The following is a 115,343-nucleotide window of genomic DNA, read 5'->3' on the forward strand; positions in this document are numbered from 1 at the left end:
TTTGGCCGCCAAGCGGACGTTCTGTCCTTCCTTGCCGATGGCAAGAGAAAGCTGATAGCCGGGTACCACGACACGTGACTCCTTCGCCTCTTCATTGATTGCCACGGAAATGACTTTTGCAGGGCTCAAGGCGTTCGCGATGAACTTTGCAGGTTCAGGATTCCACTTGACAATATCAATTTTTTCATTTCTCAGCTCATCGACGATCGCCTGCACGCGCATCCCTTTATGACCGACACTGGAGCCTACGGGATCGACATTCTCGTCCTTGGAATAGACGGCGATTTTTGAGCGCATGCCAGGCTCGCGCGCCACGGACTTGATTTCCACGACACCTTCTTGAATCTCGGGAACTTCAAGCTCGAAAAGCCTCTTCAAAAGCCCTGGATGCGTTCTCGATACGAGAACCCGCGGCCCTTTGACCGTCTTGCAGACCTCGATGATATATGCCTTGATGCGATCGCCGTGGTGGTACTCTTCCCCCGGGATCTGCTCTGTCGCTGTGAGAACAGCTTCCGTTTTGCCGAGGTCGATGAATACATTCTTTGCTTCTACGCGCTGCACACGACCCGTGACGATATCGCCGTCACGATTGGAAAATTCCTCATAGACGATGCCGCGTTCCGCTTCGCGGATATGCTGCACGACGACCTGCTTCGCCGTCTGTGCGGCAATGCGCCCGAACGTTGCAGGAGTCACCTCCAGTTCGATCTTGTCATCAACCTCATAATTGGGATTGATGGCGCGCGCATCTGCAAGAGAAATCTGTCGGGCGTCGTCCTCAACCTCTTCAACGACGGTTTTCGTTGCATAAACGTGGTATTTTCCTGTCATGCGATCCAAGGCGACGCGCACTTGTTCGGCAGTCTTAAAGTCTTTCAGGTAAGCAGAACTCAGAGCCGCTTCGATTGCGGCGAAAAGCACCTCGGCTTCCAAGCCCCGCTCCTTTCCCAAAGCATGTACGGCTTCCAAAAAGTCCCCGTCGTTATCCTTCTTCTTTACCTTCTCTTTCCTGCTGGCCAAAGCTCTTCCTCCCAATGCTTAAAAATCTATGTGCAGACGCACCTGTGCTATTTTTTCCAAAGACAATTCTTTTTCCCCATCCAGCACGATAGCATTCTTTCCCGGGTCGTATCCTGTAAGCGTTCCCACCCACGTCTTTTTGCTGTTGACAGGCGCATAGAATGTCACATCTACTGCTTTCCCCTGCTCGCGTTCAAAGTCGCGCGCTTTTTTCAAGACGCGGTCGAGTCCTGGAGATGATACTTCGAGGATATACGCCTCCGTCAGCAAATCTTTTTCATCAAGAATCTGCTCAAGCGTTTCGCTGACCCTCTGACAGTCGTCAATCTCAATGCCGCCTTCTTTATCGAGGTAGACGCGCAAATACCAGTCGCGCTCCTTGACATACTCGACATCGACAACTTCCAAATTGGAATCCTGAACGATCTCTTGTACGATAGCCTCAACGGCCTCTTCTATGTGTTTTGCCACAAAAGCCCTCCTCTTTTGCCGCGCATATTGCAGCCCGTTGTGTTAAACGGGCTCTTGTGCATAAGATTAAAGAGTGGGCGAACGCCCACTCTTCATACAAACGACTTAAATTGACTCTTGTCATTTTACCATCAATCGAAAGAAATGTAAACAGTGAAATCTATGCAAACCGGATTTACGTTACGTTACGCTTCCCCCAAGATACGAACTTCGGGAAACAGCTTGACGTGATGCTTTTCAAAGACACGGTCTTGTACTTGCCGGATAAGCTCCAGCACATCCTTCGCCGTAGCATCTCCTGCGTTCACGACGAATCCTGCATGTTTATCAGAAACCTGCGCTCCGCCGACAGTGAAGCCCTTGAGTCCTGTCTGTTCAATCAAAGTTCCCGCATAGTGTCCTTCGGGGCGCTTGAACGTGCTGCCGGCACTTGGCATCTCCAATGGCTGTTTGCTTTCCCTGCGCTCGGTGAAACCGGCGATCTTTTCTTTGATTTCCTCTGCATTGCCTGGTGCAAGAGTCAGGTCAACCTCACAGATTGCACAGCCGTTCTCTTGAAATATGCTGTGACGATAGCCGAAATCCAATTCATTTGCCGCAAACTGCACGATCTCCCCTTTTGGAGAAATCGCGCGAACCGCAGAAACAATGTTCTTCATTTCTCCGTCGTAAGCCCCGGCATTCATAAATACGGCTCCACCTATGCTTCCTGGTATACCACAGGCAAATTCCATGCCGGAAAGACTGTTTTCAGCCGCAAATACCGATACATCACGAAGAAGCGCACCTGCCCCTGCCGTAAGTGTATTCTTCTTCTTCCGAATGGTAGAAATCGGAGAATTAAACTTGATGACGGCTCCGCGAATCCCCTTGTCCAATACGAGCACGTTTGATCCATTGCCAAGAATCACAAAGGGAATGTCATGTCTTTTCAAACATTGGAAAACGAACGCCACATCTTCCATGGATGCAGGCAAGATCAAGCAGTCCGCCGGCCCGCCGATCCGAAATGTCGTATGATCCTTCATCGGTTCATTTAAGAGGATATGCTCTGGTGCCATTCGACTGCGAATCTCGTCAACAAATTTCTGATTGCTTTGCAAATCTATTCAGCCCCATCTCAAAATCGTTTTCTTCTCGTAACTGTAAACAAGATACTTTTCCCATCACGCTTTCCTCAACTTTCATGCCAGTGCCCAGAAGAGTCAAGTCCTGGAAAGCCGATCTGGCGCATGGCTTCATAGGCCACGATGGCAGCGGCGCTCGAAAGATTCAAGGAACGTGCTCCGGGACGCATGGGAATGCGAATGCAGTCTTCCCAGTGCTCTTCAAGCAGAGTTTCAGGAATTCCCGCAGTTTCCTTGCCGAAAACAAGTAGATCATCTTCCGCATAAGATACGGCGTCGTAAGATCGAGGCGCTTTTTTTGAGCAGTAATAAAATTGCCGGCCAGCAAAAAGACGCAGAACCTCGGAGAAATTTTCGTGATAATGCACCTTCACCAAGTGCCAATAATCGAGTCCCGCACGCTTCAGATACTTGTCCTCGACCGAGAATCCCAAAGGCTTGACGAGATGCAGTTCTATACCGCTGACAGCGCAAAGACGCGCGATATTTCCCGTGTTGCCGGGGATCTCCGGCTCAATCAAAACGATATGCAAGAATGCCTCCCGTGCTTACTGCAGAACAGCGCCCGTGCTCGCCGATGTCGTGAGTTTGGCGTAGCGAGCGAGGTAGCCCGTCTTAATCTTCGGCTCCGGCTTCTTCCATGCTGCCTTGCGCCGCGCAAGCTCGTCATCACTGACTTCCAAGCGCAGCGAGCGATTGGGAATATCAATCGCGATGATGTCCCCGTCTTCGATAAGCGCGATGGGACCTCCCGCCATGGCTTCAGGAGAGATATGCCCGATGCAGGCTCCCTGACTCGCCCCGCTGAAACGTCCGTCCGTGATGAGTGCCACCTTCAGCCCCATGCCTGTGATGACGGCCGTCGGATTCAACATCTCCTGCATGCCAGGGCCGCCCTTAGGGCCTTCGTAGCGGATGACGACGACATCACCGTCGTGAATCTCTCCAGCCATGATGGCGTTGACGCCGGTCTCCTCCGAGGAAAAACACTTCGCCGTTCCCTTATAGACGAGCATATCTTCAGCCACAGCTGACGCTTTGACAACGGCGTAGTCCGGTGCCAGATTCCCCTGCAAAATTGCAAGGCCTCCCTGCTTGCGGTAAGGGTCATCGACCGTGCGGATGACATCGGGGCGCACGATCTTCGCATTCTTAATGCGCTCTGCCACCGTGCCCGTGACGGTCAAAGCGTCGAGATGAATGAGTCCCTTGCGCGAAAGCTCCTTCATGACGGCGGGCAAGCCGCCCGCCTCATTGAGATCCTGCATGTGATGCTTCCCTGCTGGACTGAGCTTCGTCAGATACGGCGTGCGGCGGCTGATTTCGTCGAAGAGCGGCGCCGGAAGCTCTATACCGGCCTCATGGGCAATGGCAGTCAGATGAAGCACGGTGTTCGAAGAGCCTCCCACGCCCATATCCACCGTGATGGCATTTTCAAAGGCCTCGCGCGTCATGATGTCACGCGGCTTCACATCGTTTTTGATGAGTTCCATGATGACAGCGCCGGCACGTTTCGCCAAGAGTCTGCGCGCTCCCGTATAAGCCGCGGGAATCGTGCCATTGCCCGGCAGCCCCATGCCGAGAACTTCCGTCAAACTGTTCATCGTGTTTGCCGTAAAAAGTCCAGCACAGGAACCGCAGCTCGGACATGCCTGCTCTTCAAGCTCTTCCATGACGCTTTCGTCGATGAGTCCTGCGGCAAATTTGCCTGCCGCTTCAAAAGACTGGCTGACACTGACATCCTGTCCGTGGAAGCGTCCCGCGAGCATCGGTCCGCCGCTGACGACGATCGCCGGAATATTCAAGCGTGCCGCCGCCATCAACATGCCGGGCACGACTTTGTCGCAGTTTGGAATGAGCACGAGTCCGTCAAAGCCCGATGCCATTGCCACGGACTCGATGGAGTCGGCGATAAGTTCGCGGCTGGCGAGCGAATACTTCATTCCCGTATGCCCCATGGCAATGCCGTCGCAAACACCGATGGCAGGAAACTCCAGCGGCGTACCGCCAGCGGCAGCCACACCGAGCTTCGCCGCCGCAGCAATCTCGCGCAAGTGGATATGCCCGGGAATCACCTCATTAAATGAGTTGCAAATGCCAATCAGCGGCTTCTGCAAATCCTCAGGACCGTAGCCCATCGCATGGAACAAGGATCGATGCGCACAGCGCGTCGCCCCTTTTTTTACAACATCACTTCTCATAAGTATCCCGCCTATCTATAAAAAACACAATTTTTCACGAAACATACCCTAGATTTTATCGCAATTTGCCTTTACATTCAAGAAGTTTATCAAGACTTAGAACTCAATTCCTTTTTGCGCACGTATGCCCTTCTGAAACGGATGCTTTATGAGTCTCATTTCCGTCACGAGATCAGCGCAGTCGATGATGGCCGGCAAGGCGTGCCTCCCCGTCAATACAAGATGAAGCTCTGTGGGTTTTTGCGATAAAAGTTCCAATACCTCCTGCTCCTCAAGCAAACCGAAGTTCAAGGCATAATTGATTTCATCGAGGATGATCATGTCCCATTGCCCGCTCGTCATTTCCGTTAAGGCTTCCTGCAGTGCCGTCCGCGCTTTTTCCCTGTGTACCGCCATTTCTTCTGAAGAAGCGTTCCTTGTAAATCCTATGCCTGTCGGACGGATTTCTATGCGCCCGTCAATTTCGGCAAGAGCCTTGAGCGCGGAAAGTTCGCCATACTTCCAGCTTCCCTTGATAAATTGCAAAATCAGAATGCGAAAGCCATCCCCCCAAGCGCGCACAGCAAGACCGATTGCCGCCGTCGTCTTCCCTTTTCCCTCACCCGTGTGCACGAGAACAAGTCCTTTTCTTTTCATCACAGATCTCCTTTAACGCATAAGTTTTTTCTCGTCTGTCTATTCCGCAAAGTAAAAACATGGTATACTAATACTTTAGTTATTATTATAACCTTTATTTCCTTTTTGTGGTGCTGTTATGAAAAAATTTCTTTTGTTTACCTTCGTCATCTTATTCTTTACTTTTCTCTGTATTTTTTTGACGGAGAAAACCGATGTGCTCGGCTTGCGCAACATACCGTTCGACCCAATTTTTGAAAACAAGGGCGACCATGTCGTGATTTCATGGAAAAGGCTTCCCTATCCATGCTTCTATCGAATCGAAGCGCTTTCCAAGACGACGGGACTTGTTGAAGGCGAGCCGGAATATCATGCCTTTGAGTCTGAGTTGACCTTCAAGGCTTCCTACGAGATGCCCGCGACGCCGATTCCCATGTATTATCGCATCACGGCATTCGGGATGTTCGGGCAACTCACACCTCCTTCCAATGTCGTTGAAAATCCAAATTTCAAAGAGCCGCTGCGGCCGCGTCCCATCTTCGAATACACGAAAGACCATCCGGCAAGCCGCAAGCCGTTCCTCGTCTGGCACAGCATTCCCGGAGCCGTCTGCTACGAACTGGAAATTCTCTCGGACAAGCCCGACGCCGAAGGCGGTACAGCAATGTCGCGCAAGAATCATCTTTACAGTACGAAGCAGATATTTACAAATGGCTATCAGGTCGATCTTACACCTTTTGTAAATGGCGCGACGGGCATCTTGTATTGGCGTGTGCGCGCGCTTGGCTTCCACCATGAAACGATTGGCGAATTCTCCGAGGCTGAGCCGATTTATATCAAGGCCGATGAACCGCTGCCAATGAAACCCTTGATCAACAACTTCGATCAAATGCCAAATGCGACAGAACCTGTTTATCCCGTTTATCAATGGATACCTCTGAACGGCTGTGAGAATTATGAAGTTGAGCTTATGGTCACTCCTCCTGCAGCCGACGAAAACAACAATACGCAGCCTGCCAAAAATCGTCAATGGGCGCAAAAGGTTGAAGGCGCCTTCAGCTGTTACGACGAATACCCGCGTCCCTATGCCGGAGAATATTATTGGCGCGTGCGTGCGATTGACGCAAATGGCAATACGATCGGCACATATTCGGACGTGGAGAAATTTACTGTAAAAGAAAAAAATAGTCGCATTTTTGCCGCCGCTTTCGGCGACAGTATTACGCATGGCGGCGGAGCATTGTCATTTTCTCCCATTGACCTTGAGTATAGTTTCACAACCTACCTTGATTTTCCCACTGTCAACATTGGACGAAGCGGCGATACGGCGCATACGTCGATGCTCCGTTTTGAGAAAGACGTTCTATACTTCCATCCCTACAACCTTTTGATACTCACCGGATCGAACAGTCTGCGAGCCGAAGAAATCAGCGCCGAACAAATCATCTCCGATCTCGACGCTATCAAAAAGAAGTGTGAGGCGAACGACATCCGACCGATCTTCCTCACGCTCATGCCCATCAACCCGAAGAATATCCGCAGCGCCTTCCATGCGGATACAGATCCTCTGTGGCAGCAAAAACTTGCACGAGTCAATGCTTATATCCGCAGCCAGAAGTATTACGTCGATCTGGAACCTTACTTCTATGATGCGAATCATACTGTCATGGCGCCGGAGCTTTCCGTAGACGGCCTTCATCCCGATATTCGCGGCAAAATGCTCATGGCGGAGATCATCAACCGTCGGCGAGATTTACTGCGACAATAAGGAACGCCCCATGGTCACGCGACGGCCATGGGGCGTTCTTAATGAAATCGCTCGGATATGTGAATACGGGCGACTGAATTTATGAGTGCTTCCTTTGTTGTCAAAAAGAAAAGCGCTCTAACTGATTTTTCTCAAAGCCGCTTCGGCTTCCTCCGAGGATACAAGGATTTCGCGCGGCTTGCTGCCGAGACTCGGTCCGATGATTTTCATCTCTTCCATCGTGTCAATCAGGCGGGCGGCGCGTGTGTAGCCGATGCGGAAACGTCTCTGTATGCTTGATGTCGATGCCTGCCCGGAACTCATGACAAGCTCGATCGCATCGCCGAGAAGTTCATCAATCTTTTCCTTCGCTGCATCCTTCTTACCGTCATCGGCTTCCATGGCGGCATTTTCCGTGTACTCAATAATCTCCTGATTTTCTTCCATCTGTTGCCCTTGTCCTCGGATGAAGTCGAGAAGCCTCTCCACTTCTTCATCGCTGACGAAAGCACCCTGCACGCGCTGCGGTTTTGCCGATCCGACGGGATAAAAGAGCATATCGCCCTTTCCAAGCAGCTTTTCAGCGCCGCTCATATCCAAAATCGTACGCGAGTCAATCTGCGAGGACACGGCAAACGATATGCGTGACGGAATATTCGCCTTGATGATGCCCGTGATGACATCGACGGACGGGCGCTGCGTTGCAAGCACGAGATGGATGCCCGCTGCGCGCGCTTTCTGTGCAAGGCGGCAGATGGCATCTTCCACGTCGTGCGGTGCGACCATCATGAGGTCGGCAAGCTCATCAATGATGATGACGATGGCGGGCATTTTCTCTTCGGGTTTTGCCGCATTGAAGCGTTCCATATCGCGTACGCCGGTCTCGGCAAATTTGGCATAGCGCTTTTCCATCTCCTGCACCGACCAATTCAGGACGGAGGCCGCCTTTTTTGCGTCCGTGACAACGGGAACCATCAGATGTGGTATGCCATTGTAGTTGGAAAGCTCAACCATCTTGGGATCTATGAGGATGAACTTCACTTCATCCGGCCTCGCTTTGAAGAGAACGCTCGTGATGAGCGTGTTGATGCAGACCGATTTGCCTGATCCAGTGGCGCCGGCGACGAGAAGATGCGGCATCTTGGCGAGATCGGCAAAGATGCCTTGCCCTGCAATATCGACGCCCAAGCCGACCGTGAGTTTCGACTTGGCCGTCGCAAAGGCAGGCTTTTCCAAGACTTCACGCAGACGGATACCCTCAAGCTCCTTGTTCGGCACCTCGATGCCGATGGCGGCTTTTCCCGGTATAGGCTCTATGCGCACGGAAAATGCCGCAAGACTCAGGGCCAGATCGTCTGCCAGATTTGTGATCTTGCTGACCTTGACGCCAGGCGCCGGCTCAAGCTCATAGCGCGTAACAGCAGGTCCGTGGCATGCATTGATGATCTTCGCCTTGACCTTGAAGTTTTCCAAGGTCTGCGCCAGAGTCTGTGCGTTTTCGGCAATTTCCCGCTCCAGCGCGAAGTTCTTCTTCTTGACTTCAGATGCGAGTATTTCTTCCACTTTTGGCAGCTCATACGGCCTTTCCGTCGGCTGTGTCGCTTCTTCACGCGGCTTTGTCTCTGAGACAGCAGCCGGCATGGTCAAAGACGACGGTGTTGTCACGGATGGTGCTGCAAGGGTTTCCTGCAGCAAGGTCGCCGTCATGGACTGTGTGGAGACTGTCGGTTGCATCATAGCGAGGCGCTTGTCCTGCACCTCCATTGCCATGGGTACGTCTTTTGGCAATGGAACGACATCAAAGTCGTCGGGGATTTCTGGCGGTGGTTCTGCGATGATTTCCTCTTGTTCTTCCGTTTCATTCGAGGCATATTCAATGGAAAAGGACGGCAGCTCTTCTGCTGTTTTTTCTTTTTCTGCTTCCTCTTCCTGTTCTGTTTCTACCAATAATTCGTTCTGATCGCATGTCTCGCCGAAAGCAAAAGATGCCGTCCCTTCCCCTGTGGCAGGAGGCTCAAGAGCCGTCAGAAAATCTCTTTTCTCCTGCGTTTGCGGCGTGACAGATGCTTCCTGTGCAGCAAAGGATGGAAAAGATGTCGGCTGTACATCTTCTCCCGGAGCGACATTTTTTGCTTCTGCTGCAAACGCCTGTTCAAAGGCTTCGTCTTTGTCTTGATTGTAAAACGAGCTTTTGATTCTTCCGCGCACATGTTCTTCAAAGATATTTTCAGCCTGTGTTACCTTCTGCTGGGCGACGGAGAGCGTATCCTTCGCTTTGACGATTCCTGCTTTCGCCTGCCGTTTCGTGCGCAGCATCCCAAGGGCAAGCGACCATGTCGTAGAGAGCAGGATGGCGACAACCGTACCCGTGCACAAGAGGATGATGGCTCCCGTCGCACCGAAAAACTTGCGGATGAAGAAGAGCAGGCCGCCGCCTAGAAGACCGCCTGCATTCGGCAGATATTCGGGCAGGATTTCCGCCCCTACAGGTACGAGGAAATGATGGAGGATGGCAAGTAAAGAAACGAAGAGCCCAATGAGGCCGAAAAAGTGCGTGGAATAAACAATACCCCGATGCTTCGTCACATACTGCGTGCCTATGAGCAGTATGACGCCGGAAGCGACCCAAGCGCCTAAACCGAAAAGATACCGAAGGAATTTAGCGAAATAAAGACCGATGAAACCAACGTTCCAATCAAGCAGTCCCCCGATGGATATGAGGCCTGCGGCAAGAAGAAGTAGACCGATGATCTCATAGCGTCTGCCCTTAGGTGCAGTTGTCGTCATCGGCTCTTTTTTGTTTTTCGTGCGGGATCTCCTCTTGCTGTTCCCTCTATCGCTATTGGAACCTTTCTTTTTCAAAACGACATCACCTATCTAAAATCACAGCAGCCCGTGAAGGGCTGCTGTAAAAATCAAAACGACCTGCCTACAGAAGATATGCTTCTGCAGATAAATCAATGTGCAAGAAGATGCTCGACGCAGCGCTTCGTTTCAAACAGGATGCGCTCTTCATCAAGTGTCAGGAGCTCGCGTTTCTCCATGAGGATGCGTCCGTCAACGATGACCGTGTCGACCGAAGATGCATTGGCAGAATAGACAAGCAGCGATACGGGATCGTGACGCGGCATCCATGCGGGACTCGTCATATCGAAGAGGACGATGTCCGCTTTATAGCCCTCTTGCAAGATCCCTACATCAGAAAGGCCGACAGCCTTTGCCCCGTACGCCGTCCCCATACGCATCGCTTCTCTTGCAGGCACAGCCTCGGGGTCATAGTTCGCCACTTTGTGTAGCATGGCGGCAAGGTTTACTTCCTCAAGCATGTCGAGGTTGTTATTGCTCGACGCGCCGTCCGTGCCGAGAGCAACGCAAACGCCTTCCGCAAGAAGGCGTGGCACGGGAGCGATGCCGCTCGCGAGCTTCATGTTGCTGCCGGGATTGTGCGCGACACGGATGCCGTGCTTCTTGATGATGGAGATATCTTCATCGTCAAGATGCACGCAGTGCGCCGCTAATGTGCCGTTGTCGAAAAGACCTGTGGAAGCGACGTGTGCAAAGGGACGCTTGCCGTATTGCTTGAGGCATTCCTCCACCTCCCCTTTCGTTTCCGACATGTGGATGTGGATTTCCGCTCCAAGCGACTTTGCAGCCTCTGCGACCTTGTGCAGATAATCGGGCGGGCACGTATAGAGCGCGTGCGGCCCGAACATCACGGTGATGCGCCCATCGGCTTTTTGATGCCAATTTTTGAAGAGCTCTACATTTTCTGCAAGCTTTTCGTCTGCGTTGGGCACCACACCGATCAGACCGCGCGAAAGAACGGCGCGAAGCCCTGATTCCTCTACGACTTCGGCGACCTTTTCCATATCAGGCCCGTACATGTCGGCGAAGGTCGTCGTGCCTCCCTGTATCATCTCGACGGCGGCGAGCATCGCGCCCCAATAGATGTCTTCGTTACGCATCTTCGCCTCGATCGGCCAGATCTTTTGCTGCAGCCAATCCATGAGCTTCATATCGTCCGCATAGCTTCGAAGAAGCGTCATAGATGCATGCGTATGGGCGTTGACAAAGCCCGGAACAGCGAGCCTGTCCTTTGCGTCAATCGTTCGCTCCGGCTGCCACGAAGCGGGGATTTCTCCGACTGCTGCAATCTTATTTCCCTCGATTGCGATATTTCCTTCCCGCACCGTGCCGTCCGGATGAAGAACATGCGCATTGGAAATCAATATTTTCATATCGTGCACCTCTGCTCAGGCAAGTCCGAGATAAGCCTTCTGCTCGTCCGTCAGATGGTCAATGGCTACGCCCGAAGCCTTGAGCTTGAGTTCGGCAATCTTCGTATTGATTTCGTCCGGCATCAGGTAGACCTTGTTTTCAAGTTCTGCATGATGATTGAGAATATGAAGCGCGGAGAAGAACTGTACGCCAAAGGAGAGATCCATGATCTCCGCCGGATGTCCGTCGCCTGCTGCGAGGTTCACGAGGCGGCCTTCGGCAAGAAGATATAGCTTCCTGCCGTCCTTTTGCTTGAATTCCTCGATATTCTTGCGCACGGTACGACGCGATACGGAGATTTCCTCAAGCTCGGGGATGTTGATTTCCACATCGAAGTGACCGGAGTTCGCCATCATAGCGCCGTCTTTCATGACCTCATAGTGATGCTTGCGAATGACATCCTTATCGCCCGTCAAGGTCAGGAAGATGTCGCCAATGCGCGCTGCCTCGTCCATAGGCATGACACGGAAGCCATCGAACACAGCTTCGATCGCCTTGATGGGATCGACCTCCGTGATGACGACATTCGCCCCGAGACCCTGAGCGCGCATGGCGCCGCCTTTGCCGCACCAGCCGTAACCGGCAATGACAACGGTTTTGCCCGTGATGCAGAGGTTCGTCGTGCGCATGATGCCATCCCACGTTGACTGCCCCGTTCCATAGCGGTTGTCAAACAGATACTTGCAGTAGGCGTCGTTCGCCGCAATCATCGGGAATTCAAGTTTGCCCGCACGGGCGAGAGAATGCAGACGATGCACGCCCGTCGTCGTTTCCTCCGAACCGCCGAGGATGTTCGGCAGAAGTTCGCGGCGCTTCGTATGCAGAATATTCACGAGGTCGCCGCCGTCGTCGATGATGATGTCAGGCTTAAGGTCAAGCGCCTTGTCGATGTAATCCTCATACTCTTCGTCTGTGCAGCCGTGCGTCGCAAAGACATGAAGCCCATCTTCGACGAGCGCTGCCGCGATGTCATCCTGCGTGGACAACGGATTGCTGCCCGTGATGGCAACCTCTGCGCCGGCGTTCTTCATGATCAACGCCAAATACGCTGTCTTTGCTTCAAGATGCAGCGTGATGACGATCTTCTTGCCTGCAAAGGGCTTCGTCACGGAAAATTCCTTGTTGACGGCTTCCATGACAGGCATGAAGTTCTTGACCCAGTTGATTTTGTCATGACCCGACGGCGCGAGTTTGATGTCTTTGATCATTGATTCCATGTGCGTTGCTCCTCCTAAAAATCGTTTCCTGCAAAGCGGCAATTTCAGCGCAGCAGTTTCTCCAAATAAAGGTAATCCGTCAGATCGGTCTGAAGCGGCGTGACGGAGATGTAGCCGCGCTCTGCGGCAGCGATGTCCGTTGCATCGCTGTTTCCCTCGTCGAGAATCTCCCCGCCGAGAAAATAGCATTCCTTCCCGTCCACATCTTCCATCCTTTGAAATGCATTAATGTAATCGCGGCGGCCAAGCTGCGTGAATACGAACTGCGGACCATTTTCGCCGAATTTTTTGGGGAAATTTACATTATAGAAGTTCACTTTTCCCTCTTCGTAAAAGAGAGAAAAAAGATTCTCCTCCATAAGTCTGGCAGCTGTATCATACGAGATTTCGGACTTCATGTCGAGGGATACGGCCGTCGCCGTGATTCCATGCAGATACGCTTCCATCGCGGCGTTGGCTGTGCCGGAATAAAGCACATCCGTGCCCAGATTCGCTCCGTGATTGATGCCGGAGATTACATACTCCGGATATATATCGGAAGAAATCGCTTCAAGGTAAAGTTTCACGCAGTCCGCCGGCGTACCCTCGATCCGATATGCCGCCACGCCGTATCGCTCTTCCAAAGGGCGATACCGATCGAGACGGATGCACTTCTTGACCGTGATTGCATGGGACATGCCGCTTTGCTCAAAGGCCGGGGCAGCCACAACGACCGTATGGTGCGGCGAGAGCACGCGCACGAGCGCCTCTATTCCGGCAGCTTCTATACCGTCGTCATTCGTCAATAGTATACGCAATACATCCGTCCTCTCTATCGTTCATTCAAGGCGACAAGCGCACAGAGACCTTCATTCCAGGTTGTATTCCTTCTCCCGCCTCTTCGGGAACAGAAATGCGCACACGGACTTTGCCAGATACCGTCTCATCTCCCTCGTCTGCATCAGGTTCCTCTATATCCTGCACCGTACCCTGTATGTCGCGTCCGCCCAAGCGATAAGAAGCGAATTGCCCTAGGCGCACCTTCGTTTTCTGATCATCGTTCAAAACGGCTTCAATCCACAAATCCTTGGCATTGCCGATGTTTGCAAAGGTTTGCCCCGTGCTGACCTTGCTTTCGGCGGCGATGTCTTCGGCTAGATAGAGCGTTCCGGAAGCGGGCGCAATGATATCTGTTCCCGCTTTATCCTGCTGCGCCTTTGCCAAGGCGATTTCCGCCTGCTTCAAAAACAGTTCTGCTTGTTTGATCTGTTCCGGCGAAGCGGGCTGCAGGACGGTGCGATAGCTTGATGAAGGTGCACGAGCCTGACTGGAAGCAACAGCGGCATTGTAAGCGGCCTCGGCTTCATCGCGCTTCACGGCGCTGATAGCGCCCATCGCATAGAGCTCGTTCATTCGCTCCATGCGTGCGCGTGCCGCTTCCGTATCGACCGCAGCGCTCGGAGCTTCATTCACGACGGGCTGCGTGACAGCGATTCCTTTCTGCAAATTCTCCAAGCTTTGTTTCGCTAACGTGACATTTTGCTGCAACTGGGCGATATCCTCGTCCGTGACATTGACCTTGATGTGCGCGAGGACGTCCCCTGCCTCCACATGAGCGCCGTCGGCGACCAGAATTTCCGCTATCGTGCCATCCGCCTTTGCTTTTGCGGGCACGAGCGCACTTTTCACCTGGGCGTCTTCGAGCGTCACAACATTATGCGAGCGCTGGTAGAGCCAGATGCCGCCGATCGTGAGGGCAGCGAGCATCAATAGGCCAAGCAGACTGAACTGCAAAAATCGTATTGCCTTTTTCGTAACATCTATTTCCACGAAGATCACCTCTGCGCCATGGGAATCCCTCCAAGGAAAGTTTCCCGTCGGAACTGCGAACAGCGTGTGCAGGCACGAGACTTGACCATACAGTCGTGTTAAGCAAGCTGTTCCGCCAGAACCTTTTCAGCTTCCTGCAAAGCTTCTGGCATCTTAGCAGGCTCTTTGCCACCTGCCTGCGCCATCTCTTTTCGTCCGCCGCCGCCGCCGCCAACGATTTTAGCTGCCGCCTTGACCATGTTGCCCGCATGAGCGCCCTTTGCCACAGCTGTGTCACTCGCCTTCGCCACGAGGCTGACTTTCCCTTCGTGCGCGGCGGCAAGCACGACCACGCCGCTTTCCAGACGATCGAGCAGCATGTCGGCAATCTTTCGCAGATCGTCGATATTATCGGCTTCAACGATGCCCGAAGCAAAGGAAAGATCTTTTATCTGCTTCTTCTGCGCGAGCAGCATATCGACATCTCCCATGGCGCGTTCTTTCGTGAAAGAAGCGATTTCCTGCTTGAGTTTCTTGTTCTCTGCCAATGCGCTCTCAATATGGGAAACAAGTTCATCATCGCGACATTTGAACGCGTGTGCGGCTGCGGCGAGAGTCTCCGCCTTCTCATTCATGTAGTCGATGGCCGCCTTGCCTGTCAAAGCCTCGATGCGGCGCACGCCAGAAGCGATGCCCGTCTCGCTGATGATCTTGAACATGCCGATCTCGCCGATGTTCTTTACATGCGAGCCGCCGCAGAGCTCTATGCTGAAATCCGGCACAGAGACGACGCGCACGACATCGCCGTACTTCTCACCGAAAAGCGCCATAGCGCCGAGTTTCTTCGCCTTGTCGATTTCCATCTGCGCGATTTCCACAGGCTTTGCCATGAGAATCTGCTCATTGACCAGGCGTTCCACTTCCTGCAACTGCAGCGCCGTCACAGGCTCGAAATTGGAGAAGTCGAAGCGCAGGCGCTCGGGCATGACCAAGGAGCCAGCCTGATTGACCTGATCGCCGACGACGCGCTTCAACGCAGCCTGCAGGAGATGCGTTGCCGTATGGTTGCGCGCTGACGACAGCTTCTTCATCCAATCAATCTGGATGGAAACATGGTCGCCAACCTTCAACATGCCCTCTTCAACATAACCGATATGATAAACCGTGCCGTCGGGAAGTTTCTTGGCGTTGGCAACCTGCACGCGGCCAAATTCCGTCTCCAAAAGTCCGGCATCGCCGACCTGACCGCCTCCTTCTGCATAGAAAGGCGTCGACTGCAAGATGATGCCCGCCTCCTCGCCGTCGGCAAGCTCATCGACGAGACCGCCGTCCTTCCAGATGGCGACGACGGTCGATTCCTTCGCATTCTCATCGACACAGAGATGTGACGTATCGATGCCCGAGAGGTCGGGTACGGCGACGCGCTGATTTTCCTGCCGCGCGGCACGGGCACGTTCGCGCTGCTTCTCCATCGCTTTCTCGAAGGAATCTTTGTCAAGTTCCATTTCGTTTTCATGCAAGATCTCGTCGGTGACTTCCCATGGGAAACCGTACGTATCGTAGAGTTTGAAGCCAATTTCACCAGGAAGCACCTTTTTGCCTTCTCGCTTCAAGTCCTCGATGTGACCGTTCAAGAGTTCCATGCCCTGTGCGAGCGTCGCCGCGAAGCGATCCTCCTCAATGCTGATGACTTTCTTGATGTATTCTTTCTTCTCAGCAAGTTCTTCAAAGTCCGCTGCACCCTTGTAGATTTCAGCAACAGCGTCAATCGCGCCTTCCAAGAACTTGTCATGGATGCCGAGGATGCGCCCATGACGCACAGCGCGACGCAGGATGCGGCGCAGAACATAGCCGCGGCCCTCGTTTGACGGCAGAATGCCATCCATGATCATGATTGCCATGCTGCGCGCATGGTCAGCGATGACCTTGAGCGAGACGTCCTTCTCCGCATTTTCGCCATAAACGACGCCAGATACCTTCGAGGCGTATTCGATGATGGGAAAGAGCAAATCCGTCTCGAAGTTCGTCTTCTTATTCTGCAGCACGGAAGCCAATCGCTCAAGACCGCATCCCGTATCAATATTCTTGTGCTCAAGCGGATTGTACTGACCGTCTTCTGTGCGGTCGAACTGCGTAAAGACGAGATTCCAGATTTCGAGGTAGCGGTCACAATCACAGCCGACAGCACAGTCTGGGCTGCCGCAGCCGCGCTCTTCACCAAGGTCGATGTAGATTTCCGAATCAGGACCGCAAGGGCCGGGGCCGATCTCCCAGAAGTTGTCATCGAGTTTCACGATATGATCCTGCGGGAAGCCAGGCTGCTCGCGCCAGATGGCGGCTGCTTCATCGTCCTTCGGATAGACCGTGACCCAAAGCTTTTCCTTCGGCAAATCCAAGACATCCGTCAGGAACTCCCACGCCCAAGGAATCGCCTCTTTTTTGAAATAGTCTCCAAAAGAGAAGTTGCCGAGCATTTCAAAATACGTCTGATGACGTGCCGTGCGCCCGACGTTCTCAATATCTCCCGTACGTACACAGCGCTGGCTCGTCGTGATGCGCGTGCGCGGCGGTTTCATCTTGCCCGTAAAGAACGGTTTGAACGGCGCCATGCCCGCGCCGATCATCAAGAGCGTTGGATCGTTTGCAGGGATGAGCGAAGCGCTCGGCAACCGCAGATGCCCCTTTTTCTCCGCAAAGAACTGCAAATACGCTTCGCGCAATTCATTTCCTGTCATGTATTTCAAAAGAACCTACCCCCATCAGAGATTACGTCAAGCTTGAACAAATTCCGCTTAGGATTCATTCGCTCGACCTCGTACTAACAAACAATTATAGCATAGCCTGACACGATTGTTCCAGTGTTTTCAATATGCGATGTCAAATATGGTCAATCAGCTGCAGGAGCTCCTCCTCCGTCAAGATTCGGACGCCCAGCTGCTCCGCTTTTTGCAGCTTGCTGCCAGCATTTTCTCCCGCGACGAGGCAGTCCGTCTTCTTGGACACGGAACTTGTCACGCGTCCGCCGTGCTGCTCGATCAGCTCCGTGATTTCCCTGCGCCCGAAATGACGCAGCGTGCCCGTGACGACGAAGCTCATATCGGCCAGTTCGTCGCCCTGTGCCGTACGCTCTTGTGCTGCCGTCGCGACGCCGAGCTGCTGCAGTTCGCGGCAAATCTTTGCATTGCCTTCGTTTTGGAAATACGAACGGATGGCGGCGACGCTCGTTTCGCCCATATCACGCACCGCGAGAATCGCTTCATCGGACGCATTTTCTAAAGCCTCCAAGGTCTTGAAATGCTGCATGAGAGCGGCAGCTGCCGCCTTGCCGATGCCGGGGATACCGAGTCCCGTCAAAAGACGCTGCGGTTCGTTCTTCTTTGCTTCTTCGATTGCCGAAAGCAATTTGTCCGTGTTTTTTTCCTTGCCGACAACGCCTTGGGCAATCAGCTCTTCCCGATGCTCCTTCAAGCGGAAGATGTCGACGATCGTGTGAAGGAAACCTTTTTCAATCAAGGCGGCGATGTTCTTTTCGCCCAAACCCTTGATGTCCATAGCGTCGCGGCTCACAAAATTCAGGATGTGGCTCTCCACCTGCGCCGGACATGCCTGATTGATGCACTTGACGTCGGCGGAATCCGCCTCTCTCTCAGCCTTTGCACCGCAGACGGGGCAGCGATCGCCGATCTTGAACGGCTCTGTTCCCTCGGGACGCTTTTCTTTTACGACCGCCTTGATCTTCGGAATGATCTCTCCCGACTTGTAGACGACGACGGTATCGCCTACGCGCACATCGAGATCGTCGATGAAATCCTGATTGTGCAGCGTCGCGCGCTCGACCGTCGTACCGCAAAGACGGATGGGATCGAACGTCGCCGTCGGTGTGATGCGCCCCGTCCGGCCGACAGAAAGCGTGATGCTGCGCACGACGCTTTCCTTTTCCTCGGGCGGGTATTTATAGGCGATCGCCCAGCGCGGCGCCTTGGAAGTCGCGCCGAGGCTCTCCCTTTGCGAAAAATCATTGAGTTTGACGACAGCGCCGTCGATGTCGTAGGGCAGATCGCCGCGCGAGGCGCCGATCTGCTCGATGGCATCCCAGACCTCCTCTGCCGTACGGCAGACGTGATAGGCATGAATGACCTTGATGCCCTGCCGTTTCATGAAGTCGTAGGCTTCGACATGCGTTTGGAATTCCTTGCCGCGCACCGCCTGCAGATTGAACACGAAGAGGGACAGCCCCCTCTCTCTCGTGATGCGGCTGTCGAGTTGGCGCAGAGTGCCCGCCGCACAGTTGCGCGGATTGGCAAAAAGCTTGAGTCCGAGAAGCTGACGCCTCTCGTTGACCGCCTCAAATGCCGCCTTCGTCATGTAGACTTCGCCGCGCACCTCGAAGTAAGGCAGCGGTTCCTTGAGCTTCTGCACGACGTCTTTGATGACCTTGGCATTTTCCGTGACGTCCTCGCCCTGCACGACGCCGTCGCCGCGCGTGATGGCACGGCTCAGCATCCCGTTTTCATAGCGCAGGGCAAGCGAAAGTCCGTCGATTTTTTCTTCGACGACGAACACAGGATTTTCCATGCGCCCCTCTATATCGCGCACGAAAGCTTCTATCTCCTCGCGAGAGAATACATCCTGCAGCGAAAGCATCGGCACGTCGTGGCGCACGAGCGTGCCTGCCGTGCGCTTCGCCGTACCGCCGACCTTCTGCGTCGGTGAGTTTTCCGTGATAAGCTCGGGGTATTCCCTTTCCAGCGCCTTGAGCCGCAGCATAAGCTGATCGTATTCATAATCGCTGATTTCGGGATTGTCGTCGTTGTAATAGCGCACATTGTGGTGACGTATCGTGCGCCGCAGCTGTGCAAGCTCTTTTTTGACTTCTTGAATATCCATACGAACCTCAGACTTTCTCGATGGGAGCATACTTCTGCATGAGCCCCTTGATGCCGATTTGCGGGAAGGCGATCTTCAGCTCGACTTCTTCGCCTTCGCCCTTGACCGAGACGACTGTGCCGACGCCCCACTTGCCATGACGAGCCTTGTCGCCCGCACGCCATGCCACTTCCATGCTCGGGCGAATTGCGGCGGACGCGGCAGGACGCACCTCGCGAGGGGAAGAAGGTACAGGCGAAGGCGATGCAGAAGGAGCTGTCGTCCGCTGCAAACTTTGCAGAATCTCGAAGGCGGACTGCGGCCTCCCCATGCCCCGCGACTCTAAAAACGCGCTCCGCCCAAAAGCCTGTGCCTTTTCCAAATACGTTTCGGGAATCTCCGCGAGGAATCTCGACGGCGGATAGACATTCCCCTTGCCGTAAAGCGTGCGGTAGCGCGCGTAGCTCAAGTAGAGCTTGCGTTCAGCGCGCGTGATGCCGACATAGCAGGTGCGGCGTTCTTCCTCGATTTCGCTCGGCTCAAGCAGCGTGCGCGCATGGGGAAAGATTCCCTCCTCCATGCCCACGAGAAAGACGACGGGGAATTCCAAGCCCTTTGCCGAATGAAGCGTCATGAGCGTCACGCGGTCGTCCTCCATGTTCGCCGTATCGACATCGGAGACGAGTGCGATCTGGTTGAGGAAATTTTCCAAAGTCGGCTCTTCCTCCGTCTTTTCAAACTCTCGCGCCACGCCGACGAATTCGCGCAAGTTCTCGATGCGCGTCTGCGCCTCGGGCGTATCCTGCTTTTCCAAGTCCTTGATATAACCCGTATCGTCAAGCAAGGCTTCGATAAAGGAAGAAAGCGGCATAGCGGCAAGTTTGCCCATGAGGTCAAAGAGAAGCGCGGCGAAGGCTTCGAGCAGATTCTTCGTGCGCGTCTTGAATCCCATGGCTTCGAGCGCTTCGGGACTTGACAGGACATCGAAGAGGGCTTCTTCATGCATGACGGCATACTCCGTGAGCTTGGCGATCGTCGATGCGCCGATGCCGCGCTTGGGCACGTTGATGATGCGCAGGAGGCTCACGGCGTCAAACGGGTTGTAGAGGACGTGCAGATAGGCAATGATGTCCTTGATTTCCATGCGGTCGTAGAACTTCAAGCCGCCAACCATCGTATAGGGAATCCCCGCCGCCATCATGGCTTCTTCGAGGACGCGCGACTGCGCATTCGTGCGGTAAAGCACGGCGATGTCGCCATAATCGACGGAAAAGAGCGTCTTCTGCTTCTGCACGGTATCTACGACGAATCTTGCCTCGTCGCGCTCGTCATTCGCCTGATAGAGGGCGATCTTCTCCCCTACGGCGTTTTCCGTCCAGAGCTTCTTCGGCTTGCGATTCTCATTGTTTCGGATGACGGCATTGGCTGCGGCCAAGATATTCTTCGTCGAGCGATAATTCTGCTCAAGCTTGATCGTCTTCGCCTCGGGAAAGTCCTTCTCGAAATTCAAGATGTTGCTGATGTCCGCGCCGCGCCAGCCGTAGATGGACTGATCTGCATCGCCGACGACGCAGAGACTGTGATGACCGCCTGCCAGAAGCGTTGTGAGCCTGTACTGTGCGCCGTTCGTATCCTGATATTCGTCGATGAGGATGTAGCGGAAACGCCGCTGATACTTTTGACGCAGTTCGTCGTTATTTTCCAGAAGGTCGACGGCGAGCAGCAGGAGATCGTCAAAATCCAAGGCGTTGTTCTCGCGCAGCTTCTTGTCATACAGGCTGAAAAGCTCCGCAATCTTCTTCGCATGGAACGTATCCGCCTGCCGCGCGTAGGCGCGCGGGCCGAGCATGAGATTCTTCGCGTTCGATATGGCGTTCTGCACCTTTGCGGGAGCAAATTGCTTGTCGTCGAGATTCAGCTCCTTGAGGCACGCCTTGATGACGGTCTTGGAATCTGACGTATCGTAGATGACGAAATTTTTCTTGTAGACTTCGCCCGCTTCAATCTCGCGCCGCAGAAAGCGTGCGCAGAAGGAATGAAATGTGCTGAGCCAGACATCCTTGCCCAAGCCGCCGATCATGCGATCGACGCGCTCGCGCATCTCTGCCGCCGCCTTGTTCGTGAACGTGATTGCCAAGATGCTGTAGGGTGGCACGCCGTGTGCCAAGAGATTGGCGATGCGACAGGTGAGCACCTTCGTCTTGCCCGAACCGGCGCCCGCCATGATGAGCAGCGGGCCGTCGATATGCGCGACAGCTTCCCGCTGCATGGGATTCAAGCCCTGAAAAATATCCACTGTATCAACCTCGCAAACATCAGCAGCATACATGTTTGATTGTAGCAAAGGAAACGGCTGCCGCAGATATACTGCAGCAGCCGTTCCTGCCTTTTACAGCTCTCACTGCTTCTTGATCAATTTGACGGCTTCCGAAAGGGGCGGGATGATCTGCTTCTTGCGCGACATGACGCCGGGCAGATAGATGTGCGTGCCGCTGGCATCCTTGTGGAATGCCTCGCCGATCAACGTCTTGGGCGATCCCGTGTAGAGCAGATACGTCCCTTCGGCGATGATGTCCGTGACCATGACGAGGCTCATGTCGTAGCCTTCCTTCTTGCAGACGTCCGCCATGCTCTTGACAATTTCCGCCTCGATATCCATGACTTCCTTCGTGTCCATGACGGAAATCTGGCTGACGATGATGCGGTAATCGCCAATCTGGAATTCCTTCATATCGTTCTTGGTGATTTCCAAGGGAGACATGTTGCCGATGCCCGATCCCGCCTTGAGCATTGCCATGCCATATTCCATGATATCGACGCCGGCAATCTCCGCCAGACGTTCCGCCGTCTTCTTGTCGTATGGCGTGCAAGTCGGCGACTTGAAGAGCACCGTATCGGAAAGAATCGCCGAGAGGAGCAGGCCTGCGATCGACGGCGGGATGTCAACATCCCTGTGCCAGTGCATGTTCGCCACGATCGTCGCCGTGCAGCCCACAGGCTCTTGACGCGTGAAAATCGGCTCGCTCGTCTGGATGCCGCCGAGACGGTGGTGATCGATGATCTCAAGAATCTTCGCTTCCTCGATGCCCTCGACTGCCTGTCCGCGCTCATTGTGGTCAACCAAGATGACGCGCTCGCGCTCCGGTACCATGAGCATGTCCTTGCTCACGAGCCCGACGAGCTTGCCATTTTCCACGACGGGATAATTGCGGTAGCTGTACTGCTCCATCGTTCCCTTGATGTCGCTCAGAAGGTCGAGCGGCTTGAAGGCGACGATCTCGTCCTGCATGATGCGCTTGACAGGCACGCACTGGTTGATGAGCCGCGCACAAGTGTAGGTGTCATAGGGCGTGTTGATGATGAGCATGTGGCGCTCCTCGGCTTCCTCGATGACGCTCGGCGACACCCTGCCGTTGCCCGTGACGATCATGCAGTCGATTCCCTGCTTCAGGCAGTCAATCAAAGTCTCGTCCCTGCGGTCACCGATGAGGACGACGTCGTGCTCCTTGACGACATCCTGAATCATGCTGATGCTGCCTGCCGCGATGCGCACATTGCCGCGAATCTTGCCGCCCTCATCGCCGTTGACGATGACCTCACCGTCAATGACGCGGATCACATCGCGGAAGGAGACGCCCGCGTCGGCGAGATTCTGCATGCTGAGTTCCTTGAAATAGCGCTGCGCGAGGTCGCTGACGGTCACGATGCCGATGAGCCGCTCGTCCTTATCGACGACGGGAACCGACTTCAGATCGTTTTCACGCATGATTTCGCCGAGATGACGCAGGCTGTCCGTTTCTTTGACGACAGTCTTGCAGTCGAGCGTGATGTCCTTCACGCGCGGATAGAGATCGGTGATGAGAAGAGGCTGTTCCACATGGAAGTGGTTCAGAGCAAATTTCGTCTCCTCGTTGACCTTTCCCGCGCGCGCCGGCACAACATTCTCGCCCATCGCCTGCTTCAGATGCGCATAGCCGATTGCGGAGCAGATGGAATCCGTATCCGGATTGCGATGCCCTATCGTATAGATCGGTTTCGTATTTTTCATCGAAAAGAAGCCTCCCGTTTTCAGATGATATATGATGATTTCCATTATATCCTACGATACACACGAAAAGCAAGCCCGCATCGGCAAGATGGAAATCATATCTTGCCGATGCAGGCTGCATGTACGATCTTTTTCTCCTCACCGTCGAGCAGGAGCGAGCGATGCAGCGCCGCCTCATCGAATCGGCCGACGGCGCACGCGCCCAAGTCCAGTGCCTCAGCCGTCAGATAGAAATTCTGCCCGATATGACCGGCATCAAGATAGATGTACTCGTAGACCTTGCGCCCGTACGTGCGAATGCCGCGCACGATGTCTGCGACCCAAAAGAAGATTGCCGCACTTTGACGCACCATTGCCTGCTGCTCGAAGGCAGTGAGCATTTCCTCTGGAGCATCTTCAGAAAGAGTCAACCTCTTCAGTGCATGTTCCACAGGCATAAATTGATAAAAGTCTGTGGGCACATCTTCTGCGTTCTGCAGATACAACAGGGTTGTCAACGGATGGAGCGCCGCTGCCGACGGGACATTGCGCAGCGTGCGCCCTCCTTCTGCGACCATCTTGACGCCCTGCGTGCACCATAAGAGATAAGAAAGCTCCTGCAAGGACAGAGCCTCCGCCGTGTACTGCCTACGGCTTGCGCGAAGTTCAATAAGCTCCAGGAAGTTGATTTCCCGGTCAGGCAGGAGGTCAGGTTCGGGCAGCTGCAGGACATCGCCCTTTCCCTCACACATCGGGACGCACGCCGTCCTTTCCTGTGAATTGGTGGTAGCTGCCGCCGCTCCTGCGGTTCATAAGCTCGACGAACAGTTCATCGGGCACGATGTTGTGGAACGCGAGAAGCACGAGGCAGTGATACCAGAGATCGCCCATCTCGTAAAGGATGTCGCTCTTTTCCATATTCTTTGAGGCGATGATGGTCTCTGCCGCTTCTTCGCCTACCTTTTTCAAGATCTTGTCCTGTCCCTTGTCGAAGAGATAATTCGTGTAGGAACCTTCAACGGGATGAACGCGCCGCTCCTGGATGACGTGATAAACGGCATTGAGCACTTCTGCGAGCGAAGTCTGCGGCTCGTCGCCGATGACGGCGACGCCCTTCTCGTCCTTGCCCAGCCTGCGTCCGCTGAAGCACGAGTATGTGCCCGTATGGCACGCGACACCCGCCTGATGCACGCGCACGAGAAGCGTGTCTCCGTCGCAGTCGTAGGAGATTTCCTTGACCTGCTGCACGTTGCCCGAAGTCTCCCCCTTGCGCCAGAGCTTCTTGCGCGAGCGGCTGTAGAACCATGTGAAGCCTGTTTCCAAAGTTTTCTTCAGCGATTCCTCATTCATGTAGGCGAGCATGAGAACCTCGCCGTTTTCCTCCTGCACGATGGCGGGGACAAGACCTTTTTCGTCAAAATGTATCATGGAAATATCAATCGAAGTATTCATAATCTGACCTCCACTCCACGATTCTTCAGATAATCCTTGACTTCCCTTATGGTAAATTCGCCATAGTGGAAAACCGAAGCGGCAAGGACGGCGTCCGCCTTCCCTTCCGTCAGTACATCATAAAAATGAGAGAGCTTCCCCGCGCCGCCCGAGGCGATGACGGGCACAGGGACGCTTTCAGAAACAGCGCGCGTCAACGCGATGTCGTAGCCATCCTTCGTGCCGTCAGCGTCCATGCTCGTCAAAAGGATTTCCCCTGCGCCCAAAGCGACACCCTTCTTCGCCCAAGCAAGGCAGTCCATGCCTGTCGGCGTCCTGCCGCCATTGATGTAGACCTCCCACTCGTTTTCCCCGCTCTTTCGCGCGTCGATGGCGAGGACGATGCACTGCCTGCCAAAGCGCTCCGCGCCGAGGCGCAGAACCTCGGGATCTTTCACGGAGGCCGTGTTGAAGGACACCTTGTCCGCACCCGACTTCAACAGCCTGCGGATATCCTCGGGCGTGCGTATGCCGCCGCCGACGGTGAACGGGATGAACATCTCGGAGGCGCAGGCCTTGGCCACTTGGACGATGGTCGATCGCTCCTCGTGCGACGCCGTAATGTCGAGGAACACCAGCTCGTCCGCCCCTTCTTTGTCATAGCGTGCCGCCAGTTCGACGGGATCGCCCGCATCGCGCAGACCGACGAAGTTCGTGCCCTTGACGACGCGCCCGTTTCTGACATCGAGGCAGGGAATGACGCGCTTCGTATACATTTTACCCCTCCTGGCCGGCGATTTCAATGGCTTCCTGCAAGTCAAGCGCCCCCGTATAGATGGATTTGCCAACGATCACGCCGCAGACGCCATCGGCTTCCAACGCCTTCAGGCGACGGATGTCATCGAGAGAATTTACACCGCCCGAAGCGATGACCGCTGCGCCGCTCTCCTTGGCGAGCGCGACCGTCGCCTCCGCGTTCACGCCCGTCAATGTTCCGTCACGAGAAATGTCGGTGTAGATGATGGTGCGAACGCCTGCATTGACCATGCGCTTTGCCAACTCGCCCGCTTCCACTTCGCCGGAAACGCCCCAGCCATCGACGGCGACGATGCCGTCCTTGGCGTCGATACCCACGATGATGCGCTCCTCGTACTTTTGGCACGCCTCTTCCACAAGCGCGGGATTCTGCACCGCCACGGAGCCGAGGATCACGCGACTCACACCGAGAGCCAGCACCTCTTCAATATTTTCGAGCGAACGGATGCCGCCACCAAGTTCAACAGGGATGTCTACACTCCCCAGGATGCGCTCTACCGCAGCGAGATTCATCGGCTTCTTCGCCAGAGCGCCGTCTAAGTCGACAAGATGCAGGAAGCGTGCGCCGGCGCTCTGCCACTTCATTGCCATTTCCTCAGGATGATCAGAAAAAACCGTCTCCCGGGCAAAGTCCCCCTTGAACAAGCGCACGCATTTTCCATTTCTTATATCAATCGCCGGAATGATGAGCATTCTCCCGCCCCCTAAGCATTCACAAAATTCTTCAGGATCGCGCTGCCGACCGCTCCCGATTTCTCGGGATGGAACTGGACGGCCTGAACATTGTCCTTCGCTACCGCCGCTGTCAGGCATTCGCCGTACATCGTCTGCGCCGTGATGATCTGCGGCTCTTCGGGCACAGCATGATAGCTGTGAACGAAGTAGACGTAAGAACCTGCACGGATGCCGCGGAAAAGGCCGATGCCCGGCTGCCCCTCATGGCGTTGTGCAAAATCCAAGGAGTTCCATCCCATGTGCGGAATCTTCAGCCCAGGCGCCTCGATGCGGCGCACCCTGCCGGAAAAGATGCCGAGTCCTGCAGCGTTTGGCGATTCGTCGCTGCCTTCGAAAAGGATCTGCAGGCCGACGCAGATGCCAAGAAGCGGCTTTCCCGCTTCTATCTCATGCCGTATCACAGGGATCAACCCCGTCGCTTCCAGACGCTTCATGCAGTCGCCGAATGCGCCCACGCCCGGCAGGACGAGCTTCTCCGCCACCGCAATTCGTTCTGCATCGTGAGTGACCTCCACTTCTGCACCACTATGGAGGAGCGCTTTTTCCACGCTGAAGAGGTTTCCTACGCCGTAATCAATGACCGCAATCATGCAAATCCTCCTATAAAACACCCTTGCTCGACGGCACGCCTTTAACGCGCGAATCCTTTGCGACGGCAAGGCGCAGCGCATGAGCGAGCGCCTTGAAGATCGCTTCGATCTTATGATGCGTATTCCTGCCATAGAGCACCTTGGCATGAAGCGTGATGCCGGCATTGAAGGCAAAGGCACGCAAAAATTCCTCCGTCAGCTCCGTATCGTAGCTGCCGACGACGGGCGTCATCTCGCCCCCATCGTAGACGAGGTATGCCCTGCCGCTGATGTCGAGCGTCACGAAGGCGAGCGCTTCATCCATAGGCAAGTAGAACGACCCGTAGCGTGCAATGCCCGCCTTGTCGCCCAGAGCCTCGCGAAACGCCTGTCCCAAGGCGATGCCGATGTCCTCGACGGAATGATGTCCGTCCACCTCAGTATCGCCATGACAAAGGATTTCCAAGTCAAAAAGTCCATGCACGGCGAAAAGGGTCATCATGTGGTCGAAGAAGCCGATTCCCGTCTTGATGGAGCACTTGCCTGTGCCGTCAAGGCCGATGCGAAGCGCGATTTCCGTTTCGTTTGTCTTTCTCTTGACCTCGGCTTGGCGCATGTCAGTCCTTCCTCTCCTTGCTGCGCAGACGCACGGCATTGGCGTGGGCATGCAGCCCCTCCGCCTCCGCCAGACGTATGATGTCCGCCTCCACATCATGCAGGGCGTCCTTCGTATAGGAAATGATGCTCGTGCGTTTCATGAAGGTCTCGACGTTGAGCACGGAATAGAATCTCGCCGTGCCGCCCGTCGGCAATACATGGTTGGGACCCGCGAAGTAATCGCCCAAGGGTTCCGGAGAATATGCGCCGAGGAAAACGGCTCCCGCATGGCGCACATAGGGCAGAAGCTCGAACGGCTGCTTCGTCAGAAGTTCCATGTGCTCAGGCGCGGAAATGTTCGCGTATTCCAATGCTTCCATGATGTCATCGGCGATGACGATGAGACCGTTGTTCTCGATGGACGCTCTGGCGATATTTTCCCTCGGCAGCCCTTTCAGCTGTTCCTCCAGCAGAGCCTCGACCTCATGCGCGAGCTTTGCGCTCGTCGTGATGAGGATGCTTGACGCCAGAGTGTCATGCTCCGCCTGACTCAGCATATCGGCTGCCGTATAGGCAGGATCTGCCGTCTCGTCGGCGACGATGAGGATCTCGCTCGGGCCGGCCAGCATGTCGATGTCACAATGGCCGTAAACAGCTTTCTTCGCGAGCGTGACGAAGATGTTGCCGGGGCCCGTGATCTTGTCGACGCGCGGAATCGTCGCAGTGCCGTAGGCCATGGCGGCGATCGCTTGTGCGCCGCCGATCTTGTAGACCTTGGACACGCCCGCAATCTTCGCCGCGAGAAGCACATAGGGATTGATCTTGCCGTTTTTCGGCGGCACCATCATGATGATCTCGCCGACGCCTGCGACGGCAGCCGGAACAGCGTTCATCAAGACGGAGGACGGATACGCTGCCGTGCCGCCCGGCACATAGATGCCAGCGCGATCGAGCGGAATCAGCGACTGCCCGAGAATCGAGCCTTTTTCGCGGTACGTCAGCCATGAATTTGCTTTTTGTTCTTCGTGGTAGCTGCGCACATTGTGCGCGGCTCTTTGTAGCGATGCGACGATTGCCGGGTCTGCATTTTTTTCTGCTTCGGCAAACTCCTCTTCCGATACTTGAAAATCTTCGGGGGAAAAATCTGTGCCGTCGATGAGCTTCGTGTACTTGATAACAGCTTCATCGCCATGACGGCGCACGTCCTCGACGATGCGCACGGCGACTTCCGCTGCCGTGAGATCGGCGCCGAAGATCTTTCGGTTCGCCTCGCGAATCTTTGGATTGAGCTGCACCTCATCGAAGGGCGGCTTCACCAAGAGCTTCCGTATTTTATCTTTACCGAGCTCCTTTGCCGATACAATCTTCATGATTTTGCTTCCCCGCTTTCCAACGCACTGCGCAAATCTTCGACCAGGCGGTAGATCCGCTCAAACTTCAGCTTGTAGCTCACGCGATTGACGATGAGCCGCGCCGTCACATCCATGATGTGCGCGATTTCCTCAAGATTGTTCTCCTTGAGCGTCGTGCCCGTTTCCACGATGTCCACGATGCTCTCGGAAAGCCCGACCAAGGGGCCAAGCTCGATGGATCCGTTGAGCTTGATGTATTCCATCTGCATGCCTTTTTTTGTAAAAAACTGCTCAGCTATATGAGGAAATTTCGTGGCGACGCGCGTATGCGCATAGTCGGCAAGCTTTGCTCTCTTCTGCGCTTTATCGACCGCCATCATCAGATGGCACTTGCCGAAGCCGAGGTCGAGGACTTCATAAACGTCCTTTTCCGCTTCCGCGAGGACGTCCTTGCCTATGACGCCGATGTCTGCCGCACCGTATTCGACATACGTCGGCACGTCCGCCGTCTTCGCGACGATGAAACGAATCTTCTTCTCCTCATTGGAAATGATGAGCTTGCGCGATTTCTCTTCCAGTCCCTCCGCCGTATAGCCGACGCGGGAAAAAAGCTCTTTGGACAGAGCGAAAAGCTTGCCCTTCGGAAAAGCAATCGTCAAGTAGTCTTTTCCGTTTATATCCATGAATTACACCTCGAATCACTAAGGAAGCGCTGATAAAACGAGGTCGCCCGGACGTGTGAAGATGGGCGGTTGAATTTATCAGTGCTTTCACTAATTCAGACTGTCCGCCTGCCGCAGCAACTGCAGTTCCATCGAGTCTCCGGCTGTGGGCGAACCGTGGTGCAGACGCACGACGGATGCCTCCCGGCTGCATCCCAAGAGACGCAATTTCTCACTGCCGATTTCGGCATGATGATAATAGACGTAAAGCGCATGGCGCCAAAAACCGAAGACGCCATCGCGCGAGACAGACGCATGACGGCGCGAAAAATGCGGCAGAAAGCGGTTCAGGAGAACGACAGCGACCTTTCCCAAAAGGCCGAGGTCGCCTTTCACGCGCCCCACATCGTGCAGGAGAGCGATGCGCACGAGAAAAATTTCGTCCACGCCGTTTTTTTTGTGTGCCAATTCCAATGCCGTATACGCCGTATGAAGCGCATGACGCTGATCGATGACGTCCATTGCATAGAACAGCCCACGCTCCCCTTCGGCAAGAAACCGGCGCACAAAAGCATGATCGCTTTCATTCAGATGCGCTGTGAGGGCATGGAGGAATTGCAAAACCCTCTGTTTCATGAAATGTAGATGAGCTCTTTATAGCCCTTGGATTTCCTGTACTCGTCGGCCTTCTGCTCTGTCTGCGCCTGAAACGCCGTTTCGCATGTCTTCCCCTGCTCACGCAGTTTCCTTGCCTCTCGCAGCGCCTCAGGCAGTTTGTCGTGTGCATAGGCGATGTAGCAGTCTTTGGATGGCAGGATTCGCTCTTGACTCTGACGCTCCTTTGCGAGAAGCAGGCGCTCGATGCCCAGCGCGAAACCTGTGGCGGGGCAAGGATTGCCGAAGCCCGCAAGCAGTTGGTCGTAGCGCCCGCCGCCGCATATAGGATAGCCTAACCCTGGGGCGTACGCCTCGAACACCATCCCCGTATAATAATTCAAATCGCGAATCACGCCGAGATCGAAAGAGACGTATTCGGCGACGCCGTATTCCTGCAACAGACGATAAATCTCCGACAGATTGTCGAGCGCCCTTCGCCCCTGCTCGTTCAATACAATGCTGTAGGCTTCGTGCAGGACATCCTTCTTTCCGTGCAGCGTGGGAATTCGCTTCATGCCCTCCTTTGCCGCAGCCGGAAGATCCGTTTCCTCCACGATTGCGGCAAGCTCTACGAGATCGTGCCGTTCCAAGGCAAATGTGACGCGCTCCTGCTGCGTCTTGGTGAAGTGCATCTGGCGCATCATGCCGCTGATGAAGTCGACCTGCCCGAGGCAGACTTGAAAATCCTGCAGCCCTGCCGCGCGGATGCCTTCGATGGCCAAGGCGATGACCTCGGCATCAGCCGCGACGGCGCTCGTGCCAATGAGCTCAACGCCGCCTTGATTGAATTCGCACTGCCGCCCCGCCTGCGCCTGCTCCGAGCGGAAAACGTTGCTGATATAAGCGAGCTTCAGCGGCAGAGGCTCCTCCCTCATGCGGCTCGCGACAAGACGTGCGATGGGCGTCGTCATCTCGTGGCGCAGCGCCAGCGTCCTGTTGTCCTGAGCGAAGAGTTTGAACATCTGCGGTTCCAGGCAGCGCCCGTTTCCCATCGTCAAGGTGTCAAGGTACTCAATGGCAGGCGTCGCGATCTCATCGTAGCCCCAGAGACGGAAAAGCCCCATGAGCGCCGCTTCCACATGGCGCTTTTCCTGCGCTTCTTGCGGCATGAGATCCCGCGTTCCATAGGGAATCCCAAAAATCCATTCATTTTCGGACATCTTCATCCACCTCTTGCCTGTTTTTTTCTTCCTTTTTCTGCCGCATTCTCTCCAGCACAAGTTCGTAGCCGTCGGCGCCGTAATTCAGGCAGCGCTTGACGCGGCTGATCGTCGCCGTACTGGCTCCCGTGCGCTCCACAATCGCATCGTACGTATTCCCCCGCCGCAGCATGGACGCCACTTCGAGGCGCTGCGCCATCGCCTTGAGCTCGGCGACCGTGCAGATGTCCTCAAAAAAAGCGTAACTTTCTTCTGTATTGCGCAGGAGCACGATTGCCGCCATAAGCTGATCGCTCAACTCGCTACGCAGCTTTTCGTTGATCATGTCCATCCCGTCCTTTTATCGAAGCAGCGAATTCTTTAGTTCTTTACTCTGTGAAAACAATTTTATTATAGCATTGATTTTTATATGCTGCAAGTAATTCCTGCAAACACATAAAAATTCGAGAGGCGCTGAAACTCGCCTCTCGAATTTTTGTCTGTGCAATATGGGAATCAGAAGAAATACTTGATACGTGACCAGATCTTCTTCACGTCCGTGCCCCTGTCGGCGATGTTCTCGCCATCAACGTAGGCAACGTAGCCGACGATGTTCTTTGCGAACGTATACTCGCCGCCGACTTCCCAGCCCTTCCAGCTGGATTCAAACGCACCGAACGTCGGCGCGACGATGCTCGTGTTGCCGAGATGGCGATAGGCGGCGTAGAGGCCGAAGCTGCCGTGATCGGCTTTCGAAGCGCCCTTGTACCTGAGTTCGGCATTGAAGTTGCGGTTGTACTTCTTTTCGAGATCGCCTTTCGTATTTTCGCCATAGTAGCCGCTGAGCTTGACGTTCTTGTCGAACTTGTAGTTGGCGCCGATGCCCCAGATGCCAACCGTATCGCTGCCATATGCCTTCGTTTCCGGCGTATAGCCTTTTGACTCAAGACCCGAAATATGGATGTACTCGCCCGTGATATCGAACTTGCTATTCGGACGGAACGTCAATGCCGCCTTGCCAAAGTCACCGGTATCCGTAGCAAAACTTTGCGGTGTACCGCCGTTTCTGTAACGAGTGGCAAATCTGTCTGCGCTGATGCGTCCACCCGTCAGGACAGCCGTGACCTTGTCCGTCGCATAAGTGACCTGTCCGCCCGAGAGGTTATCATCATAGACGACGCCCTGCTCGGTCGTCACGGGAAGGAGACCAGCCTCAATCGTCCAGTTGCCGTAGTGCCCCTCGACATTCGCCTGCTTGAGTTCCAAAGGCTTCGTCGTATCGTTTTTCATATCGGCGCGACCGTCGATGCGCGCGCGCACGAGCCAATGGTCGTTGATCGTGGCGACAGGCTTCAAGCGAAGTTCGAGACGGTTCAAGGAAGAATCCGGTCCATCATGGAACATCCTCTTGCTGGCCGTGTAGCGCATCTCGCCGCCCCACTTCACGTTGTCGATGCGGTCTTCAAGGTTGGCGACGCGCACGCCGAGGTTGCTGAGCTCTGCGCTGAACTCAGCCGCGAGGCGATCGATCATTGCCTTCTGCTGCGCGTTCGCCTGATCTTCCTTCGCCATCGCCTTGGCGACCATCTGCGCCATCTCATAGCGCGTGATCTCATTCTCGCCGCGATACGTGCCGTCGCCATAGCCCTCGATGATGCCTTCATCAGCAAGCTCAGCCACGGCATCGTATGCCCAATGATCCCTAGGCACATCGGCGAAGGGATTCGCCGCCGCAAAGGCGGAAACTGTCGTGCAGGAAAGTGCCGCAGCAAGCGCTGCCGTCAAAAACTTCTTGTTCATGAATGAAATTCCTCCTAAATGTTTCATAAATAAATCATGTTAATCCTTGCCCATCAGCTCTGCGACACGCACGCGCCGTACGAGGAAGCCCGATGCCGCTGCGCGTAAGCATTGGTCAAAGGCGAGCGCAATCCATGTGCCCAAGATGCCAAGCCCCATGCCGTAGAGCAGGAATGCAGTGAAGATGGGACGCAGAAAAGTCACGCTGACAAAGTAGCACATCGCCACCTGACCCGTTTTGCCGCTGCCGCGCAGGACGCCGGCAAAAATCAGCGCCAAGGCCTCGGGGAAACTCACTGCCGCCACGAAGAGCATGATGGGCGTTCCCATGGTGATGACCGCAGGATCGCGGTCGTAGAAACCGATGATGGAAGTTGAGAAAACTGCCGTCAATACTGCGGCGAGCAGAGAGAATGCCAGCCCCCACCGGACGCCTGCACGCAGGTAGGCGCGCCAACCATGTATGCGGCGTGCGCCGCAGGACTGGCCGGCAAGCACCATGCTCGCCTTTCCCATACCTTGAGCAAAGCCATAGTAAAGGTCGCAGAAATTCATGCAGATGCTGTGTACGGCAAAGGGAATCGTGCCAAGTTCCACAGCCATGCGCGAATAAAGTACCATGCCGACGCGCTCGCAGCCCATCTCACCGAAAATCCCGGCAAAGAGACTGCCGAAATCCCGCAAAAACGGCAGATTGGGAAAAACCTTCTGCATTCCACGAAAAATGCCCAAGCGGAAAAGCGCGACAAGTGTCGCAAGGAAAGCAAAGAACGAGCCTAAGAGCGTGGCAATCGCCGCGCCTTCGACCCCAAGCGCTGGAAACGGCCCGAGGCCGAAAATCAGGAATGCATTGCCTATGACATTGATGACATTGCTCGTCACATTGACAGCAAGCACGAGTGCCGTATTGCCGAAGCCGATGAGCACTGCCTGCAGAAGTGTCGCCATGGACAGAAAGAAGACTGCCGCAACGGCAATCGCTGCATAGCTGTGTGCAAAAGTGAAATACTCCTCTTTTGCTCCCATGAGGAGAAGCACATCGTCTACGAAGAGAAAGGCTGCAAGGTGCATGACAGCAAGAACCGGCATCGTGATGAACACCGAATGCAGAAGAGCCTCCCCCGCTTCTTGCCGTCTTCCCGCCCCGACATGACGTGCCACCAAGAGCACGACCACGGAGGCAAAGGAACGCGCAACGGTCAGAAGCACCATACGCGGCTGCTCGAAGACGCCGATTGCCGCAATGGACAACGTGCCCAAGGCGCCGACCATGACGAGATCCGCCATGCCCAAGAGATTCATGAATACGCCTTCCATGGCGGCAGGCATAGCGATTGCAATATACTTGCGATCGTGAGCGGTCAATGTCATAAATCGTCCCAAGCCCCTTTGTTTCCAGCTCGTCACATAATTACCGTTGCCAATTATACAACAAAGCCTTCCTTGCAACAAGACGATAATAAAAATCTTTTTCTTTTTAAGAATATCATCGTCAACTGCACGATTCGTTTCAGGCGCCCTTTGTCTCTTCTTGATCTTTTGCAAAAAGGTGACATGCTACGATATGTCCATCGGAAAGTTCCATGCGAGCAGGCTTCTTTTCCTTGCAGACCGGCATGCACTTGTCACAGCGATTCTGAAAAGGACAGCCCTTGGGCACATCGAGCGGACTTGGAATCTCGCCGCGAAGAAGCTGAACGTCCGCCTTGCCCTTGGGCTGCAGCGGAAAGACCGACTTCATCAAGGCCTGCGTATAGGGATGCTTCGCCTTGGGCAGATCCTTTGCGCGCAGGATTTCGACGACATTGCCTAGATACATGACGACGACGCGGTGCGTGAGCAGCGCGACGAGCGCCAGGTCATGGCAGATGAAGAGGATGGAGATGCCCTTCTCCTTCTGCAGTTTTGCCAGAAGTTCGACGACCTTTTCCTGTACGGAGACGTCGAGCGCACTCGTCGCCTCATCGCAGACGAGGATTTCCGGCTCAAGCGCCAATGCGCGTGCGATGCCGACGCGCTGCCTTTGCCCGCCGCTCATATTGCCGGGATAACGCTCGGCAAATTCTGCGGGAAGTTCGACGAGGTTCAATAGCTCCTTCGCCTTTTCCGCTGCACTCGTCTTCAAAAGTCCGAAGTTGCGCAAAGGTTCGGCAAGGATGTCCTTGATCTTCATCTTGGGATTGAACGCCGTACCGGGGTCTTGAAAGACCATCTGGATGTTGCGGCGATTCTGCCGCGCTTCTTCTCCCGTAAGAGATGTGATTTCCTTGTTCTGAAAGAAAATCTTGCCCTCCGTCGGCTTATGAAGCTGCATGAGCGTCTTGACCAGCGTACTCTTGCCGCAGCCGCTCTCGCCCACGATGCCGAGAGTTTCCCCCTTGCACAGGGAGAAACTCACATCATCGCAGGCCGTGAGCGCACGGCCGTCAGCTGTAGGGAAACGCTTCGTGATATGCTCGATGCGCAGGACTTCTTCGTTTTTAACTGGCATACGACATACCCCCGATCTGCGGCACGGAATGCAGGAGTTCCTTCGTGTAGTTCGCCTGCGGGTTTTCGATGATCGCCTCAGACGTTCCTTCTTCCACGACGTGCCCGTTCTGCATGACCATGATTTTGTCCGACATATAGGTGGCAACGCCGAGATTGTGCGTGACGAGGATGATGGCCGTGCCGTCCTCGCGGCAGATTTTCATCAGTTCCTTGACCACCTGCGCCTGCGTCGTAACATCAAGCGCCGAAGTCGGCTCATCTGCCAAGAGGAGCTGCGGACGAAAGAACATCGCCATGGCGACGCCGACGCGCTGACGCATGCCGCCTGAAAGCTCAAAGGGAAAGCTGTCCATGATGGTATCGGGGTTCGGAAGCTGCATCTTGTCCAGCATTTCCTTCGCCTCTTTTTCCGCCTTCTGTGGATCCATCGAGCTGTGCTCAAGGATGTACTCGACAAACTGGCTGCCGATCGTGCGGATGGGATTCATCATGCTGCCGCTGTCCTGGAAAATCATCGAGATGTTGCGCCCACTGATGTCACGCCACATCTTCGGCGTATTTTTCAGCATGTTCACGCCGGAAAAGATGATCTCGCCTTCATTCACGCGCCCCTCGTGGGGGAGGCAGCCCAAGACTGCGCGTATGACGCTGGTCTTGCCGCTGCCGCTCTCGCCCACGAGTGACAATACTTCGCCGGAATCGAGGGAAAAACTTATGCCATGCACCATCTCGGTGCCGGCATATTGGATATGGAGGTTCTTGACCTCAAGAAGCATATCGTTCTTCCTTTCTCCTTACTTTGCCGGGCGGATCTTGTTCGTCACCCAATAGTAGTCGGACGGATACATCGTCGCACCCGTGATCTTCGTCGAACTTATGATGTTCGTCTCAGGATAGCCGAGGAAGAGTCCCGCGCCATCGTTCATGATGATCTGCTGGATGTCGATCATGAGCTGGCGGCGCTTCGCCTTGTCGAATTCCGTGGAAAGCTCGGCGAACTTCGCGTCGAGCGCAGGATTGCTGTAGCCCGAGCCGTTCTGCGGGTTGTCGCCATCCTTGTTCGTGCGCCAGTACCAGTTGAGGAAGATCTCGGGATCTCCCGTGTTCGCCGTCGTGATGTTAGAAATCAGCAGGTCGTACTCACCGTTGATGCCCATCTTGTCGATGAGGTTGTAGTCGACGCTCTTGATCTTGACGTCAATGCCGACCTTCTTGGCGTCCGCCTGCACGGCTTCCGCATAGATGGGCAGCTCGGCGCGGCTGTTGTAAATGACGAAATCAACGCTCAGCGGCTTGCCGTCCTTGTCACGGATGCCGTCGCCGTCCGTGTCCTTCCAACCAGCTTCGTCGAGCAGCTTCTTGGCGCGCTCCACATCGTAGTGGTTCGGGTCGGTGAGCTGATCGAAGCCGTAGTCCATGGAAGGAGGAATCGGTGCCTTGCCCTCGATGAACGTGCCCTTCAGGATGATCTCGTTGTAAGACTTGCGGTCACACATGCTGATGAAGGCTGCACGAACCTTCGGATCGCCCAATACGCCCTTCTGGTTGATGCGTGCAAGCACCACGCGCAGCGAGGCGATGCGGTCGACGTGGAATTTCGATGTGTCGCTGAAAAGACCGATGTCGCCCGCGCCGATGTTCACAGCCATATCGACTTCGCCCGACTGGAGAGCCATAGCTCGCGTGTTCGGATCGTCAATCGAGGGAATCTCGACCTTCTCATACGGCACTTCGCCGTCCCAGTAGTGCGGATTCTTCTTCATGACCGCCTTTTCCTTGGTGAAGGATTCGCAGACATAAGGACCCGTGCAGATCGGACCCTGCTTCGCAAAGTCGCGCTCACCTTCCGCCGTCGTATCAACGATGAGGAAGAGCGGGTCAGCGAGGAAGCCCGGCATATTCGGCTCAGGCTTCTCCGTCGTGATGATGAGGTTCTGCCCTTCCGCTTTCATTTCCTTGTACTTGAAGAACGTTTCCGCGCGCTTGTTCTTCGCGAAAGCGCGCTCGATGGACGCCTTGACCGCTTCCGCCGTCAGATCCTTGCCGTTCGAGAACTTCACGCCGTCGCGAATCTTGAACGTCCACGTCAGGTGGTCGTCGCTGATCTTCCAGCTCTCTGCGAGCCACGGCTGCACGTTCATCTTCTCGTCGAACTTTGCCAAGGCCTCGCCCATGCCGTAGCGCATGACGACCCAGCCAAAATAGTTCTCCGTCGGCTCCAAGCTGTCGGCGAAGTTCGTCACGCCGACCTTGAGCGTCGAATTGTCCGCCTTGTCCGAGCCGCAGCCCGCGAAGATTGCGGCGGAGAATACCAAGGTGAATACAAGGAAAAGCCATCGTTTCATTTTGTTCACAAAAATACCCCTTTCTTAATTTGCCTTTTTGGGATCCATGACATCGCGCAGACTGTCGCCCCAGAGATTGAAGATGGCGACGACGATGAGGATCGCGACGCCCGGATAGACCATGAGCCAGGGCGCTGTCTGGATGAACTGCCGCCCCTCGTTGAGCATGAGTCCCCACTCGGGCGTCGGCGGCTGTGCGCCGAAGCCGAGAAACGACAGGCCGGCAATCTCCATCATCATGGCGCCGATGTCCGTCGCTGCCGTCAAGATGATCGTCGGCAGAAGATTCGGCGCGATGTGACGCCAAATGATCATCGAAGTGCGCGTGCCGTTCGTGACGGCGGCAGAGAGGAAGTCCTGCTGCGCCAGCTTGAGCGTCAGGCTGCGCGCCAGTCGCGCGTACCTCGTCCAGCCGACGGCGGAAAGCGCCAGAATCGTGTTCGCGATGCTGCCGCCGAGCATGCCGGCGATGGCGATAGCAAGCACGATTCCCGGGAAAGCCAGCACCATGTCCGTGAAGCGCATGAGCAAGGTGTCGACCTTGCCGCCCGTAAAGCCGGCGATGATGCCGATGAGCGTGCCGACGACGGACATGATGAAGACGATGCCGAGCGCCATGGCGATGGAAATCCTCATGCCGTAGAGGATGCGCGTGAAGGAATCCCTGCCGAGCTTGTCCGTGCCAAAGAGATGCTCTGCGGACGGCGGCAGAAGCGACGTCTGCATCGAGGACGTATACGGGTCATACGGCGCCAGATACGGCGCGACGACCGCTGCCAAAATGAGCAGAACGACCAAGACTGAATAAAGATAAAAAAGTTTTCTGTCCTTCGCCATCAGCGTCCCCCCCTCTTCAAGCGCGGATCAAGCTTCGCGTAAGAAATATCGACGAGGAGGTTGATAAGCATGTAGAGTATGGCAATCCACAGCACGAACCCCTGCACCAGCGGATAGTCGCGCATCTCGATCGCATGAACGGCCATCTTGCCGAGTCCCGGCCACGAGAATACCATCTCGATGACGGCGACGCCTCCCAAGAGCCAGCCGATGGCAAGCCCCAGGAGCGTCACGAGCGGCAGGCAGGCGTTCGGCAGCACATGACGCCAAAGGATGCGCTGCATGGAAAGACCACGCGCCTTCGCGCCGATGACGTAGTCCTGTCCAAGCTCTTCGAGGACAGCCGTGCGCACCTGCCGCGTATACTTCGCCGACATGACGACGGCGAGCGTGAACGCAGGAAGCACGATGCCTCGCGCCGTGATGTCACCGCCCGCAATCGGGAAGAGGTGCAGCTTCAATCCGAAGATATAGAGCAGCACGAGTCCGATCCAAAAGCCCGGCATTGAGACGCCGAAGAACGACAGCACACGGATCACATAGTCAATCCAGCGGTTGCGGTAAAGGGCTGCGACGATGCCCAATGGCAGGGAGATCAAGACCGTCATGGCAGTCGCAGCTACGGCGAGCGCCAGCGTGCCCGGCAGGCACTGCATGAGCTTGTCGAACACGGGGATCTTCGCCGAATATGAGCGTCCCATGTCGCCGTGCAGCACGCCGCCCAGCCATCTCCCATACTGCACGAGAAACGGCTGATCGAGTCCCAGCTCCTTGCGCGTCGCGTCGATCGTTTCCTGTGACACGACGGAATCGCCGACCTCCAAGAGCGTTTCCGCAGGATCGCCCGGCGAGAGATACGTCAGGCTGAATGTCAGAAAGCTCACGCCGAAGAGCGTGATGAGCATCTGACACAGGCGACGTATCAATTCTTTTCCTTTCAATGCAATACCTCATCTCCTTAAAAATTATATAAAAAAGACATTTGCGACCGAATCCTCAGAGCCGGCCTCTATAAGGAAACGCCATCTATCCGGCGTTTCCGTAAAAAAACGCATGTCCGTCAACCAAGACAAGACATGCGGATTTTTCCTGCAAGCGCAAAATACCAAAGGCATATTCTGCCATCAGAACACACCTTGGCATCCATCTCCCCATCTCTCGTAAGTCAAGCAATGAATCTTATCATAAGCAGGCTTTCTGGCTCTCGGATCATCGTTTGTTTCCGTCTTCCCGGGTTTTCCCCAGTGACATGTCAGGAAGTGCCGATGCATTTAGCACTTTCATCAGAAACAGTGATTTCAGCGTTTCCCATGGAAACAAATTCCCCGATTACAGCTGCGGGACAGCATGGGTCTTTCACCCGTTTTCCTCTCATCGCTCGCCGATATACATCGGCGACACTTATGACGTCTGTATGAATTTTTGAGAAACTAATTACTATCGGTAATTATATAGCAAAGTTCCTATCATGACAAGCGTACGAAAAAATTTTCTTTAAAAAACATTATTTCTCCTTGCGATATACCTGTACGCTCAGCCATCCTCCTGCTGCTCCATCTGGCGATGCATAAAATCTCTGCCGAAGACCTTGAGCGTGTAGTAAAGGCCGATGAAGAACGGGATGTACTCGGCGATGAGCCGCCAGCAAACGGCGAGGATGCCGACGGTGCCTGCCGGCACGGAATCGGCGAAGAGCAAGACGAAGCCTCCCTCCGCTATGCCGGAGCCGCCGGGCGTCGGCGTGAAGTAGAGCAGCATGTTGAGGAAAATCATGCGCCCCATGACCGTGTACCAATCGGCCTCCGTCACGCCGAGTCCCAGAAGAAGACACGGAACGATGGCATAGATGAACATGAGGCTCAAGCCTGATTCAAAAAAGATGCGAAGCATGCTCTTGGGCGAGGAAGCGAGGAGATGCACGCCCGTCTTGAGATCACGATAAAAAGAGATCAGCTTTTTGCTGCGCTTCGCGCTCAGTCGCTTCGTCAGGCGCAGGACGATGTAGTCGAACGCATTCGCGCGAAAGGCAAGCGCGATGAGTGCGATGACGACGAAGGCGATGACGGAGATGAGCATCAGCGTATGATTGTCCACGCCGGGCAGGATGCCTGCGTCGTGCAGGAAGATGAACGGCATGCAGCATATAAGGAAGAGGATGGACACGAGGGTTCGCACGATGACGAGCACCGTCGCCTTGCCCGCCGGTACGCCTGCATGGCGCAGGAACATGAGCTGCGCCACAGCGCCGCCCGTTGCCCCCGGCGTCAGAAGCGCGAGGAAGTAGTTGCCGAAGACCACCTGCACCGCCTGTCCCAGCGTGATGTGCTCGCCCGAGATCTTCACGAGGTGCATGAGGCGCGTGCCGTCAAGCGTCAGACCAAGGCTCACGCATAGGAGCGCAAGGGCGATGGACCACGGCTGGAACGCCGTGAGATTTTTCAACGTATGAATGTCGACTGTCGAATAGATGACAGCGCCCGAGATGAAGAAAACGAGCAGCAGCGGTACGATGAAACGCTTGCAGAACACCTTCATTTGACACCTCCTCAGAGCGGCCCGGCGCAGTTTCTCAGCTCATTGCTCTTTGCCGGCTGTCCGCGCCTCGCAATTCACATATTCTTCGTGACTCGCATAGGCGCTGTGATTGTGAATCGACTCAAAATTCTCGCAGAAAAGCGAGAACCAAAAGAGTCCGGGCAAAGGACGCAGGGCGAGCACGAGGTCGCGCAGGATGTCCTCGACGAATTTCGGCTGCTCGTATGCCTTTTCCGTCACATACTTCTCATCTTCACGCTTCAGCAGCGGATAGATCGGGCACGACGCCTGCTCTTCCATGAGCGCGGCGAGATCCTCGATGAAGATGCACGGCGCGGGCGGCTTGAACTCGACGATTGCTTGCAGAAGACTCCTCTGATTGTGCGCACCGTAGCGCGAGATCGCCTTGCTGCACGGGCAGAGGGATGTCGCAGGCACGGTGACGCCGAGACGGAACGACATCGCCTCGCCCGCACGCTTTTCGCCCTCGAAGAAGCAATCAAGGTCGAGCACGGATTTCTTGCCGCTTGCCGGCGCTTCCTTCTCGATGAAATACTTGAAGGAAAGGCGCAGCTTCGCCGTTTCTGCTTCAAGACGATGAAGCGCGTCCTGCAGCATGGCTTCCATCTCTTCTTCCGCTACGGGCTTGTCGCACCACTGCTGCAAGATTTCCAAGAAGCGGCTCATGTGCGTGCCCTTGTACTCCTTGGGAAGGGAAACCGTAAAGCGGATGCGCGCTGTGACTTGCTGGAAATCGCCCGCCTTCGTCTTGATGCGAAACGGCAGATGGGCGTCCTTGATGCCGACATGCTGTATGTCGATGCCGCGCATATCCGCGCTTTTCTGTATGTCTTTCATCATCGTTTCTTCAGCGTTTTTCATACTCGATCGGGTCTTTTATGCCGGCAGCCGCGAAGCCCTGCAGGCGCAGTTTGCAGCTGTCGCAGACGCCGCACGCCTTTTCACCGCCGCTGTAACAGCTGTGCGTAAGCTCCAACGGCACGGCAAGACGCGTCGCCAAGCGCACGATATCGGCTTTGGACAAATTCTGCAGAGGCGTGACGATCTCGATGCGCTTTCCTTCGGAGGCCGCTTCCGTCGAGTAGTCCGCGACGGCCTGAAAATGCCGGATAAATTCGGGACGGCAGTCGGGATAGCCCGAATAGTCGACGCTGTTGACGCCGATGTAGACGGAGCGCGCGCCGATGGTTTCGGCATAGCCGAGCGCATAACTCAAGAAGATCAGATTTCTTGCAGGCACGTAGGTCACGGGAACCGACGTGCGCGAAACGTCGCCCTCGGGCACGGCGATGCTGTCGTCCGTCAGCGCCGAGCCGCCGATCGCTTCCATATTCGTCTCGATGATCAAATGACGATTCACTTTGTAAAAAGCTGCAATCTTCTTCGCGCCTTCCAGCTCGATGCTGTGACGCTGATGATAGTCAAAGCTGATGGGATAAAGTTCTTTCCCCTGCTCCTTTGCGACGGCCATGCAGGTCGTCGAATCAAGTCCGCCCGAAAGCAGCACTACCGCCTTTTCCATTCGCGTTTCCTCCTCCTTTAGCCACGAATCGCCTGAATCGCTTTTTCTATATCGCTCGCCCCATAGACGGCAGAGCCTGCGACGAGGATGTTCGCCCCCGCCTCTCTCACGAGCGGCGCCGTCTCGGCATTGATGCCACCATCGACCTCGATGTCGAGAGCGAAATCATTTTCTTCTGCCGTATGACGCAGAAGCGCGATTTTTTCGAGCATCGACGGAATGAACTTCTGTCCGCCGAAACCCGGATTGACCGTCATGATGAGCGCCATGTCGATGTCTGCCATAAGTTCTTCGAGCATGACGAGCGGCGTCGCAGGATTGAGCGCGACGCCCGCCCTGCAGCCGAGAGATTTGATCTCCTGTACGAGGCGATGGGCATGACGCACCGCCTCGATATGAAAGGTGATGACGTCCGCACCGGCCTCGGCGAAGGAGGCGATCTGCGCTTCCGGGCGCTCGACCATCAGATGCACATCAAAAACCGCCGCAGAGCATTTGCGAAGCGACTTCACGACGGGAGCGCCCAACGTGATGTTCGGCACAAAAGCGCCGTCCATGACATCGATATGGACGTACTCCGCCCCGGCAGTTTCAATGCGCTGTACCTCATCGGCAAGATGCGCGAAATCCGCCGAGAGAATCGACGGCGCCACTTGAATCATCGATATACCTTCTTTCTCTGTACACTCTGCTGCAGCATTTCCAAATAGGAAGCATAGCGTGAGTCTTCAATTCTTCCCGCCTGCACGGCTTCCTTGACGGCGCAGCCCGGCTCGTGGCTGTGCGTGCAGGGCTGAAATCGGCAAGCGCCGAAAAAGGAACGAAATTCGGGAAAAAGCCCCGGGAGCGCACAAGGCTCGATCTCAGCAAGCTCCGTAGCGCTGAAACCCGGCGTATCGACGAGGAATCCTCCGGCGAACGGCAGAAGCTGCGCCGTTCGCGTCGTATGCCTGCCGCGCTTGATCTTCTCGCTGACAGCGCCCGTAGAAAGGGCAATGCCCGGCGCGAGGCAGTTCAAGAGAGAGGATTTTCCTACACCCGATGAGCCGGCAAACACGCTCGTCTTTTCCTCGACAAGAGACTGCATGTCTGCCACACCTTCCCCTGTAACAGTGGACAGCAGGCATACAGGATAGCCGATTTCGCGATAGAGCGCGGCGAGGGCAGGAATCTCCGCCTCATCGCCCTCCAGCAAATCCATCTTGTTGATGCAGAGGACGATGCGTTCGATCTTCGACCACTCGGCAAGCACGAGAAAACGGTCGATGAGCACGGGATTAATATCCGGCTCGCGTGCGGCGAATACGAGGACGACCTGATCGATATTGGCGACCAACGGGCGGCGCAAAAGACTCTTTCGCTCACAGCGCCGCTCGATGACGCCCGCGCCGCCTTCTGTAAGCTCAAGCTCCACGTCATCGCCCGGTACGACGGCAATGCGTTCCTTTTTCAGGCGGCCTCGCAGCTTCGCCTCTACAAGCCCCTCTCGTGTCGCCACGTAGAAGAAACTGTTTTGCGCTCTGAGCACTTTTCCCTGCAACAAACCGTCCTCCTCTCCCACTTGCTAGCGGTTCGACTTGCCGCCGCTTGCGTCCTTGCTCGGCGTCTTGTCGCCTGCATTGTCGTCCGACGCGCGCTCCTTCGTCTTCGAAGACTTCTTTTCCGTTTCGGCGGCAAGCACAAGGTCAACCGCCGTGCCTTCTTCCACCTCGCTGCCTGCCGCCGGGCTCTGACGCACGACCGTGCCTGCCGCCTGCGAACTCGCTTCCTTCGTGACGGAGCCTACATGAAGTCCGCGGTTCTTGATCGCTTCCTTGGCGCTTGATTCCGCGCCGCCGACGACGCTCGGCACGGAGACCTTGCGCGGACGCTCGCCCTTGCTGATCACGAGGTCGACAACCTGCCCCTTGCTGATCTTCGATCCCGCACGCGGGTCCTGTCCGATGACGCTCCCCGCAGGCTGCGAGGAGAACTCTTCCGTCACGACGCCGAGTTTCAAGCCCGCTCCGGTCAGCTTGCTCTCTGCCGCTGACTTCTGCATCCCCTTGAGTTCCGGCATACTGACTTCCTCGCCGCCCTTGCTCACGTAGATGGTCACGAGGCGCTCTTCCTTGACCTTCGAACCTCCCTCGGGATCTTGCTTGACGACCTGCCCTGCCGGTATATTGGAATCGTACATCTCCGCGATGTCCACGCGCAGTTTCTTGTCCTCCAACTTCTGCTTGGCGACGGCCAGCGTCTGTCCCGTCACATCGGGAACGACGACTTCCGCACCGCTCCAAAACTTTCCATAGGAAAGGAATGCGCCTGCAAAGAAGCCAAAAAACAATACGAGGAACAGAATGAAAAGGAAGGCCTTGGAGCGGTATGCCTTCTTCGCTGCACCGCCATGCCCGACATCCGGAACATGCACGGAAGGCCGCTCTTCCTGCCCATGTCTTGACAAAAGAGATGAATCGACCTCGGCCTCACGCACGCGCGGCAATACCTGCGTCGCATAGGGATCGAGCAGCGACGATGCCGAGCCGCCAAGCATCGCCTCATCCTGCGCGATCTGCCGCACGACGGTTTCACTGTCGGGCCGCCGATTCGGATCCTTTGCCATCAATTCCGCAACGAGAGCCTCGACGAATGGCGGAATCGACGGGTCGATGGCGCAGACGGAAAGAGGCTCTTCCTGCAAGTGCTTCAAGGCGATGCCAACGGGGGTTTCACCAGTGAAGGGCAACTCGCCCGTGAGCATTTCATAGAGAACGACGCCGAGGGAGTAGACATCTGACTTCGGCGTGATCGAAGCGCCCTTCGCTTGCTCCGGCGAAAAATAATGCACGGAGCCAACGATGTTGCCTGTATACGTCGACGTGACCGAACTCACGGCGCGAGCGATGCCGAAATCGGCGACCTTGATGCGCCCGTCCTCCATCACGAGGATGTTGTGCGGCTTGATGTCACAGTGGACAAGACCGTTCTTGTGCGCATGATGCAGAGCCTCGGCAATCTGACGCGCAATGGCGAGCGCCGTGGCAACGGGCAGGCGTCCGCCCGCATCAAGCTCTTCGCGCAGGGTCTGCCCCGAAACGTATTCCATAACGATGTAGTGGGCGTTTCCCTCCTGCCCGACATCGTAGATATTGACGATGTTGGGATGCGACATCTTCGCGGCTCCCTGTGCTTCAGCTTGAAAGCGTGCTACAAACTCGGCGTCACTCGCGAATTGGGCGTGCAGCACCTTGACCGCGACCGTTCGATCGAGCAGTTTATCGTGCGCCTTATATACATCAGCCATGCCGCCGCTTCCAACAAGCTCCACAAGCTCATAGCGATTGCCTAAAATGCGTTGTTCCATGGCACTGCCTCCTAATCATCTTGCAACTTTTCCAACAGCTTCCGTGCGATTGGTGCAGCTTCTGTGCCGCCTCCGCCGCTGTTTTCCACAAGGATGGCAAAAGCCACCTTTCGACCTTTTATTTCCGCCGAGCCGATGAACCACGCATGATCCTCGCCCGAATTTTCCGCCGTGCCCGTCTTGCCCGCTACGCGCACGCCACGGAGTGCCGCCGCCGTGCCCGTGCCTTCCTGCACGACCTCCTCCATGAATCCATGAATCAAGGAGGCGCGCGCCGCCGTCGTAGCCTCGAACCACTTCTCGCTTCGATGCTGTTCGAGTGTGATGCCGTTGGGCGTCACGACACGTTCGACCATGTAGGGCTTCATTACGACACCGTCATTTGCAAACGCTGCGGCGAGCAGCGCCATGTGCAGCGGCGTGACGAGAAGCGTGCTCTGCCCGATGCCGATCTGAGCCGTATCTCCTTGACCGAGGGAAGCGAAGTCGGGCAGATGCGCTGCCGCCTCCGCCAATTCGCCCTGCGCCGTCTCCTCAAAACCGAAGCGCTGGAAGGCGTCCGCCAGTTTCTTGCCGCCCAGGCGCAGCGCAAGCGAGCCGAACGTCGTGTTGCAGGACTCGATCAAGGCATGCTCCACATCGATCCTGCCGTGCACAGCGCCGTGGCTCTCGTGGATGACCGAATCCCCCACTTTGAGCGCCCCCGTGCAGTCAAAGACCTCCTTGCTGTTCGTGACGCCGTTTTCCAACGCCGCATCGAGAATCAATGGCTTGATGGTCGACCCGGGCGGATAAAGACCTTGCAGCGCACGGTTTACGAGCGGACTTTCCTTGTCCTGCCTCAGGCTGTCCCACTGCGCTTGAACATCGGACGGATCGAACGAGGGACGCGATGCGAGCACGAGAACCGCCCCGCTTTCCGCATCGAGCATGACGACAGCCCCGCGCCTTTCTCCCAGCGCCTCGTATGCCGTTTCCTGCAGTGCGGCATCGAGTGTCAGATAGACGTCATCGCCGCGTGCGGAAGAGAAAATCTGCGCGAGCGGCCCCAGTCGCCCGAGAAGTCGGCTGTGTCCGGAAAGCTCTGCTCCCTTATAAGCCTCGATGCCCGTACTGCCGATCGTATCATCAAGATAGCCCGTGACCGGTGCCATGATCCGCCCGTAAGGATAGCGCCTTTCGCCCACATTGGGGCTGAGCGCGAGAACTTCACCCTTTCGATCAAGGATGCTGCCGCGCAGCACGCTGTCCTCGGCGAGAGCCGCGCGGCGATTCAGTGGATGCTCTGCGAGCCGATCCGCTTCCCAGACCTGCAGATAGACGACATAAAGCGCCAGGCAGGAAAATGACAGGAGCAAGAGGATGGCCGTGCGCAGGATATACCTTGTATTATTTCGCTCAACCATGTCGATTCTCCTTTTTGGAAAGCACAGTCAAAATGCCGAGCAGCATGAAGCTGGCGATCATGGAACTGCCCCCGTAGCTTACAAAGGGAAGCGTGATGCCCGTCAGCGGTAAGAATTTCGTCACGCCTGCGATGATGATGAAAGCCTGCAGGAGAAACACGACCGCGATGCCAGCGGCAAGCAGCATGCGCGTCTCTTCCCGGCAGGCGAGCGCGATGCGTATGGCACGATAAAAAAACAGGGCAAAGACGAGCATGACGCCCAAGGAGCCGAGCAACCCCAGTTCTTCCGCAATCGCCGCAAAAATAAAATCCGTATGCACCTCGGGAATCAAATTGGGATGACCGTGCGCAAAACCCGCGCCCCAAACGCCGCCCGAGCCGAGTGCAAAGAGGGACTGCACGACTTGATAGGCGCTGCCCGAAGGATCGCTCCAAGGATCGAGCCAGATGTTGAAACGCACGCGCACATGGGAAAAGAACGAGTAACTGAGCGCGGCTGCGCCCAGAAAGAACGCGAAGGCAAGCGCCACATAAGATTTTCGACCCGTAGCCATATACGTCATGGAAACAGCTATGCCAAAAAAGAGCAGAGCCGAACCGAGATCGCGCTGCACGACGAACATCAAGATGGCGATGCCCCAGATGAAAAGGAGCGGCGCAATGAAGCGAAGCACGGGCAGCTTCAGCCAAAGAAGCCTGTGCCTAGGCAGCGTCAACACCTCCCGATGCTCCGTCAGATAGGCGGCAAGAAACATGATGATGACGATCTTGCCAAATTCCGATGGCTGCACGGCGAAAGGGCCGAAGACGATCCAGTTGCGGCTGCCGCCGATCTCCGTGCCGAAAAAGAGCGCCGAGCACAGGAGCAGAAGACAGAAGACGCCCAGAAGATATGGATAGGAAAGGAGGCGAAGAACCCTCTCCCCAAGAAAGACGAGGAAAAGATAAACGATCAGACCGAGCAGCAGCCAGCGCATCTGTGTCAAAAAGAGCGCGGGCTTCAAGCGTCCGATCATGATGAGGCCGAGACTTGCGAGCAGCATGGCCGCAGGGAATAGCGTCAAGTCCGTTCCATCTCGTCTGCCCAAAATGAACTGCGTGAAGAATGCACCGACGATGACGGCCGCAAGCCAGGGCAGCAGCAAGAGATCCGCCGTCAGACGATGTGCAAAAAGCAGTACGCCCGTGCCCAGCAGCAGGATGCCGAGCGGAGGCAGCAGCAGGTGCAGCTTAGCCTCTTTCATCGCATTCCACCACGATGGCTGTGATATTGTCGAGTCCTCCTGCCAGAAGAGCAAGCTCGACGAGAGTCCGTGCCTTGTCCGCAGACTCTCCCTGCAGAGTCTCGCGAATGGCGGCTTCTCCAACCATATTCGTCAATCCGTCCGAGCACAGGAGAAAGATGTCGCCAGCCTCAATCGTGAAGCTTCCCGTATCGACGACGAGTTTTTCTTCCACGCCGACTGCACGCGTCAGAAGATTTTTTTTCGGATGATTCCTCGCCTCCTCTTCCGTGATGGAGCCTCGATCGACGAGATCTTGTACGAAGGAATGGTCGCGCGTGAGCCGCCTGAGCACACCCTTTCGCAGAAGATACAGGCGGCTGTCGCCCACATGCGCCCAATACGCTGCATTTTCCCTATACTGCAAGGCGACGACTGTCGTCCCCATACCCTTTCGGGCTTCACTCGCTGCCGCTGCACAGAGAATCTTGCTGTTCGCTGCCTGTACGGCGTGAAGCAAAGCTTTCTCGCCGCATTCATGCACAGCATCGGAAAACATCTCAGCGAATACATCGACGAGCATCGCGCTCGCCACTTCTCCTGCGGCATATCCCCCCATGCCGTCCGCCACGACATACGTATCAGGCGGTATGAAGGCGCATGCATCCTCGTTGCTCTCGCGCACCTTTCCCCTGTCCGTCGCTTTCGAGACTTTCAAAAAAATCACCTCTCAAACCTCAGTGTCACAAAGCCGATGCGTATGAGATCCCCCGGCTTCAGATAAGCCTTTCCCTGCAGGATCGCATCGTTCAGATACGTGTGGTTCATGCTGCCCATGTCCTCGATGACATACTGATTGTTTACAAGACGTACGACAGCATGACGATGCGATACGAAGGAATCGGGAATGCGGATGTCGTTGTCGGCGCTGCGCCCGATCGTCAGTCCCTGCGTGAAGGCGAAGCGCTTGCCCAAAAGCGTTTCATCGCCCGCCTCCACGACGCTAAGCACGGCTTCGTCAGGCAATATTTCACGCGGCTTTATTTCCTGCCGCAAAGCCTTGGCGTCTTCAAACATCGCCTGTGCCAGGCGTGCGATAAAACGAAAGAGCAGCAGCAGGACGCCGTATTGAAAAGCTACGCTCAGAACGCGCAGCAAAAGATCTGAACCCGGCAATCATATCACCTCATAGCGCAGGACGGAATTTCCAATCTGAATCTCATCACCATGTCGCAGCCATGATTCGAGCACGGGACGTCCGTTGAGAAGCGTGCCGTTCGTACTGTCCTCATCCTGCAGAAAATGGCGATGCCTTTCATAGCGGATGGAGGCATGGACGCGCGAAGCGTTGGGATCGGTCAAGATGAAATCGCTTCGTTCACGTCTACCGAGAAAGATCTTTTTCTCGCCGAACGCGAGGTAAGAGTCGAGATCTGCTCCTTCCACGACCGTGAGCGAAGCAATCTTGTACTCCGTCGGCAAATCGAGCGGCACTTGGAAAGACGGTCTCTGCAGGACGATCGTGTGCTGCTCCTTCACCGCCTGCGCCACGCGCTGCACCATGTCAGAATATGATGCCTTCACGCGGCACAGGCCGAGAGAAAGTTCCGCATCCTTCTGGATGTTGATGGCAAGTTTCCCATCCATGAAGGCATCGAGCAGGATGACTTTTTTCTCCGCCAAGATGTGAAGATCATCAAGGAAGCGCTGTGACGAAAGGTGGTGGCAATCTTCCTCGTTCATAAGGATCGTATAGGCATTGGGCAAGATCCATTCTTTCTTCCCTTTTTTCGCCCGCCGCTTCGCGTTCGCGATTTCTTTTTCGAGCTTCTTCTCCACCTCGATCGGTTCAAGGGCGCTGCCAAACTTCTTATTGAAAAATCCTTCGATATGATTTTCCAAAAATGTTTCCCATTTGGTAAAAGCCATGGAATCCCTCACAATCTATTGCTTCTCTTCGTTCTCGGACATGTGACGGTTACGCAGTTGTCCGCAGGCCGCCTGTATGTCAACGCCCATCTCCCGACGTACCGTGGCCGTGATGTGACGGTGCGTGAGCGCACGACAGAAGGCTGCGGTGCGCTCCTCTGATGGCCGCTCGAAGCCCCGCTCCTTCACGGGATTGATGGGAATGAGATTGACGCTTGCAAGCTGTCCTTCGAGAAGTTCGGCCAATTCCTGGGCCTCCCGCTCGCCGTCGTTCACGTCGCGGATGAGGATGTACTCGTATGTGACGCGCCGCCCCGTCTTTTCCGCATAGCGTTTTCCTGCCGCAACGACATCCGACAATGGATACTTGCGATTGATCGGCATGAGTTCGGAACGAAGTTCCTCGCGCGGCGCATGGAGCGAGATGGAAAGCGTCAGAGGCATGCCCTCTTCGGCAAGACGGTCTATAGCGGGAACGATGCCCGAAGTGGACAGCGTGATGCTGCGATAGCTGATGTTCAGCACGTATTCTTCATGCAGCAGGTGCAGGAAATCCACGACATTTTCATAGTTCATCAAAGGCTCTCCCGATCCCATCAAGACCATGGTGTCGACCTTCCCGCCCTGCGATCTCAGCATTTCCTCGATGAAGAGAACCTCGGCGAGCATTTCCCCCGCCGTCAGATCACGCGCCAATCCGTGCAAGGTCGATGCGCAGAAGGAGCAGCCCATATTGCAACCCGCCTGCGTCGATATGCATATACTGTTGCCGTAAGGTTGACGCATGAGCACGGCTTCCACAGCCGCGCCGTCGGAAAAGGCGAGCAGGAACTTGCTCGTCCTGCCGTCGGCGGCATCGAGCCTCGCGCGCAAAAGAGGCGTGTCGATCGTGTATCTCGTCTCAAGTTCCGTGCGCAGGGACTTTGGCAGATTCGTCATGTCGGAAAAACGCTTCGCACATTTCTTGTAGAGCCATTCCGCCACCTGCCTCGCGCGGTATTTTTCCAAGCGCAGGGCGGCGAAATCCTCCTGCATCGCTTCGAGCGTCATGCCGAAAATGTTCTTCATGCATTCACCTTCTTCTCATGCGGGCAATGAAGAAGCCGTCCGTGCCGTCTCGCTGCGGATAAAGCTGCAGCATCTGCTCGGGGCGCTTTTTCAGCGGCAGGAGTTCTCCTGCATTCTCCAAGCTGAACTCTTCGTGCCGCGCGAGGAAGTCTTCCACGACGGCTTCATTTTCCTCACGCTCGATCGTGCATGTGCTGTAGACGAGCACGCCGCCGCTTTTCACGGCTTCCGCAGCAGAGCTGAGAATTTCCCGCTGCAATCGTGCGAGAGCGGCGAGGTCGTCCGGCCTCTTTCGCCAACGTGCATCGGGCTTTCGCCGCAGGACGCCGAGTCCCGAGCACGGCGCATCGACGAGCACGCGGTCGGCTTGGCGCGGAAAGCGCCTCCCCGCCTCGCGCGCATCGAGAAGCAGCGGCTCCACCGACTTGATGCCGAGCCGCTCGCAGTTTTCCGCAATGCGGCGCATCTTGTGCTCATGCACGTCGAGTGCGACGATGCGTCCACAGTCGCCCATAGAGGCGGCGATATGCGTCGTCTTGCCGCCCGGCGCACTGCAGACGTCTAGCACGAATTCGCCCGGCTCGGGCGCAAGGACGTGAGCCACGAGCATCGAGCTTTCGTCCTGCACCTGAAAAAGCCCCTGCTGCAAAGATTCCAGAGCGTCGAGAGAGCCGTGACGAAGGCAGAGGATTCCTTCGGGCGTCCAAGCGGAAGGCTCCGCCTCCACGCCCTCTTGCGAGAGGCGTTCGAGGAGCTTGTCCCTCGTAATCTTCAAGGTGTTCGTACGCAGGGAAAGCGTCGCCTGCGCATTGTCAAATTCGCAGAGCGTCCTTGCCCCTTCATAGCCAAACTGCCCGATCCAACGCCGCACGAGCCACTCGGGATGCTGCAGGGACAGGGCGAGATTTTCCGCTTCATGCGCCTTGCCCGTCGGGAATGCCGCTTTTTCCGGTTCACGAGCCGCCGTGCGCAGAACGGCGTTGACAAACTTTACCGTGCCCGCATGGCTGCAGCGCTTCGTCATCTCCACCGCCGTATTGCAGGCGGCGGAGGCAGGCACGCGCGCAAGGAAGAAAAGCTGGTATATGCCCAAACGCAAAATATCCCGCACCATGGGCGGGATCTTGGAAAGCGGACGATTCAAGTAGCGCCGCAGAATCCAATCGAGCGTGCCGCCCGCCTTCGCCGCGCCGTAGACCAGTTCCGTTGCAAATCGGCGATCCACTTCGGAGAGTTTCGCGGCACGCAAAGACCGCGCCAATGCCACATTGGCATAAGCGCCCTTTTCATTCACTTCATGAAGCGCCTTGAGCGCCGTCTCCCGCGCCTTGTCCATAGATCCTCCTCATTTTTGCCCTTCACCTTCGTCTTCGGGTACATTCTTCTCCTTCTTCGCCGCATCGTCGTCAATCAAGAATTTCTTGATTTCCTCACGCACCTTCTCAATATCGACGTGCGTATTGAAGCACGGGCCGTTCGGCCGTATGTTCAGAACGCCGACGGCTGGAAGAGGGTAAACGTCCTGTATGCCGCTCGTCAAATCGCGTTCGCAGGCAATCGCCATGACCGCCTTCGGGCGAATCTTCTTGACCGTCTGGCGCGCGAGCGTGCCGCCCGTCACGATGAAGAAATGGAAGCCCATCTCATCGGCAAGATTCACGAGAGCGCCGACGTCGCAGCCGCCGCAGCGCTTGCAGTTGTGCGGGTCGCGCGTGATCTTGTGCGGGCACGTCGCAAGCTGCAGGCAATGCGGCGTGACAACGAGAAGCTCGTTCGCATGCACCTTGATGCCGCGATGGTGGATGATCTGGTTGCTGACCTCGATGAAGGAGCGTTCGATGCGTCGCCGGTTGAAGCCGAACACCTTGCCGATCATGATGGCTACGGGAAAGAGCAGATTGATCAGCGTGTACGACTGCTTCTGAAAAATATGCAGAAACGGCAGTCCGAGAATCGCTCCGACCATGCTCAAGATGCCGAAACCCGTGAGAAATACGACGCTCGCGAAGAAGATGCCGAGCACGAGCGGCAGATAGGCATTGATTTCGAGCAGACCGAGGTAGCTCACGCGCCAGACAGCATAGGCGAGAAACGTCATGCAGAGGAAGCTCAGTGACAGAAGTGCCATGAAGAGTCTCTTGTGCGGGCGCTCAAGCCCCGGTATCACAGATGTCAAAACGATTCCCTCCTTTTCTCAACACAAAATGCATCATTCTGCATCGAAATCGAAGCGTGCGGGCAGCTGAAGGCCGTGGCCGCGCACATAGTCGCCCGCCGCCATCTTCTTCTTGCTCGGCGCCTGCAGTTCCAGTATTTCCAGCATCCCCTCGCCCGTGCCGACGAGAAGTCCCTGCTTCGTCACGGAAACGATTTCTCCGGGTTCTGCCGTACCCTCCGCAAGGCGCGTGCGCCAGATTTTGAACTTCTGCCCCGCCAGCATCGTGTAGGCGCCCGGCCACGAGTTCAGGCCGCGCACGAGATCATGAATCTCCTGCGCCGGTTTCTTCCAGTCGATGCGCCCCACCTCCTTGTCGAGAAGCGGCGCGTATGTGGAAAGCGCATCATCCTGCGGCGTGCGCTTGAGTGTTCCTTCCGACAAGGAAAAAATTGTCCTTTCCAAGACAGCCGCACCGAGCTTCATCATCGTATCGTGCAGTTCGGCTGCCGTCATCGCCTGCGTGATCGGCAGCGTTTCCCGCATGAGCATATCGCCCGTATCAAGACCTTCGTCCATGAACATCGTCGTGACGCCCGTCTCCTTCTCTCCGCGCACAATCGCCCACTGCATCGGCGCCGCACCGCGATAGCGCGGCAGGAGCGAAGCGTGGACGTTGATGCAGCCCAAGGGAGGCAGAGAAAGAATCTCCTTCGACAAGATCTGCCCGAAGGCGACGACGACGATGAGATCCGGCGCGAGTCCGCGCAGGACGTCGACGAAATCCGTCGCTTTGACGCGCACCGGCTGGTAGACCGCGATACCATGTTCCTGAGCGAACACCTTGACGGGCGGCGGCAGAAGCTTCTGCCCGCGCCCCTTGGGTCTGTCCGGCTGCGTCACAACGGCAACGACATCGGAAATCTCCACGAGACGCGCGAGACACGGCACGGCGAAATCGGGAGTTCCCATGAAAATCACACGAAAGCGCTTCATGACTTTTGCTCCTCTTCCTTGCGCAGGCTCTGCGCCACGTCGATGAAGAGCACGCCTTCCAGATGGTCAAGTTCATGCTGGATGCAGCGCGCCAAAAGCCCCTTCGCCGTGATATGCTTGCGCTTGCCGCGCCGGTCAAGAAACTCGACCTTGACCTTCGCCGCGCGCTCGACCTCGCCGAAAATTCCGGGCACGCTCAGGCAGCCTTCCGAATCCGTTTCGCTTCCCTCACGAAACGTGATCTTCGGATTGACGAGCTCGATGATTCCATCGCCTATATCGATGACAACCATGCGCAGAGCCTCACCCACCTGCGGCGCAGCGATGCCGATGCCGTTCGCCTCGTACATCGTTTCCGCCATGTCATCGAGCAGTTTCCTGAGCCTTGCATCGACACGTTCCACGGGAGCGCAGATTTCCTTCAAGACAGGCGCTCCCGCCTTCTTTATTTCCAACAACGACATGCCTCATTTCCTCCAAAAGCTATGATTCTGAAAATACCGACCCTCGCACCTCACGACAGACCCAGCCCATAGATGCGATTTGCAGCGGAAAAGAATACCTTTTCCCACTCTTCCTCGGGAACGATCTCTTTCATGAATCGTATGTAATCCTCCAAATTCGCCAAGGGCCAGTCCGTACCGAACATGATGCGGTCATAGCAGTCGAGGTATTCCAACCAATCCGTCAGCATGCGCATATACCCTTGCTTCTTTCGATAGAATCGCTCGGCGTCAACGATCTTTCCCTCCAAAAGCCCCGAAAAATCCACCGCGACGTTGGGGTTCTTCTCCACGACGCCCACGGCATCCAAGAGCCACGGGTTGCCAAAGTGGCACATGATGAACTGCACGCGCGGCCAGCGCACGGCAGCCTCATCGAGCACGAGCGGATGACTGTATTTTAAAAGACCGTCCGTGGAAGCTGTCAGCCCCGTATGGATGGCGACGGGTTTGTCGTACTTTTCTGCCAGCGCATAAAACGGTGCGAGAGCTTCTTCGTAAACGTAGAAATGGCGATAGCCCGGATAGAGCTTGATGCCGACGCATTGCCTGCGCTTGAGGTTTTCCTCGACGAGCGCGATCTGCTCCTCTGGCGAGCGCTCCTCGCCCAAGGTGTCAAGACCGATGCAATAGCTGAGAAAAGCCGGGTAGTCATGCTCCTTTGGCTCAAGGCTCTTGTTCCCCATGACGACGCCATGCACAACGCCGAGACGCTGATAGGCGTCCTCCAGATGCTCTGCTGTATTTTCATGCCCTGCAGCAAGGGCGATCTCATCAAAGTAATCTTCCTTGCAAAAGTGCAGGTGCGCATCTATGATTTTCATAAAGTATATCCTTTCGCATAGCGAGAGCCTTTCATTCTGCCGAAAGCTCCTTCCTATCATAGCACAAGACGCGTGAGAAGAAAAGAAACGGAAGTTACGACAGCATGGATAAACTCTCCGCTACACATCGAGCACGCCGTAGTGAACGGGACTGTATTTTCCCCCTGCAATATGGGAAAAGCCTAGGCGTGCGAATTCCAGACTGCGGCTGTTTTCCTTCAGCACGACGCGCCGTCTCGCCACGCGGCACGCTTCGGCTACGGCGGAAAGGGAGACGGGCGCGGATTCCGCCAGAAGGCGCAGTGGTGCGAGCTGCACGCTGTCCTTCAGAGGATGCCGGAACATTGGGTCGAAGTAGACGACATCATAGGAATCATCGGGAAGCGTTCGCAGAAAATCCTCATAATCTGCCCGCCGCACCTCAACTCGACGCATGGCGGCGTGCAGATCGTAATTTCCTGCCGAGAAGTGCGCGAGTCCATGGCGCACAATCTCATAAATCAACGGGCTTTTCTCAAGCGCCGTCACCTTGCCGCGCTCCCCTGCGATGAAGCTCGCCGTGATGGAATCGGCGCCGAGGCCGAGCGTACAGTCAAGCACCGTGTCCCCCTCGCCGATTCCCATCGCTTCCACCATATGATCCTTTTGCCCGCGCCCCAGTTCCCTGACACGCACATGCGCCATATTGGGATGGAAAAACAATTCGCCGTCGGACGTTTCCAGGCGCAGGCCGCCCTTCTTCACCACGAGAATAAAGAGCGCTCCGTACCGCACCCGCAAGTCCTCATACGATATATGCCTGCGCTTGACGAAGGGGATTCCCAGCCGCTCTGCAGTCTCTTGGGCGAGCAGGCAGTCCGCCGGGCGGCTCTTGTAGCCCGTCGTGACAATCGCCAAGTTCTTCTCTTCCATCCTGCACCTCACGTCCGTTTGAACATCTTCGCCAATTCTTCACTGCTGAACTTCAAGATGGTCGGGCGTCCATGCGGGCATGTATAGGGACGCGCCGTCTGCGAAAGCTCCTCCAAGACGATCTGCATCTGGCGAAAATTCAGCTCGTCGCCCGATTTGATGGCTGCGCGGCACGCCATTGTGGCGAGACACGCATGGCGGATTTCCTGCGCCGTCGTCTCGTGCATGTCATAGAGTCTCGCGAGGATTTCGCGAACCATATCCTCCGCTTCGGATACGGGAACGTCCGCAGGGACTTCCTTCAAGCGGAAATCGCGCTCGCCGCAGGCCTCCATGTCAAAGCCCAGACGGCGGAACAGCTCCTGATTCTCCGATACGAGCGCGGCTTCCCTCGCATCGAACGACAAGATCGGATGCACGAGAAGCTGCTGTGACGGGATGCGCTCCGCCATGGCGGAAAACTTGTCATAAAGGATGCGTTCGTGCGCCGCATGTTGATCGACGATGTAGAGGCCGTCCTTGTCCTTCGCGATGATATAGCAGAGATCGACCTGCCCGATCGGCGTGATGCCCGCATGGTAAAGACCGGCTTCCGACACGTCGGCAAGCGGCGTCTCTGCGGCTCTTCCCTGCGGCTTATATGCCGCGTCCCGCGCTTCGCGCACGAGTCCTCCGTCAGCGGAGGCGACATCGTGTGCGCTGTATGCCGCACCTTCGCCCTTGAGGACACTCTGCGCTTCAGCGAAACTCATCGCCGCCTGCGCGGGTGCTGCTCGGTAAGGATTCTCCGTATATCTGATACCAAAAGAGGTCTTGGCCGAACCATTCCCGGCAAAATCTTCCTCCTCCGATACCTGAGTGGCTGCGACAAACTGCATCGGCTCCATCGCATAGCGGCGCTCGACATTCTGCACGGAAGCCGCCACATCCTCAAGCGTCTGCCCGACGGGTCGGATGGCATCGACCACCGCCTTGTAGACCGCCTTGAAGATGCGCCCCTCGTCCTCGAACTTCATCTCGCTCTTCTGCGGATGGACATTGACATCGACGGAGCGCTGCGGCACAGCGATGTTCAGGACGACCAGGGGAAAACCCGATTTCGGCAGGAGCGAGTGATAGGCGTTGTCGATCGCCTTGGCAATCGCCTTGTTCGATATGATGCGGCCATTCACGATGAAGGTCTGCCAAGCGCGGCTGCTCTTGAGCATCGAAGGCTTCGTGATGTAGCCCGTGATCTTGATGTCCTCATCCTCGAAGGAAAGCGCCAGAAGTGCACCGGCGGCCTGTGAGCCGTAAATGCTGCGAATGGCATCAAAGAGCGAACCGTTTCCCGGCGTCATCGCTGCCGTTTTATTGTTGCTGATGAGACGAAATGCTATATCGGGGCGAGAAAGCGCGAGCTTCGTCATAAAGTCGCTGATGCGCCCGCCTTCCGTATGCGTCGTCTTGAGGAACTTCTTGCGCGCGGGCGTATTGAAGAATAGATCTTCGACCTGGATCGTCGTGCCCAGACTGCAGCCCGTCTCGCCGATGTCGTGCGTGATGCCGCCGATAATGCTCACTTGGGTACCGAGTTCTTCGCCCTCTTTTCGCGTGCGCATACGGAAGCGGGAGACGGCGGCTATCGTCGGCAAGGCCTCGCCGCGAAAGCCGAGCGTCCTCAAGGAATAGAGATCGCCGACCTCCTGAATCTTGCTCGTCGCATGACGCTCGATGGCAAGTTTTGCATCCCCCAGGCTCATGCCGCAGCCATTGTCCGTCACGCGCATGAGGCTCGTGCCTCCCGCCATAATTTCCACTTCGATCTTCGTCGCTCCCGCATCGATCGAATTTTCTACAAGTTCTTTGACGACGGAGGCAGGGCGCTCCACGACCTCGCCCGCCGCAATCTTGTTGATCGTATTGTCGTCGAGCACATGAATCCGGCTCATCGCTTTCCCTCCTCTCCCTTCACCTGCTGCTGCAGACGGTACAGTTCATTCAAAGCTTCCAACGGCGTCATGGCCATGACATCGAGCGACAGAATGGTATCACGCAGGGACGGGGCGAAGAGCGAACCCATCAAGGCGGCTTCTTCCTGCGGCGCCGCTTGCTCAGGCGCTTTCGAGGAAACGGCGATGCCCGCGCATTGCTCGATTTCATCGAGAATTTCCTGCGCCCTCTGCGTGACGTTCTTTGGCAGACCCGCCAGACGCGCCACATGGATGCCGTACGACTTGTCCGCGCTGCCCCGGATGATGCGGCGCAGGAAGGCGACCTTCGCGCCGCGTTCCTTGACCGCGATGCAATAGTTCTTTATGCGTTCATCTTCCATATCCGTCAGTTCATGATAATGCGTGGCAAACAGCGTCTTGGCATGAATCTTGCTGCGCATGTATTCGACGACAGCGCGCGCGATGCTCATGCCGTCAAAGGTGCTCGTCCCCCTGCCGATCTCATCGAGAATCACGAGGCTGTCCTTCGTCGCGTACTTCAAGATCTGCGCCACCTCATTCATCTCGACCATGAAGGTACTCTGCCCGCTGACAAGGTCATCGCTCGCCCCGATGCGCGTGAAAATGCGGTCGACAGGAGAAAATGTCATCTCCTTCGCCGGCACGAAGCTGCCGCTCTGCGCCATGAGCGTCAAAAGGGCGACCTGGCGCATGTAGGTCGACTTTCCCGCCATATTCGGCCCTGTGATAAGCATGATCTCGCATTCTTGATGGTTTAGTTCGGTATCATTCGGCACGAAGAGGTCGTTCGTGAGAATGCGCTCCACGAGTGGATGCCTGCCGTCGCGAATGGAGATTTCCCCATTTGCTGCGAGTTTGGGACGCACATAGTTATAGTTGTTCGCAGCTTCGGCGAGACTTGCGAGCACATCGAGGACGGCGATGTGCTGCGCCGTCTGCTGGATGCGGCTCAGATCCGCCTTGATCGTCTCGCGGATCTCCGTGAAAAGGCGATATTCGATCTGGACGATCTTTTCCTGTGCGCCGAGGATCTTCGTTTCAAACTCCTTGAGTTCCTCCGTGATGTAGCGTTCGGCATTCGCCAATGTCTGCTTTCTTATATAGCGCTCGGGCACGAGATCGGCGCCGCTGCGGCGCACCTCGATATAGTAGCCGAAGACCTTGTTGTAACCGATCTTCAAGGTTTTGATTCCTGTGAGTTCTTTTTCACGCTCCTCCATCTGCTGCAGCATCTTCTTGCTGTCATGCGAGATATGGCGATACTCGTCGAGTTCCGCATCATAGTTTTCTTTGATGATGCCGCCTTCTCTGAGGGAAATGCCCGGCTCTTCCACGATCGCACGCTCCAAGAGCGATACGATTTCTTCAAAGAGCGCGATGCCGCCCTCTGCTTCGCGCAAGAGCGGCGCAGAGACTGCGGCAAGCCGCGCCTTCAAAGGAGGCAATGCCCCGAGCGACAGCTTCAGCGCGACGAGATCTCGCGCATTCGCCGTGCCCACTTCGATGCGCGTCAAAAGGCGCTCGCAGTCAAAAATTTCCCGGCAATGCACCTGCACATCCTCGCGCAGGGAAAAGTCTGCGGCAAACTCCGCCACGCCGTCCAAGCGCCGCTCAATCTTCTCACGGGAAAGCAGCGGATATTCGAGCCACTTGCGCAGAAGGCGGCTTCCCATCGCCGTTTTCGTGAAGTCGAGGACATCGAGCAAGGTATCCTTCTTGCCGCCGTCACGCAGATTGCGGATGATCTCCAAGTTGCGCAAAGTATATGTGTCGAGGACGAGGTTTGCGCTCGCATCGAGGTAGATCAGGCGGTTGATATGCGAAAGATCTGTCTTGACCGTCTCATGCAGATAGTCAAGCAGGACGGCGACCGCCTTTTGTGCAAATTCACGCCGCGGCAAGGAATCCTTGTCAAAGTGCTGTGTCAGACGCAGCTTCCAATCGGGGAATGCAGCCTTTCGATGCGTCAGGGCGCACTTCGGCATCCGAAGCGCAAGGAATTCGTCGAGTTCATCGCGGAAAGAAATCTCGCCCATCAGAATGAGTTCCGGCATCATCAGGCGATAAAGCTCATCGAAGAGCATCTGCCGCGCGGCCTTTCCCTCATAAACGCCGTAGAAGCACTCACCCGTCGAAACATCGGCGGCGGCGAGTGCGAGCGCTTCCTCTTCCTCAAAAATCAGAGCTATATAGTTGTTCTGCGCATCGTGCAGCGAGGATTCCGCGAGCACCGTGCCGGGCGTGACAATCTTTATGACTTCACGCTTCGTAAGCCCCTTCGCCTTCGGGTCGCCGATCTGCTCGGCGATGGCAACCTTGTAGCCCTTGTTGATGAGCTTCGCAACGTAGCTCTCGGCGGCATGGTACGGAACGCCGCACATCGGCGTCTTCTCCTTGTTGCCGCTGCGGCTCGTCAAAGTCAGCCCAAGTTCCCGAGAAACGAGCTTGGCATCATCGAAGAACATCTCATAAAAATCGCCGAGGCGAAAGAACAGTATCTCGTTGGGATACCGGTTCTTCGTTTCCAGATACTGCTGCATCATCGGTGTGAGTTCCATAAAGCCTCCTAAAGCGCTCTCGAACAAGAAAAGGGCAGCCTATGCCGCCCCCGCCCTACTGCAATTCACCCTTGAGCACCCATGTCTGCGGCTGCGTGATGCGCACGCGCACGATGTCGCCCTCGGTTTCCTGACCCTTTTTCTGCCACAGAACGATCTTGTTCGTCCCCGTCCTGCCCGTCCACACATCCTCATCGGTACGGCTCGGACCTTCCGCCAGAACCTCCTGCACCGTTCCTTTGAGCGCCGCATTCTTTTCCAAACTGATTTCATTCTGCACCTCCATGAGGCGGTGCAGACGTTCCTTCTTGACGGAATCTTCCACCTGCGCCTCCATCGTCGCAGCCGGAGTGCCCGAGCGCTTCGAGTAAAGGAACGTGTAGGCAGCGTCGTAGCGGATTTCCCGCAGGAAGTCGAGCAGTTCCCCAAAATCCTCCTCTGTCTCTCCCGGAAAGCCGACGATGAGATCCGTCGTGAGACTTGCGTCCGGAACAGCCGCACGAATCCGCTCGACGAGGGAACGATAGGCGTCCTTTCGATAGACGCGGTTCATCGCCCGCAAGATTCGGTCAGAACCATGCTGCACGGGCAGATGGAAATGCGGACAGATGTGCCTGCCCTGACGTACTGCGTCTATGACAGCATCGCTGAGATCCTTGGGATGCGAGGTCATGTAGCGCACGCGCTCGACGCCCTTGACCGCATCGACCATGAGCAGAAGTTCCGCAAAGCTCGCAATCTTGTGATCCTTGCCGTAGGAGTTGACATTCTGTCCTAGGAGCGTAATTTCCTTGAAGCCCTGCGCTGCCGCCTCTTCCACCTCGCGCACGACGTCTTCCGGCCTGCGGCTATGCTCGCGGCCGCGCACATAGGGAACGATGCAATAGGTACAGAAATTGTTGCAGCCGTACATGATGGGCACCCAAGCGGAAAGCCGTCCCGTACGCTCGATCGGCACGTTCTCGGGCAGCGGCGCATCGCCCAACAGCACATCGACGACAGGACCGCGCCTTGCGGATTCAAGCCGACGAACCGTCGCCTTCAGCTCATGCACCTTGTTCGTTCCAAGCACGAAGTCGATGTGCGGTGCACGGCGAATCAAGGCTTCGCCTTCCTTCTGCGCCATGCAGCCCGTGATACCAAAGATGAGCGCGGGATTCGCGCGCTTGATATGCTTGATCTCGCCGATCTTCCCGTAGACCTTGTCCTCCGCCGTCTCCCGCACACAGCATGTATTCAGAAGAATGAGATCGGCGCGCGCCATATCCTCCGTGCGCTCGTAGCCAAGCGTCGCCAACTGGCCTTCCATCCGCTCCGCATCGGAAATATTCATCTGGCAGCCATAGACGCCGATAAATGCCCTCTTCTTCTGCAAGATACCATTTCCCATGAAAAATTGACGTACTCCTTACAAAACTGAAGGAAGCGCTGATAAAATGAGGTCGCCCAGATTTGCACAGATGCGCTGTATCTATCGAGGAGACAAACCACAGGCGTAGCGGTGCTACGTCGAGGATTTGTCGACGACGAGAGGACAGCGCAGATGTGTGAAGATGGGTGGCTGAATTTATCAGTGATTCCTGAAATCTGCGTATCATTATATAGTATTTTTCTTGAAATGTCATATTATTTTCTCATGACGTTCCAAGAGGTCAAGCCGAAGCCGCCCCCAACTACATGAAAAGTTCCATCTGATCGCTCGCATCCATATCGGCAAGGCAGCCGTGCGCCTGCAGCGCCTCGATGCACGTCTTCGATACGCCCGTGCGCTTCTTGATGTCCTCGATGGACGTGAAGAGTCCGTCCTTTCGCGCCTCGACGATGCTGCGCGCGGCGGAAGCTCCAACGCCGCCCAAGGAGGCGAGCGGCGGCAGGAGGGACTTCTCGTGGAGCACGAAGCGCTCCGCTTCGGAAGCGTAGATATCGACGCGCTCCATAAAAAAGCCTCGAAGATACATCTCCCAAGCAAGCTGCAGGACGATGATCGTCGCTTTTTCCTTGATGTCGGGCGCTTCCTTCGCCTCCAATGCGTCGAGCTGCTTCTTCACATAGTCCTTGCCGCGCGCCACGACATCAGCGTCAAATTCCGCCGCACGAATCGAGAAATAGGCCGCATAGAAGGCGAGCGGATAATGCACCTTGCAATAAGCGATGCGCCAAGCCATCATGACGTAGGCGGTCGCGTGGGCGCGCGGGAACATGTACTTGATCTTCTGACATGCCTCGATGTACCATTCGGGGATGCCCCCCTCGCGCAGGATCTTCACCGTCTCTTCCTTGATGCCCTTGCCCTTTCTGACTGATTCCATCGTCTGAAAGGAAAGGAGCGGATCGATGCCGCTGTGAATCAAGTACATCATGATGTCATCACGCGCCGATATGGCTTCGCGCAGGGTACATTGACCGCTGCGGATGAGATCCTGCGCGTTGCCGAGCCAGACGTCCGTGCCGTGCGAGAAGCCCGAGATGCGCACGAGGTCGCTGAAGCACGACGGATGCGTATCGTCGATCATCTGGCGCGTGAAGCCCGTGCGAAATTCGGGAATGCCGAACGTGCCCGAATTCGCTCCAAGCTCCTTGGGATCGAGCCCCAGTGCCTTCGTCGAAGAAAAGATGCTCAGTGTCGCCGGATCGTCGAACGGTATCGTCTTGGGATCGCGGTGCGTGAGGTCTTCGAGCATCTTGATGACCGTCGGGTCATCGTGTCCGAGGATGTCGAGCTTGACGAGACGGCTGCTGATCGAGTGATAGTCGAAATGCGTCGTGATCGTCGTCGTGTTCTTGTCGTCGGCGGGACGCTGGATCGGCGTGAAAAAGTGCACGTCCATATTGCGCGGCACGACCATGATGCCCGCAGGATGCTGTCCCGTTGTGCGCTTGACGCCCATGCATCCGGCGGCGAGACTCGCGATGTAGGCATTGTGCTTCTTGACGCCCTTCTCCTCAAAGAACTTCTTCACATAGCCGAACGCCGTCTTGTCAGCGACCGTGGCGATCGTGCCCGCGCGGTAGACATTGTCCTTGCCGAAAAGCTCTTCCGTATACTTATGCGCCACGGGCTGATATTCGCCTGAAAAATTCAAATCAATATCGGGAACCTTGTCGCCGTCGAACCCGAGGAACACGGCGAACGGGATGTCATGTCCGTCTTTCAGAAGCTCCGTGCCGCAGACGGGGCATTTCCTGCTCGGCAGATCGTAGCCGCAGCCGACGGAGCCGTCCTCGACAAACTCGCTGAATTTGCAGTGCGGGCAGCGCCAATGCGGCGGCAGAGGATTGACCTCCGTGATGTCGGTCATCGTCGCCACGAAGGAAGAGCCGACCGAGCCGCGCGAGCCGACGAGGTAGCCGTCATCGTTCGACTTCTTGACAAGGCGCTGGGCAATGAGGTAGAGCACCGAGAAACCATGCCCAATGATCGGCGTAAGCTCCTGTTTCAAGCGAGCTTCGACGACCTCGGGAAGGTTCTCGCCGTAGAGGGAACGCGCCTTGCGGTACGACATATCGCGGATTTCCTCCGCAGCGCCCGGAATCATCGGCGAATAAAGCTCGTCGGGAATGGGCTTGAACTTCTCGATCATGTCGCTGACCTTGCGCGGATTCGTCACGACCGCCTCGTAGGCGGCTTCTTCCCCCAGATAATCGAACTCGGCGAGCATCTCCTCCGTCGTGCGCAAAAAAAGCGGCGGCTGCAGTTCCGCATCCTCGAAGCCCTTGCCCTTCATGAGAATCGCGCGGTAGATCGCATCCTCGGGATTGAGAAAATGGACGTCGCACGTCGCGATGAGCATTTTCCCAAGTTTCTTCGCTAGCTCCGCCACCTTGAGATTGATGCGCCGCAAGTCCTCGTCATCCTTGATGTGCGGGAATTTGTCGCTTCGCACTAGGAATTCATTGTTGCCGATGGGCTGGATCTCAAGGTAGTCGTAAAAACTCGCGATTTCCAGAAGCTCCTCTTCAGGCTTCTGCGCGACGATGGCACGGATCAGCTCGCCCGCCTCACAGGCAGAGCCGACGATGACGTCCTCGCGGTATTCCTCAATGATGTGCTTGGGAAGGCGCGGCTGACGATGCAGATATTTCAGATGCGACAGCGACACCATCTGATAGAGATTGCGCAGGCCGTTCAAGTTCTTTGCCAGAAAAATGATATGGTTCGCGTGTTTCTGCTCAAAATCCTCTTGGACGAGATAGCCCTCCATGCCGTAGATGACCTTGATGTCGAGCTTGGACGCCGCCTTGGCTGCATCGGGGAACGCCTGTACGACGCCATGATCGGTGATGGCGATAGCAGGCCAGCCCCAGGAAGCCGCCGTCTTGATCAGCGTTTCCGCCGAGACTACGGCGTCCATATTGCTCATGCGCGTATGCGCATGAAGCTCGACGCGCTTGACCTCGGACTTGTCTTCGCGCTTCGGCTTTTCCACTTTCTGCATCGAATCGACGAAGAGCATGAACTCGTTCTGGAACGTGTCAAAGCGAATCGCGCCCTTGACTCGTACGAGCATCCCTTCTTTCACGGAAGTCAGTGCCTTGTCGTATGCTTCCTGCTCCTTTTCCTTGAAGAACTTCTTGCAGCTGATACCATTCGTCGCATCGGCGAGATCGAAGAGCAGCAGCTTCGTGTTCGTCTTGAACTCCCGTGAGCTGACGCGCCCGATCGTACCTGTCAGGATGACGTTCTTCATCTCGCCGTCAGTGTCGTCGATGGAAATCGCTTCGCCCGTAAACCTCTTGCCAAAAATCAAGTCTGCGCCATGCCCCGCCGTCCGCGTCATGGGCGCTGACCGATGCGCAGAAGCCGCAGCCGCTTTTTTCGGCTGCGCCGCAGAAGGCGCCGCGGCAGACGCTTCTTTCTTCTGCCGCAGATTTTCCTCATAGACGCGATCCATCATGAGGTCGCCATCCTCTTCCAGGATGTCGTATTCCTCGTCAAGCGCCTTGTACGAAACGGTGCAGCGAATCGTGAGCATCTTCTCGATGGCCTTCTGCAGGAGATTCGGCACATCGTGCGCGCGCAGAATCTCGCCCGAAAGCTCGCCCTTGACCTCAAGGAGCAGACTGCTCCCGTCGAAGATGCGCTTTGCATTCTTGAGCAGATGGAGCACCGTCGGATTGCCGTTGGCGGCAACGAGGCAGAGTTCCTTCCATGCGCGCTCAATGGAAGCCTCAATATCGAGAACGTCCTGATAAAACACAAGATTCTCGATCTGCACCCGCTTCTTGATATATGCGCCCACATAGTCGAGGAGGCTCGTGCGGATGAATTCCTGCGTCTGCAGCAGAATCTCCCAAGAGTTCCCTTTCAGAGAAATCTCCACATGCTTGACGACGGCGGCAAAGAGAATCTTCTGCTCCGCTTGCGTAAGCTCGATGCCCTGCGTGAGTTCACGCAGGATATTTCTTTTTTCCGGAACAATACATAGCTTCTTCTGCATCATACGCCTCGCTCAATCTTCCTTGTCGCCGTAAAGCTCCAAATACTTCTGCCTGTTCTTCAGAACACTCATCACATAGGCGCGCGTTTCCTCATAAGGTATGGCGGAAACCTCACGAAAATCCATGCCCCAATGATTTTCTTCCATCCAATCGTGCACATTGCCGCGTCCGGCATTGTACGCTGCCAGAGCCAGCACGTCGTTGCCCTCGAACTCCTTTTCCAGCGAAGCGATGTACCATGTGCCGTACTCGATATTCTTCTGCGGTTCATGCAGTTCGCCCGGATTATACTCCTGATCGTCAATTTGCTCGGAAATCCACAGCGCCGTTTCCGGCATCAGCTGCATCAGGCCGACGGCGCCGCGATGAGATTTCGCCCCGCTTTGAAACTTGCTCTCCGACAAGATCATGCCCGCCACGAGAGAACTGTCCACCTTGTACTTTGCAGCGTAATGCTCGACAACCGAGCGATATGGATAGGGGTAGATGTACTGACGCTGCATGGATTCCGACTGCATGGCGAAAAAAAAGGAAAACGCCATGCACAGGATGACAACGCCAAGGAAGAAAGCGGCAAAGCGACGATTCGTCTCCTGCCGTCTCTGCCTGACGCGCCTGTGAAAATCATTGCCCTCCGCCATGCAAGCTCCCTCTTCCCTCTGTGCGGCGCATCTCAAAGCGCCGACAGCCTTTCCCATGCCGCCGCTGTCTGCGCAGCCGTCTCTTGCAACGTGCCATCGTTCTCGATGATGCAGTCGGCACGCTGCCTCTTCTCCTCCAGAGGAAACTGCGAGCGAATCCTTGCCGCCGCTTCCTCCTCAGTATAGCCGTTGCGCTTCATCAGACGCGCCAGCTGCGTCTCCTTCGACACAGAGACGAGCCAGATGGAATCTGCCATGCGATTCCAACCCGCCTCAAAGAGCAGCGGCACATCGAGAAAGATGATTTTCGCGCCCTTTTTCTCAAGAGCGGCAATCTTTTTCCTCACGCTTGCGGCAATCAACGGATGCGCCGCCCCATCGATCCAGCGCCGCTCCTCGGGATTGGAAAACACTCGCGCCGCAATCTTTTCACGGCAAAGACTGCCGTCCTCAGCCAAGATCTCTTCACCGAAATGCTCGCGATAGGCATCCCAAAGAGGTTTGTGCGGCTTCGCCAGATCATGCGCGATCTTATCGGTATCAATGACGTGTGCGCCAAGCTTCATGAGCTGGCGGCTGACCGTGCTCTTGCCGCTCGCGATGACGCCGGTCAAGCCGATCAATCTCAGCTTGCCGTCGCGCAGCGGCTGACAATGCGGGCAGAAGCGCGTGCCGCGCCCGCCCACACGAATCTTCTCGATCTTTGTGCCGCAGACGAGGCACGGCTCTCCTTCCCGATGATAGACGCGCAGCTTTTGCTGATGGAAGCCCGACTTGCCCTCGCCATCCACATAGTCGCGAAACGTCGTGCCGCCGTCTTCGATGCCTTCAGCAATGACCTTCGTGATCGCCTGCCAAAGACGGAACGCCTCGTCGTGATTCAGCGTATGCGCTCTTCGCAGAGGATGGACGCCTGCAAAGAACAAGGCTTCATCGACATAGATATTGCCAAGGCCCGCCACCTTGCCCTGATCGAGCAAAAAGCTCTTGATGCGCTGACCGCTCTTTTGCATGGCGTCATATAAATACGATGCATCAAATTCCTCGGTCAAAGGCTCCGGGCCCATGCAGGCAAATGCAGGAAATGCTTTCCTTTCCTGCGGCTGCAGCAGATGGATCTCGCCAAACGTCCGAACATCTTCAAAAAAGAGACAGCTTCCATCGTCCAGATGAAATATAGCTCGCACATGTTTGCTGGGCGGCGTGTCGGCATCGCGCCGATAAAAGCGTCCCGTCATGCGCAGATGGAGCAGCAAGGTTTCCCCGCTCTCCAGAAGCAGCATCAGATACTTGCCGCGCCGCTCCAAGCGAAGGATTCGCCGCCCGCGCACACGCGAGCGGAACTCCTCAACCTCTGGGAATCTTATCGTTCGCGGCAGAAGCGCATCGACCTCCGTGATGCGCCGTCCCACCGCAACTTTTTCCAAAGAACGCCGTATGGTTTCAACTTCGGGAAGTTCCGGCATTCATCTCATCCCCTTATTTTGCTGCCGCCCAGTTCTCACCCGTATGAATATCGACCGAAAGCGGCACGGAAAGCTGCACGACATTTTCCATGGCATTGCGCACAAGGTCTGCAACCTGCTCTTTTTCGTTCTGTATGATTTCGAGCACAAGCTCATCGTGCACCTGCAGCAAGATGCGGCTCTTGAATCCGCCTTCTTGGAGTGCGCGGTGCGTCTTGATCATCGCGAGCTTGATGATGTCGGCAGCTGAGCCTTGAATCGGCGTGTTCATCGCCATGCGCTCCGCCAGCGTCCGCTGGTTGTAATTGGAGCTTTTGATGGCGGGCAGGTCGCGCCGCCTGCCGAAAATCGTCGTGACGAAGCCGTCGCTGTGCGCCTTTTCCACAACCCCATCGATAAAACGCTTAACGCCGCTGCACTTTTCAAAGTAACTCGCAATATAGTCGGCAGCCTCCTGCCGCGAGATATGGAGATCTTTGGAAAGTCCATAGTCGCTGATGCCGTAGACGATGCCGAAGTTCACGGCCTTCGCCTTGCGGCGCAAATCCGGCGTGACCGCTTCCATCGGCACACCGAAGACCTCGGACGCCGTTCGCGCGTGAATGTCCTGCCCGTGCCGGAACGCTTCCAAGAAATTCTTGTCCTCAGAAAGATGCGCGAGGATGCGCAGCTCGATCTGCGAGTAATCGGCGGACATCAGAGCATCGTAACCGTCGCTCGGTTCAAAGAGCGCACGAATCTGCCGTCCCTCGTCTGTACGCACGGGAATGTTCTGCAGATTCGGCTCTGAGCTGCTCAGGCGCCCCGTCGCCGTGACCGTCTGATTGAAGCGCGTATGGATGCGCTTCGTGCGCGGAGAAATCAAGCCTTCCATGCTGTCAAGATACGTCGACTGCAGCTTCGTCCAGAAGCGGTACGAAAGGATCTTTTCCAGAATCGGATGGTCGAAGCGCATGGCTTCAAGCACCTCGGCATTCGTCGAATACCCTGTCTTCGTCTTCTTCGTTCCCATGGGCGGCTGCAGGTCAAGACGCTCAAACAGGACGGCAGACAGCTGCTTGGGCGAATTGATGTTGAACTCGCCCTTCGCCAAATCATAAATCTCCGCTGTCAAGTGGGCAATGTGGGTGGAAATCTCTCGGGATTTTTCATGCAAGGCCGCCCGATCGACATAGATGCCTGCCTGCTCCATCGCGGCGAGCACCTCCACGAGCGGAAACTCCATCGTCTCATAGAGCGAAAGAAGCTGCTGCTCTTCCAAACGCTTCTTCAGCACAGGATAGAGCTTTTCTAGCAGCACCGCGCACCATGCCGCTCCCACAGCTCCTTCCCGTGCAGCTTCCGCAGCGTTCACGGAAGGAAGATATATAGCTGCGAGACTTGCCATATCGTATTGCGAAGCGGCAGGAGCCAGCAAATATGCAGCAAGAGAAACATCGAAACAAGGAGCGAAGTCCATGCCGCAATGAAGGAACGGCTTGTATTCATGGACAATCTTCTGAATGTCCTCTTTTTCGAATAACGACGAGAAACAGGCCAATTCCGCCGCTTCAGCGAGCAGAACCTCGCCCCCCGCGCATAAGACGAGATGCCGCGCCTTCATGTCAGGAACCTTTCCCTCGAAGCAGGCGGCAATCGAAAAGAAGCCTTGTTCTTCCGCTTTTTCTGCAAAGGCCTTTTTGGCCGCTTCATCATCCATCGTACGCAGGGAAAGCTCCGGCGCAGTTTCTTCCCGCACTCCGTTTGCCGCAGCGAAAGAGGCGAACGCGGTCGCCAAAGATTTCATCTCGTACCGTTGGAAAAAAGCCTGCAATTCATCTCTCTTAGGTTTCATCGCATACGAATCGGGGGCAAATTCCAAAGGCATGTCGCAGCGAATCGTCGCCAAGTCTTTGGACAGAAAGGCCTTTTCCCTATTTGATATGAGATTTTCTTTGAGCTTCTTGCCCGAGATTTCCGCCAAGCGTTCGTAGACGCCTTCCAAGGAGCCGCAGTCGATGAGGAGTTTCTTCGCCGTCTTCGGGCCGATGCCCGGAACGCCCGGGATGTTGTCAGAAGCGTCCCCCATCAAGCCCTTCATATCAATGAGTCCCCTTGGAGGGAAGCCGTATTCTTCCAAGAACAGCTTCTCATCGTAAAGCAAAAGATCCGTCATACCCTTGCGCGTAAATAGCACGCGGATATTTTCCCGCACGAGCTGCAAGGCGTCGCGGTCGCCCGTCACGACGAGGACGTCCACGTCTTCCCTCGCCGCTTTCACGGCGAGCGTCCCCAAGATATCGTCAGCTTCATAACCCGCTTCTTCGATCAACGGCACGCCCAACACGGCAAGGAATTCGTGCAGCATGGGAATCTGGCTTGAAAGCTCGGGCGGCGTAGGCTTGCGCGTCCCTTTGTACGCCGCAAACATCTCATTGCGGAAGGTCTTCTTCCCCTTGTCAAAAGCGACGGCAAGATAGTCAGGCGCATATTCGTTCAGCAGCTTCTGCAGCATATTCGCAAAGCCGTATACCGCATTCGTATACGCGCCGTCCGCCGTCTGCAAAAGCGGCAGCGCATAAAATGCACGGTAAAGAAGACTGCTGCCGTCGACAAGGATAAATCGTTTGCTCAACAATGCTCACCTCATTGCAAATCGCGGCGGATTTTTTCGATGGCTTCTCGAATAGGGAGTCATTTTTTTGCAGAATCCATCGCATCCGCCTGTCCTTCGCGATAGATTCGCGTCGTTCTCGCCGCGACAGGACGGCGATCCTGCATCTTAGCGCTTTCCACCGTTTCCTCGCCGCTCTTTGCCGTGCTCTTTTCTGCACCGCTCTTCATCGGCTCGCTCTCAACGCTGTCCTTCGTCTCGACGGCTTCCTCCTTCGTCGAAGCGGCGGGCGTCTCCTTTATAGATGTCAGCTCGTAGACGCCGCGTTTGCTCAAACCGCCCTGCAAATGAAACAATACGCCTGCATCTTCCGCGTTGAAGAAGAGCGACCCTTTCTTTTCGTAGCCGATCGCCTTGCCGTACTTCGTCCCCAACGTGGCAGACTTGGAATCCCATGTCACAAGCACCTTGAGCTGTTCGGCAATCTTATCGGCCGGAAGATATACGATGTCGTCCTTGATCAGAGCTTTGTCGCTCATCGGCTTTCCGTTGACGGACAGATTGTATACCCTGGCGACGTATGTGGGCTGACCATCAGACAGTTCGATCTTCCGCTCGATTTCCTCGTCGGATTCAAATTTATCCACGCCGTAGCCTGCAAGCCACTTCGCTACTGTCTCGACATCGAGCGGCTGATAGCCGTAGCCGTCGGGATAGATATAGTAGACGATCATGTTGTCCTTGATCTTGTCAATGACAATGCGCTGATACATGATTTCCACAGGCGTGCCAACGCTCGCATAATCATAGACCTCCTCGACATCGGCCTCCTTCATGCGGATGCAGCCATTGGAGACGTAGCTGCCGATGGATTCGGGATGATTCGTGCCGTGGATGCCGTAGTTTCCCCAGACTTGCATCCAACGATAGCCGAGAGGATTGCTCTCCCCCGAAGGGATCGTGTTCCCTGAATCGCCGGGATCAACCCAAGTAGGATTTTCCTCCTTTGTCAAGACGGAAAAATAACCGACGGGCGTCGGCGTAGAAAGCTTTCCCAATCCCACGGGATAAAGTCGAATCTTTTCATTGTTCTTGTAAACGCCCAGGGAGCGTGCGGCCACATTGATGACGATCTTGTAGGGATCTTCCGTCTTTTCGGCAGCGGTGGATTTGACTTCCGACGTATGCACTTTCTCAGGCTCCGGACTTTCCGCCGAAATATCCTTGACCCATGCGCCGTAGGAGGAGCCTTGCTCCTTTTCCGTAGCCCCTGCCCATCCGGACACGCCGGCAAACATCGAAAGACAGACAAAAAAAGCCGCGATTTGCTTAAACATCATTGCATCGTCCTTTTCTTCAAAATTGCTTTCATAAAAGATGCTTTCATTATAGCACAACCGCGCCCTATTTTCACTGCCACTGGAAAAAGCTTTGCACAATAGCCAATAAATTTATCCTCGGTAAGCTACACGCACAAACGTCCACTTTGTGGACATTGTGCGCCGCCCTTACAGAAGCCTGGCCAATCGGTCTGCGCCTGCGGCTTGACCTCTTGGGGCTTCATGGTAACCTACACGCACAAACGTCCACTTTGTGGACAAAAGTGCGCCGCCCTTACAGAAAGTTACCCAATCAGTCTGCGCCCTTTGGGCTTGACTTCTTGGACTTTCATGGTAAGAAATGATACGACATTTCTTCCGTAAATGGTGTATTATATAATTTATTGATTAGTTTATCAGTTTTTACGGAGGTATGAGCAATGAGTGCATTTTTAGGGCCGATTCATTTTCGCATGTATGAGAAAATCCAGTCACAGGAAAAGCTGACGAAGACGATTGCCAATCTTGCCATTGAAAAAGGTTGGATGAGTGCAGAAGAGGCGGCCGCTTATGTAAAGGAAGAGTCGCGGCCGCTCGAAACGATCATCGATCTGGCGAACATCCATGGCTGGCTGCTGGGCAAAATCGAGGATGCCGAATCCCGCTATGCCGCTCTTGTGACGAAGCTTCTGAAGCAGGATGCAGAACGCTTGGAGGACATGAAGCGAGCCGCCTTCGCCTTCGGGGCTGAAACCGCTGCGGAAGAGTCGCGGCCGAGCGCCTTGTTCAATGCCATGGACAGCCTCATGCTCGACGGCATGCCGTGCGACGGCGCCTGCATGGTCATAGATTCGTCCGACGAAAGCTTCGCATGGGAACTGCGCCTCGACGTGCACCGCGCTTTTTGGCGGGAAGCCGGCGGCGACCCGGCCAATTACTTCGCACTGCGCAATGAAGTCGTTGCGGGCTTCCTTTCAAAATCAGACAAGTGCGTCGTGACAGAAGATGGGCACACCTATCGCTTCTCCGCCAAATAAGTCAGCTTTACAATCAATCAAAATGATGTATAATATAAGGTATAATTATAGAAAGAGGTGACTTATTTTGACAGAGCAGGAACTGGAGAAGCTGGTCGAAGCGAAATTCGCTGAGGCGGACAAGGCTTTCGAGGATCGTCCGAAGAAGTTCTTCATCACGCAGAACGGCCGCGGTGTCGTCGACGGCGGCGAGCTCTACAACAAGGTCTACACCGACGTGTTGCGTGTCGCGCAGCAGGCTTGCACGGCGATCTTGAAGGAAGCGCTCAAAAAATAAGCCGAACATAAAAAATCCCCATGCTCCTGCATGGGGATTTTTTATGTTCGGCTGACTGCCTACTACTTCTCTTCCTTCTTGACCGCCGTCGAGCGCACATAAAGCTCTCGCAGCTGCTTGGCGTTGACCTCGGACGGCGCGTGCGACATCACGTCCGAAGCGCTCTGCGTCTTGGGGAACGCGATGACGTCGCGGATCGAGCGGCGCTTCGCCATGAGCATGACGAGGCGGTCGAGGCCGAAAGCGATGCCGCCGTGCGGCGGCGTGCCGTACTCGAAGGCGTCCATCATGAAGCCGAACTTCTGACGCGCCTCTTCCTGCGTGAGCCCGATGGCCTCGAAGACCTTCTCCTGCAAATCGCCCTGATAGATACGCAGGCTGCCGCCGCCGATCTCGACGCCGTTCAGAACCATGTCGTAAGCGTTCGCCTTGACCCTTCCGGGGTCGGACATCAAGTACTCGACATCCTCGCGGCGCGGTGCTGTGAACGGATGGTGCATGGCCTTCCAGCGCTTCTCTTCCTCGTTGTATTCAAACATCGGGAAGTCCGTGACCCAGAGGAATTTCAGCGCATCGGCATCGATGAGGCCGCGACGGCGCGCCATCTCAAGGCGCAGTTCGCCGAGCGCCTGTGCGACGACAAGCGGCTTGTCTGCGATGACGAGCAGGAGATCGCCCGTCTTTGCATGGCAGGCCTCCTTGATCTTCTCGAAGACTTCATCGGCGTAGAACTTCTTGAACGGCGACTTCACGCCCTCTTCCGTGTACTGAATCCACGCGAGACCCTTCGCGCCGTAGCCCTGCACATACTGCACGAGACCGTCCAGCTCGCGGCGCGGGATATTCGCATAGTCCTCGACATTGATGACCTTGACCTGTCCGCCGTTTTCGAGGACAGAGGAGAAGACTTTGAAGTCCGAACCCTTGACGTACTCCGAGATGTCCATGAGCTCCATGCCAAAGCGAAGATCGGGCTTGTCCGAGCCGAATCGCTCCATCGCCTCATCCCACTTCATGCGCAAAAACGGGGTTTCGAGCTTGATGCCGAGCGTCTTGTCGAAAAGCTCCGCGACAAGGCCTTCCATCAGCTCCAAGATGTCGTTCTCGTCAAGGAAGGACGTCTCGATATCGAGCTGCGTGAACTCAGGCTGACGGTCAGCACGCAGATCCTCATCGCGGAAACAGCGCACGATCTGGAAATACTTCTCGAAGCCTGCGACCATGAGGATCTGCTTGAAGATCTGCGGCGACTGCGGCAGTGCGTAGAACTTGCCGGGATTCAGTCGGCTCGGCACAAGGAAGTCGCGTGCGCCCTCGGGCGTGCTCTTGCAGAGCATCGGCGTCTCAATCTCGATGAATTCATGACGGTCGAGGAAATCGCGCATGATCTTCGTCACGCGGTGACGCAGCATGAGATTCGCCTGCATCTCGGGGCGGCGCAGGTCAAGATAGCGATACTTGAGGCGCAGCGTCTCGTCGACGTCGATGTTGTCCTGGATGTAGAAGGGCGGCGTCTTCGCCGTATTCAGGATGCGCAGCTCCTCACAGACGACCTCGATCTTGCCCGTCTCGATATGCGGATTGACCGTATCCTCCGAGCGCGCGCGCACCTTGCCGCGCACGCCGATGACGAACTCGTTGCGCAGGGTTTCCGCCTTGTGGAACGAGTCCTTGCCCATCGCCGCCTCATCGTAGACGACCTGCACAAACCCCGAGCGGTCGCGCATATCGACGAAGATCAGACCGCCGTGATCCCTTCTCCTCGATACCCAGCCCGAGAGCACGACCTCGGCGCCAACATCACCCTCACGCAGCTCGCCGCAATGGCGCGTCCTCTTCATGCCTTCCAATGTTTCCATCAATTCTTCACCTCAACACATAATGCAGGAACAAAATCCTTCAAAGCGAGCTTCTTCTGCTCGCTCGTCTTCATATCCTTCAAGAGGGCAGAAGCCTCCTTGACCTCATCTTCACCCAAGATCGCCACAAAGCGGGCATTCTTCTTGTTAGCCTGCTTCATCTGTGCCTTCATGCTGCGCCCTGCGAAGTCCATGGCAGCGGAGAATTTAGCCGCGCGAAGCTCGTGCAAGAGCCTGAAGGCAGGAATTCTCGCCTCCTCGCCCAAGGCGACGACGAAGACATCGACCGCTTCTCGCTCCTCAGGCAAAAGCCCCTGTTTTTCGAGCGCGAGCAGCACGCGCTCAAGCCCCACGGCAAAGCCGATCCCAGGCGTCGGCGGACCGCCGACCTCCTCGACGAGTCCGTCGTAGCGCCCGCCGCCCGCCACGGCGCTCTGCGCACCGAGCGGCGTGTACTTGACCTCGAAAGCCGTCTTCGTATAGTAGTCGAGGCCACGCACGAGATTCGCATCAAGCTCGAAGGGAACACCCGCCGCCGTAAGATACGACTGCACCTCAGCGAAATGTGTGCGGCACTCGTCACAAAGGCAGTCCGTGATGCGCGGCGCATCCTCAGCGAGTGCATGGCAATGCTCGTTCTTGCAGTCGAGGAGGCGCAGCGGATTGCGCTCGAAACGCGAGCGGCAGTCCGTGCAAAGCTCTTCGAGATGCGGGCGGAAGAACTCCTGCAGTTTCTCGCGATAGACGGGACGACACTTGGGACAGCCGACGGAATTAAGATGCAGTTTTAGCTCCTGCAAGCCGAGAGCGCGCAAGAATTCGACGGCAAGCACGATGATTTCCGCATCGACTGCAGAACTTGCCTCGCCCAAAGCCTCCACGCCGAACTGGTGGAACTCGCGGTAGCGTCCCGCCTGCGGACGATCATAGCGAAACATCGAGCCGATGTAGAAGAGCTTCACGAGAGCGTCCGCCGCATAGAGCTTGTTCTGCAGGTACGAGCGCACGACAGAAGCCGTATTTTCGGGCCGCAGCGTAAGGCTGCGCTCGCCTCGATCGGTGAACGTGTACATCTCCTTTTCCACGACGTCGGTCGTCTCGCCGATGCCGCGCAGGAAAAGCTCCGTATGCTCGAAAATCGGCGTGCGGATTTCATGGTAACCGTATCGCGCACATAGCTCGCGGATCACCTTCTCCACATGCGTCCATTGTGCGACCGTATCAGGCAAAATATCCTTCGTGCCGCGCGGTCCGTTGATCAACACGTTTCTTCCTCCCCCTCGTCTCCGTAAGCCTCCGCTAAAAGAGCGGCTCGCTTCGCGATATAATCGTCGATATCGCGCACATAAGTATGAAAATCCTTGGCGTTGAACGACGCCTTGAGCCTCTTCGTGCGGAAATTCATGATCTTGCTCGTCGCGGCGCAGCCGATGCCTAGGATCGTCTGATGCTCGTCCATGATCTGCATATTGTACATGCTCTCAGCGCCCGGACGCGCACAGCCGACATTTTCCATTTGCCCGCTCATATAGCCCTGCCGATAGAGATAGTACGGCAAAAAGCCCTCGTCCTGCACCTGATCCATCGCCGTCCGAAACATCGCCTGCACCTCGGCATCATTTGGAAGCTCATATTCTTCCAAGTGCATCTTGAGCTTCGAGCCGCGCTTCAAGGCGAGCGAGTGAAGTGTCACGTCGTCGGGAGCGAGCGCGAGAACCTTCGCCATCGTATCGGCAACGTCCGAGCACGTCTCCCCCGGCAAGCCGAGGATGACGTCCATGTTGATGGAAAAATCGCCCGTCTCGCGCAGCAGGCGGAACATGCGGACGATGTCTTCGGGCGTATGCGCCCTGCCGATGCGCTCCAATGTGCGCTGCTGCATCGTCTGCGGATTCACGCTGACGCGGCTCACACGATGCTTCTTCATTGAAAGCGCCTTTTCTGGCGTCATCGTATCGGGACGCCCCGCCTCCACCGTAAATTCGCCCGTATGCTCGCCATAGAAAGCTCCCTCGACGAGGGAAAGCATACGTTCGAAATCGGCATTGCTAAGACTCGTCGGCGTACCGCCGCCGATATAGATACTCTGCACCTTCAGGCGATGACGCTCGATCTCACACTTTGCCGCTGCGAGATCCTTGTCCCATGCGGTAAAAAAAGTGCTGAGCTGCTCATCATTCGGCAGGATGTAGGCGGGAAACGAGCAGTAAAGGCAGCGCGAGCGACAGAACGGTATGCCGACGTAGACGCTGATCGTCCGCTCGTCCGACGTCTGCAGGAACGGTTTCTGGCGAAACGCCATCGCCGTCATGTACGAAGCCTTCTCCAAAGAAACCTCGTAGTCCTCCAAAAGGCGCGCGACGATCTCCTCGCGCGAAAGTCCCGCTTCGATGAAGCGATGCACGATCTTCGTCGGGCGGACGCCGTGCAGAATACCCCATGCCGCCGCAGGCATATCGAAATGCGTACGAAAGAGACGGTAGAGGTTGAGCTTGACGAGGCGATGGACAGCCGCCATCGCCTTTTCGCCCTGCCTTGCGGCGCCCTCTATAGAAAAGCGCCGTTCCTCCCCCGTCTCCTCCACAGCAAGAAGTTCTGTATGAACTGCAGGCACAGGATCCATGGCAATCTCATGCCGCACGGACAATACGGCAAAATCCGCCTGTTCCTCGCCGCACTCCTCTTCAAGCTCCAACACTCGGATCTTGAAGAGTTCCAAAAGCTCGCGCACGAGCTTGACGATGACCTCCTCTTTTCGGTCGAGCAAGAAACGTCGAACAATCAATGCTTGCGGCACTCCTTGCAGTAACCGAACAGCTTGACTTGATGATCCTCGATCTGGAAGTCGCATTCATCGGCAACCTTCTTCTCAAGATTCTCCAGAAGATCCTCAGAAAACTCCGTGACCTTACCGCAGCTCAGGCAAATCAAGTGATGATGCTGATGCTCGCCGGGATTGAGATCCGAGATCTCGTAGCGGCTGCAGCCGTCGCCGAATTCCATCTTCTGCAGAAGCCCCAGCTCGACGAGAAGCTCCAAACTACGATAGACAGTAGCCAAGCCAATTTCCGAATGATTGGCGCGCAAGATCATGTGTACGTCCTCCGCGCTGATATGCTGACCAGGACGATCCATGAAAACCTGCAGAACAATCTGCCGCTGCGGCGTCATCTTATGCTGACGTTCCTGCAGCCTCTTCCTCAGATCCTCCATTGTTATTTTAGCCATGACCATACTCCTTTACGATTTGTTGCAAACTACACGCACAATGTCCACAAAGTGGACATTGTGCGTCGTCCTTAATGAAAAATCCAATTGCTCTGCGCCCTTTGGGCTTGACCTCTTGGATTTTCATAGTAAACAAAATGAGCAGACATTGAAAGTATCTGTCAATTCAAAGTCTTTATAAGCTATTGTAGCAAAAAGTATCAAAGAATACAAACATTTATTCAAGCAGTTCAAACTTCGCAGGAAAGATTCGTTGTAAAATAAAATCAGACCCTAAAAGAACAGGAATTAATGAGAAGCAAAATTCGGCAGCAAGACGCCTCATGCCCCTTGATTCTACATGAAACCAAAGCCATTGATATAGGGATTGCACTTTCTCTCATGCCCGATCGTCGTCGCAGGACCGTGCCCGCAGTATACAACAAGCTCGTCGGGCAGAGTCATGAGCTTTTCTTTAATGGAAGTTAGGAGATCTTGGGAGGAAGCACCGGGAAAATCCGTCCTGCCGACGGATTCAGCAAACAACGTGTCGCCGCTGAAAACGCGATCCTCCATGAGGTAGCAGACGCCGCCCGGGGAATGTCCGGGCGTATGAAGCACGGTGAACTTCATGCCGCCGATCTCCAAGACCTCGCCGCCTTTCAAAAGAGTATCGGCGGGGCGCGTCATGATCGGCACGCCCATAAAGGCGGACAAGTTCTTCCGCGCATCGAGGAGCATCGGCGCATCAGCCTCATGGATATAAAGCTTAGCGCCCGTTTTCTCGCGCAGAAAGTCGATGGCGCCAATATGGTCGGCATGAGCATGCGTGTTGAGAATCGCCTTGAGGTTCAGCCCATCTTCTTGGATATACTGCCATATAGTTTCTTCGCTGCCACCCGGGTCGATCGCTATCGCCTCTTTACTTCCTTCTTCATGCAAAATATAGCAGTTGACGCCGAGCGCCCCTACCACGAGCGCCTTCATGTTCAAACTCATAATTCATCATCCCTTGCTGACGTGCCCAGAGAGCGCGATACGCTATAGACATCCTTCATGCGGCGAATCTTCGTCATGATCTGCGCCACCTGCTGCGAGTTTCGCACATCAAGCCCCATCGTGACGAGCGATGTCTTGTTCGACTTATTCGCCTTCGCCGTGAGCGAAGTGATGTTGACCTTCATCTCAGCTGGCAGGGCGAAAAGTTCTGCGAGCATTCCTGTCTTATCGTTGCAGACAACCTCAATCTGCACCGTATACACCTTGTCAAGACCGACATCCCAGTTGACCTCGATGACGCGCGAGAAATCCATATCGTTCAAGAGATTTGGGCAATCCGAACGATGCACGGAAACGCCGCGCCCTCGCGTGATGTAGCCCGTGATTGGATCGCCCGGAATCGGATTGCAGCAGCGTGCCAGACGCACGAGGAAGCCGCCCTCCCCTTCCACGAGAATGCCGTGGCTCGACTTCTTCTTGCGGTTCTTCAGCGGCTGCTTTAGTTCGCTGAGCATTTGGGAAATATCGGGCGTCGTCGCCTTCTGCAGATCCTGCTTGTGCATCTCAATGAGCTTCGAGAGGATGCTGTTGACCGTTATGCCGCCGTAACCGATGGCGGCGAGAAGGTCGTTCACCTGCGGAATGTTGAGCTTCTTCGCCAAAAGTTCCAGACGCTTGGGCTTCAGCACCTCTTTCGGCGCATAGCCGAGATGCTTGGCCTCCTTCTCCATCAAGTCCATGCCGCGCGCGATATTTTCTTCCTTGCGCTGCTTCTTGAACCACGAGCGTATCTTCGTGCGCGTCTCCGAGGACGCGACGATGTTGAGCCAGTCACGGCTCGGCCCACTGTTCGACTTGTTCGTGATGATGGAAACGATGTCGCCGTTCTTTAGCTTGTACTCCAACGGCACGATCTTGCTGTTGACCTTGGCGCCCACGCAGTGATGCCCGACTTCCGTGTGGATGCGGTAGGCGAAATCTATGGGAATCGATCCTTTGGGCAGATCGACGACATCGCCCTTAGGGGTGAAGACGAAGACCTCGTCGGAAAAGACGTCTACCTTCAAAGCCTCGAAGTATTCGCGCGGATCGTCCAGTTCATGCTGCAGGCTGACCATCTGACGCAGCCACGACATTTTCTGATCGTACTCGCACGTCGCGCCGACGCTCTTTCCCGCTTCCTTGTACTTCCAATGCGCGGCAACACCGTACTCCGAAACCTTGTGCATGGCAAACGTGCGGATCTGAATCTCAAGCGGATAGCCGCGGCAGATCACGGTCGTGTGCAGGGACTGGTAGCCGTTCGACTTCGGCATGGCAATGTAGTCCTTGAAGCGGCCGGGCAGCGGCTTCCACATCGCATGAATGATGCCGAGCACGCCGTAGCAGTCCTTGACGGAGTCGACGAGCACGCGCAGAGCGGAAAGGTCGTAGATCTCGCTGATGTCCTTCTGATCGCGCTTCATCTTCTTGTAGATGCTGTAGAAATGCTTGGCACGACCCCGGATTTCTGCCGTTATATGCGCCTCTTCAAGCTTTTCCACGATTTGCTCGTGCGCCTCGTCGATGAATGCCTGACGCTCCTGGCGCTTCTGCTTGACGCTCTCGACGAGATCGTAGTATGCCTTGGGATCGAGATAGCGCAGGCACAGATCCTCAAGCTCCCACTTGATATTCGATATGCCGAGGCGGTTCGCGAGCGGCGCGTAGATCTCGATGGTCTCCCGCGCGATGCGCTTCTGCTTGTCCTCGCGCATGTACTTGAGCGTGCGCATGTTGTGCAGACGGTCGGCGAGCTTGATCATGATGACGCGGATGTCCTTCGCCATCGCGAGAAACATCTTGCGATAGCTTTCAAGCTGCTGCTCTTCCTTCGACTTATATTGGATCCTGCCGAGCTTCGTCACGCCGTCGATGAGCATTGCGACCTCATCGCCGAAGAGCTCGCGCATTTCATCGAGCGTATGCGTCGTATCTTCCACGACATCATGCAGGATGGCCGCACTGATCGTGATGTCGTCGATCTGCAGATCCGTCAAAATCTTCGCGACGGCCAGCGGATGGATGATGTAGTCTTCACCCGAAACGCGCTTCTGTCCCTTGTGTGCGGCGTCCGCAAGTTCGTACGCCCTTCGGATGAGGTCGGTGTCCGCATTCGGCTGATAGCTCTTGACCGCTTCCAAGATCATATCGATCGTCACGGGACTCATTTCACTCATTGCACTCCACCCGGCTTTCCTCGGCATTCTACGGGCAGCGATCCATGCTCGCCCACTTTAATCTCATATTATACATTATACACCATCGCGCAAGGCTTGAACAAAGAGCGATATCTTACAGCGGATTCCCTTCACGGAAGATGCGCGACTTCTGCAAGTCGAGCTTCTCTTGCGGCGGGCAGAACGCATATCGTCCGTCGTCAGGCAGCAGGACGCTGAGTTCTTCGAAAATCTGCAGCGCCTTTTGAAACGTGAAGATTCCCATGACGGGGAAATGAAGCAGATACTCTGCCAGAAGCTTTTCCGCATCTGCCGGCAGACCTTCGCCCGCTCTTTGACGTACGAGCAGGAAGCGATAGACCGAGGCCAGCGCGTCACGGTCGGGATGCTTCGCCTCGGCGCGTGCCGGACGAAAATCTTCAAGCATGAGCTGCAGAGAGCGCTTCTCGCGCCACACATGGTATTCGGGAAAATACGCGATGTCGATGCGCTCGCGATTGACGAGCGGCGCCTCCTCGCCCTTGCCCCAAGCCAGAACGTCAATGCTCGCGTCCAAGCCGTCAAGCTCAAACTTCAGATGCTGCCCCTCCTTGCCGATCTGCCGCGCATAACTGCCGCGAACGCCGTGCGTCGAAAAGAGCGGCTTGGGATTTCCCATGCCGTACGGCTCCAAAAGCTTGATCTCCGTCATCAGCTGCTCCGTAATCTTTTCGGGTGCAAGTTCCAGCTCGATGTCGAGAATCGGCACGAAATCCTCTTCCGTCAGCACCTTTGCCGCATAAGCCTCCAGAGCCTCACGGAAAGAGGCGATGTCCGCCGAGCGAAGCGAAAGCCCCGCCGCCTGCGCGTGGCCGCCAAAGCCCAGAAGATGCTCCTTGCAGGCCGAAAGAGCTTCAAACATGTGGAAGCCGCGTATGCTGCGGCACGAACCCTTGCCGACGCCGTCTTCTTCCGCGATGATGACCGTCGGACGGTAATAGCGCTCGACGATGCGCGAGGCCACGATGCCGATGACGCCGGGATGCCAGCCTTCTCCATGAAGCACGAGCACATGCGCTCGCTTGACGTCAATCTCCTCGATCTGTTTTTCTGCCGCCTGCAGGATCTCCTGCTCCACGGCCTGACGCTCGCGATTCGCCGCGTCAAGCTCCTCCGCAATCGCCTGTGCTTCCTCTCCGTCCTCCGTCAGGAGCAATTCGACGCCGCGCAGAGCGGACGCCAAGCGTCCCGCCGCATTGAGCCGCGGCGCAAGCACGAAGCCGATATGTCCGGCTGTAATCTCCTTCTCTTGGAGTTCCGTCACAGCGAGAAGCGCCTGAATACCCGGGCGCTTCGATTTCTTCAAGACGCGCAGACCTTGCTGCACGATCTTCCGATTCTCGCCGAGGAGCGGCACGACGTCGGCGACCGTGCCCAGGGCGACGATGTCAAGATCGCCCGTGAAGGATTTGCCGCGCATTTTCTGCCAAAGCGCCTGGCAGAGCTTGAACGCCACGCCCACGCCCGCGATGTTCTTGTCGGGATATGCGCAGTCTGCACGATGCGGATCGATGACGGCGAGGGCTTTGGGCAATTCCTTGCCCGGCAGATGGTGATCGGTGATGATGAGATCGACCTTGTCTTTTGCCGCTGCCGCCTCCTCGACGGCGGAGATGCCGCAGTCCACCGTGACGATGAGCCCGGCGCCCCCAGCGATGATCTCATCAAGTGTTTCCTTGTGCAGCCCGTAGCCGTCCTTTTGACGATGCGGAATGAAGTAGCCTGCATTCGCGCCGAGCTGACGCAGATTGCGGCAGAGAAGCGAGGTCGCCGTGATGCCGTCGACGTCGTAATCGCCATAGACGACGATGCGCTCCTGCGCTTGGATCGCCTGCTCGATGCGCGAGACAGCCTTTTCCATATCCCTCATCAAGAACGGATCGTGAAACGGCTGCTTTTCCGGATGAAGGAACGCTCGCGCCTCTTCGTCCGATGTGATGCCGCGATGCAGAAGAAGCGCCGCCGTGAAGGGCGTCGTGCCGATGCGCTGGGAAAATTCCACAGCTCTCGCCGATGTATCAGGCAAGAGCGACCATTCTTTCTCCATTGTTCTCCTCCTATCTGTCGCTGATGGAGCAACCTACATAAAAGGGGCTGCTGCACAGACCTTTCGGCCTGTGCACAGCCCTTTCATCAGCTTGGCGTTCCGCGCGCAAATTATGAACAACGGTCACTTCGCTGCAGCCGCACTGCCCGCCCTGCGGCGCTTCTCCGAGAAATTGCGCAGGACGACCCAGATGGGGCTTGCAATGAAGATGGACGAATAGCATCCGGCAAAGAAACCGACGAGAAGGGCGAACGAGAAGTCCTTCGTCGTATCGCCGCCGAACCAGTAGAGCGCGAACGTCGTGAAGAGCACGGTGCATACCGTGTAAATCGAGCGCGTCAGCGTCTGATAGATGCTCGTATTGACAAGCTCGTTGATGTCGCCGCCGCGCCTAAAGTGCAGCTTCAGATTCTCGCGGATGCGGTCGAAGATGACGATGGTATCGTTAATCGAATAGCCGACAATCGTCAGAAGCGCCGCGACGAACGACGAATCAATCGGCCGCTGTGTCAGAGAGAAGACGCTCAGGACGATGAGGATGTCGTGAACCAAGGCCAAGATGGAGGAAATACCAAACTTGAACTCGAAGCGGTACGAAACGTAGAGCACGATCATGACCCACGAGAGCGCGAGCGCCCAAAGGGCGTTCATGATAAGCTCCGATCCCATCGTCGCACCGACCTTCTCCTCGCGCAGCACATCGTAGTCGCCGAGCTGCTGCTTGAGCGACGCCATCACAGCCTTGCGCTCCTCTTCCTCAAGGTCAACGCTTCGCACCATGACTGTGGGCGCAGCTTCAGCATTCGCCGTATCGCCCGAGAACTGGATCGTGCTGTTGTCGAGCCCGTACTCGCGCAGGACGCCGCGCACATCCGCCAAGGTCACTTCCTTCTGGAAGCGCAGCTCGATGATCGTGCCGCCCGTGAAGTCGATGCCGAGGTTGAAGCCCTGCGTGCACATGCTGAAAATGCCAGGCAGAATGACGCACAGGGAGAGGATGAACCAGATCTTCGTGCGCTTTACAATGTCGAACTTATGCATCTTTCTTCACCCCGCTTCCGCCAGTCAATCCCGTCGCACCGTAGACGGCAGGATTCTTGCAAATATTCGAGGCGATAAGGAGCTTCAGCATGTACTGCGTGAGCGTGATCGCCGTCAGCATGCTGAGCACGACGCCGAGTCCGAGCGTGATGGCAAAGCCCTTGATCGTTCCCGTGCCGAAGAAGAACAGTACGAGCGCCGCGATGATCGTCGTGATGTTCGAATCGAAGATCGTCGTGAAAGCGCGCTTGAAGCCTGCTTCCATCGAAAGGCGCAGCGTCTTGCCCAAGCGGAATTCTTCCTTGAAGTGCTCGAAGATCAGCACGTTCGCATCGACCGCCATGCCGATGGACAGAATGATGCCCGCGACGCCCGGCAGCGTCAAGGTCGCATCGAGCATCTTCAAGAGGAAGAGCAGCAGGATGACGTAGGCCATGAGGCTAAGATCAGCGATGAGACCAGAAAGGCGATAGAAGAGGATCATGAACACGAGGACGGCGGAAATGCCGATGACAAAGGCGAACTCGCTCTTGTCCTTCGAGTCCTGTCCGAGCGTCGGCCCGACCGTGCGCGTCTCAATGATATTGACCTTGACAGGAAGTGCGCCGCTTCTCAGAAGCATCGCGATGCGATGCGCCTCTTCCTGACTCTCCTGTCCCGTGATCTCAGCCCTGCCGCCCGTGATCGGCTCGCGCACATTCGGGTTCGTCAAGACTTCTCCGTCGAGCAGGATGGCGATGCGGCGGCCGACGTTCTTCGTTGTCAGATCGGCGAACTTCTTCGCGCCCTCGTCGGAAAACTCCAAGTTGACCACATATTGATTCTGCTGGTTGCGGGCGTCCTGCGCGTTCTTCAGGTCCGTGCCCGTCATGACGGTATTTCCATCCTCGTCCTTGAATTCGAGCATCGCCGTCTTGCCGATCGTCTTAATGGCAGAATCGGGATCCTTGATGCCCGGCAATTCGATGATGATGCGGCGCTCGCCTTGGCGCTGGATCAGCGGCTCGGTCAGGCCAAGCTCGTTGACGCGCTTCTCCATGATTTTGACGACGCGCTGCATTGCATCGTCGTTGACCTGCGCTTCCGGCGTATCGACCGCTTCGAGCACGACATGCGTGCCGCCCTGCAGGTCAAGGCCTTGGCGTATGGAATTTGCCAACGGCGAGACGAAGGCGAAAAAAACGCCGACGATCACCGCGATGACCGCGATGAGCTTCAGTAAAGCGTCCTGTCTCAAATTTTCCCATCTCCTCTGATACATATTATTCTTCCGCACTCAAGCGCAAGGCGCAAAAGACACGGTTCAAGCCCCTTTTTCACGCAGGAATGCGACGACCGTCTCCAAGACCTCCGCCGCCGAAAGATCGTCCGTCTGCAGATAGAGGTCAGCATGTTCCCGCGCGTCGCGCAATCGCTCGTGCTGCACGGCAAGACGCTCCTCCGTCCACGAGACGCGGCGGCGCTTCTTGATTGCAGGAAGCGTCGCATCGATCATCACGAGGATGTCGGGGCGGTGCTTGTTCCAAAAAGCGCGGATGCACGAATGCTCCTGCGCCACGTTGTATGCGTCAAAGCCCGCATCCTTCAGGCCCTGCACGAGCGTCGTCTTGCCCGACGCACAGACGCCGACAACAGCAATTCGCATAGCTTTCTCCTTTGGAAGCGCAATGGCTTCATTCGACTGAAACGGCTGCTACTAGAACGGATACGAAGCGGAAAGCTGCTCGATCTTCGGCGCATCGGCTGCGGCTTCCGCTATGCCCATGACGACGACCGTCATATCGTCTCCCGCCTTGTCCTTGTCCAAGGAGAGCGCGTATTCCAGGATGCTCTTGGCGATGAAGTCGCAGTCCTCGGGTGCATTGTCCTCGATGATGGCGAGGATCTTCTTCATATCCATCGACGCGCCGTCGTACTTCTTTCCTGCGTGCGCGATGCCGTCCGTGAAAGAGACGACGATCATGCCCGGGGCGAACGGCAGTTCATAAACAAGTGGCTTCATGTGGCGGTTGACGCCGATCGGCGAGACCTCGTCGTCGTAGATCGTCAGGTACTCGTCCGTCTTGACAATCGTCGGACAGTTGGAATTGCGGCTGATGACGACCGTTTCCGATTCCAAATCGGCGCTCAGGAGCGTCAGCGTGCACGACACCTTCTTGTCCTTCATCGCGTAGAGGTAGTCGTGCACGGCGCGTGCGACAGCGCCGTCGCGGGCGCCGTCAGCGATGAGTGAAGCCGCCTTGTTCACGACCCAGCTGCTCGTATGATGCGCCGCCAGCCCGTTCCCCTGCCCGTCGGCGATGACGGCGGAAAGTCCGCCGTAAGGCCGCTCAATGATGTCGAAGCTATCACCGCAATGCTGCATCGCATACTTGTTGATCTTCGCCATGCCCACTTTTATCTTCATCAATGCTTCTCACCTGCAAAGTATAGTTTCGTTCTCCGTAACAATCGCGTGCATCATGACGTCATGCGCCTCTCGGGGAACCTCGTCCATGATCTGACAAGAAAATGCCACGGCGATTCGCTGCGCCTGCGGCGCCTTCTCGCCCAAGAAGCGATCATAGAAGCCCGCACCAAGACCGAGCCGCGCACCGTCGCGCGAAAATGCCGCGCCCGGCACGAGCACGCAGTCAAGGCTCTTTGGATCGACGATCTCGCGCCGCTCTTCGCGCACGGTCGGGATGTCAAACGCTCCCGGCACGAGGTCGGAAAGCGCACGCACGCGCACCGCCTCCATCACGCCCTTGCCGACGATAAGCGGCACGGCAACGCGCTTTCCCTCGGCCAGCGCCTTTTCCATGAAGCTGTAGAGCTGCACCTCGTCCGACATCGCGGCGAAGGCGAAGACTGTCCGAGCCTCGCGGCAGACGTCGAGCGACATCAGTCTCGCTTCTATGGCCTCGCTGAACACCCGGTTCGTCTGCTCTGAAAAGCTGCCGCGCCGCTTCAAGGCCTCTTGCCGCAGGCGTTTCTTCGCCTGCAAAATCTCCTCGGATGTCATGCGTCAAGATTTCTCCTGCGCCCCGCCATCCGTGACATTCGCATGGATGGACGCACGCGACACCTCGATCTCCACATGCTCGGCGATCTTCATCTTGACCATCGTATCGTGCACCTCGGTCAGCGTGCCGTAAATGCCGCCAATCGTCACGACGCGATTGCCGCGCCTGAGTCCATCGAGCATCTCCTTGCGGCGCTTCTGCTCCTTGCGCTGCGGCCGGATGATCAAAAAGTAGATGACGAGCACCATGAAGATCAAAGGGCCGTATGTATAAAGGGCATTCATCATATTTGCATCCATGATATTCCTCCCGAAGATAGAACAAAAATCGCGCATACGTCTAACCGTATACCATTCATTTCTTTCGACACTTCTCGCCTTTTCCCTTTATTGCAAAGGAAATTTCCTCATCGTTTCCAGTTTTGCAGGAATTTTGCGCGAAAATCGCTGAACGCATCGGCGAGAATCGCCTCGCGCATCTCGCGCATAAACGCCTGCAGGAAATAAAGATTATGCAGCGTCAGGAGGCGCAGGCCGAAGATTTCCTCGGCGCGAACGAGATGTCGGATGTAGGCGCGCGTGTAGCCGTTTCGGCAGGCGTAGCAGCCGCAGCCCTCTTCGAGGACGGAAAAATCGCGCGTGTAAGCGGCATTCTTCATCACGAGCCGGCCTTCATGCGTCATCGCCATGCCGTTTCGTGCTACGCGCGTCGGAAATACGCAGTCAAACATGTCAATGCCGTACATGACGCCTTCGAGGAGATAATCGGGCGTGCCGACGCCCATCAGATAGCGTGGCTTGTCTTCAGGCAGAAGATGCACGGTGAGTCCGAGCATCTCGTACATGAGTTCCTTCGGCTCGCCGACGCTCAGACCTCCGACGGCATAGCCGGGAAAATCAAGCTCTGCGAGATCGGCCACGCTCTTTTCGCGCAAATCCTTATACATGCCGCCCTGCACGATGCCGAAGAGCCCTTGACTCTCGCTCGTCATCGCATCCTTGCAGCGCTTGGCCCAGCGCGTCGTGCGCTCCGTCGAAGTCTTCGCATATTCGTAGTCGGCGGGATAAGGCACGCACTCGTCGAACGCCATGACGATGTCCGAGCCGAGCGCCATCTGCACCTCCATCGAAACTTCGGGCGAAAGGAATTTCTTCGAGCCGTCGATATGCGAGCGGAAGGTCACGCCGTCTTCGGTGATCTTTCGCAAGTCGCCGAGACTGAATACCTGGAAACCGCCGCTGTCCGTCAGGATTGCGCCGTCCCAGTTCATGAAGCGATGAAGTCCGCCCGCCTCTCGCACGAGCTCCATGCCCGGGCGCAGAAAAAGGTGATACGTATTGGATAGGATCACACCCGCACCAAGATCCTTGAGTTCGTCAGGCGAGACGCCCTTGACGGACGCCTGCGTGCCCACGGGCATGAAGATCGGCGTCGGAAAACTGCCGTGCGGCGTGTGCAGAATGCCGGCGCGCGCTCCCGTCGCCTCATCCTTCTTTATCAATTCATAGGTAATGGCTGTCAAAGAGCCGCCTCCTCTTTCTTGCTGCCTTCAGCGCGACATGTCAAAAACATCGCATCGCCGAACGAGAAGAAGCGATACTTTTCGCGCACCGCTTCCTCGTAGGCGTGCAGTACGAACTTGCGCCCCGCGAAAGCGCTGATGAGCATGAGCAGCGTCGACTTCGGCAGATGAAAGTTCGTCACAAGGGCATCGACGATCTTGAAGCGATAGCCCGGATAGATGAAGATGTCCGTCCAGCCGCTCTTCGCTGAAATGACGCCTTGTGCCTCAGCCGCCGATTCCAACGTGCGGATCGACGTCGTGCCGACGGCGATGACGCGGCCGCCCGCCGCCTTCGTGCGGCGAATCAGCTCCGCCGTCTCCTCGGGCAGTTGGTAATACTCGCTGTGCATCTTGTGCTCTTCGATCTTTTCCACATTCACGGGGCGGAACGTTCCGAGTCCGACGTGGAGCGTGACGAAGCCGATATGGACGCCCTGCGCCTTGAGTTCGGCAAGCTGCTCCTTCGTGAAGTGCAAACCCGCCGTCGGCGCAGCCGCCGATCCTTCCTCGCGGCAGTAGACCGTCTGGTAGCGCTCCTTGTCCTCCAATCTCTCATGGATGTAGGGAGGCAGAGGCGTTTCTCCCAAGCGATCGAGGATTTCCTCGAATACGCCTTCATAGCGGAACTTCACGATGCGCCCGCCGAAATCCGTATGCGCCATGACCTCAGCGCAAAGCTCGTCGGAAAAGCGGATGACCTGTCCAACCTGCGCCTTCTTACCGGGGCGCACCAAGGTCTCCCACGAATCCTCGTCGAGGCGGCGCAGCAAAAACACCTCGATATGCGCGCCCGTCGGCTCGCGCCTGCCATAGAGACGCGCGGGAAGGACGCGCGTATCGTTCAGAATCAAGGCGTCGCCTGGCGCGAGGAACTCGCCCAAGTCGTAGAAATGACGGTGCTCTATCGTCTTCGCCACCGGGTCGAGCACCATGAGCCGCGATGCGTTGCGCGGCTCGATCGGCTTCTGCGCGATCCGTTCCTCCGGCAGTTCATAATCAAAATCCTTGAGCAGCATATTTTCCGCTTCTCCTCACGGCTGAATCTCCAACTTCGTTCCCGGATAATAATGTGCCAGAATGGCGTCATACTTCATGCGGCCCGCAAGCCTCTCTGCGCCATGCTGTGACAGTCCCAGGCCATGACCGCTGCCGAAACCGGCGATCACGATCTGCCCCTTTTCCCGCTTCACGTCGAAGAGCGTGCTTTTGAGTCCAAAGAGGGAGCGCATCTCGCTTCCCGTCAGCTCCACAATTCGTTTCGAGCCTTCGATCGTCATGTGCGAAACGCGTCCCGAAGGCGTGCGGTAGGCGTCGCCCCTGCCGATGACGAGCGGGGAAAGCCCGATCTTCTTCAGGCTTCCCACCTCCTTGCCTGCGGCGGCGAGCTTCCTGAGGAAATCCGCTTCCGACAAGATCACCTGCCACGGACTTGTCCTTTGCACATCCTCCTTGACGGGCACGAGATACGGCACACCCGCGCCCCAAAGCGCCTCGCGGCTTTCCGTCATGCCGCCCGAATCACTGTGAAACAACGTTTCCGCCGGCTTTCCCGCGTAGAGGAGTACCTGATTCGCCGTCTGCGCGACCGCCGCACGCGTCGCGGGCGTTTCCGCATCGACGCCGCCGTAGACTTGGCAATGTGTCGTCGCGCAGACGTCGTAACCTTCCGACCGATGGCGTCCCTTGCTGCGAAGGGCATAAGTTCGCGCCGCCACCGCCTGCGCCTTCAAGGCTTCTATATGCCACGAAGCGGGCATCTCTTCGGCGAGCACGCCGTTCACATAGTCGTCAAGAGGAAGCTGTTCAATGAGGTCAAGCCCCTTGCTCTCGACGCGCACGAAGAAACTGCCGCGATAATGCCCGGCGCCAATTTGAAAGATGCCCTCGGCACGCTGCGGCACAAGGCGCAGGGATGCGCCGGAGAGGCGCTTACCATCGAGGAAGATTCCCGCCCCGCCGCCCTCCAGCTTGATGGCGGCATTCGGCGCGATCGTCGTCAGCACCTTGCCGCTTCCGTCCTCGACGATGGAAAATCCAGCGTCCGACGAGATGAGCACGCTCTTCTGCCCGAGGAACAGCCCCACGCGAATCTCCTGCGAAGATGCGTGCGCCTTCTCCTGCTTCGCCTCTTTGGACGCCGCCTCCCTCTGCGCCTTCCCTGCACCCTGAAAGTCGATCACGCGACCCGCCGACGCCGTATGGGAGCAGCAGAAGAACAAGCCGCACAGAAAGAAAAGAATTGCGCCGCACCACATGCCGCTTCGCTTTTCTGACAAGACCAACGCCCCTTTCCTTTCCCTGCACGATAGGAAGCACGGATAAATGCAACGATTCCTATAGTATATCACAGAGAAGCGCACCGCGCCACCGGTAAGGAAGCGCACAAAAGAAAACTGCCGCACATTCCGTACGGCAGTCCTTGAAAAGCGACGTTTTCTAAAACGGCAAATTCTTTCCTCTTCACTCAAGGATCGTGATGCGCCCCGCGCCGGCAGGATTCTCGTAGCCCTTGCCGACGACGCCTCCCTGCTCTTTGACGTAATCGGCAATCGCGTCGATGTCGGAGAACGCCGTGTCACGCAGAAGCGGCGTGCCGTCGAACATCGTCATGCCGTTGCCGCCGTTCCTCATGATGTAGGAATTGCTGACGACCGTATAATCCTCTGTCAAGTCGAGCGGCACGCCGCCGACCATGACATCCTTGACGCGATAAGCTCCGTCGACACGAACAAAACCGCCCTGCTCATTTTGAACCACCGAAGACGGCACACGCGCATCAATAGTGTAGGTGATTCCCGAAACATGGAAAAAGCCGCCGGATTCTTCGGGATACTTTGCCGCCCCCATTTCGAGCGCATCGAGAAGCTGCTGCCCCGTGACACTTCTGACGACAAGGTTGTTCGTAAAGGGGAACAGCGCTGCGAGCGTCTTATACGTCACTTTTCCTGTCGAGATCGGCTCACGAAAACCACCGCCATTGACGAGCGCCACATCAGCATGAACCGAGGCGCGAAATGCATCTGCAACAAAATCGCCGAGATTCGTCTCGCCGCTGCGCACGCGGTATTCACCATCGACATCGGTCACGAGGTCAACGGTCGTCGTACCGACAGGCTTGGCAAGCTGCCTCTCCACCTGCGCGAGTTCCTCATCGACAAGCCGCTTGACATCGGCATCGACCGCCGTCAGTCCCTTGACGAGTTCACCCGTGATCGTGCCGTCGTCATGGATGGTGATCTTGCCGACGCTCGCAAGCTTCGTGCCCGTCTGCTCGACGAGAACGTCCTTGCCGTCCTTGTTCTTGTCGACGCGCGTATACTGCTCATGCGAATGTCCGTCGATGATGACGTCGATGCCGCTCGTATGCGCAGCCACGGCGCCGCTCGACCAAACGGGAACGGCGCCCGTCGTGCCCAGATGGGCGACGAGCATGACATACTGGGCACCCTCCGCGTGCGCTTCATCGACCGCCTTCTGAATCCCCTCATAGAGCTTCGAGCCGTCCTCATCTTCGAGGAAGCTATAGACGAACTTGCCATTCTCATCCTGAAACTCCTTCGGCGACGACGAGACAATCGTTTCCGGTGTCGTCACGCCGATCAGCGCGATTCTTTTGCCGTCGAGCGTGACGATCTTATGTGTCTTGAATACAGGCTGATTCGTCCTCTTGTCGATGAAATTGCAGCTATAGTAGCCGCACTTGAGCTGCGATGCAAGCTCCAGGAAGCGATCCATGCCAAAATCGTACTCGTGGTTGCCGGGGATGGCGAAATCGTAGTCGGCACGGTTCATGATGCGGATGATCGCCGCGCCGCGCGAGAGACTGCCGAGCGGCTCTCCCTGCACCGCATCGCCCGCATCGACGAGGATGACCTCTGGATTCTCCTTCTGCAAGTCGTGCTTGTACTGCGTGACAGCAGCGATATGGATGTTCTTTGCGACACCGCAATGCACGTCGTTCGTGTGCAGAATGACAGCATCCGCGTGTGCGATCAGCGGCAGAGAGGCAATCCAAGCCGCCGTGAAAAGACCGCCGATGAGTTTTTGCATCTTGTTCCTCATAAAGACCTCCTGTTCTGACCATCAAATACAAATTCTATACGTAAAGGAATCACTGATAAATCCAGCCACCCATCTTCACAAATCCAGGCGACTTCATTTTATCGGTGCTTTCTAAAAATTATATCATGAACAATCTGCATATCGCACTGTCACAAGCGACAGGTTAAAATATTTTAATTATATCCTTATAAAAGAACAAACGCGCCTCCCCTATATCCTAGAGGAGGCGCACACGCACGAATGATCAATCAGCTGATACCGACGACTTCGTAGCCTGCATCGACGATCGTCGCCGAAAGAGCCTTGTCCGAAACGTCAGCACTCAGGGTGACGACGGCATTCTTGTTTTCCAGGCTGACTTCCGCCTTTTCCACGCCGTTCATGCCTTCCAAAGCCTTCGTCACATGGGCGACGCAGTGGCCGCACATCATACCTTCGATAGAAATCGTCTTTTTCATTACACTTGCCTCCAATTTTTCATCTGCCTGCATTTGTGCAACTTCTTCCGCTCCCGCCTCTGCTTCCTTCTGTAAAAGGAAGCCGGGCAGTTCACGCAGAACCTTGCGCTTGTCTTTCCTATCGTCATAAACATCAAAAAAGTTCAGCCGCAAGGCATTCATCACGACACAGAAACTCGAAAGGCTCATCGCCGCCGCGCCGAACATCGGACTCAATACGATGCCGAACACGGGCAACCAAAGGCCTGCCGCGAGCGGTATGCCGATGACATTGTAGAAAAACGCCCAGAAGAGATTTTCCTTGATGTTGCGGATGACCTGCCGCGAAAGGCGGATGGCCGCGACGACATCCCTGAGTGACGACTTCATAAGGACGACGTCGGCAGCATCCATGGCAATGTCAGCGCCCGCACCGATGGCGATGCCGACATCGGCACGCGTTAAAGCGGGCGCGTCATTGATACCGTCTCCTACCATGATCGTCCTGCCGCCCTCCTGCAGACGGCGCACGACCTCTTCCTTGCCGTCGGGCAGAACGTCGGCGACGATGGCAGAAAGTCCGAGCTTCGCGCCGACCGCGTTCGCCGTACGGCGGTTGTCTCCCGTCAGCATGACAGGCTGCACGCCCATGCGCAGAAGTTCTTCAATCGCCTCACGGCTGTCCGGCTTCAAGGCGTCAGCGACGGCGATGATGCCGAGCAAACGATCCGCAGCGGCGAAGAAAAGCGGCGTCTTTCCCTCCGACGCAAGCTTTTCCGCCGCCGCCTTCATGTCCGCTGTCAGAAGCCCCTTCTCCTTCATCAGCGCCATGCTGCCGCCGATCACCTCTCGACGTTCACCTGAAAACTCCGCCGTGCCCGTGACGCCATGCCCAGGCAGTGCCTGGAAATCCTGCACCTTCGAGAAAGAAATGCCGCGCTCTTCTGCCTCGCGCCGGACGGCAACGGCAAGCGGATGTTCACTCTGCGCCTCCAAGGCGGCCGCCACGCAAAGAAGCTCTTCTTCCCCTACACCCGCAGCAGGCACGAGATCCATCACGCGAGGCTTTCCTTCCGTGATCGTGCCCGTCTTGTCGAGCACGACAAAGTCCGCCTTGCCCGTCGCCTCCAAAGCAGCCGCCGTCTTGAAGAGAATGCCGTTCTTCGCTCCCTTGCCGCTGCCGACCATGATGGCGACGGGCGTTGCAAGCCCCAGGGCGCATGGGCAGCTGATGACGAGCACGCTGACAGCACGCGCGAGAGCGAAGCTCGCCGTCTCACCCAGAAGCAGCCAAAGAGCGCCCGTAGCAATAGCCAAAACAATGACGACGGGAACGAATACGCCCGACACCTTGTCAGCGAGCTTCGAGATCTCCGCCTTTGAAGCGGCGGCATTCTGCACCATCTCGATGATCTGCTGCAGCGTCGTGTCTTCGCCGACGCGCCGCGCTTCGCAGGTCAAAGCACCGTTCTGATTGATCGTGGCGGCGCTCACGAGACTGCCCGGCGCCTTGTCCACAGGCAGGCTTTCGCCCGTTAGCGCCGCCTCGTTGACGGCGCTCTCACCTTCGAGCACCTTGCCGTCGACGGGAAAGCTCTCGCCCGGCAGTACGAGGAAGACGTCGCCGACGGCGACCTCCGACGCGGCGACGACGACCTCCTCGCCCTCCTTCACGAGTCGCGCCGTCTTGGGTGCAAGATCCATGAGCCCCTTGATGGCATTCGTCGTCTTGCCCTTGCTGCGACTTTCCAGCCACTTGCCCACCGTGATGAGCGTCACAATCATCGCGGACGTCTCAAAGTAGAAATCCCTGCCGCCCGCCGCGACGCTCTGCCAGTCGCCGGCACGCGCCGCAAGAAGCATGGAGAAAAGATTTCCCGTACTGTAAACGAAACCCGCCGCACTGCCAAGAGCTACGAGCGTATCCATATTCACGCCGCCCGAAAAGATATTGCGAAAGCCGTTGATGAAGAATTTCTGATTAACGATCATGACGGCGACGGCGAGAAGAAGCTCATAAAGACCGATGACGAGCGCATTGTTCTCCATCGCCTGCGGAATGGGAAGCGCAAGAAGCATGTGTCCCATAGAAACATAGAGAAGCGGCACGAGGAGCACGAGCGACACGATAAAGCGGCGCAGAATCTTCGGCGTCTCATGATCTTCAAGCGCCTCTCGCTCTTCTCGCATATCCTTTGCCCGTCCTGCCCCCTTGCCGGCAGCAAGGCTCGCGCCGTAGCCCGCATGCTCGACAGCGGCGCAGATCATCTCCGACGTCAGCGGCGCATCGTAACTTACGAGCATCGAATTCGTCAGAAGGTTCACAGACACCTCCCGCACGCCCGCCAGATGACGAACCGCCTTGTCAACACGCGCACTGCACGCCGCGCACGACATGCCCGTGATCTGATACTTTTCATTTTCCGTCATAAGAAAAACACCTCCTCGCTTCCTATGACTATTTGAACAGAATATACGTCGATGAGGTATTTGTCAAGAACAAGTTTCAAATGTATGCAGACACATTCCTCTTCTTATCAAAAATTTATTGAACTTTTTTGATAATTCTTTGTCAGGAAAAGAGGATTTCCGCCTTTTATGTCAAAATAAAGAATTTGAAGAAGGTTGTTTCTTTTACTATGAAAGTCCAAGAAGTCAAGCCGACGACGCAGACCGATTGGATAATTTTCATTAAAGGCAGCGCACAATGTCCACGAAGTGGATCTTTGTGTGTGTAATTTACAATTCTTCTCAACGATGAAAAAGAATTCGAGGTGCTTTGCCTTCATGATCGATCTTGACAGGCTCACGACGGAGCAACGCAATGCGGCGACGCTTCACATCGACGAGCTTTCTGTTTCCGACATGCTGCGCACCATCCATGATGAGGACAGGAAAGTCTTCGAGGCTGTGGAAAACGCCCTGCCCATGATTGCTCGGGCGGTGGAAATCATTGCGGTTCGTCTAAAGAAAGGCGGCCGCCTTTTTTATCTAGGCGCAGGCACGTCAGGCAGGCTCGGCATTCTCGATGCCGTCGAATGCCCGCCGACCTTCGGCACAAATCCCGAACTCGTACAGGGCGTCATCGCAGGCGGTATGAATGCCGTCTTCCGTGCACAGGAGGGAGCGGAAGATTCCCTCACGCTCGCACAGGAGGATCTCAGAGAACGTGGCCTTAGCTCTTCAGACGTGCTCTGCGGCATCGCAGCTTCGGGTCGCACGCCCTACGTCGTCGGCGGCCTCGACTACGCGCGCTCGCTCGGTGCGGCGACCATCGCCGTCGCCTGCACGCCCGACTCCCCCATCGCCGCACTCGCTGATGTCGCGATCACGGCGGTCACCGGCCCCGAGGTCATCACAGGCTCGACGCGGCTCAAGGCAGGTACGGCGCAGAAAATCATCCTCAACATGCTCTCCACGGGCGCGATGATTCGTCTTGGCAAAGTCTACGGCAACCTCATGGTCGATGTCAAAAGTTCCAACGCCAAGCTTGATGAACGGGCGCGTCGCATCGTCATCGAAGCGACGGGAAAAAGCCGCGCTGAGGCGGAAGAAGCGCTGGCGAAGGCTTCGGGCAATGCAAAACTCGCCATCCTCATGCTCCTCGCTAATCTTCCTGCCGAGGAGGCGCAGCGGCAGCTTGCCGCCTCCGACGGCTATATCAGACGCGCTCTCAAGGGGGAATCTTCATGAAAGCCGAAGCGCTTGCAAAGGAAATCCTCCGACTCGTCGGACCTGCCGCCAATATCTGCAAGGCGGCAAACTGCATGACGCGCCTGCGCCTTGAGCTCAAAGAGCAAATGCCCGATCTCACGCAAAAGATCCAAGCGCTCGACGGCGTATTGGGCACGCATACGAGCGGGAGAGATCTGCAGATCATCCTCGGTCCCGGCCGCGCCGCCTCCGTGACAGCGTGCTTCAAGGAATTGCTTGAACAAGAAGCTGCAGCCGCGACGACAGAAATGCCGTCTGCGGACACCGCTGCCGGAAGCGATGCTGCAGATGCACCTTCCGTACGTCAGGCCGCACAAAACTCTGCTGTCGGCGACGGCAAAGCACTGCATAAAGCCATACGGAAGAGGAATGCAACGCCCGCCAAGCTTTTCTTGAAGCGCATCGCCAACATCTTCATCCCGCTGATTCCTGCCTTCATTGCCTGCGGCATCATCACGGGGCTTTTGAACGTCGCGCTCAAGACTTTTCCTGCGCTTGCCGCGACGCCTTATGCCGCACTTCTTGGGCTCATGGGAAATGCCGTCTTCTTCGGCATGAACATCCTCGTCGGCGTCAACGCCGCGAAGGAATTCGGAGGATCGCCCATGCTTGGCGGCACGCTCGCCATCATCCTCTCGCATCCGGGACTCGCCGCCATTTCCTTAGATGATTTCTCCTTCGTACCGGGGCGCGGCGGCATCATCGCCGTCCTCCTCGTCACGGCCCTCGCGGCATGGCTCGAAAAGAAGCTGCACCGCCATGTGCCAGAGATGCTCGACCTCTTCCTCACGCCGCTGCTCGTGCTTCTCATCGCAGGTCTTGCCGCCCTCTTCATCCTGCAGCCCTTGGGCGGCGTCCTCTCCGAGTGGGTCGGCCAAGCTGCGACTGCAGCCATCGACAAGGGCGGTGCCTTGACGGGCTTCGTGCTTGGCGCGGCGTGGCTGCCGATGGTCATGCTCGGCGTACATCAGGCATTGACGCCCATTCATGCGGAGCTTCTCTCACGCTACGGCGTGACCATCCTGCTCCCTGTGCTCGCCATGGCGGGCGCAGGTCAGGTCGGCGCGGCGCTCTGCGTCTATTGCCGAACAAGAAGCGCCTTCCTCAGGAAGACCGTGGCGACGGCTCTTCCCGTCGGCGTTCTCGGCATCGGCGAGCCGTTGATCTACGGCGTTACACTGCCGCTCGGACGCCCCTTCCTTGGGGCCTGCATCGGCGGCGCGTTTGGCGGTGCCGTGCAGGCGGCCTTCATGGTCGGCGCCGCCGCCATGGGCATCTCCGGGCTGCCGCTCGCCGCCGTCACGGACAAAGTCGCCATTTACCTCATCGGTCTTCTGACCGCTTATGCCGCAGGCTTTCTCGCTACTTGGCTGCTCGGCTTCCAAGACCCCGAAGAGCCATCAAACTAATGAAAGGAGGCATTGCCATGCAGACAGGAATCTCCATTTATCCCGGCCTTGACAACACCCCGAAAGAAAATCTTCAACTCATTGAGTCTGCCGCCAAACTTGGCATCACGCGCATATTCACCTCCTTGCATATCCCAGAGACGGATCACAGCGCTCTCAAGGAGGAATTCAGCACCATTGTGCAGGCGGCCCGCAGTCACGCCATGGAGATCATCTCCGACATCTCGCCTGAGACGCTCGAACTTCTCGGCATGCGCCACTTCTCTCTCTCCGCATTCCAATTCATGGGCATCCATACCCTGCGCATCGACTACGGTTACGGTGCTGCCCGCGTCGCTGATCTGAGCCGCAACACCCAGAACATGCGCATCCAGCTCAACGCTTCGACGATCACGGGCAAGTTCCTCACGGATCTCCTGCAGGAGAATGCGAACTTCGACAACATCGACGCGCTGCACAATTTCTACCCACGCGAAGGAACGGGGCTTGCCGAGGCAACGCTCGTGCGCAAGACGGCGATGCTGCACAAGGCGGGCATCTCAGTCGGCGCTTTCGTGCCGTGTCATTTCCGCCGGCGCTCGCCGCTTCGCTGCGGCCTGCCGACGCTCGAAATGCACCGTGACTTCCCGCTTTCCCTCGCCGCGCGGCATCTCGCCGCCATCGGCATGGATTCGATCTTTATCGGCGACTCCCTGCCGTCGCAAGGGGAGCTTGAAACGCTCGCCGTCATCAAGGAGAACTGCGTGACCATGCGCGCCGAGCTTTCGCTGCGCGAACCCGTGCAGGAGGATCTTCTCGCGCACGTCTTCACTGCAAGGCTTGACGAGGCGCGTGATGCCGTGCGTGCTCAAGAGAGCCGCGCCCTGCTCAAGGAGATGGGGAAAGACATCCTGCCGCAAAACCAAAAGATGCGCCCCTATGGCGCCATTACGCTCGACAACAAGGACTACGGCAGGTACATGGGCGAACTGCAGATCATCAAGCACCCGCAGCCCGCCGATGCCCGCGTCAACGTTGCGGCGCTCATTCCCGAGGAGGAGCAGTTCCTCATCAACTACATCATTCCCGGCAAGAAATTCTCCTTTCATCTCGATGATGAATAGTCCGCTGAACAAAAACCAGTACATATTTGCATCAAAATAAAAACTTCCGCCAAACCTTTCGGCTTTTGGCGGAAGTTTTTAGAAAGCGCTGATAAAATGAAGTCATCCAAATGTGTGAATACGGGTGGCTGAACTCATCAGCGCTTTCTTCATTCTGCGGCTTGAACTGCCTCTAGCTCCAGCTCCTGCTCCTGCATCTGCAGCGCCAGCTTCCTCGCCTTTGCCTGCTTCTTCCTTTCCTTGCGGATCGCTTTGCTGTAGCGCTCCTCTTCACTGAAGATGCAGCCGCAGTACGGCTGACGGTAGAGTTCCAACTCGTGACTGATGTCGATGCCTTCCTGCCAGCCCGGGCGGAAGTCCTCGTAATAAAATTCAATGTCGTATTTGTGAGCGAAGAACTCCGCTGTCTCGCGCATGAGATCATGCTGCTGATGAATGCTGTAGAAAAGCGTGCTCGTAAATGCCTCAAAGCCATTCTCGCTCGCATAGCGCGCCGCCTCTCCCAAACGCCATGTATAACACATGCGGCAGCGGCCGTTGGGCAGACGCTCGGCTAAGAGCGCACGCTGCAAGAAGTCGCGCAGCATGTAATTTTCGTCCGTCCGTATTTCCAGCTCCACCTTGGCGGCAAATTCCTTTGCTGTCTTCAGACGCATATCCCACTCCTTGTACGGGTGGATATTGGGATTGAAGAAGTATCCGACAGGCTCAATGCCGTCCTGTCGAAGTTTCTTGACAGGATAGCACGAGCATGGCCCGCAGCACATATGGAGCAAAAGTTTTAAGCTCATTTTCCTTCCCCCACATAGGGCACGCCGAGATGCTCATAGGCGGCGCGCGTTACGATGCGGCCGCGCGGCGTGCGGTTGATGAAACCGAGCTGCAGGAGATAAGGTTCGTAGACGTCCTCGATCGTGTCGCTCTCCTCGCTGATGGCAGCTGCCAGGGTTTCGAGTCCCACTGGTCCGCCCGCGAACTTTTGAATCATCGTCAAGAGCATGCGGCGATCCGTATGGTCGAGACCGATACGGTCGACTTCCAGTCGATCGAGAGCCGCGTCGGCGATTGCAGCGGTGATCGCCGACGCTCCTTCGATCTGTGCGAAATCGCGCACGCGCTTCAGCAAGCGGTTCGCGACGCGCGGCGTGCCGCGCGAACGGCGTGCGATCTTCTCCGCTCCGCTCCTTTCGATAGAAATCTGCAGGATCTCAGCCGCACGCTCGATGATATGCATGAGTTCGGACGGCTCGTAATACTCCAGACGCGAGATCACGCCGAAACGATCGCGCAGAGGAGCTGCAAGCGCCCCTGCCTTCGTCGTCGCGCCGACCAGTGTGAATGGCGCGATGTCAAGGCGGATGGAGCGTGCACTCGGCCCCTTGCCGATGATGATATCGAGCGCAAAGTCCTCCATCGCCGAGTACAGCACCTCCTCGACACTTCTGGAAAGCCTGTGTATCTCATCAATGAAGAGCACATCGCGCTCGCCGAGATTCGTCAGGAGCGCCGCGAGATCGCCTGAGCGCTCGATGGCAGGCCCCGATGTGATGCGAAAGTTCACGCCCAGCTCGTTGGCGATGATGCCCGCAAGCGTCGTCTTGCCGAGGCCAGGCGGTCCATAGAGCAGCACATGGTCGAGCGCCTCACCGCGATTTAATGCCGCCTGCACGAAGACCTTGAGATTTTCCTTTGCCTTCTTCTGCCCAATGTACTCAGCGAGCTTTCGCGGACGCAGGCTGTACTGCCACGTGTCCTCTGTCCGTTCGTCCTGCGCAATGATGCGCCCTTCCATTTCCTCCATGCCGCCCCTCCTTTCTCAGCGATGTTGGGCAAACTCCTTCAGCGCGAAACGAATCAGCGCCTCAGCGTCCTTGCAGTCTTTGGCACGCCGCAGGATCGGTGTGAACTCCGCCTGCGTGTAGCCGAGCGAGAGGAGCGCGGCGCCCGCCTCGGCAAGCATCGTATCTTCGACAGGCTCTTCGAGCAAGCCTTCCTCGACAATCGCTTCGTGCTCCGTCATAAATCCCTTCATCTTGTCCTTGAGTTCCAAGATGATGCGTTCCGCCGACTTCTTGCCGATGCCCGGCGCCTTCGTCAAAATGTCCGCCTTCTTGTTCCTTACGGCAAGGCAAAGGTTCTCGGGCGTGATGTTCGATAAGATGCCAAGCGCCGCCTTGGGACCGATTCCCGTGACAGAGATGAGCATTTGAAAAAGCTCGTACTCCTCCTCGGAAAAGAAGCCGTAGAGCGTCATGGCGTCCTCACGCACGGCGAGATGCGTGAAGAGCGTCACTTCTTCGCCCATGTGCAGGCGACCATGCGTCGCGCCCGAAATGAAGACGCGGTAGCCGACGCCTGCAACATCAAGAAAGCAAAAATCAAGGGAAAGGCGCGCGACCTTTCCCCGCAGGAAACCGATCATGAAAATCTCCTAAAAATTATTAAACCGCAACAATCGCTAAGTTCATCCATGCTCCCTACAGGCGATTGCGCCAAGCGGCGCTCGCCATGCAGTGCGTCGTGCAGATGGCTACGGCAAGCGCATCCGCCACATCATCGGGTTTCGGCGGTTTCGCGAGGTGCAGAAGCTTTGAGACCATGTAGATGACCTGTTCCTTCCGCGCCTTGCCGTAGCCCGTCACCGCCTGCTTGACCTGCAGCGGCGTATGCTCCGCGATCTCCAAGCCGTTCTTGGCCGCAGCCAGAAGCACGACGCCGCGCGCCTGTCCGACGGGGATCGCCGTCGTGACATTGCGGTTGAAGAACAGCTGCTCGATGCCCATGACGTCGGGCTTGTACTCCTTGATCAAGGCGTCAAGTCCATCGTAGAGCTTCATGAGCCTATCTTCCATGCGAGCCTTCGGACTCGTCGTCAGAGCGCCGTATGCGTGCGGCACGAGGCGGCTTCCCTCCGAGGACACGAAGCCAAAGCCGCAGATCGCCGTGCCCGGATCAATGCCCAGCGCAAGCATGTCTTCTCCTTGATGAAAACTGCACGACCGCGCCTTCTGCGGACTTACTCTTCATCAAACTCATAGTTGCTGTAGACATTCTGCACGTCATCGTTTTCCTCAAGGGCATCGATGAGATTCTGCATCTTTTCCGCATCCTTGCCCTCAAGCTTGACGGTCGTATCGGGAACCATCGTGATCTCCGCCGATGCCGTCTCGATTCCCTTCTCGCCGAGCGCCGCCTCGATTGCATTGTAATCCGCGGGATCAGCCGTGATTTCAAAGACATCGTCCTCCGCCTTGAGATCCTCCGCGCCCGCGTCGAGCACGATGCCCATAAGCTCGTCCTCGTCCTCGAAGGTCTCCTTCTCCACGATGAACACGGCCTTCTGCTTGAACATCCAGCCGACGCAGCCCGTTTCGCCGAGATTGCCGCCATACTTCGAGAAGATGTGGCGCACATCAGCGGCGCTGCGGTTGCGATTGTCCGTCAGGATATCGAGCATGATGGCGGAACCCGCCGGCCCGTAGCCTTCGTAGGTCAGTTCCTCATAGTTGCTTCCCTCGGCAGCGCCAAGCCCCTTCTGTATGGCGCGCTGGATGTTGTCCTTGGGAATGTTGTTCGCCTTCGCCTTGGAAAGCGCGAGCTTCAGCCGCATATTTCCCGTCGGATCGCCGCCGCCCATGCGCACGGCGATGGTGATCTCCCTGCCGATCTTCGTCGTAATCTTGCCGCGAATCGCATCATTCGCGCCCTTTTTCCTCTTGATGTTCGCCCATTTGGAATGTCCTGACATAAAACCTTGCAACTCCTTATTTTGAATAGCGTAGCCCTTTTCTTCAAGCCTTTACAAGCCGATAATGCTTCTTCTTGCCCTTCTTGACGAGCGCCGTGCCATCGGAGAAATCTTCCTCCTGCAGACGATAGTCGGCATCCGTGACCCGCGCATCGTTGAGCGTGACGCCGCCTTGCGAGATGAGACGCCTGCCCTCGCTCTTCGAGGAGAAAACGCCGTTCTTTGCGAGGATGTCAAGAAGCTTCGCTCCCATCTCCTCGGCGGTCAGTGCGAACGTCGGCAGCTCTGCGGATGCCGCGCCGCCGCCGAACATAGCCTCGGCACCCGCCTTCGCCTTCTTCGCTTCCGCCTCTCCATGCACAAGCTTCGTGACCTCATAGGCGAGCACCGTCTTGGCCTCGTTGATCGCCGCATCCCTGAGCGCGCCCAAGCGGCGCACCTCTTCCATCGGCAGGAAGGTCAAGAGCGCGAGGCATTTTTCAACGTCGGCGTCATCAATGTTGCGCCAGTATTGGTAGAAATCGTACGGCGATGTCTTCTCGGCGTCGAGCCAGAGGGCGCCGCCCGCCGTCTTGCCCATCTTCTGACCGTCGCTCTTCGTGAGAAGCGTGAAGGTCAGTCCGTAGGCGGGTTTCGCTTCCTTCCTGCGAATCAGCTCGACGCCCGCGATGATGTTCGACCACTGATCGTCGCCGCCCATCTGCAGTTTGCAGCCGCAGCGGTGACTGAGTTCCAGAAAGTCGTAGGCCTGCATGACCATGTAGTTGAATTCGAGGAAGGTCAGTCCCTTCTCCCAACGCGTTTTGTAGGCTTCAGCAGACAACATGCGGTTCACGGTGAAATGTGCCCCAATCTCGCGCAGAAGTTCGATGTAGTTGAGCTTCCTCAGCCAATCGCCGTTGTTGACCATCAGCGCCTTGCCCTCAGAAAAGTCGATGAAACGCGCGATCTGCTTCTTGAAGCAGTCGCAGTTATGCTCGATATCCTCATCCGTCAACATCCTGCGCATGTCCGTGCGCCCCGAAGGATCGCCGACCGTTCCCGTGCCGCCGCCCACGAGGCACACGGGACGATGCCCGGCACGCTGCATGTGCGACATCGCCATGAGTCCGAGGAAATGTCCAACATGAAGACTGTCCGCCGTCGGGTCGAACCCTGTGTAGAAGGTCACGCTCTCTTTGCCGAGCAGTTCGCGCACGCCTTCTTCATCTGTGCATTGAGCGATGAAACCGCGCTCTTTCAAAACATCAAAAACATTTGCCAACGAACTCTTCCCTTCTTTTCTCATCCTTCAAAAGCACATCAATCCCTGCCCTTGGAAACGCCTGCGCCCGGCTCAGGACCGCCACCTGGTTCAGGGAGCGACGGCTGCTGCGAGGGCGTGGAGTCCGCCTGCGGTGCGCCGTCTCCCATAGTTCTGCCGCCTGCTTCAGGCCTTGGCACATTCCTGGCATCCTTGCCGTTTTTCGCATCCTTGGCATTCTTTTCCTTCTTATCTGTATGCTTCTCGTCCTTCGCAGATTTTTCGTCCTTAATCTCGCTGACACTTCCTGCGGTATATGCCACTCCGTCAAAGTTCTTTGCAGGTGTGCCCGCGACAACCTTTTGCATAAACGCCTTCCACATTTCTGCTGGTGCCATGCCGCCTGACATCACGCCCATCGACGTGTTGTCGTCGTTGCCGATCCACACGCCAGCCACGAGATCGGGCGTGTAGCCGACGAACCACGCATCGTGATAGTTGTCCGTCGTACCTGTCTTGCCCGCGGCAGGACGTCCGATGTTCGCACGCGTTCCCGTACCGTGCTGCACGACGTCCTGTAACATGCTCGTCAGAGCCGCCGCACTGCTCTCCTTGATGACGCTCTTTTGCTTAAGCTCCGCCTGTTCAAGAACCTTGCCGTTGCGATCGAGAATCTTAATGATGGCGACAGGCTCGACGTGTATGCCCTTGTTCGCAAACGTCCCGTAAGCGCTCGTCAGTTCCAGAGGCGTCACGCCCTTCGTGAGTCCGCCGAGCGCCGTGGAGAAGTTCTTGTCGTTGCGCTCGCCGTCGAGCACGAAGGTCGTTATGCCCATCTCCTGCGCATAGTAAATCGGCTTGTCGATACCGAGCTTCTGCGCGATTTTTACCGTCGGCACGTTGAGCGAGTAGCGTGCCACAGTGCGCAACGTCACGGGGCCACTGAAATTGCCGCTGTAATTCTTCGGCGACCAGCCGCCGATCTTGACCGGACTGTCGTCGATGATGGTGTCGGGCGAATAATTCGCCTCAAGCGCCGCTGCAAAGACGAATGGCTTGAACGACGAGCCTGGCTGACGCTCCGCCATCGTCGCGCGATTGAACTGATCCGTGCCTCGGCCGCCGACCATCGCCTTGATGTAGCCCGTGTGCGGATCGATGGCGACGAGCGCCATCTGCGGCTGCTGCACGCCATTGCCGTCCGTGCGCTGCACGGCCACGGTATGCGCGGCCTCTTCCGCTGCCTTCTGCATCGTCATGTCGATCGTCGTGTAGATCTTCAAGCCTTCCTTATAGATGGCGTCGGCGCCGTATCGGTCGATGACCTTCTGCGTGATATAGTCGATGAAGTACGCGCCCGTCGTATCCTTCGCCTGTGTCTTATTGGCAAGCGTCGGCTTCTCTTCCGTCGTCTTGCGCGCCGTCGCATGATTGATGTAGCCGTACTTCTCCATCTGATCAAGCACGACTTCCTTGCGTTCCTGCGCGGCGTTGAAGTTGTTGAACGGCGAATAGTAGTTGGGGCTCTTCGGTATGCCCGCAAGCATCGCGCATTCGTTGAGGTCAAGATCCTCGACGTTCTTGCCGAAGTACGTCTTCGCCGCCGCCTGCACGCCATAAGCGCCCTGTCCGAAGTAGATCTGGTTCAGATAAAGCTCCAAGATCTCCTGCTTCGTATACTGGCGTTCGATCTGCAGGGCGAGGAACACTTCCTGCACCTTGCGCTTGAGCGTCCGATCCTGCGTCAGGTAAGCATTTTTGGCGAGCTGCTGCGTGATCGTAGAGCCGCCTTCGGAAATCGTCCTGCCCGTGATGTTGGCATAGACGGCGCGCAGAATGCCGCGCGGGTCGACGCCCATGTGCTCATAGAAGCGGTTGTCCTCGACCGCGACGAAAGCGTTCTGCAGATTTTTCGGAATCTGCGCGAGCTTTACCGGCTCACGGTTTTCCGTCGCATGAACATTGGCGATTTCGTTGCCGTTGATATCATAGATATGAGACGACGCCGGCGGACGGATGTCCTCAACGAGATTTTCTTTCGTATTCATGCTCGCCGTCAAAAAGCCGCAGCCGATGCCGACGAGCATGACAAAAAAGATGATGAAGAAACCCACGAGAGCGCGTACAATATTGCCGCCGCGGCTTTTCTTCTTCGGCGGCGGCTTCGGATTCGACTTCGGTGCCAGGCGTCTCTGCAGCTGCTGCCGCGAGGCGCGCGTCGCATCGGTACGTTTTTCCATGAAGAAGCTCCTCCTGCTCTGTTCAACGATATGCTTTTCATTATACTGCAACGAAAGTGGCAGAGCAAGACATTATTGCCCGCTCTTCCATCACTGCAAATCAACGAGCGTCGCGCCCGTGCCGCCCTCGCTGATGTCGGCGAAGTTGAAGCGGGAGACGCTCTTGTGATGCTTGAGATAATCGTGAATGCCCTTTCTGAGCGCTCCCGTCCCCTTGCCGTGGATGATGAGCACCTGGCCGAGTCCGCCGACGACGGCATCGTCGAGGAATTTGCCGAGCACTTGCTCCGCTTCGTCGACCATGAGTCCGCGCACATCGATCTCGCGATGCAGGTTCGCCGTCTTCTGCAGAAGCGCACCCGCTCCCTTCGTACGGCTGCTTCTTTTCACGGCGGGCTGCTCCTTCCTCGCGCGTTCGACAAAGCGGCAGTCTCCCGCCTTGACGTACGTCTTGAGGCTGCCTAGCTGCACTTCGATATTTGCGCCTTGGATCTTGAGCACCGTCGCCTTTTGGTCGAGCTTTCGCACATAGACGACATCGCCGACAGCGAGCTTCTGCATGTCGATCTTCTCTTTGTACGCCTTGCCGGGGAGGAGTCCCGTGCGCGAGCGCTCCGCCGCTTCCTGCAGTTTCTCCCGCGCCTCCTGCATGGCACGGCGGCGGCTCTCTATGCCGAGGTCGTCGAACTGCGCCTTGAGGCTCTTGATGATCTCCTCCGCCTCACGCCGCGTGCGCCGCACGAGATTTGCGCTCTCCTGCCTCGCCTTCTTGAGCATCTGCTCCTTCTTCTCGCGAATCTCATCCTTCAGCGCCTGCGTCTTTTCCTCAAGCTTCGCCACGCGCTGCTGCCTTTCCAGGATGTCGGCGTTCCTCTGCTCGTACATGAGCTTCTCGCTTTCGAGCTGGTTCACGACCTTCTCGAACTGGGCATGATCGGCCTTAATGAATTGCTGCGCACGCAAGATTGCCGCCTCCGAAAGGCCGAGGCGGCGGCTGATGGCAAAGGCGTTGCTCGCACCCGGCATCCCCGTCAGCAGACGGTACGTCGGGCGCAGCGTCTCGACATCGAATTCCACACAGGCATTCTCGACGCCCTCGCTCGTAAAAGCGAACGTCTTCAGCTCCGAATAATGCGTCGTCACGATCGTCGAGGCGCCGCGTGCGAGGAACTGCTCAAGGATAGCCATGGCGAGAGCCGCCCCTTCCTCGGGGTCGGTTCCCGCGCCGATCTCATCGAGCAGCAAGAGATCCGTGCCCTCGACGCATTCCAAGAGTTTGACCAGATGCGACATGTGCGCGGAAAATGTGCTGAGGCTCTGCTCTATGCTCTGCTCGTCGCCGATGACCGTATAGACATTCGTATATACAGAAATCTCAGATCCTGCGGCGGCGGGGATATAGCAGCCCGACTGCACCATGAGCGCAAAGAGTCCGATCGTCTTCAGGCTGACCGTCTTGCCGCCCGTATTCGGTCCCGTGATGAGCAGCATGCGGTACGCTTCTCCAAGCGCGATGTCAATGGGCACGACCTTTGCCGCATCGATCAGCGGATGACGCGCGGCGACGAGATTCGTCCTTCCCTCGCGATTGATCGCGGGGCGCGTCGCCTGCATATCGGCTGCAAGCTTCGCCCGTGCGAAGATGAAGTCAAGAGAGGCGAGTATGGCACAATTCCCTTCGAGAACGCTGCCGTTCTTGCCGACCTCCTGCGAGAGAAGGCGCAGGATGCGCTGCACCTCGGTCTTTTCAGCGAGCGCAAGCTGCTTGAGGTCGTTGTTGAGGTCGACGAGAGCCATCGGCTCGATGAAGAGCGTCGCGCCGCTCGCCGACTGGTCGTGGACGATGCCTGGAAAGCTCTGGCGATACTCCTGCTTGATCGGTATGACATTTCGCTCCGCACGCTGTGTGATGATGGCGTCCTGAAAGAATTTCTGATACTCCGTGCGGTGCAGGATGGCTTCCATCTGCTCCTTCGCCCTGTGTCTGCCCGAGCGCAGTTCACGCCGTATGCGCGAAAGCTCGACACTCGCGTCGTCGAGCAAATTGCCGTGCTCGTCGACGCTGTTTTCCAGCCTGCGCTCCAACTGCCCGAGAATCTCGATGCCCTTTGCCTGCTCCTTGATGAGCGGCAAATCCATCTCCACTTCTTTGAAGAAGCGCTTGACGGCTCGCATCGCGCGCATCGTGCTCAGAAGATCGGTAAAATCGCCGAGGTCGAGCACGGCGCCGCGCTCGGCCTTCGCCAGAGACTCGCGGATGTCGAAGACGCCGCCCATGGGCGGCGAGGAAAACGCCGAGAGGCGAACCGCCTCCTCCGTCTCGCGCAGAAGCTCCTCCACCTCAGCAAAATCGCCCGACGGAAGGACGGCTCGCGCCTTTTCCTTGCCGAGGACGGAGCCTGCCTTCGCTTCCAGCATCGCGCGAATCTTGTCGTACTCAAGCGTGTCGAGTGTTTCTTTTTCCATACATAACCTTTCTCTTCTCTTTTACTGCACGCCGCGGAAATAATGGCCGCGCGTCACATCCTTTCCCTCAAGCTCCTTCAGATAGTCCTCCTGCTCCTTGATGAGCGTGCCTGAAAAGCGGCTCCATTCCTTGTAAAGGCGCACGCGTCTTCCCAGCTCCGCCGCTTCCATGAAGCGCCCGTCTATGCGTAAAAAAGAGATACCGCGCGGCGCAAACTCCATCGCATGAAGCAGCATCGAAAGGCGCTTGCCGTTGAGGACGTGCATGTGGCATGACTGGTCGAATACGAGCGGAAATTTCATGTCCTTCCTGTCCAACAAGGCGTAGCGCGTCTTTCCCTTACAGCACGGCATCGAACACGAGCCTGACGCTGCATTGCCGAGGAAACTGCCCAAGGCGCAGTATTCAGATACCATGAGTTCAAGATTTCCCTCGACGATGCACTCCACGGGAAAAGGCGCACGCACGGCAAGCGCCCCCGCCTGCTCCAGCGTAAGCTCGGGAGAAAGAACGGCGCGGCTCGCTCCCATTTCTGCAAGCTCCGCAAGCGCCCGGCAGTTAATGACGGGAAGCGACGCATCGGCATAAAACTTCAGCCCCGCCTCACGCACGACGCGGAGCGTGCCGAAGTTGTGGACGCTGACGGCATCGGGCGAAAGGCGCACGAAACCCTCGACGAGCTTTCGCCATGCCGCCATGTCGCGGCGCAGCACGAGGCGCGGCGTGTTGAACACGATGGCGCATCCTGCGCCGCGTGCGAGCTGCGCCGCCTCCGCGTAGTCGCGCAGGGGAATCGTACGATGATGGTAGGAATCGCCGCCGAAGACGATCTCGTCAGCGCCTGAGCGCACCGCCTCGCGCACGCCGGCGAGCGTGTCCGTCGCCGCCGCGATACGCGCCTCTCCCCTGCGTCCGGCGCGGGCAGGCACTTCTTCGTAGCGGAACGCAGGCAGGGCGGCGCGGCGATAGTGCGCCATGCGCTCTTCCTGCAAGGCAGCGAACGCTTTGCGCCGCGCCTCGTTGATCTCGCTGACGGGAACCATCACGCCATCCTCCATATCGAGGGAGACTTCCCCCAGGGAAAAGATCGTCGTACCGATGCGGCGCAGCTGCTTTTCAACGGTCGCTGCATCCAACGGTCGCTTCTTTGCAGATTCCGCATGAAACTCCGTCTTTGCCTGCGCTGCAAAACCGTCCCGATCATGCAAGGCGATGGAAAGGGGCTCACCTAGGCGCACGCGGACATGCGCCGCCACGGGCACGCGCCGCACGGGAGCGCCCGCGCGGAAAAAGCCGCGCGCCTTCTCCATGAGATGTGCGTCGAACACCTTGAACACGCGATCGTGCGGCTTCACGGGCGCATCGAGAGGCAATGTGACCTCCTCGCCCGCCTTCGCCGTAGGACAGGAGCGCCCCTTCTTGTCGCAGAGATCCGTCACCGTCGCCGTCTTCCTGCCGCCGACCTTGACCCAGAAATCCAGCTGATCTCCCTCGGCCAGATCACCCGAGAGCTTCAGCTTCACGCGCCCCGCCGTCCTGTCATTTTCGAGGACGCGTCCGACGAGAAGGCCGCGATTGTTCGGCCGGGAATCGCTCATCATCGTGCGCCCCGGACGCTCCTTTAGGTAGGCCGTCGTAAAATCGCGGTTGAAGATCTGCGCGAGCGCCTTTTCATCCTCTGCCGCGCTCGGCAGTCCCCTGCCTGCCTCGACGGCGTCGATGGCGCGGCGATAGGCGTCGACGACGACAGCGACGTACTCGGGACGCTTCATGCGCCCCTCGATCTTCAGCGAAGCGATGCCGCTCTCCAAGAGTTCCGGCAAAAGCTCAATGGTCTTCAAATCCTTGGGCGAGAGCAGGAACTGCCCCGCAGCCTTGCCGAGAACATCCGCGCCCGTCTCATCGACAAGCGTATAGGGCAGACGGCACGGCTGCGCACAGCGACCGCGATTGCCGCTCCTGCCGCCGATCATGCTGCTCATCAGACACTGCCCCGAGTAGCAGACGCAAAGAGCCCCGTGCACGAAGGTCTCAATCTCCACCTGACAGTGAGCCGTGATATAGCGGATATCCTCCAGCGAAAGCTCGCGCGAGAGCACAACTCGTTCAAAGCCCATCTCCTGAAGAAGGAGCACGCCTTCCAGATTGTGCACGGTCATCTGCGTGCTCGCATGCAGCGGCAGATCAGGCGCCGCCTGACGCGCGAGCCGATAAACGCCGAGATCCTGCACGAGCGCGGCATCCGCACCCGCCTCATAGAGGAAGCGCAGGTAGCGGGAGAGTGCCGCCATCTCCTCGTCGCGCACGATGGTGTTGACCGTCACATGCACGCGCACATCACGGCTGTGGGCGAAGGCGATCGCCTCGCGCATTCCCTCTTCGTCGAAGTTGTCCGCATAGGCGCGTGCGCCGAACATATTGCCTGCCAGATAGACGGCGTCAGCGCCGCCTTCCACAGCGGCCGTCAACGCCTCCCTGCTCCCTGCCGGAGCCAATAATTCAATCAATGTTTTCCTCCGTATGCAAGGCGTCGTCAATCTCCTCAGCACGTTCTGCGCCATCTTCCGTCAACGCTTCCGGCGATTCTTCCTCCTCGATCTGAGCCTCCCCATCGGCGGCGAGCAGCTCAAGCTGCACGTCGCCTTCTTCCGCAACCTCTTCCAAGGCCGGCAAAGCAGGCAGGTCGCTCAGTGCATTTAGTCCGAAGCACTTGAGAAAGACGTCCGTCGTACCGTAGAGGATCGGCCGCCCTAGAACAGGCTTCCTGCCTACTTCTTCGATAAGCTCCATCTCCAGGAGTTTCTGCAGCGCTCGCTCGACGCGCACACCGCGGATGTGCTCAATTTCCTGCTTCGTGATCGGCTGCTTGAAGGCGACGATCGAGAGCGTCTCCAAGGTCGGTGTCGTGAGTTTCCTGTCCTGCACCTCTGCAAGCTTCTGCACATAGGCATGACACTCGGGGCGCGTGACGAGCTGGAAGCCTCCCGCGACACGATGCAGCATGAGCCCGCTCCCACGCTCCTCCAACGTCTTCGCGTAAAGCGTCAAAAGCTCATCCAGGCTCTCCTCGTCAACCTGCAGGATTTCTCTGAGCTGCACTGCCGTCACTGGCTCGCCGCGCACAAAAAGGAGCGCCTCCAAAGGCGCCTGCATTTCTTCCATAAACATCAGTGATCACTCGTCCTTAGGCAAACAAGAATATCGCCAAAAAGATCGCCCTGGCGAATCACGACGGAATGAAGCTTGATCAGCTCCAACAGCGCAAGAAAGGAAACGATCAGCTCCGCACGCGTGCCCGACGGGAATGCGGCGGCAAACGGCATCTGCCCTCCCTCGCGGTCGAGGAGCACGAGGATGTCCTCCATCTTTCCCTGTATGCTGTAGGCATCGGGCGCTACGAGTGCCTTCGGGATCGTGATCTCCTCGCGCACCTCCATGGCGATGCGAAAGGCGTCGACGAGCAGGGCGACGGACATTTCCTCCGGTGGCAGGCGGCGCACGGGAAGCGGCAGCGGCTTTCGCGCAAACACCCTCTCCTGCAGCGCGGCAAGACCGTCGAGTTCCACGCTGACGCGGCGGAAGCGACGATACTCCAAGATGCGCTCCACAAGTTCCCTGCGCGGATCTTCCTCCTCTTCCTCCTCCTTTTCTTTCGGCGGCTTCGGCAGCATCATGCGCGACTTGATCTGCAGGAGCGTCGCCGCCATGACGATGAATTCGCTCGCAACCTCGATATCAAACTCCTGCATCTCTTCAAGGTAGTTCATGTACTGCTCGGTCAGAACCGCCATCGGGATATCGTAGATGTCGATCTTGTTCTTCTCGATGAGGTGCATGAGGAGATCCATCGGCCCTTCAAAAGCATTGAGCCGTACCGTATACTTGTCCATGAGAGCAAATCAGATGAGCAGACCGACGACCGCCGCGAGCGTGGAGTAGAGCGCCCAGGAGACAGCGCCCAAGAGGCGCGCGAACGGCCCGACCATGATCAGCAGAATGAGAATAATGAACGTGTAGCGTTCCAGACGCATGAGTTCATACGCCCAGCGCCCCGGCAAGAATGCCATGAGTACGCGCGAACCGTCAAGGGGCGGCAGCGGTATCATATTGAACACAGCGAAGTTGACGTTGATCAGCGCGAGAAGCTGCATGACCGTATAAAAGCCCTGCGATACAGGCAGACCGAGACGCGCGTAGACAGCAAAAAAAAGCATGGCCAGAAATGCTATGACAAGGTTGGACGCCGGCCCTGCCAGAGCCACGAGGACTTCGCCCTTGCGCATGTCGCGAAAATTCCTCGGATTTATCATCACGGGCTTCGCCCAGCCGAAATGAACGAGGAACAGCGTCAAAAGCCCGATGGGATCGATGTGCGCCTTGGGATTGAGCGTGAGCCTGCCCATGAGGCGCGGCGTCATGT

95 protein-coding genes and 1 riboswitch (2 of these 96 cut by a window edge) are annotated in these 115,343 nt (G+C 56.6%); of the genes, 6 read left to right on the top strand and 89 right to left on the bottom strand.

All coding sequences use genetic code 11. From position 1 onward, the window contains the following. The 6 genes from nusA to cobO all read right to left on the bottom strand — a co-directional run. Positions 1-1,023: the 5' portion of a transcription termination factor NusA gene (gene nusA / locus QZ177_RS01350; RefSeq protein ID WP_294175262.1), read on the bottom strand. It extends 120 nt beyond the left edge of the window; the window shows 1,023 of its 1,143 coding nt (coding positions 1-1,023); its start codon is at positions 1,021-1,023; its stop codon lies off the left edge, out of view. Between the two features lie 18 nt (positions 1,024-1,041). Beyond that, positions 1,042-1,494, bottom strand: coding sequence for a ribosome maturation factor RimP (gene rimP / locus QZ177_RS01355; RefSeq protein ID WP_294175263.1), 453 nt, complete (start codon positions 1,492-1,494; stop codon positions 1,042-1,044). Positions 1,495-1,679: 185 nt separating this feature from the next. Next, on the bottom strand, positions 1,680-2,555 hold the full coding sequence (gene murB, locus QZ177_RS01360; RefSeq protein ID WP_294175368.1) for a UDP-N-acetylmuramate dehydrogenase: 876 nt from the start codon (positions 2,553-2,555) through the stop codon (positions 1,680-1,682). A 116-nt stretch (positions 2,556-2,671) separates the two neighbouring features. Next, positions 2,672-3,154, bottom strand: a complete 483-nt coding sequence (locus QZ177_RS01365) for a tRNA (cytidine(34)-2'-O)-methyltransferase (protein ID WP_294175264.1) — start codon at positions 3,152-3,154, stop codon at positions 2,672-2,674. Positions 3,155-3,169: 15 nt separating this feature from the next. Next, entirely contained in the window at positions 3,170-4,822 is a 1,653-nt protein-coding gene (ilvD, locus tag QZ177_RS01370) for a dihydroxy-acid dehydratase (RefSeq protein ID WP_294175265.1), read from the bottom strand. A 96-nt stretch (positions 4,823-4,918) separates the two neighbouring features. Continuing rightward, a complete protein-coding gene (gene cobO, locus QZ177_RS01375) occupies positions 4,919-5,458 on the bottom strand; it encodes a cob(I)yrinic acid a,c-diamide adenosyltransferase (RefSeq protein WP_006192354.1) in 540 nt (179 codons plus the stop codon). Positions 5,459-5,576: 118 nt separating this feature from the next. Between cobO and QZ177_RS01380 the strand changes: the two genes are divergently transcribed. Next, positions 5,577-7,205 carry an SGNH/GDSL hydrolase family protein gene (locus tag QZ177_RS01380; protein WP_294175266.1) on the top strand — a complete coding sequence of 543 codons (1,629 nt, stop codon included), beginning with the start codon at positions 5,577-5,579 and terminating at the stop codon, positions 7,203-7,205. A 117-nt stretch (positions 7,206-7,322) separates the two neighbouring features. Here the strand turns inward: QZ177_RS01380 and QZ177_RS01385 are convergent, their stop codons facing one another. The 53 genes from QZ177_RS01385 to QZ177_RS01645 form a co-directional block, all read right to left on the bottom strand. Beyond that, on the bottom strand, positions 7,323-9,971 hold the full coding sequence (locus tag QZ177_RS01385) for a DNA translocase FtsK (RefSeq protein ID WP_294175267.1): 2,649 nt from the start codon (positions 9,969-9,971) through the stop codon (positions 7,323-7,325). Between the two features lie 170 nt (positions 9,972-10,141). After that, positions 10,142-11,422 carry an amidohydrolase gene (locus QZ177_RS01390; RefSeq protein ID WP_294175268.1) on the bottom strand — a complete coding sequence of 427 codons (1,281 nt, stop codon included), beginning with the start codon at positions 11,420-11,422 and terminating at the stop codon, positions 10,142-10,144. Between the two features lie 15 nt (positions 11,423-11,437). Next, a complete protein-coding gene (locus QZ177_RS01395) occupies positions 11,438-12,679 on the bottom strand; it encodes an adenosylhomocysteinase (protein ID WP_294175269.1) in 1,242 nt (413 codons plus the stop codon). Positions 12,680-12,723: 44 nt separating this feature from the next. Next, positions 12,724-13,476 (bottom strand): 5'/3'-nucleotidase SurE, encoded by a 753-nt coding sequence (surE, locus tag QZ177_RS01400; RefSeq protein WP_294175270.1) that lies wholly within the window; start codon positions 13,474-13,476, stop codon positions 12,724-12,726. Between the two features lie 25 nt (positions 13,477-13,501). Then, the gene (locus QZ177_RS01405) at positions 13,502-14,488 is read right to left on the bottom strand and encodes an efflux RND transporter periplasmic adaptor subunit (protein ID WP_294175271.1); all 987 of its coding nucleotides are present in this window, start codon (positions 14,486-14,488) and stop codon (positions 13,502-13,504) included. A gap of 98 nt (positions 14,489-14,586) precedes the next feature. Beyond that, positions 14,587-17,211, bottom strand: coding sequence for an alanine--tRNA ligase (gene alaS / locus QZ177_RS01410; protein WP_009645170.1), 2,625 nt, complete (start codon positions 17,209-17,211; stop codon positions 14,587-14,589). A gap of 133 nt (positions 17,212-17,344) precedes the next feature. Then, entirely contained in the window at positions 17,345-19,354 is a 2,010-nt protein-coding gene (gene ligA, locus QZ177_RS01415; protein WP_294175272.1) for an NAD-dependent DNA ligase LigA, read from the bottom strand. 7 nt (positions 19,355-19,361) lie between these two features. Next, positions 19,362-21,629 carry a DNA helicase PcrA gene (gene pcrA, locus QZ177_RS01420; RefSeq protein WP_294175273.1) on the bottom strand — a complete coding sequence of 756 codons (2,268 nt, stop codon included), beginning with the start codon at positions 21,627-21,629 and terminating at the stop codon, positions 19,362-19,364. A gap of 102 nt (positions 21,630-21,731) precedes the next feature. Then, positions 21,732-23,381 (bottom strand): putative manganese-dependent inorganic diphosphatase, encoded by a 1,650-nt coding sequence (locus tag QZ177_RS01425; RefSeq protein WP_013740791.1) that lies wholly within the window; start codon positions 23,379-23,381, stop codon positions 21,732-21,734. A 95-nt stretch (positions 23,382-23,476) separates the two neighbouring features. Further along, entirely contained in the window at positions 23,477-24,112 is a 636-nt protein-coding gene (locus QZ177_RS01430; RefSeq protein ID WP_294175274.1) for a SagB/ThcOx family dehydrogenase, read from the bottom strand. Continuing rightward, a complete protein-coding gene (gene hisIE, locus QZ177_RS01435; protein WP_006192378.1) occupies positions 24,105-24,812 on the bottom strand; it encodes a bifunctional phosphoribosyl-AMP cyclohydrolase/phosphoribosyl-ATP diphosphatase HisIE in 708 nt (235 codons plus the stop codon). The genes QZ177_RS01430 and hisIE overlap by 8 nt, the downstream gene beginning before the upstream one ends. Continuing rightward, a complete protein-coding gene (hisF, locus tag QZ177_RS01440; protein WP_294175275.1) occupies positions 24,809-25,567 on the bottom strand; it encodes an imidazole glycerol phosphate synthase subunit HisF in 759 nt (252 codons plus the stop codon). Before hisF ends, hisIE begins: the two co-directional genes overlap by 4 nt. Position 25,568: 1 nt before the next feature. Then, a complete protein-coding gene (gene hisA, locus QZ177_RS01445; RefSeq protein ID WP_294175276.1) occupies positions 25,569-26,300 on the bottom strand; it encodes a 1-(5-phosphoribosyl)-5-[(5-phosphoribosylamino)methylideneamino]imidazole-4-carboxamide isomerase in 732 nt (243 codons plus the stop codon). Between the two features lie 11 nt (positions 26,301-26,311). Beyond that, positions 26,312-26,932, bottom strand: a complete 621-nt coding sequence (gene hisH / locus QZ177_RS01450) for an imidazole glycerol phosphate synthase subunit HisH (RefSeq protein WP_294175277.1) — start codon at positions 26,930-26,932, stop codon at positions 26,312-26,314. Between the two features lie 10 nt (positions 26,933-26,942). Then, on the bottom strand, positions 26,943-27,527 hold the full coding sequence (gene hisB, locus QZ177_RS01455) for an imidazoleglycerol-phosphate dehydratase HisB (protein WP_265071545.1): 585 nt from the start codon (positions 27,525-27,527) through the stop codon (positions 26,943-26,945). 1 nt (position 27,528) lies between these two features. Continuing rightward, positions 27,529-28,878, bottom strand: coding sequence for a histidinol dehydrogenase (hisD, locus tag QZ177_RS01460; RefSeq protein ID WP_006192383.1), 1,350 nt, complete (start codon positions 28,876-28,878; stop codon positions 27,529-27,531). Beyond that, positions 28,875-29,543, bottom strand: a complete 669-nt coding sequence (gene hisG, locus QZ177_RS01465; protein WP_294175278.1) for an ATP phosphoribosyltransferase — start codon at positions 29,541-29,543, stop codon at positions 28,875-28,877. Before hisG ends, hisD begins: the two co-directional genes overlap by 4 nt. A 90-nt stretch (positions 29,544-29,633) precedes the next feature. After that, a complete protein-coding gene (locus tag QZ177_RS01470) occupies positions 29,634-30,044 on the bottom strand; it encodes a phosphohydrolase (protein ID WP_294175279.1) in 411 nt (136 codons plus the stop codon). A gap of 110 nt (positions 30,045-30,154) precedes the next feature. Further along, positions 30,155-31,339, bottom strand: coding sequence for an ATP phosphoribosyltransferase regulatory subunit (gene hisZ / locus QZ177_RS01475; protein ID WP_294175280.1), 1,185 nt, complete (start codon positions 31,337-31,339; stop codon positions 30,155-30,157). Beyond that, positions 31,326-31,664: a YerC/YecD family TrpR-related protein gene (locus QZ177_RS01480; RefSeq protein WP_294175281.1), complete on the bottom strand. Its 339-nt coding sequence runs from the start codon at positions 31,662-31,664 to the stop codon at positions 31,326-31,328. The genes hisZ and QZ177_RS01480 overlap by 14 nt, the downstream gene beginning before the upstream one ends. 170 nt (positions 31,665-31,834) lie before the next feature. Further along, positions 31,835-33,118, bottom strand: a complete 1,284-nt coding sequence (locus QZ177_RS01485) for an S-layer homology domain-containing protein (protein ID WP_294175282.1) — start codon at positions 33,116-33,118, stop codon at positions 31,835-31,837. Between the two features lie 39 nt (positions 33,119-33,157). Further along, complete coding sequence (locus QZ177_RS01490; RefSeq protein WP_294175283.1) at positions 33,158-34,489, bottom strand: MATE family efflux transporter; 1,332 nt, start codon at positions 34,487-34,489, stop codon at positions 33,158-33,160. A gap of 139 nt (positions 34,490-34,628) precedes the next feature. Then, entirely contained in the window at positions 34,629-35,609 is a 981-nt protein-coding gene (locus QZ177_RS01495; protein WP_294175284.1) for an ABC transporter ATP-binding protein, read from the bottom strand. Further along, a complete protein-coding gene (locus QZ177_RS01500) occupies positions 35,599-36,387 on the bottom strand; it encodes an ABC transporter ATP-binding protein (protein WP_294175285.1) in 789 nt (262 codons plus the stop codon). Before QZ177_RS01500 ends, QZ177_RS01495 begins: the two co-directional genes overlap by 11 nt. 18 nt (positions 36,388-36,405) lie before the next feature. Further along, entirely contained in the window at positions 36,406-37,956 is a 1,551-nt protein-coding gene (locus QZ177_RS01505; RefSeq protein ID WP_037369483.1) for an ABC transporter substrate-binding protein, read from the bottom strand. A gap of 24 nt (positions 37,957-37,980) precedes the next feature. Further along, on the bottom strand, positions 37,981-38,793 hold the full coding sequence (gene nikC, locus QZ177_RS01510) for a nickel transporter permease (RefSeq protein WP_294175286.1): 813 nt from the start codon (positions 38,791-38,793) through the stop codon (positions 37,981-37,983). Further along, on the bottom strand, positions 38,793-39,734 hold the full coding sequence (gene nikB / locus QZ177_RS01515) for a nickel ABC transporter permease (RefSeq protein WP_294175287.1): 942 nt from the start codon (positions 39,732-39,734) through the stop codon (positions 38,793-38,795). Before nikB ends, nikC begins: the two co-directional genes overlap by 1 nt. A gap of 228 nt (positions 39,735-39,962) precedes the next feature. After that, positions 39,963-40,213: riboswitch (cobalamin riboswitch) on the bottom strand. 113 nt (positions 40,214-40,326) lie between these two features. After that, positions 40,327-41,328, bottom strand: coding sequence for a lysylphosphatidylglycerol synthase transmembrane domain-containing protein (locus QZ177_RS01520; protein WP_294175288.1), 1,002 nt, complete (start codon positions 41,326-41,328; stop codon positions 40,327-40,329). Positions 41,329-41,367: 39 nt separating this feature from the next. After that, a complete protein-coding gene (gene folE2, locus QZ177_RS01525) occupies positions 41,368-42,186 on the bottom strand; it encodes a GTP cyclohydrolase FolE2 (RefSeq protein ID WP_294175289.1) in 819 nt (272 codons plus the stop codon). 10 nt (positions 42,187-42,196) lie between these two features. Then, positions 42,197-42,871: a 7-cyano-7-deazaguanine synthase QueC gene (gene queC / locus QZ177_RS01530; RefSeq protein WP_006192400.1), complete on the bottom strand. Its 675-nt coding sequence runs from the start codon at positions 42,869-42,871 to the stop codon at positions 42,197-42,199. Between the two features lie 17 nt (positions 42,872-42,888). Continuing rightward, positions 42,889-43,533: a ribulose-phosphate 3-epimerase gene (rpe, locus tag QZ177_RS01535; protein WP_006192401.1), complete on the bottom strand. Its 645-nt coding sequence runs from the start codon at positions 43,531-43,533 to the stop codon at positions 42,889-42,891. Next, a complete protein-coding gene (gene rsgA, locus QZ177_RS01540) occupies positions 43,530-44,414 on the bottom strand; it encodes a ribosome small subunit-dependent GTPase A (RefSeq protein WP_037367476.1) in 885 nt (294 codons plus the stop codon). Before rsgA ends, rpe begins: the two co-directional genes overlap by 4 nt. A gap of 21 nt (positions 44,415-44,435) precedes the next feature. Beyond that, positions 44,436-46,217 carry a Stk1 family PASTA domain-containing Ser/Thr kinase gene (gene pknB / locus QZ177_RS01545; RefSeq protein WP_294175290.1) on the bottom strand — a complete coding sequence of 594 codons (1,782 nt, stop codon included), beginning with the start codon at positions 46,215-46,217 and terminating at the stop codon, positions 44,436-44,438. A gap of 11 nt (positions 46,218-46,228) precedes the next feature. Continuing rightward, positions 46,229-47,623, bottom strand: a complete 1,395-nt coding sequence (locus QZ177_RS01550; RefSeq protein WP_294175291.1) for a penicillin-binding transpeptidase domain-containing protein — start codon at positions 47,621-47,623, stop codon at positions 46,229-46,231. Continuing rightward, entirely contained in the window at positions 47,616-48,869 is a 1,254-nt protein-coding gene (locus QZ177_RS01555; RefSeq protein WP_294175292.1) for an FtsW/RodA/SpoVE family cell cycle protein, read from the bottom strand. The genes QZ177_RS01550 and QZ177_RS01555 overlap by 8 nt, the downstream gene beginning before the upstream one ends. Continuing rightward, on the bottom strand, positions 48,856-49,575 hold the full coding sequence (locus QZ177_RS01560; RefSeq protein WP_009645190.1) for a Stp1/IreP family PP2C-type Ser/Thr phosphatase: 720 nt from the start codon (positions 49,573-49,575) through the stop codon (positions 48,856-48,858). Before QZ177_RS01560 ends, QZ177_RS01555 begins: the two co-directional genes overlap by 14 nt. Continuing rightward, positions 49,572-50,024, bottom strand: coding sequence for an FHA domain-containing protein (locus tag QZ177_RS01565; RefSeq protein ID WP_009645197.1), 453 nt, complete (start codon positions 50,022-50,024; stop codon positions 49,572-49,574). Before QZ177_RS01565 ends, QZ177_RS01560 begins: the two co-directional genes overlap by 4 nt. Further along, positions 50,025-50,777: a DUF3662 and FHA domain-containing protein gene (locus QZ177_RS01570; protein ID WP_264919183.1), complete on the bottom strand. Its 753-nt coding sequence runs from the start codon at positions 50,775-50,777 to the stop codon at positions 50,025-50,027. A gap of 15 nt (positions 50,778-50,792) precedes the next feature. Next, positions 50,793-51,845: a 23S rRNA (adenine(2503)-C(2))-methyltransferase RlmN gene (gene rlmN / locus QZ177_RS01575; protein WP_294175293.1), complete on the bottom strand. Its 1,053-nt coding sequence runs from the start codon at positions 51,843-51,845 to the stop codon at positions 50,793-50,795. Between the two features lie 4 nt (positions 51,846-51,849). Continuing rightward, positions 51,850-53,181 carry a 16S rRNA (cytosine(967)-C(5))-methyltransferase RsmB gene (gene rsmB, locus QZ177_RS01580; RefSeq protein ID WP_294175294.1) on the bottom strand — a complete coding sequence of 444 codons (1,332 nt, stop codon included), beginning with the start codon at positions 53,179-53,181 and terminating at the stop codon, positions 51,850-51,852. Between the two features lie 9 nt (positions 53,182-53,190). After that, positions 53,191-54,021, bottom strand: coding sequence for a DUF116 domain-containing protein (locus QZ177_RS01585; RefSeq protein ID WP_366461507.1), 831 nt, complete (start codon positions 54,019-54,021; stop codon positions 53,191-53,193). A gap of 33 nt (positions 54,022-54,054) precedes the next feature. Further along, on the bottom strand, positions 54,055-54,996 hold the full coding sequence (gene fmt, locus QZ177_RS01590; RefSeq protein ID WP_294175295.1) for a methionyl-tRNA formyltransferase: 942 nt from the start codon (positions 54,994-54,996) through the stop codon (positions 54,055-54,057). Beyond that, positions 54,993-55,460: a peptide deformylase gene (gene def, locus QZ177_RS01595; RefSeq protein WP_006192413.1), complete on the bottom strand. Its 468-nt coding sequence runs from the start codon at positions 55,458-55,460 to the stop codon at positions 54,993-54,995. The genes fmt and def overlap by 4 nt, the downstream gene beginning before the upstream one ends. 50 nt (positions 55,461-55,510) lie before the next feature. After that, on the bottom strand, positions 55,511-56,323 hold the full coding sequence (locus tag QZ177_RS01600) for an amidohydrolase family protein (protein ID WP_294175296.1): 813 nt from the start codon (positions 56,321-56,323) through the stop codon (positions 55,511-55,513). Positions 56,324-56,443: 120 nt separating this feature from the next. Next, positions 56,444-57,235 carry a class I SAM-dependent methyltransferase gene (locus QZ177_RS01605; RefSeq protein WP_294175297.1) on the bottom strand — a complete coding sequence of 264 codons (792 nt, stop codon included), beginning with the start codon at positions 57,233-57,235 and terminating at the stop codon, positions 56,444-56,446. Between the two features lie 8 nt (positions 57,236-57,243). Beyond that, positions 57,244-59,166, bottom strand: coding sequence for a DNA mismatch repair endonuclease MutL (mutL, locus tag QZ177_RS01610; protein ID WP_294175298.1), 1,923 nt, complete (start codon positions 59,164-59,166; stop codon positions 57,244-57,246). After that, positions 59,163-61,748, bottom strand: a complete 2,586-nt coding sequence (gene mutS, locus QZ177_RS01615; RefSeq protein WP_294175299.1) for a DNA mismatch repair protein MutS — start codon at positions 61,746-61,748, stop codon at positions 59,163-59,165. Before mutS ends, mutL begins: the two co-directional genes overlap by 4 nt. A 55-nt stretch (positions 61,749-61,803) precedes the next feature. Then, positions 61,804-63,138: a tRNA (N6-isopentenyl adenosine(37)-C2)-methylthiotransferase MiaB gene (miaB, locus tag QZ177_RS01620; RefSeq protein ID WP_294175300.1), complete on the bottom strand. Its 1,335-nt coding sequence runs from the start codon at positions 63,136-63,138 to the stop codon at positions 61,804-61,806. 283 nt (positions 63,139-63,421) lie between these two features. Next, a complete protein-coding gene (locus QZ177_RS01625) occupies positions 63,422-67,189 on the bottom strand; it encodes a PolC-type DNA polymerase III (protein WP_294175301.1) in 3,768 nt (1,255 codons plus the stop codon). Between the two features lie 9 nt (positions 67,190-67,198). Beyond that, on the bottom strand, positions 67,199-67,828 hold the full coding sequence (locus QZ177_RS01630; RefSeq protein WP_294175302.1) for a lytic transglycosylase domain-containing protein: 630 nt from the start codon (positions 67,826-67,828) through the stop codon (positions 67,199-67,201). Positions 67,829-67,860: 32 nt separating this feature from the next. After that, a complete protein-coding gene (gene mutM / locus QZ177_RS01635) occupies positions 67,861-69,294 on the bottom strand; it encodes a bifunctional DNA-formamidopyrimidine glycosylase/DNA-(apurinic or apyrimidinic site) lyase (RefSeq protein WP_294175303.1) in 1,434 nt (477 codons plus the stop codon). A gap of 13 nt (positions 69,295-69,307) precedes the next feature. After that, the gene (gene polA / locus QZ177_RS01640; protein ID WP_294175304.1) at positions 69,308-71,911 is read right to left on the bottom strand and encodes a DNA polymerase I; all 2,604 of its coding nucleotides are present in this window, start codon (positions 71,909-71,911) and stop codon (positions 69,308-69,310) included. 56 nt (positions 71,912-71,967) lie between these two features. Next, complete coding sequence (locus QZ177_RS01645; RefSeq protein ID WP_294175305.1) at positions 71,968-73,227, bottom strand: L,D-transpeptidase family protein; 1,260 nt, start codon at positions 73,225-73,227, stop codon at positions 71,968-71,970. A gap of 419 nt (positions 73,228-73,646) precedes the next feature. On the opposite strand from QZ177_RS01645, the gene QZ177_RS01650 reads away from it, so the two are divergent. Both QZ177_RS01650 and QZ177_RS01655 read left to right on the top strand, forming a co-directional pair. After that, the gene (locus QZ177_RS01650; RefSeq protein ID WP_294175306.1) at positions 73,647-74,243 is read left to right on the top strand and encodes a hypothetical protein; all 597 of its coding nucleotides are present in this window, start codon (positions 73,647-73,649) and stop codon (positions 74,241-74,243) included. Positions 74,244-74,310: 67 nt separating this feature from the next. Continuing rightward, complete coding sequence (locus tag QZ177_RS01655; protein WP_006192860.1) at positions 74,311-74,520, top strand: hypothetical protein; 210 nt, start codon at positions 74,311-74,313, stop codon at positions 74,518-74,520. A 62-nt stretch (positions 74,521-74,582) separates the two neighbouring features. Here QZ177_RS01655 and aspS read toward each other — a convergent pair whose 3' ends face one another. The 18 genes from aspS to QZ177_RS01745 all read right to left on the bottom strand — a co-directional run bounded on the left by aspS (position 74,583) and on the right by QZ177_RS01745 (position 97,429). Then, entirely contained in the window at positions 74,583-76,379 is a 1,797-nt protein-coding gene (gene aspS, locus QZ177_RS01660) for an aspartate--tRNA ligase (RefSeq protein ID WP_294175307.1), read from the bottom strand. Next, on the bottom strand, positions 76,379-77,644 hold the full coding sequence (gene hisS, locus QZ177_RS01665; RefSeq protein ID WP_294175308.1) for a histidine--tRNA ligase: 1,266 nt from the start codon (positions 77,642-77,644) through the stop codon (positions 76,379-76,381). Before hisS ends, aspS begins: the two co-directional genes overlap by 1 nt. After that, positions 77,638-79,164 carry a coproporphyrinogen dehydrogenase HemZ gene (gene hemZ / locus QZ177_RS01670; protein WP_294175309.1) on the bottom strand — a complete coding sequence of 509 codons (1,527 nt, stop codon included), beginning with the start codon at positions 79,162-79,164 and terminating at the stop codon, positions 77,638-77,640. Before hemZ ends, hisS begins: the two co-directional genes overlap by 7 nt. Continuing rightward, the gene (locus QZ177_RS01675) at positions 79,161-79,607 is read right to left on the bottom strand and encodes a Fur family transcriptional regulator (RefSeq protein WP_006192969.1); all 447 of its coding nucleotides are present in this window, start codon (positions 79,605-79,607) and stop codon (positions 79,161-79,163) included. Before QZ177_RS01675 ends, hemZ begins: the two co-directional genes overlap by 4 nt. A gap of 336 nt (positions 79,608-79,943) precedes the next feature. Then, positions 79,944-80,585 carry an MBL fold metallo-hydrolase gene (locus QZ177_RS01680; RefSeq protein ID WP_294175310.1) on the bottom strand — a complete coding sequence of 214 codons (642 nt, stop codon included), beginning with the start codon at positions 80,583-80,585 and terminating at the stop codon, positions 79,944-79,946. Next, positions 80,582-82,804, bottom strand: a complete 2,223-nt coding sequence (locus tag QZ177_RS01685) for a bifunctional (p)ppGpp synthetase/guanosine-3',5'-bis(diphosphate) 3'-pyrophosphohydrolase (protein ID WP_294175311.1) — start codon at positions 82,802-82,804, stop codon at positions 80,582-80,584. The genes QZ177_RS01680 and QZ177_RS01685 overlap by 4 nt, the downstream gene beginning before the upstream one ends. 115 nt (positions 82,805-82,919) lie before the next feature. Further along, positions 82,920-84,890: a single-stranded-DNA-specific exonuclease RecJ gene (recJ, locus tag QZ177_RS01690; protein WP_294175312.1), complete on the bottom strand. Its 1,971-nt coding sequence runs from the start codon at positions 84,888-84,890 to the stop codon at positions 82,920-82,922. Between the two features lie 123 nt (positions 84,891-85,013). After that, positions 85,014-85,931 carry a protein translocase subunit SecF gene (gene secF, locus QZ177_RS01695; RefSeq protein ID WP_009645203.1) on the bottom strand — a complete coding sequence of 306 codons (918 nt, stop codon included), beginning with the start codon at positions 85,929-85,931 and terminating at the stop codon, positions 85,014-85,016. Further along, positions 85,924-87,192 carry a protein translocase subunit SecD gene (gene secD / locus QZ177_RS01700; protein ID WP_006192976.1) on the bottom strand — a complete coding sequence of 423 codons (1,269 nt, stop codon included), beginning with the start codon at positions 87,190-87,192 and terminating at the stop codon, positions 85,924-85,926. Before secD ends, secF begins: the two co-directional genes overlap by 8 nt. 42 nt (positions 87,193-87,234) lie before the next feature. Beyond that, complete coding sequence (locus QZ177_RS01705; RefSeq protein ID WP_009645212.1) at positions 87,235-87,576, bottom strand: hypothetical protein; 342 nt, start codon at positions 87,574-87,576, stop codon at positions 87,235-87,237. A gap of 51 nt (positions 87,577-87,627) precedes the next feature. Further along, positions 87,628-88,338, bottom strand: a complete 711-nt coding sequence (locus QZ177_RS01710) for a PP2C family protein-serine/threonine phosphatase (RefSeq protein ID WP_265071508.1) — start codon at positions 88,336-88,338, stop codon at positions 87,628-87,630. Positions 88,339-88,347: 9 nt separating this feature from the next. After that, positions 88,348-88,935 (bottom strand): 5-formyltetrahydrofolate cyclo-ligase, encoded by a 588-nt coding sequence (locus QZ177_RS01715; protein ID WP_294175313.1) that lies wholly within the window; start codon positions 88,933-88,935, stop codon positions 88,348-88,350. A 3-nt stretch (positions 88,936-88,938) separates the two neighbouring features. Beyond that, on the bottom strand, positions 88,939-89,235 hold the full coding sequence (yajC, locus tag QZ177_RS01720) for a preprotein translocase subunit YajC (RefSeq protein ID WP_009645216.1): 297 nt from the start codon (positions 89,233-89,235) through the stop codon (positions 88,939-88,941). A gap of 107 nt (positions 89,236-89,342) precedes the next feature. Continuing rightward, entirely contained in the window at positions 89,343-90,458 is a 1,116-nt protein-coding gene (gene tgt, locus QZ177_RS01725) for a tRNA guanosine(34) transglycosylase Tgt (RefSeq protein WP_265071506.1), read from the bottom strand. After that, complete coding sequence (gene queA / locus QZ177_RS01730) at positions 90,455-91,516, bottom strand: tRNA preQ1(34) S-adenosylmethionine ribosyltransferase-isomerase QueA (protein ID WP_294175314.1); 1,062 nt, start codon at positions 91,514-91,516, stop codon at positions 90,455-90,457. The genes tgt and queA overlap by 4 nt, the downstream gene beginning before the upstream one ends. 15 nt (positions 91,517-91,531) lie before the next feature. Then, complete coding sequence (locus tag QZ177_RS01735; protein ID WP_294175315.1) at positions 91,532-92,776, bottom strand: SpoIID/LytB domain-containing protein; 1,245 nt, start codon at positions 92,774-92,776, stop codon at positions 91,532-91,534. Between the two features lie 184 nt (positions 92,777-92,960). Then, positions 92,961-94,562: a bifunctional UDP-sugar hydrolase/5'-nucleotidase gene (locus QZ177_RS01740; RefSeq protein WP_294175316.1), complete on the bottom strand. Its 1,602-nt coding sequence runs from the start codon at positions 94,560-94,562 to the stop codon at positions 92,961-92,963. Positions 94,563-94,810: 248 nt separating this feature from the next. Continuing rightward, positions 94,811-97,429, bottom strand: a complete 2,619-nt coding sequence (locus tag QZ177_RS01745; RefSeq protein ID WP_294175317.1) for a heavy metal translocating P-type ATPase — start codon at positions 97,427-97,429, stop codon at positions 94,811-94,813. Between the two features lie 357 nt (positions 97,430-97,786). Here QZ177_RS01745 and murQ point away from each other — a divergent pair, with 357 nt between their 5' ends. The 3 genes from murQ to QZ177_RS01760 are packed head-to-tail and all read left to right on the top strand — an operon-like array spanning position 97,787 to position 101,225. Further along, positions 97,787-98,692 (top strand): N-acetylmuramic acid 6-phosphate etherase, encoded by a 906-nt coding sequence (murQ, locus tag QZ177_RS01750; RefSeq protein ID WP_294175318.1) that lies wholly within the window; start codon positions 97,787-97,789, stop codon positions 98,690-98,692. Next, positions 98,689-100,122 (top strand): PTS transporter subunit EIIC, encoded by a 1,434-nt coding sequence (locus QZ177_RS01755; protein ID WP_294175319.1) that lies wholly within the window; start codon positions 98,689-98,691, stop codon positions 100,120-100,122. Before murQ ends, QZ177_RS01755 begins: the two co-directional genes overlap by 4 nt. Positions 100,123-100,139: 17 nt before the next feature. Further along, complete coding sequence (locus QZ177_RS01760; RefSeq protein WP_294175320.1) at positions 100,140-101,225, top strand: MupG family TIM beta-alpha barrel fold protein; 1,086 nt, start codon at positions 100,140-100,142, stop codon at positions 101,223-101,225. Positions 101,226-101,374: 149 nt separating this feature from the next. On the opposite strand, the gene QZ177_RS01765 is transcribed toward QZ177_RS01760, so the two are convergent. The 12 genes from QZ177_RS01765 to QZ177_RS01820 all read right to left on the bottom strand — a co-directional run. Next, positions 101,375-102,016: an epoxyqueuosine reductase QueH gene (locus QZ177_RS01765; protein WP_294175321.1), complete on the bottom strand. Its 642-nt coding sequence runs from the start codon at positions 102,014-102,016 to the stop codon at positions 101,375-101,377. Continuing rightward, complete coding sequence (ruvB, locus tag QZ177_RS01770) at positions 102,013-103,026, bottom strand: Holliday junction branch migration DNA helicase RuvB (protein ID WP_294175322.1); 1,014 nt, start codon at positions 103,024-103,026, stop codon at positions 102,013-102,015. The genes QZ177_RS01765 and ruvB overlap by 4 nt, the downstream gene beginning before the upstream one ends. 15 nt (positions 103,027-103,041) lie before the next feature. Further along, the gene (gene ruvA, locus QZ177_RS01775) at positions 103,042-103,647 is read right to left on the bottom strand and encodes a Holliday junction branch migration protein RuvA (RefSeq protein ID WP_006192431.1); all 606 of its coding nucleotides are present in this window, start codon (positions 103,645-103,647) and stop codon (positions 103,042-103,044) included. Positions 103,648-103,702: 55 nt separating this feature from the next. Continuing rightward, positions 103,703-104,197: a crossover junction endodeoxyribonuclease RuvC gene (gene ruvC / locus QZ177_RS01780; RefSeq protein ID WP_006192432.1), complete on the bottom strand. Its 495-nt coding sequence runs from the start codon at positions 104,195-104,197 to the stop codon at positions 103,703-103,705. Positions 104,198-104,241: 44 nt separating this feature from the next. Then, the gene (locus QZ177_RS01785; RefSeq protein WP_294175323.1) at positions 104,242-104,973 is read right to left on the bottom strand and encodes a YebC/PmpR family DNA-binding transcriptional regulator; all 732 of its coding nucleotides are present in this window, start codon (positions 104,971-104,973) and stop codon (positions 104,242-104,244) included. A gap of 43 nt (positions 104,974-105,016) precedes the next feature. Next, positions 105,017-106,237 (bottom strand): tyrosine--tRNA ligase, encoded by a 1,221-nt coding sequence (tyrS, locus tag QZ177_RS01790; protein ID WP_294175324.1) that lies wholly within the window; start codon positions 106,235-106,237, stop codon positions 105,017-105,019. A gap of 38 nt (positions 106,238-106,275) precedes the next feature. Further along, a complete protein-coding gene (locus tag QZ177_RS01795; RefSeq protein ID WP_294175325.1) occupies positions 106,276-108,456 on the bottom strand; it encodes a penicillin-binding protein 1A in 2,181 nt (726 codons plus the stop codon). A gap of 90 nt (positions 108,457-108,546) precedes the next feature. Next, positions 108,547-110,922 (bottom strand): endonuclease MutS2, encoded by a 2,376-nt coding sequence (locus QZ177_RS01800; RefSeq protein ID WP_294175326.1) that lies wholly within the window; start codon positions 110,920-110,922, stop codon positions 108,547-108,549. A gap of 21 nt (positions 110,923-110,943) precedes the next feature. Continuing rightward, complete coding sequence (locus QZ177_RS01805) at positions 110,944-113,430, bottom strand: U32 family peptidase (RefSeq protein ID WP_294175327.1); 2,487 nt, start codon at positions 113,428-113,430, stop codon at positions 110,944-110,946. Continuing rightward, complete coding sequence (scpB, locus tag QZ177_RS01810) at positions 113,423-114,091, bottom strand: SMC-Scp complex subunit ScpB (protein ID WP_294175328.1); 669 nt, start codon at positions 114,089-114,091, stop codon at positions 113,423-113,425. The genes QZ177_RS01805 and scpB overlap by 8 nt, the downstream gene beginning before the upstream one ends. After that, positions 114,091-114,813, bottom strand: a complete 723-nt coding sequence (locus tag QZ177_RS01815; RefSeq protein WP_294175329.1) for a segregation/condensation protein A — start codon at positions 114,811-114,813, stop codon at positions 114,091-114,093. Before QZ177_RS01815 ends, scpB begins: the two co-directional genes overlap by 1 nt. A 9-nt stretch (positions 114,814-114,822) precedes the next feature. After that, positions 114,823-115,343, bottom strand: partial view of a site-2 protease family protein gene (locus QZ177_RS01820; protein WP_006192440.1) — the 3' portion only. Its footprint extends 106 nt past the window's final position; 521 of the gene's 627 nt are visible here — the last part of the coding sequence; its start codon lies beyond the right edge, outside the window — the gene reads right to left on this strand; the stop codon is at positions 114,823-114,825.

This window comes from uncultured Selenomonas sp. (genome assembly GCA_905372355.1).
In the GTDB taxonomy this organism is placed as follows: domain Bacteria; phylum Bacillota; class Negativicutes; order Selenomonadales; family Selenomonadaceae; genus Selenomonas.

Coding starts and splice junctions, on each gene's coding strand:
- miaB (WP_294175300.1), bottom strand. CDS start 63,138: ATGGGAAATGGTATCTTGCAGAAGAAGAGGGCATTTATCGGCGTCTAT.
- QZ177_RS01650 (WP_294175306.1), top strand. CDS start 73,647: ATGAGTGCATTTTTAGGGCCGATTCATTTTCGCATGTATGAGAAAATC.
- hisIE (WP_006192378.1), bottom strand. CDS start 24,812: ATGAATACTTCGATTGATATTTCCATGATACATTTTGACGAAAAAGGT.
- QZ177_RS01470 (WP_294175279.1), bottom strand. CDS start 30,044: ATGGACGTCATCGATCAGCGTCATGCGCTTCATACGGCGTATACGGCA.
- secF (WP_009645203.1), bottom strand. CDS start 85,931: ATGCATAAGTTCGACATTGTAAAGCGCACGAAGATCTGGTTCATCCTC.
- QZ177_RS01600 (WP_294175296.1), bottom strand. CDS start 56,323: ATGAAAATCATAGATGCGCACCTGCACTTTTGCAAGGAAGATTACTTT.
- hisF (WP_294175275.1), bottom strand. CDS start 25,567: ATGTATACGAAGCGCGTCATTCCCTGCCTCGATGTCAGAAACGGGCGC.
- murB (WP_294175368.1), bottom strand. CDS start 2,555: ATGGCACCAGAGCATATCCTCTTAAATGAACCGATGAAGGATCATACG.
- yajC (WP_009645216.1), bottom strand. CDS start 89,235: ATGGATGCAAATATGATGAATGCCCTTTATACATACGGCCCTTTGATC.
- QZ177_RS01485 (WP_294175282.1), bottom strand. CDS start 33,118: ATGAACAAGAAGTTTTTGACGGCAGCGCTTGCTGCGGCACTTTCCTGC.
- QZ177_RS01630 (WP_294175302.1), bottom strand. CDS start 67,828: ATGGCGGAGGGCAATGATTTTCACAGGCGCGTCAGGCAGAGACGGCAG.
- hisA (WP_294175276.1), bottom strand. CDS start 26,300: ATGCTCATCATTCCGGCGATTGATATAAGAAATGGAAAATGCGTGCGC.
- hisH (WP_294175277.1), bottom strand. CDS start 26,932: ATGATTGCGGTCATTGATTACGGCGTAGGAAACCTCTTCAGCGTGGAA.
- QZ177_RS01740 (WP_294175316.1), bottom strand. CDS start 94,562: ATGAGGAACAAGATGCAAAAACTCATCGGCGGTCTTTTCACGGCGGCT.
- mutM (WP_294175303.1), bottom strand. CDS start 69,294: ATGCCGGAACTTCCCGAAGTTGAAACCATACGGCGTTCTTTGGAAAAA.
- QZ177_RS01795 (WP_294175325.1), bottom strand. CDS start 108,456: ATGGAAAAACGTACCGATGCGACGCGCGCCTCGCGGCAGCAGCTGCAG.
- ligA (WP_294175272.1), bottom strand. CDS start 19,354: ATGGATATTCAAGAAGTCAAAAAAGAGCTTGCACAGCTGCGGCGCACG.
- QZ177_RS01395 (WP_294175269.1), bottom strand. CDS start 12,679: ATGGAATCAATGATCAAAGACATCAAACTCGCGCCGTCGGGTCATGAC.
- ruvB (WP_294175322.1), bottom strand. CDS start 103,026: ATGGAGGAAATGGAAGGGCGCATCATTGCGCAGGACGAACGGACAGAG.
- nikC (WP_294175286.1), bottom strand. CDS start 38,793: ATGGCGAAGGACAGAAAACTTTTTTATCTTTATTCAGTCTTGGTCGTT.
- QZ177_RS01765 (WP_294175321.1), bottom strand. CDS start 102,016: ATGAGCTTAAAACTTTTGCTCCATATGTGCTGCGGGCCATGCTCGTGC.
- QZ177_RS01685 (WP_294175311.1), bottom strand. CDS start 82,804: ATGAGTGAAATGAGTCCCGTGACGATCGATATGATCTTGGAAGCGGTC.
- QZ177_RS01815 (WP_294175329.1), bottom strand. CDS start 114,813: ATGGACAAGTATACGGTACGGCTCAATGCTTTTGAAGGGCCGATGGAT.
- queA (WP_294175314.1), bottom strand. CDS start 91,516: ATGCTGCTCAAGGATTTTGATTATGAACTGCCGGAGGAACGGATCGCG.
- recJ (WP_294175312.1), bottom strand. CDS start 84,890: ATGGAGAAAGAATGGTCGCTCTTGCCTGATACATCGGCGAGAGCTGTG.
- hisB (WP_265071545.1), bottom strand. CDS start 27,527: ATGCGCCAAGCCGAGGTCAAGAGAAAGACAAACGAAACGGAAATCGCG.
- QZ177_RS01390 (WP_294175268.1), bottom strand. CDS start 11,422: ATGAAAATATTGATTTCCAATGCGCATGTTCTTCATCCGGACGGCACG.
- QZ177_RS01570 (WP_264919183.1), bottom strand. CDS start 50,777: ATGGCTTTTACCAAATGGGAAACATTTTTGGAAAATCATATCGAAGGA.
- QZ177_RS01500 (WP_294175285.1), bottom strand. CDS start 36,387: ATGCTTCTTGAGGTCAAGAACCTCCATATCCAATATGCCGGCACCGAG.
- scpB (WP_294175328.1), bottom strand. CDS start 114,091: ATGTTTATGGAAGAAATGCAGGCGCCTTTGGAGGCGCTCCTTTTTGTG.
- QZ177_RS01430 (WP_294175274.1), bottom strand. CDS start 24,112: ATGTGTGAGGGAAAGGGCGATGTCCTGCAGCTGCCCGAACCTGACCTC.
- QZ177_RS01520 (WP_294175288.1), bottom strand. CDS start 41,328: ATGAAGGTGTTCTGCAAGCGTTTCATCGTACCGCTGCTGCTCGTTTTC.
- QZ177_RS01490 (WP_294175283.1), bottom strand. CDS start 34,489: ATGACATTGACCGCTCACGATCGCAAGTATATTGCAATCGCTATGCCT.
- def (WP_006192413.1), bottom strand. CDS start 55,460: ATGTCGTTGTTGGAAATAAAGAAGGCGGGAGCGCCTGTCTTGAAGGAA.
- QZ177_RS01710 (WP_265071508.1), bottom strand. CDS start 88,338: ATGAAGATAAAAGTGGGCATGGCGAAGATCAACAAGTATGCGATGCAG.
- mutS (WP_294175299.1), bottom strand. CDS start 61,748: ATGGAACTCACACCGATGATGCAGCAGTATCTGGAAACGAAGAACCGG.
- ruvC (WP_006192432.1), bottom strand. CDS start 104,197: ATGCTTGCGCTGGGCATTGATCCGGGCACGGCGATCTGCGGCTTTGGC.
- QZ177_RS01745 (WP_294175317.1), bottom strand. CDS start 97,429: ATGACGGAAAATGAAAAGTATCAGATCACGGGCATGTCGTGCGCGGCG.
- rlmN (WP_294175293.1), bottom strand. CDS start 51,845: ATGAAGAACATTTTCGGCATGACGCTCGAAGCGATGCAGGAGGATTTC.
- QZ177_RS01550 (WP_294175291.1), bottom strand. CDS start 47,623: ATGGTTGAGCGAAATAATACAAGGTATATCCTGCGCACGGCCATCCTC.
- queC (WP_006192400.1), bottom strand. CDS start 42,871: ATGGAAAAGGCGGTAGTGCTGCTTTCGGGCGGACTTGATTCGACGACC.
- pknB (WP_294175290.1), bottom strand. CDS start 46,217: ATGGAACAACGCATTTTAGGCAATCGCTATGAGCTTGTGGAGCTTGTT.
- QZ177_RS01680 (WP_294175310.1), bottom strand. CDS start 80,585: ATGAGTTTGAACATGAAGGCGCTCGTGGTAGGGGCGCTCGGCGTCAAC.
- QZ177_RS01675 (WP_006192969.1), bottom strand. CDS start 79,607: ATGGCTAAAATAACAATGGAGGATCTGAGGAAGAGGCTGCAGGAACGT.
- hisZ (WP_294175280.1), bottom strand. CDS start 31,339: ATGTCCGAAAATGAATGGATTTTTGGGATTCCCTATGGAACGCGGGAT.
- aspS (WP_294175307.1), bottom strand. CDS start 76,379: ATGGAAACATTGGAAGGCATGAAGAGGACGCGCCATTGCGGCGAGCTG.
- QZ177_RS01555 (WP_294175292.1), bottom strand. CDS start 48,869: ATGAAAGAGGCTAAGCTGCACCTGCTGCTGCCTCCGCTCGGCATCCTG.
- QZ177_RS01385 (WP_294175267.1), bottom strand. CDS start 9,971: ATGACGACAACTGCACCTAAGGGCAGACGCTATGAGATCATCGGTCTA.
- QZ177_RS01480 (WP_294175281.1), bottom strand. CDS start 31,664: ATGATCAACGAAAAGCTGCGTAGCGAGTTGAGCGATCAGCTTATGGCG.
- hisG (WP_294175278.1), bottom strand. CDS start 29,543: ATGGATATAAACGGAAAAGACTACTTGACGATTGCTTTTCCGAAGGGC.
- QZ177_RS01505 (WP_037369483.1), bottom strand. CDS start 37,956: ATGAAACGATGGCTTTTCCTTGTATTCACCTTGGTATTCTCCGCCGCA.
- rpe (WP_006192401.1), bottom strand. CDS start 43,533: ATGATTCAAGTGGCGCCGTCGATTCTCTCGGCGGATTTCGCGCATCTT.
- QZ177_RS01605 (WP_294175297.1), bottom strand. CDS start 57,235: ATGGAAGAGAAGAACTTGGCGATTGTCACGACGGGCTACAAGAGCCGC.
- QZ177_RS01645 (WP_294175305.1), bottom strand. CDS start 73,227: ATGATGTTTAAGCAAATCGCGGCTTTTTTTGTCTGTCTTTCGATGTTT.
- rsmB (WP_294175294.1), bottom strand. CDS start 53,181: ATGGACAAGGCGCGGGAGACGGCGCTCAAGGCGCTTCATGAAGTGAAT.
- folE2 (WP_294175289.1), bottom strand. CDS start 42,186: ATGAAAGACATACAGAAAAGCGCGGATATGCGCGGCATCGACATACAG.
- murQ (WP_294175318.1), top strand. CDS start 97,787: ATGATCGATCTTGACAGGCTCACGACGGAGCAACGCAATGCGGCGACG.
- ruvA (WP_006192431.1), bottom strand. CDS start 103,647: ATGATCGGTTTCCTGCGGGGAAAGGTCGCGCGCCTTTCCCTTGATTTT.
- QZ177_RS01495 (WP_294175284.1), bottom strand. CDS start 35,609: ATGCCAGTTAAAAACGAAGAAGTCCTGCGCATCGAGCATATCACGAAG.
- fmt (WP_294175295.1), bottom strand. CDS start 54,996: ATGAAGCGCTTTCGTGTGATTTTCATGGGAACTCCCGATTTCGCCGTG.
- mutL (WP_294175298.1), bottom strand. CDS start 59,166: ATGAGCCGGATTCATGTGCTCGACGACAATACGATCAACAAGATTGCG.
- hisD (WP_006192383.1), bottom strand. CDS start 28,878: ATGAAGATTGTATCGGCAAAGGAGCTCGGTAAAGATAAAATACGGAAG.
- QZ177_RS01755 (WP_294175319.1), top strand. CDS start 98,689: ATGAAAGCCGAAGCGCTTGCAAAGGAAATCCTCCGACTCGTCGGACCT.
- QZ177_RS01625 (WP_294175301.1), bottom strand. CDS start 67,189: ATGATGCAGAAGAAGCTATGTATTGTTCCGGAAAAAAGAAATATCCTG.
- QZ177_RS01705 (WP_009645212.1), bottom strand. CDS start 87,576: ATGCGAATTGCTGTTGTCGGCGTCTGTGCGTCGGGCAAGACGACGCTC.
- QZ177_RS01800 (WP_294175326.1), bottom strand. CDS start 110,922: ATGGAAAAAGAAACACTCGACACGCTTGAGTACGACAAGATTCGCGCG.
- QZ177_RS01425 (WP_013740791.1), bottom strand. CDS start 23,381: ATGAAAAATACGAAACCGATCTATACGATAGGGCATCGCAATCCGGAT.
- QZ177_RS01380 (WP_294175266.1), top strand. CDS start 5,577: ATGAAAAAATTTCTTTTGTTTACCTTCGTCATCTTATTCTTTACTTTT.
- secD (WP_006192976.1), bottom strand. CDS start 87,192: ATGTATCAGAGGAGATGGGAAAATTTGAGACAGGACGCTTTACTGAAG.
- cobO (WP_006192354.1), bottom strand. CDS start 5,458: ATGAAAAGAAAAGGACTTGTTCTCGTGCACACGGGTGAGGGAAAAGGG.
- ilvD (WP_294175265.1), bottom strand. CDS start 4,822: ATGAGAAGTGATGTTGTAAAAAAAGGGGCGACGCGCTGTGCGCATCGA.
- QZ177_RS01715 (WP_294175313.1), bottom strand. CDS start 88,935: ATGACATCCGAGGAGATTTTGCAGGCGAAGAAACGCCTGCGGCAAGAG.
- QZ177_RS01760 (WP_294175320.1), top strand. CDS start 100,140: ATGCAGACAGGAATCTCCATTTATCCCGGCCTTGACAACACCCCGAAA.
- QZ177_RS01785 (WP_294175323.1), bottom strand. CDS start 104,973: ATGTCAGGACATTCCAAATGGGCGAACATCAAGAGGAAAAAGGGCGCG.